Source organism: Marinomonas sp. G8-14 (assembly GCF_055808935.1).
In genome coordinates this window covers 2,610,273-2,725,615 of record NZ_CM147891.1, presented here as the reverse complement: position 1 = coordinate 2,725,615, position 115,343 = coordinate 2,610,273, and the positions used below count along the sequence as shown (strand labels likewise).

The 115,343-nt window shown below is 44.6% G+C and carries 101 protein-coding genes, 11 tRNA genes, 3 rRNA genes and 12 pseudogenes (2 of these 127 cut by a window edge); 73 read left to right on the top strand and 54 right to left on the bottom strand.

What is annotated here, in order from left to right; translation table 11 throughout:
- From AC0L6V_RS13965 to AC0L6V_RS13940, 6 genes and pseudogenes are all read left to right on the top strand, one after another.
- Positions 1-353 carry the end of a M24B family metallopeptidase gene (locus AC0L6V_RS13965; RefSeq protein ID WP_418139093.1) on the top strand. It extends 511 nt beyond the left edge of the window, so the window shows 353 of its 864 coding nt (coding positions 512-864); its start codon lies off the left edge, out of view; it ends in the stop codon at positions 351-353.
- 45 nt (positions 354-398) lie between these two features.
- Positions 399-1,604 carry a UbiH/UbiF/VisC/COQ6 family ubiquinone biosynthesis hydroxylase gene (locus AC0L6V_RS13960; protein WP_265217804.1) on the top strand — a complete coding sequence of 402 codons (1,206 nt, stop codon included), beginning with the start codon at positions 399-401 and terminating at the stop codon, positions 1,602-1,604.
- 173 nt (positions 1,605-1,777) lie between these two features.
- The gene (locus AC0L6V_RS13955; RefSeq protein WP_265217803.1) at positions 1,778-2,605 is read left to right on the top strand and encodes an HDOD domain-containing protein; all 828 of its coding nucleotides are present in this window, start codon (positions 1,778-1,780) and stop codon (positions 2,603-2,605) included.
- 286 nt (positions 2,606-2,891) lie between these two features.
- Positions 2,892-3,887: a Fe(3+) ABC transporter substrate-binding protein gene (locus AC0L6V_RS13950; RefSeq protein ID WP_409419864.1), complete on the top strand. Its 996-nt coding sequence runs from the start codon at positions 2,892-2,894 to the stop codon at positions 3,885-3,887.
- A gap of 47 nt (positions 3,888-3,934) precedes the next feature.
- A pseudogene (locus AC0L6V_RS13945) lies at positions 3,935-5,600 on the top strand (ABC transporter permease).
- 8 nt (positions 5,601-5,608) lie between these two features.
- Complete coding sequence (locus AC0L6V_RS13940) at positions 5,609-6,679, top strand: ABC transporter ATP-binding protein (RefSeq protein WP_409418684.1); 1,071 nt, start codon at positions 5,609-5,611, stop codon at positions 6,677-6,679.
- Between the two features lie 44 nt (positions 6,680-6,723).
- On the opposite strand, the gene AC0L6V_RS13935 is transcribed toward AC0L6V_RS13940, so the two are convergent.
- Positions 6,724-7,590, bottom strand: a complete 867-nt coding sequence (locus AC0L6V_RS13935) for an HDOD domain-containing protein (protein ID WP_265217800.1) — start codon at positions 7,588-7,590, stop codon at positions 6,724-6,726.
- A gap of 103 nt (positions 7,591-7,693) precedes the next feature.
- Here AC0L6V_RS13935 and AC0L6V_RS13930 point away from each other — a divergent pair.
- A pseudogene (locus tag AC0L6V_RS13930) lies at positions 7,694-8,889 on the top strand (class I SAM-dependent rRNA methyltransferase).
- 82 nt (positions 8,890-8,971) lie between these two features.
- Here the strand turns inward: AC0L6V_RS13930 and AC0L6V_RS13925 are convergent.
- Positions 8,972-9,627, bottom strand: a pseudogene (locus AC0L6V_RS13925) (histidinol-phosphatase).
- Between the two features lie 145 nt (positions 9,628-9,772).
- On the opposite strand from AC0L6V_RS13925, the gene AC0L6V_RS13920 reads away from it, so the two are divergent.
- The 4 genes and pseudogenes from AC0L6V_RS13920 to AC0L6V_RS13905 all read left to right on the top strand — a co-directional run.
- Positions 9,773-10,276 (top strand): RNA pyrophosphohydrolase, encoded by a 504-nt coding sequence (locus AC0L6V_RS13920; protein WP_111608164.1) that lies wholly within the window; start codon positions 9,773-9,775, stop codon positions 10,274-10,276.
- Between the two features lie 32 nt (positions 10,277-10,308).
- Positions 10,309-12,599, top strand: a pseudogene (ptsP, locus tag AC0L6V_RS13915) (phosphoenolpyruvate--protein phosphotransferase).
- A 27-nt stretch (positions 12,600-12,626) separates the two neighbouring features.
- On the top strand, positions 12,627-13,424 hold the full coding sequence (gene lgt / locus AC0L6V_RS13910; protein ID WP_265217799.1) for a prolipoprotein diacylglyceryl transferase: 798 nt from the start codon (positions 12,627-12,629) through the stop codon (positions 13,422-13,424).
- A gap of 152 nt (positions 13,425-13,576) precedes the next feature.
- Positions 13,577-13,996 (top strand): annotated as a pseudogene (locus tag AC0L6V_RS13905) (GNAT family N-acetyltransferase); the annotation flags it as partial.
- 132 nt (positions 13,997-14,128) lie between these two features.
- Here the strand turns inward: AC0L6V_RS13905 and AC0L6V_RS13900 are convergent.
- Positions 14,129-14,293 (bottom strand): thymidylate synthase, encoded by a 165-nt coding sequence (locus tag AC0L6V_RS13900; protein WP_265217797.1) that lies wholly within the window; start codon positions 14,291-14,293, stop codon positions 14,129-14,131.
- On the bottom strand, positions 14,286-14,981 hold the full coding sequence (locus tag AC0L6V_RS13895; RefSeq protein ID WP_418138367.1) for a thymidylate synthase: 696 nt from the start codon (positions 14,979-14,981) through the stop codon (positions 14,286-14,288). The genes AC0L6V_RS13900 and AC0L6V_RS13895 overlap by 8 nt, the downstream gene beginning before the upstream one ends.
- Before the next feature lie 71 nt (positions 14,982-15,052).
- Here AC0L6V_RS13895 and folA point away from each other — a divergent pair, with 71 nt between their 5' ends.
- Both folA and AC0L6V_RS13885 read left to right on the top strand, forming a co-directional pair.
- Positions 15,053-15,655 (top strand): type 3 dihydrofolate reductase, encoded by a 603-nt coding sequence (folA, locus tag AC0L6V_RS13890; RefSeq protein WP_409418679.1) that lies wholly within the window; start codon positions 15,053-15,055, stop codon positions 15,653-15,655.
- 3 nt (positions 15,656-15,658) lie between these two features.
- A complete protein-coding gene (locus tag AC0L6V_RS13885; RefSeq protein ID WP_265217795.1) occupies positions 15,659-16,084 on the top strand; it encodes a secondary thiamine-phosphate synthase enzyme YjbQ in 426 nt (141 codons plus the stop codon).
- Between the two features lie 76 nt (positions 16,085-16,160).
- On the opposite strand, the gene AC0L6V_RS13880 is transcribed toward AC0L6V_RS13885, so the two are convergent.
- The 3 genes from AC0L6V_RS13880 to ilvD all read right to left on the bottom strand — a co-directional run bounded on the left by AC0L6V_RS13880 (position 16,161) and on the right by ilvD (position 20,332).
- Positions 16,161-17,384, bottom strand: coding sequence for a sensor domain-containing diguanylate cyclase (locus tag AC0L6V_RS13880; RefSeq protein ID WP_265217794.1), 1,224 nt, complete (start codon positions 17,382-17,384; stop codon positions 16,161-16,163).
- A 21-nt stretch (positions 17,385-17,405) separates the two neighbouring features.
- Positions 17,406-18,248, bottom strand: a complete 843-nt coding sequence (locus AC0L6V_RS13875) for a 23S rRNA (adenine(2030)-N(6))-methyltransferase RlmJ (RefSeq protein WP_265217793.1) — start codon at positions 18,246-18,248, stop codon at positions 17,406-17,408.
- Positions 18,249-18,487: 239 nt separating this feature from the next.
- A complete protein-coding gene (gene ilvD, locus AC0L6V_RS13870) occupies positions 18,488-20,332 on the bottom strand; it encodes a dihydroxy-acid dehydratase (protein WP_265217792.1) in 1,845 nt (614 codons plus the stop codon).
- A 152-nt stretch (positions 20,333-20,484) separates the two neighbouring features.
- Here ilvD and AC0L6V_RS13865 point away from each other — a divergent pair, with 152 nt between their 5' ends.
- Together AC0L6V_RS13865 and AC0L6V_RS13860 are read left to right on the top strand one after the other, a co-directional pair.
- Positions 20,485-20,757: a hypothetical protein gene (locus AC0L6V_RS13865; protein WP_418138366.1), complete on the top strand. Its 273-nt coding sequence runs from the start codon at positions 20,485-20,487 to the stop codon at positions 20,755-20,757.
- Positions 20,747-21,706: an EAL and HDOD domain-containing protein gene (locus tag AC0L6V_RS13860; protein ID WP_265217790.1), complete on the top strand. Its 960-nt coding sequence runs from the start codon at positions 20,747-20,749 to the stop codon at positions 21,704-21,706. Before AC0L6V_RS13865 ends, AC0L6V_RS13860 begins: the two co-directional genes overlap by 11 nt.
- A 561-nt stretch (positions 21,707-22,267) precedes the next feature.
- Here the strand turns inward: AC0L6V_RS13860 and fdxA are convergent.
- Positions 22,268-22,591, bottom strand: a complete 324-nt coding sequence (gene fdxA, locus AC0L6V_RS13855) for a ferredoxin FdxA (protein WP_111609069.1) — start codon at positions 22,589-22,591, stop codon at positions 22,268-22,270.
- 183 nt (positions 22,592-22,774) lie between these two features.
- A pseudogene (gene mutS / locus AC0L6V_RS13850) lies at positions 22,775-25,418 on the bottom strand (DNA mismatch repair protein MutS).
- A 79-nt stretch (positions 25,419-25,497) separates the two neighbouring features.
- Between mutS and AC0L6V_RS13845 the strand changes: the two are divergent.
- The 4 genes and pseudogenes from AC0L6V_RS13845 to AC0L6V_RS13830 all read left to right on the top strand — a co-directional run bounded on the left by AC0L6V_RS13845 (position 25,498) and on the right by AC0L6V_RS13830 (position 28,916).
- Positions 25,498-25,997 (top strand): annotated as a pseudogene (locus tag AC0L6V_RS13845) (CinA family protein).
- A gap of 103 nt (positions 25,998-26,100) precedes the next feature.
- Positions 26,101-27,180 (top strand): recombinase RecA, encoded by a 1,080-nt coding sequence (gene recA / locus AC0L6V_RS13840; RefSeq protein ID WP_265217788.1) that lies wholly within the window; start codon positions 26,101-26,103, stop codon positions 27,178-27,180.
- A 154-nt stretch (positions 27,181-27,334) separates the two neighbouring features.
- Complete coding sequence (locus AC0L6V_RS13835) at positions 27,335-27,742, top strand: hypothetical protein (protein WP_418138365.1); 408 nt, start codon at positions 27,335-27,337, stop codon at positions 27,740-27,742.
- Positions 27,735-28,916: a hypothetical protein gene (locus AC0L6V_RS13830; protein WP_418138364.1), complete on the top strand. Its 1,182-nt coding sequence runs from the start codon at positions 27,735-27,737 to the stop codon at positions 28,914-28,916. The genes AC0L6V_RS13835 and AC0L6V_RS13830 overlap by 8 nt, the downstream gene beginning before the upstream one ends.
- Positions 28,917-28,947: 31 nt before the next feature.
- On the opposite strand, the gene AC0L6V_RS13825 is transcribed toward AC0L6V_RS13830, so the two are convergent.
- The gene (locus AC0L6V_RS13825; RefSeq protein WP_265217784.1) at positions 28,948-29,256 is read right to left on the bottom strand and encodes a regulatory protein RecX; all 309 of its coding nucleotides are present in this window, start codon (positions 29,254-29,256) and stop codon (positions 28,948-28,950) included.
- Between the two features lie 345 nt (positions 29,257-29,601).
- On the opposite strand from AC0L6V_RS13825, the gene AC0L6V_RS13820 reads away from it, so the two are divergent.
- The 9 genes from AC0L6V_RS13820 (at position 29,602) to AC0L6V_RS13780 (ending at position 37,005) form a co-directional block, all read left to right on the top strand.
- A complete protein-coding gene (locus AC0L6V_RS13820; RefSeq protein ID WP_111608897.1) occupies positions 29,602-30,855 on the top strand; it encodes a D-amino acid dehydrogenase in 1,254 nt (417 codons plus the stop codon).
- Positions 30,856-30,885: 30 nt separating this feature from the next.
- Complete coding sequence (gene alr, locus AC0L6V_RS13815) at positions 30,886-31,932, top strand: alanine racemase (RefSeq protein ID WP_418138363.1); 1,047 nt, start codon at positions 30,886-30,888, stop codon at positions 31,930-31,932.
- A gap of 276 nt (positions 31,933-32,208) precedes the next feature.
- A complete protein-coding gene (gene alaS / locus AC0L6V_RS13810; protein WP_346433226.1) occupies positions 32,209-34,827 on the top strand; it encodes an alanine--tRNA ligase in 2,619 nt (872 codons plus the stop codon).
- 43 nt (positions 34,828-34,870) lie between these two features.
- Positions 34,871-36,112: an aspartate kinase gene (locus AC0L6V_RS13805; RefSeq protein WP_111608894.1), complete on the top strand. Its 1,242-nt coding sequence runs from the start codon at positions 34,871-34,873 to the stop codon at positions 36,110-36,112.
- Between the two features lie 144 nt (positions 36,113-36,256).
- The gene (gene csrA, locus AC0L6V_RS13800) at positions 36,257-36,445 is read left to right on the top strand and encodes a carbon storage regulator CsrA (RefSeq protein WP_012071293.1); all 189 of its coding nucleotides are present in this window, start codon (positions 36,257-36,259) and stop codon (positions 36,443-36,445) included.
- A 58-nt stretch (positions 36,446-36,503) separates the two neighbouring features.
- Positions 36,504-36,593, top strand: a tRNA-Ser gene (locus AC0L6V_RS13795).
- Positions 36,594-36,651: 58 nt separating this feature from the next.
- A tRNA-Arg gene (locus AC0L6V_RS13790) sits at positions 36,652-36,728 on the top strand.
- 62 nt (positions 36,729-36,790) lie between these two features.
- Positions 36,791-36,867 (top strand) — tRNA-Arg (locus AC0L6V_RS13785).
- 61 nt (positions 36,868-36,928) lie between these two features.
- Positions 36,929-37,005: transfer RNA gene (locus tag AC0L6V_RS13780), tRNA-Arg, on the top strand.
- A gap of 67 nt (positions 37,006-37,072) precedes the next feature.
- On the opposite strand, the gene AC0L6V_RS13775 is transcribed toward AC0L6V_RS13780, so the two are convergent.
- A complete protein-coding gene (locus AC0L6V_RS13775; protein WP_265218182.1) occupies positions 37,073-38,002 on the bottom strand; it encodes a tRNA dihydrouridine synthase in 930 nt (309 codons plus the stop codon).
- A gap of 157 nt (positions 38,003-38,159) precedes the next feature.
- On the opposite strand from AC0L6V_RS13775, the gene AC0L6V_RS13770 reads away from it, so the two are divergent.
- From AC0L6V_RS13770 to AC0L6V_RS13710, 13 genes and pseudogenes are all read left to right on the top strand, one after another.
- Positions 38,160-38,486, top strand: coding sequence for an OadG family protein (locus tag AC0L6V_RS13770; protein WP_265217782.1), 327 nt, complete (start codon positions 38,160-38,162; stop codon positions 38,484-38,486).
- 33 nt (positions 38,487-38,519) lie between these two features.
- Positions 38,520-40,320, top strand: a pseudogene (gene oadA / locus AC0L6V_RS13765) (sodium-extruding oxaloacetate decarboxylase subunit alpha).
- 19 nt (positions 40,321-40,339) lie between these two features.
- Positions 40,340-41,511 (top strand): annotated as a pseudogene (locus AC0L6V_RS13760) (sodium ion-translocating decarboxylase subunit beta).
- Positions 41,512-41,931: 420 nt separating this feature from the next.
- Positions 41,932-43,472: ribosomal RNA gene (locus AC0L6V_RS13755) — 16S ribosomal RNA — on the top strand.
- A gap of 74 nt (positions 43,473-43,546) precedes the next feature.
- A tRNA-Ile gene (locus AC0L6V_RS13750) sits at positions 43,547-43,623 on the top strand.
- 133 nt (positions 43,624-43,756) lie between these two features.
- Positions 43,757-43,832: transfer RNA gene (locus tag AC0L6V_RS13745), tRNA-Ala, on the top strand.
- 267 nt (positions 43,833-44,099) lie between these two features.
- A 23S ribosomal RNA gene (locus AC0L6V_RS13740) occupies positions 44,100-46,988 on the top strand.
- A 197-nt stretch (positions 46,989-47,185) separates the two neighbouring features.
- Positions 47,186-47,300: ribosomal RNA gene (gene rrf / locus AC0L6V_RS13735) — 5S ribosomal RNA — on the top strand.
- The 16S, 23S and 5S rRNA genes sit together here with 2 tRNA genes alongside, the layout of an rRNA operon.
- A 1,202-nt stretch (positions 47,301-48,502) precedes the next feature.
- Positions 48,503-48,712 carry a cold-shock protein gene (locus tag AC0L6V_RS13730; protein WP_024024079.1) on the top strand — a complete coding sequence of 70 codons (210 nt, stop codon included), beginning with the start codon at positions 48,503-48,505 and terminating at the stop codon, positions 48,710-48,712.
- 178 nt (positions 48,713-48,890) lie between these two features.
- Positions 48,891-49,400 (top strand): DUF2058 domain-containing protein, encoded by a 510-nt coding sequence (locus tag AC0L6V_RS13725; protein ID WP_418138362.1) that lies wholly within the window; start codon positions 48,891-48,893, stop codon positions 49,398-49,400.
- A 402-nt stretch (positions 49,401-49,802) separates the two neighbouring features.
- On the top strand, positions 49,803-50,741 hold the full coding sequence (locus tag AC0L6V_RS13720) for a porin (RefSeq protein ID WP_265218197.1): 939 nt from the start codon (positions 49,803-49,805) through the stop codon (positions 50,739-50,741).
- 257 nt (positions 50,742-50,998) lie between these two features.
- Entirely contained in the window at positions 50,999-51,637 is a 639-nt protein-coding gene (locus AC0L6V_RS13715; RefSeq protein WP_265218198.1) for a cupin domain-containing protein, read from the top strand.
- A 29-nt stretch (positions 51,638-51,666) separates the two neighbouring features.
- Entirely contained in the window at positions 51,667-52,374 is a 708-nt protein-coding gene (locus AC0L6V_RS13710; protein ID WP_265218199.1) for a fumarylacetoacetate hydrolase family protein, read from the top strand.
- Here the strand turns inward: AC0L6V_RS13710 and AC0L6V_RS13705 are convergent.
- From AC0L6V_RS13705 to AC0L6V_RS13695, 3 genes are all read right to left on the bottom strand, one after another.
- Positions 52,364-52,822, bottom strand: a complete 459-nt coding sequence (locus tag AC0L6V_RS13705; protein ID WP_346433233.1) for a tRNA-uridine aminocarboxypropyltransferase — start codon at positions 52,820-52,822, stop codon at positions 52,364-52,366. The two genes, AC0L6V_RS13710 and AC0L6V_RS13705, sit on opposite strands and share 11 nt — an antisense overlap.
- Before the next feature lie 130 nt (positions 52,823-52,952).
- Entirely contained in the window at positions 52,953-54,164 is a 1,212-nt protein-coding gene (locus AC0L6V_RS13700; protein ID WP_409418669.1) for an ammonium transporter, read from the bottom strand.
- On the bottom strand, positions 54,148-54,297 hold the full coding sequence (locus AC0L6V_RS13695; protein ID WP_265218200.1) for a hypothetical protein: 150 nt from the start codon (positions 54,295-54,297) through the stop codon (positions 54,148-54,150). Before AC0L6V_RS13695 ends, AC0L6V_RS13700 begins: the two co-directional genes overlap by 17 nt.
- Positions 54,298-54,600: 303 nt before the next feature.
- Between AC0L6V_RS13695 and AC0L6V_RS13690 the strand changes: the two genes are divergently transcribed.
- Together AC0L6V_RS13690 and AC0L6V_RS13685 are read left to right on the top strand one after the other, a co-directional pair.
- Positions 54,601-54,813 carry a cold-shock protein gene (locus AC0L6V_RS13690; RefSeq protein WP_111608974.1) on the top strand — a complete coding sequence of 71 codons (213 nt, stop codon included), beginning with the start codon at positions 54,601-54,603 and terminating at the stop codon, positions 54,811-54,813.
- Positions 54,814-54,934: 121 nt separating this feature from the next.
- Entirely contained in the window at positions 54,935-55,585 is a 651-nt protein-coding gene (locus AC0L6V_RS13685) for a glutathione S-transferase (protein WP_265219369.1), read from the top strand.
- 10 nt (positions 55,586-55,595) lie between these two features.
- Here the strand turns inward: AC0L6V_RS13685 and AC0L6V_RS13680 are convergent, their stop codons facing one another.
- Positions 55,596-56,438: an outer membrane protein assembly factor BamD gene (locus AC0L6V_RS13680; protein ID WP_265218201.1), complete on the bottom strand. Its 843-nt coding sequence runs from the start codon at positions 56,436-56,438 to the stop codon at positions 55,596-55,598.
- A gap of 160 nt (positions 56,439-56,598) precedes the next feature.
- Here AC0L6V_RS13680 and rluD point away from each other — a divergent pair, with 160 nt between their 5' ends.
- From rluD to clpB, 3 genes are all read left to right on the top strand, one after another.
- The gene (rluD, locus tag AC0L6V_RS13675) at positions 56,599-57,582 is read left to right on the top strand and encodes a 23S rRNA pseudouridine(1911/1915/1917) synthase RluD (protein WP_265218202.1); all 984 of its coding nucleotides are present in this window, start codon (positions 56,599-56,601) and stop codon (positions 57,580-57,582) included.
- Between the two features lie 85 nt (positions 57,583-57,667).
- Complete coding sequence (gene pgeF, locus AC0L6V_RS13670; RefSeq protein WP_265218203.1) at positions 57,668-58,414, top strand: peptidoglycan editing factor PgeF; 747 nt, start codon at positions 57,668-57,670, stop codon at positions 58,412-58,414.
- Between the two features lie 115 nt (positions 58,415-58,529).
- Positions 58,530-61,112, top strand: a complete 2,583-nt coding sequence (gene clpB, locus AC0L6V_RS13665; RefSeq protein WP_409418668.1) for an ATP-dependent chaperone ClpB — start codon at positions 58,530-58,532, stop codon at positions 61,110-61,112.
- 95 nt (positions 61,113-61,207) lie between these two features.
- Here clpB and AC0L6V_RS13660 read toward each other — a convergent pair whose 3' ends face one another.
- The 14 genes and pseudogenes from AC0L6V_RS13660 to AC0L6V_RS13595 all read right to left on the bottom strand — a co-directional run bounded on the left by AC0L6V_RS13660 (position 61,208) and on the right by AC0L6V_RS13595 (position 69,102).
- Positions 61,208-61,813, bottom strand: coding sequence for a TIGR04219 family outer membrane beta-barrel protein (locus AC0L6V_RS13660; RefSeq protein WP_265218204.1), 606 nt, complete (start codon positions 61,811-61,813; stop codon positions 61,208-61,210).
- A 119-nt stretch (positions 61,814-61,932) separates the two neighbouring features.
- Positions 61,933-62,007: transfer RNA gene (locus AC0L6V_RS13655), tRNA-Gln, on the bottom strand.
- Between the two features lie 13 nt (positions 62,008-62,020).
- Positions 62,021-62,097, bottom strand: a tRNA-Met gene (locus AC0L6V_RS13650).
- A 31-nt stretch (positions 62,098-62,128) separates the two neighbouring features.
- Positions 62,129-62,203 (bottom strand) — tRNA-Gln (locus tag AC0L6V_RS13645).
- Positions 62,204-62,216: 13 nt separating this feature from the next.
- Positions 62,217-62,293 (bottom strand) — tRNA-Met (locus AC0L6V_RS13640).
- Positions 62,294-62,303: 10 nt separating this feature from the next.
- Positions 62,304-62,378, bottom strand: a tRNA-Gln gene (locus tag AC0L6V_RS13635).
- A 114-nt stretch (positions 62,379-62,492) separates the two neighbouring features.
- Complete coding sequence (gene ychF, locus AC0L6V_RS13630; protein WP_265218205.1) at positions 62,493-63,584, bottom strand: redox-regulated ATPase YchF; 1,092 nt, start codon at positions 63,582-63,584, stop codon at positions 62,493-62,495.
- Between the two features lie 25 nt (positions 63,585-63,609).
- Positions 63,610-64,191: pseudogene (pth, locus tag AC0L6V_RS13625) on the bottom strand (aminoacyl-tRNA hydrolase).
- Positions 64,192-64,210: 19 nt separating this feature from the next.
- Positions 64,211-64,789, bottom strand: coding sequence for a 50S ribosomal protein L25/general stress protein Ctc (locus AC0L6V_RS13620; RefSeq protein WP_265218206.1), 579 nt, complete (start codon positions 64,787-64,789; stop codon positions 64,211-64,213).
- A gap of 69 nt (positions 64,790-64,858) precedes the next feature.
- Positions 64,859-65,806 carry a ribose-phosphate diphosphokinase gene (locus AC0L6V_RS13615; RefSeq protein WP_265218207.1) on the bottom strand — a complete coding sequence of 316 codons (948 nt, stop codon included), beginning with the start codon at positions 65,804-65,806 and terminating at the stop codon, positions 64,859-64,861.
- 85 nt (positions 65,807-65,891) lie between these two features.
- Entirely contained in the window at positions 65,892-66,746 is an 855-nt protein-coding gene (gene ispE, locus AC0L6V_RS13610; RefSeq protein WP_265218208.1) for a 4-(cytidine 5'-diphospho)-2-C-methyl-D-erythritol kinase, read from the bottom strand.
- Between the two features lie 6 nt (positions 66,747-66,752).
- Positions 66,753-67,331, bottom strand: coding sequence for a lipoprotein insertase outer membrane protein LolB (lolB, locus tag AC0L6V_RS13605; RefSeq protein ID WP_265218209.1), 579 nt, complete (start codon positions 67,329-67,331; stop codon positions 66,753-66,755).
- On the bottom strand, positions 67,328-67,945 hold the full coding sequence (locus AC0L6V_RS13600; RefSeq protein ID WP_265218210.1) for a tetratricopeptide repeat protein: 618 nt from the start codon (positions 67,943-67,945) through the stop codon (positions 67,328-67,330). Before AC0L6V_RS13600 ends, lolB begins: the two co-directional genes overlap by 4 nt.
- 44 nt (positions 67,946-67,989) lie before the next feature.
- Entirely contained in the window at positions 67,990-69,102 is a 1,113-nt protein-coding gene (locus AC0L6V_RS13595; protein ID WP_265218211.1) for a tetratricopeptide repeat protein, read from the bottom strand.
- Positions 69,103-69,323: 221 nt separating this feature from the next.
- On the opposite strand from AC0L6V_RS13595, the gene hemA reads away from it, so the two are divergent.
- From hemA to prmC, 4 genes and pseudogenes are all read left to right on the top strand, one after another.
- On the top strand, positions 69,324-70,592 hold the full coding sequence (gene hemA, locus AC0L6V_RS13590; RefSeq protein WP_409418666.1) for a glutamyl-tRNA reductase: 1,269 nt from the start codon (positions 69,324-69,326) through the stop codon (positions 70,590-70,592).
- Positions 70,593-70,595: 3 nt separating this feature from the next.
- Positions 70,596-71,684, top strand: a complete 1,089-nt coding sequence (gene prfA / locus AC0L6V_RS13585; protein WP_265218212.1) for a peptide chain release factor 1 — start codon at positions 70,596-70,598, stop codon at positions 71,682-71,684.
- A 51-nt stretch (positions 71,685-71,735) separates the two neighbouring features.
- Positions 71,736-71,876: pseudogene (locus tag AC0L6V_RS13580) on the top strand (peptide chain release factor N(5)-glutamine methyltransferase); the annotation flags it as partial.
- Between the two features lie 28 nt (positions 71,877-71,904).
- Complete coding sequence (prmC, locus tag AC0L6V_RS13575; RefSeq protein WP_418138361.1) at positions 71,905-72,576, top strand: peptide chain release factor N(5)-glutamine methyltransferase; 672 nt, start codon at positions 71,905-71,907, stop codon at positions 72,574-72,576.
- A 46-nt stretch (positions 72,577-72,622) separates the two neighbouring features.
- Here prmC and yaaA read toward each other — a convergent pair.
- A pseudogene (gene yaaA, locus AC0L6V_RS13570) lies at positions 72,623-73,406 on the bottom strand (peroxide stress protein YaaA).
- 91 nt (positions 73,407-73,497) lie between these two features.
- On the opposite strand from yaaA, the gene AC0L6V_RS13565 reads away from it, so the two are divergent.
- The 3 genes from AC0L6V_RS13565 to AC0L6V_RS13555 all read left to right on the top strand — a co-directional run bounded on the left by AC0L6V_RS13565 (position 73,498) and on the right by AC0L6V_RS13555 (position 76,289).
- The gene (locus AC0L6V_RS13565; RefSeq protein WP_111608957.1) at positions 73,498-73,683 is read left to right on the top strand and encodes a hypothetical protein; all 186 of its coding nucleotides are present in this window, start codon (positions 73,498-73,500) and stop codon (positions 73,681-73,683) included.
- 424 nt (positions 73,684-74,107) lie between these two features.
- Positions 74,108-74,650: a hypothetical protein gene (locus AC0L6V_RS13560; RefSeq protein ID WP_418138360.1), complete on the top strand. Its 543-nt coding sequence runs from the start codon at positions 74,108-74,110 to the stop codon at positions 74,648-74,650.
- Between the two features lie 271 nt (positions 74,651-74,921).
- Positions 74,922-76,289, top strand: coding sequence for a methyl-accepting chemotaxis protein (locus tag AC0L6V_RS13555; RefSeq protein WP_418138359.1), 1,368 nt, complete (start codon positions 74,922-74,924; stop codon positions 76,287-76,289).
- A gap of 73 nt (positions 76,290-76,362) precedes the next feature.
- On the opposite strand, the gene AC0L6V_RS13550 is transcribed toward AC0L6V_RS13555, so the two are convergent.
- The 5 genes from AC0L6V_RS13550 to hemC all read right to left on the bottom strand — a co-directional run bounded on the left by AC0L6V_RS13550 (position 76,363) and on the right by hemC (position 80,541).
- A complete protein-coding gene (locus AC0L6V_RS13550; protein ID WP_265218216.1) occupies positions 76,363-76,548 on the bottom strand; it encodes a hypothetical protein in 186 nt (61 codons plus the stop codon).
- A 118-nt stretch (positions 76,549-76,666) separates the two neighbouring features.
- Positions 76,667-77,593 (bottom strand): heme biosynthesis HemY N-terminal domain-containing protein, encoded by a 927-nt coding sequence (locus tag AC0L6V_RS13545; protein WP_418138358.1) that lies wholly within the window; start codon positions 77,591-77,593, stop codon positions 76,667-76,669.
- A complete protein-coding gene (locus AC0L6V_RS13540; protein ID WP_409418663.1) occupies positions 77,590-78,843 on the bottom strand; it encodes a uroporphyrinogen-III C-methyltransferase in 1,254 nt (417 codons plus the stop codon). Before AC0L6V_RS13540 ends, AC0L6V_RS13545 begins: the two co-directional genes overlap by 4 nt.
- Before the next feature lies 1 nt (position 78,844).
- Positions 78,845-79,597, bottom strand: a complete 753-nt coding sequence (locus AC0L6V_RS13535) for a uroporphyrinogen-III synthase (RefSeq protein WP_409418662.1) — start codon at positions 79,595-79,597, stop codon at positions 78,845-78,847.
- 20 nt (positions 79,598-79,617) lie between these two features.
- Positions 79,618-80,541, bottom strand: a complete 924-nt coding sequence (gene hemC, locus AC0L6V_RS13530) for a hydroxymethylbilane synthase (protein ID WP_265218221.1) — start codon at positions 80,539-80,541, stop codon at positions 79,618-79,620.
- 156 nt (positions 80,542-80,697) lie between these two features.
- On the opposite strand from hemC, the gene argH reads away from it, so the two are divergent.
- Positions 80,698-82,098, top strand: coding sequence for an argininosuccinate lyase (gene argH, locus AC0L6V_RS13525; protein WP_409418661.1), 1,401 nt, complete (start codon positions 80,698-80,700; stop codon positions 82,096-82,098).
- A gap of 328 nt (positions 82,099-82,426) precedes the next feature.
- Here the strand turns inward: argH and AC0L6V_RS13520 are convergent, their stop codons facing one another.
- On the bottom strand, positions 82,427-84,049 hold the full coding sequence (locus AC0L6V_RS13520; protein ID WP_265218222.1) for a methyl-accepting chemotaxis protein: 1,623 nt from the start codon (positions 84,047-84,049) through the stop codon (positions 82,427-82,429).
- 314 nt (positions 84,050-84,363) lie between these two features.
- Between AC0L6V_RS13520 and AC0L6V_RS13515 the strand changes: the two genes are divergently transcribed.
- The 4 genes from AC0L6V_RS13515 to AC0L6V_RS13500 all read left to right on the top strand — a co-directional run bounded on the left by AC0L6V_RS13515 (position 84,364) and on the right by AC0L6V_RS13500 (position 86,769).
- Positions 84,364-84,645: a hypothetical protein gene (locus AC0L6V_RS13515; protein ID WP_418138357.1), complete on the top strand. Its 282-nt coding sequence runs from the start codon at positions 84,364-84,366 to the stop codon at positions 84,643-84,645.
- A complete protein-coding gene (locus AC0L6V_RS13510; RefSeq protein ID WP_418138356.1) occupies positions 84,569-85,525 on the top strand; it encodes an amidohydrolase in 957 nt (318 codons plus the stop codon). The genes AC0L6V_RS13515 and AC0L6V_RS13510 overlap by 77 nt, the downstream gene beginning before the upstream one ends.
- A complete protein-coding gene (locus tag AC0L6V_RS13505; RefSeq protein WP_409418659.1) occupies positions 85,522-86,025 on the top strand; it encodes a GNAT family N-acetyltransferase in 504 nt (167 codons plus the stop codon). Before AC0L6V_RS13510 ends, AC0L6V_RS13505 begins: the two co-directional genes overlap by 4 nt.
- A 171-nt stretch (positions 86,026-86,196) precedes the next feature.
- Positions 86,197-86,769 (top strand): DedA family protein, encoded by a 573-nt coding sequence (locus AC0L6V_RS13500; protein WP_409418658.1) that lies wholly within the window; start codon positions 86,197-86,199, stop codon positions 86,767-86,769.
- 20 nt (positions 86,770-86,789) lie between these two features.
- Here the strand turns inward: AC0L6V_RS13500 and AC0L6V_RS13495 are convergent, their stop codons facing one another.
- From AC0L6V_RS13495 to AC0L6V_RS13485, 3 genes are all read right to left on the bottom strand, one after another.
- On the bottom strand, positions 86,790-88,505 hold the full coding sequence (locus tag AC0L6V_RS13495) for a SulP family inorganic anion transporter (RefSeq protein WP_265218226.1): 1,716 nt from the start codon (positions 88,503-88,505) through the stop codon (positions 86,790-86,792).
- 12 nt (positions 88,506-88,517) lie between these two features.
- Positions 88,518-90,113, bottom strand: a complete 1,596-nt coding sequence (locus AC0L6V_RS13490) for a bifunctional protein tyrosine phosphatase family protein/NAD(P)/FAD-dependent oxidoreductase (protein WP_409418657.1) — start codon at positions 90,111-90,113, stop codon at positions 88,518-88,520.
- Positions 90,114-90,186: 73 nt separating this feature from the next.
- Positions 90,187-91,068, bottom strand: a complete 882-nt coding sequence (locus AC0L6V_RS13485; protein WP_265218227.1) for an MBL fold metallo-hydrolase — start codon at positions 91,066-91,068, stop codon at positions 90,187-90,189.
- 224 nt (positions 91,069-91,292) lie between these two features.
- On the opposite strand from AC0L6V_RS13485, the gene AC0L6V_RS13480 reads away from it, so the two are divergent.
- From AC0L6V_RS13480 to AC0L6V_RS13470, 3 genes are all read left to right on the top strand, one after another.
- Positions 91,293-92,642, top strand: coding sequence for a sigma-54 interaction domain-containing protein (locus AC0L6V_RS13480; RefSeq protein ID WP_409418656.1), 1,350 nt, complete (start codon positions 91,293-91,295; stop codon positions 92,640-92,642).
- A gap of 140 nt (positions 92,643-92,782) precedes the next feature.
- Positions 92,783-93,316 (top strand): YbhB/YbcL family Raf kinase inhibitor-like protein, encoded by a 534-nt coding sequence (locus AC0L6V_RS13475; protein ID WP_265218229.1) that lies wholly within the window; start codon positions 92,783-92,785, stop codon positions 93,314-93,316.
- Between the two features lie 23 nt (positions 93,317-93,339).
- A complete protein-coding gene (locus AC0L6V_RS13470; protein WP_265218230.1) occupies positions 93,340-94,113 on the top strand; it encodes an AraC family transcriptional regulator in 774 nt (257 codons plus the stop codon).
- On the opposite strand, the gene AC0L6V_RS13465 is transcribed toward AC0L6V_RS13470, so the two are convergent.
- The 10 genes from AC0L6V_RS13465 to AC0L6V_RS13420 all read right to left on the bottom strand — a co-directional run bounded on the left by AC0L6V_RS13465 (position 94,082) and on the right by AC0L6V_RS13420 (position 102,314).
- Positions 94,082-95,266, bottom strand: coding sequence for an ABC transporter permease (locus AC0L6V_RS13465; protein ID WP_265218231.1), 1,185 nt, complete (start codon positions 95,264-95,266; stop codon positions 94,082-94,084). The two genes, AC0L6V_RS13470 and AC0L6V_RS13465, sit on opposite strands and share 32 nt — an antisense overlap.
- A 1-nt stretch (position 95,267) precedes the next feature.
- On the bottom strand, positions 95,268-96,209 hold the full coding sequence (locus AC0L6V_RS13460; protein ID WP_265218232.1) for an ABC transporter ATP-binding protein: 942 nt from the start codon (positions 96,207-96,209) through the stop codon (positions 95,268-95,270).
- 54 nt (positions 96,210-96,263) lie between these two features.
- Complete coding sequence (locus AC0L6V_RS13455) at positions 96,264-97,154, bottom strand: HlyD family secretion protein (RefSeq protein WP_418138355.1); 891 nt, start codon at positions 97,152-97,154, stop codon at positions 96,264-96,266.
- Entirely contained in the window at positions 97,151-97,831 is a 681-nt protein-coding gene (locus AC0L6V_RS13450; RefSeq protein ID WP_265218234.1) for a TetR/AcrR family transcriptional regulator, read from the bottom strand. Before AC0L6V_RS13450 ends, AC0L6V_RS13455 begins: the two co-directional genes overlap by 4 nt.
- 225 nt (positions 97,832-98,056) lie before the next feature.
- Positions 98,057-99,064, bottom strand: a complete 1,008-nt coding sequence (locus AC0L6V_RS13445) for an NADP-dependent oxidoreductase (protein WP_265218235.1) — start codon at positions 99,062-99,064, stop codon at positions 98,057-98,059.
- On the bottom strand, positions 99,061-99,456 hold the full coding sequence (locus AC0L6V_RS13440; RefSeq protein ID WP_265218236.1) for a hypothetical protein: 396 nt from the start codon (positions 99,454-99,456) through the stop codon (positions 99,061-99,063). The genes AC0L6V_RS13445 and AC0L6V_RS13440 overlap by 4 nt, the downstream gene beginning before the upstream one ends.
- A 4-nt stretch (positions 99,457-99,460) precedes the next feature.
- Positions 99,461-99,721 carry a Rossmann-fold NAD(P)-binding domain-containing protein gene (locus AC0L6V_RS13435; protein ID WP_418138354.1) on the bottom strand — a complete coding sequence of 87 codons (261 nt, stop codon included), beginning with the start codon at positions 99,719-99,721 and terminating at the stop codon, positions 99,461-99,463.
- Positions 99,699-100,280 (bottom strand): oxidoreductase, encoded by a 582-nt coding sequence (locus tag AC0L6V_RS13430; RefSeq protein WP_418138353.1) that lies wholly within the window; start codon positions 100,278-100,280, stop codon positions 99,699-99,701. Before AC0L6V_RS13430 ends, AC0L6V_RS13435 begins: the two co-directional genes overlap by 23 nt.
- A 69-nt stretch (positions 100,281-100,349) precedes the next feature.
- The gene (locus AC0L6V_RS13425) at positions 100,350-101,132 is read right to left on the bottom strand and encodes an SDR family NAD(P)-dependent oxidoreductase (RefSeq protein ID WP_265218238.1); all 783 of its coding nucleotides are present in this window, start codon (positions 101,130-101,132) and stop codon (positions 100,350-100,352) included.
- A gap of 96 nt (positions 101,133-101,228) precedes the next feature.
- Positions 101,229-102,314 (bottom strand): alkene reductase, encoded by a 1,086-nt coding sequence (locus tag AC0L6V_RS13420; protein ID WP_265218239.1) that lies wholly within the window; start codon positions 102,312-102,314, stop codon positions 101,229-101,231.
- Positions 102,315-102,557: 243 nt separating this feature from the next.
- Here AC0L6V_RS13420 and AC0L6V_RS13415 point away from each other — a divergent pair, with 243 nt between their 5' ends.
- Positions 102,558-103,004 (top strand): TetR family transcriptional regulator, encoded by a 447-nt coding sequence (locus tag AC0L6V_RS13415; protein WP_265218240.1) that lies wholly within the window; start codon positions 102,558-102,560, stop codon positions 103,002-103,004.
- A 115-nt stretch (positions 103,005-103,119) separates the two neighbouring features.
- Here the strand turns inward: AC0L6V_RS13415 and AC0L6V_RS13410 are convergent, their stop codons facing one another.
- Both AC0L6V_RS13410 and AC0L6V_RS13405 read right to left on the bottom strand, forming a co-directional pair.
- Positions 103,120-104,067: a methyl-accepting chemotaxis protein gene (locus AC0L6V_RS13410; RefSeq protein WP_265219372.1), complete on the bottom strand. Its 948-nt coding sequence runs from the start codon at positions 104,065-104,067 to the stop codon at positions 103,120-103,122.
- Positions 104,060-104,743, bottom strand: coding sequence for a cache domain-containing protein (locus AC0L6V_RS13405; RefSeq protein WP_265218241.1), 684 nt, complete (start codon positions 104,741-104,743; stop codon positions 104,060-104,062). Before AC0L6V_RS13405 ends, AC0L6V_RS13410 begins: the two co-directional genes overlap by 8 nt.
- Before the next feature lie 366 nt (positions 104,744-105,109).
- On the opposite strand from AC0L6V_RS13405, the gene AC0L6V_RS13400 reads away from it, so the two are divergent.
- The 4 genes from AC0L6V_RS13400 (at position 105,110) to AC0L6V_RS13385 (ending at position 107,952) form a co-directional block, all read left to right on the top strand.
- On the top strand, positions 105,110-105,463 hold the full coding sequence (locus AC0L6V_RS13400; protein WP_418139107.1) for a hypothetical protein: 354 nt from the start codon (positions 105,110-105,112) through the stop codon (positions 105,461-105,463).
- Entirely contained in the window at positions 105,366-106,187 is an 822-nt protein-coding gene (locus tag AC0L6V_RS13395; protein ID WP_418138352.1) for a methyl-accepting chemotaxis protein, read from the top strand. Before AC0L6V_RS13400 ends, AC0L6V_RS13395 begins: the two co-directional genes overlap by 98 nt.
- A 5-nt stretch (positions 106,188-106,192) precedes the next feature.
- Entirely contained in the window at positions 106,193-107,050 is an 858-nt protein-coding gene (locus AC0L6V_RS13390) for a nitrate- and nitrite sensing domain-containing protein (RefSeq protein WP_265218244.1), read from the top strand.
- Positions 107,051-107,118: 68 nt separating this feature from the next.
- Positions 107,119-107,952 carry an SDR family NAD(P)-dependent oxidoreductase gene (locus AC0L6V_RS13385; RefSeq protein WP_265218245.1) on the top strand — a complete coding sequence of 278 codons (834 nt, stop codon included), beginning with the start codon at positions 107,119-107,121 and terminating at the stop codon, positions 107,950-107,952.
- On the opposite strand, the gene AC0L6V_RS13380 is transcribed toward AC0L6V_RS13385, so the two are convergent.
- Genes AC0L6V_RS13380 through AC0L6V_RS13370 form a run of 3 tightly spaced genes read right to left on the bottom strand, consistent with a single transcriptional unit; the run spans position 107,940 to position 109,258 of the window.
- Positions 107,940-108,254, bottom strand: a complete 315-nt coding sequence (locus AC0L6V_RS13380; RefSeq protein ID WP_418138351.1) for a hypothetical protein — start codon at positions 108,252-108,254, stop codon at positions 107,940-107,942. The genes AC0L6V_RS13385 and AC0L6V_RS13380 overlap by 13 nt on opposite strands.
- 26 nt (positions 108,255-108,280) lie before the next feature.
- On the bottom strand, positions 108,281-108,952 hold the full coding sequence (locus AC0L6V_RS13375; RefSeq protein ID WP_418138350.1) for an alpha/beta hydrolase: 672 nt from the start codon (positions 108,950-108,952) through the stop codon (positions 108,281-108,283).
- Between the two features lie 18 nt (positions 108,953-108,970).
- Complete coding sequence (locus tag AC0L6V_RS13370) at positions 108,971-109,258, bottom strand: HlyU family transcriptional regulator (protein ID WP_111608575.1); 288 nt, start codon at positions 109,256-109,258, stop codon at positions 108,971-108,973.
- Positions 109,259-109,433: 175 nt separating this feature from the next.
- Between AC0L6V_RS13370 and AC0L6V_RS13365 the strand changes: the two genes are divergently transcribed.
- From AC0L6V_RS13365 to AC0L6V_RS13335, 7 genes are all read left to right on the top strand, one after another.
- Positions 109,434-109,568 carry a LacI family DNA-binding transcriptional regulator gene (locus AC0L6V_RS13365; RefSeq protein ID WP_418138349.1) on the top strand — a complete coding sequence of 45 codons (135 nt, stop codon included), beginning with the start codon at positions 109,434-109,436 and terminating at the stop codon, positions 109,566-109,568.
- A complete protein-coding gene (locus AC0L6V_RS13360) occupies positions 109,555-110,442 on the top strand; it encodes a substrate-binding domain-containing protein (RefSeq protein ID WP_418138348.1) in 888 nt (295 codons plus the stop codon). Before AC0L6V_RS13365 ends, AC0L6V_RS13360 begins: the two co-directional genes overlap by 14 nt.
- A 149-nt stretch (positions 110,443-110,591) precedes the next feature.
- A complete protein-coding gene (locus AC0L6V_RS13355) occupies positions 110,592-111,806 on the top strand; it encodes an ABC transporter substrate-binding protein (RefSeq protein WP_418138347.1) in 1,215 nt (404 codons plus the stop codon).
- A 124-nt stretch (positions 111,807-111,930) separates the two neighbouring features.
- Complete coding sequence (locus tag AC0L6V_RS13350) at positions 111,931-112,836, top strand: carbohydrate ABC transporter permease (RefSeq protein WP_265218250.1); 906 nt, start codon at positions 111,931-111,933, stop codon at positions 112,834-112,836.
- Between the two features lie 9 nt (positions 112,837-112,845).
- Complete coding sequence (locus AC0L6V_RS13345; protein WP_409418648.1) at positions 112,846-113,739, top strand: carbohydrate ABC transporter permease; 894 nt, start codon at positions 112,846-112,848, stop codon at positions 113,737-113,739.
- 3 nt (positions 113,740-113,742) lie between these two features.
- The gene (locus tag AC0L6V_RS13340) at positions 113,743-114,816 is read left to right on the top strand and encodes an ABC transporter ATP-binding protein (protein ID WP_418138346.1); all 1,074 of its coding nucleotides are present in this window, start codon (positions 113,743-113,745) and stop codon (positions 114,814-114,816) included.
- A 39-nt stretch (positions 114,817-114,855) separates the two neighbouring features.
- Positions 114,856-115,343, top strand: the 5' portion of a protein-coding gene (locus AC0L6V_RS13335; RefSeq protein ID WP_265218254.1) for a sugar phosphate isomerase/epimerase family protein. 277 nt of this gene lie beyond the right edge of the window; the window shows 488 of its 765 coding nt (coding positions 1-488); it begins with the start codon at positions 114,856-114,858; the stop codon falls past the right edge of the window.

The following is a 115,343-nucleotide window of genomic DNA, read 5'->3' as shown; positions in this document are numbered from 1 at the left end:
GTTTGGTTGCTCATGGATTGTTGTCTGGGGATGTGAATTTCCTGATCGAGAGCAAGGCATACAGAGACTTTTATATGCACAATACAGGGCATTGGTTAGGTTTGGATGTGCATGATTGTGGCGCGTATAAAGTTGCCGGTGAGTCACGCTTGTTAGAAGAAGGTATGGTGCTGACTATAGAGCCTGGGTTATATGTGTCTGCTGACAATCAGTCTGTAGACGCTAAATGGCGAGGTATCGGTATCCGTATCGAAGATGATGTGTTGATTCGTGCCGATGGTCCTTATGTTTTGACCCATGGTCTGCCAAAAGAAATAAGAGATATTGAGGCTTTAATGGCGGAAAGTCGCTAGGACTGATGTCGATAATCACCAGAGTGATAAAACGGGGTAAATGAAATGGCTAAGTCGTATGATGTGATTATTGTGGGCGCTGGTATGGTGGGTGCTTTGTCTGCGATTTTGTTGGCTAAGTCTTCCTTGCGAATAGCCCTGATTGATCAACATGATGGTGAGTACTTATTGTCTGTTCCACCTGCTTATGATGCACGCGTTAGCGCAATATCTAGTCAGTCCAAAGCCTTGCTTGAAAGCGCTGAGGTTTGGCAGGGAATAGACAAAAGTCGCATTGCTTGCTATGACAATATGGTGGTTTGGGATGGCCTTGGCGATGGTTTTATCGACTTTAATGCTCAGGTTACGGCGATGCCTGAACTTGGTCACTTGGTTGAAAATGCGGTATTAAATCAGCAGTTGATGACACGAGTTCGTGCTCTGAAGAGTGTTGATCTGTATTTAAGTGACACTCTTGAATCTCATGAGTTAAGTGAATCTAGGGTTAGAGCTGAGCTGTCTTCTGGTCAAATATTGGAAGCGCAAGTCATGATTGCTGCTGATGGTGCTTTATCAAAACTGCGCACCGAAAATGCGTTTGATACACTCGAATGGGATTATGGTCATCACGCGATCGTAACCACCATAGAAATCGCTCAATCCCATCAAAACACCGCTTGGCAGAGCTTTGGAGAAGAAGGCATTTTAGCCTTCCTTCCACTTCCGTCTGTCGCGCAAAAGCATTACGTGTCCATTGTTTGGTCTGTGCCGCCCAATGAGGCTAAGTCTTTGATGGCACTTGATGAGCACGCTTTTTGTCGTCGCTTGCATTACGCGATGAATAAGCGTTTTGATGTTTTGGGGATAACGCAAGTTCGTCAAGCGATTCCATTAAGGCAGCGTCACGCAAAGCAATATGTCAAAGCTGGATTGGCTTTAATTGGTGATGCTGCGCATACGATTCATCCATTAGCTGGACAAGGTGCGAACTTGGGTTTTGGTGATGTGAAAGCACTAGTAGAAGTGCTTGAAAAAGCCCATCGACGTGGCGAGCATCTTGGATCTAGCAAGGTGTTACGCCGCTATCAACGTGCCCGTATGTTGGATAACATCGCCATGGCGGCAGGAATGGAAGCGTTTAAGCGCTTATTTTCAACCCAGCAACCACTGTTGGTTCAATTAAGAAATATCGGCATGAAACAATTTCATCGTAATACCTCGTTAAAGAGAAAGCTGGTTGCTCGTGCTGCGGGATTATCGTCATTTTCTTAGCTTTTACTGAGTAATAATTGGCATATCTCGTTGTTTTTTAGTGTTTAGTTACTATTTTTGTACAAAGAACCTGCTTGCAAACAAGCGGTTACAAAGAAGTGGTTGCAAAAAATGCTCGCTGCCATATTCTGCATAGACTCGATATATACGACGAATAAACAAGGCAGAGTGGTATGCAAATCCAAGATCTTTTGAAGCAAACAGATAAGCTTCCTAACGTTCCCGATATTGTCCGTGAATTGATTCAGCTGCTTAGTGATCCAAATGCGAAATATTCTGATATCAGTGAGCGTGTGTCCCATGATCAGACCATCGCATTAAAAGTTTTGCGTGTGGTAAATTCCGCTTACTTTGGCTTATCGAGAAAAATATCTTCCATCGATGAAGCAACGGTACTGCTTGGCACGGATCGATTGAAGACCTTAGTGATAGCATCGGGTTTTTCGAATTCGGTGACAAAAGTGGATGGATTGAAGCTGACTGATTTTTGGGCCGACTCCTTCCGCGTTGCCGAGCTTGCACAATGGTTTGCTAAGCGGACGCCTTTGGTTGAAGTCGATGAAGCTTTTACTGTCGGTATTGTTCACAATATTGGCCGTTTATTACTGCACCTTACCGCGCCTACTATTGCTCAAGAGATTCAATCCTTAGTCGCAAACCGGAAAGCAGGAAGAGTGAAAGCTGAGCAAGATTTATTAGGTTTTACCTCTCAGGATGCTGGACGAGCACTGATGGATTTATGGAAGTTCCCTGTTGCTCTAGGCTACGCCATACAGCATCACAAGCGTCCATTTGGAAATGGTGAACCTGACCCACTTTCTTGTGTATTAAATTTAGCTTGTTATTTGAATGCTTGTATCCGAACTGAGCGCGATTCAGACTTGATTCGGGAAGGTTTCCCTTATGCTGTGGCAACAGCGGCAGGTCTGCCAGAAGGGATTGTTTATGAGTTGGATGATGCTTTGATTATTAATGATGGGCTAAATCAGTTACTTCATTAAACATTTTCTTCGTGTTTTTACTGGCTTTGATATGCCGCTTTCATTGTTAAATAAATGAGAATCGCTAGTGTTCACCATAGTGTTGTGCTAATTTCTTATCTCATTTTTTTATGGTTTTATATTGTGCCTTTGGAGAGGGATAATTGTCTCTTTAGCAAGACACCTCCTTTTTAATCATAGAAGCGAGCATACTTAGAAGGTGAATATGTCAGTGCTGTTACGTAATGTGCTTGAAAAGCCGCAGGAGAAAAAATTGCGCCTACATTGTCTTGGTGTGGTTGCTCTAATGTCATCTTTGTTGTTGTCCATGGGGGCACAGGCAAAAGGCGAAGTGAACATTTATTCCGCTCGCCAAGAGTCGCTTATTAAGCCGGTTCTAGACACTTTCTCAGCAGAAAATGATGTCGTAGTGAATCTAATTACTGGGTCTGCTGATGCACTATTAAGCCGCTTAAAAGCCGAAGGTGACGCCAGTCCTGCGGACATTTTTATCACGGTTGACGCTGGCCGTTTACACCGAGCGAAGATGGCAGGTGTTTTACAAGCAATCAATAGCGATATTTTAAATACTAATATTCCGAGTCATTTACGTGATAGTGAGGGCTACTGGTTTGGCTTGTCGCAACGTGCTAGGGTGATTTTTTATAATCCAGAAAAAGTATCAGTAAAAGACTTGTCGACTTACGAAGATCTTGCTAATCCAAGATGGAAAGGTCGAATTTGTGTGCGTTCCTCCGCCAATGTTTACAATCAATCTCTGGTTGCATCTATGTTGGAAGCGGATGGTCGAGAAAAAACACAGGCTTGGATTAAAGGGCTGGTCTCCAATTTAGCACGCCCGCCTTTTGGTGGCGATGTCGATCTATTGAAGGCTGTTGCTGCTGGTGTTTGCGATTTAACGTTAGCGAACACTTACTATTTTGGCCGTCTTGGTCAAAGCGATAAAGCCGAAGAGCGAGATGTATATAAGCAATTGAAGTTATTTTGGCCTAACCAAGGCGAAGATGAACGCGGCGCTCATGTTAACGTAAGTGGTGCTGGTGTGACGGCGGCTGCGACCAACATAGAGAACGCAACATTGTTGCTGGAGTTCTTGAGCAATCATGCTTCGCAAGAGTGGTACGCTCATGTGAATAATGAATACCCTGTTGTATCTGGTGTTGGTGCTCCAGAGATGTTAGCGCCTTTTGGGGCGTTTCGTGCGGATACGATTTCGTTAAGTCAGCTGGGAGAGAACAATCGTCAAGCCGTTGAGCTGATGGACATTGCTGGCTGGAAATAAAAAGTATTTGTGAACTGTGTCTTTTTTTACTTGGTTTTTGATTTTTAATGGCAGATGTACCTCGCTCTAGTTCGGTAAGTAAACTCCAGTGGAATGGTTTAAAAATAGCGGCAATATTGATTGCCGCTATTTTAGCTTTGCCTATATTGGTTGTTTTGATCAACGTTGTAATTGCCGATGGTGAGGTCTGGGGCCATCTCTATCAGACCGTATTGGCTGAGTACATTTCGAATTCTCTTCTTTTGATGCTAGGCGTAGGTATAGGGGTTTTGGTTATTGGTATCCCTTGTGCTTGGTTGACTAGCATGTGTGATTTTCCCGGTCGCTCATTCCTATCCTGGGCTTTGCTTTTGCCTATGGCCATGCCTGCCTACATTATTGCCTATACCTATACTGGCGTATTGGATTTTGCTGGACCTGTGCAAACCTTTATTCGCGAGCTTACTGGTTGGCGCTATGGAGAATATTGGTTTTTCGAAATACGCTCTCTTGGTGGTGCGATAGTGATGCTAACTTTGGTGCTTTATCCATATGTGTATCTGATGAGCCGCGCTGCTTTTCTAGAGCAGTCGGAGAACACCTTAGAGGTTAGCCGTACTTTGGGTTATTCCGGTCGTCGGATGTTCTTCAGTTTGGCGCTGCCTCTTGCTCGTCCTGCCATTGTGACGGGTCTTACTTTGGCGTTAATGGAGACCTTGGCTGACTATGGAACCGTGCAATATTTTAGTGTGAATACTTTTACCACGGGCATTTTGCGGACTTTTTATGGATTTGGGGATGTCTCAGCGGCGTCTCAATTAGCGGGCGTTTTGCTGATGTTTGTGGCCATGTTAATTTTATTAGAGCGGTATTCTCGACACCGTATCCGCTATCACTCATCAGGTCTAAAAAAAGCCAGCAATCGGCGTATGGTATTAAAAGGTGGGATGGGGCTCAATAGCATGTTGTTTTTGTCTATTGCCCATTCTCGTTGGCTTTTTTATACCGGTGAGTGTTTTGGCATATTGGGCGATGTTTAAAGCGGAAAACCCTGGTGCAAACTTTATTCAGTTGGCATGGAACTCCTTTTATCTTGCGGCTATTGCCTCTTTAATTGTGGTCAGTTTGGCGTTGGTGTTGAGTTATGCCATACGCTTAAATCCGACTCGTAGTGTGACAGCATCGGTGGGTATTGCGGGGTTAGGTTATGCTCTACCAGGGACGATTATTGCGATTGGTACTATTGTGCCGTTGGCTTGGCTGGATCACAGATTGATTGATTTTGTTCGTCATTACACGGGGGATAGCGTCGGATTGATTTTTTCAGGTACGCTTGTCGCACTCTTATTTGCCTATACCGTCCGCTTTATGGCGGTGTCTTTAGGTGCCGTGCAAAACGGCCTTGGAAAAATTAAGCCCAGTATGGACATGGCGGGACGCTCACTTGGCATGTCATCTTTTAAGGTATTAAGTCGAATTCATATTCCATTGTTAAAAGGCTCTGTGCTGACGGCGATGCTGATTGTTTTTGTTGATGTATTGAAAGAGTTGCCAGCGACCTTGGTGCTACGGCCTTTTAATTTTAATACTTTGGCTGTTAGGGCCTTTGAATTGGCTTCTGATGAACGGCTTATTGATGCGGCTCCCGCTTCGTTGATGATAGTGCTGGTAGGCTTGGTGCCGGTTATCTTGTTGAGCCGCTCTATCGCCTCGCATATTGGTAGCTCAAAATAGGATTGTATATGACCTTGTTATCTTCTCATTCCATGTTAAAAGAACTGAAATTGACTAATGTTTCAGTGGGCTACGATGGTAACGCTGTCGTCAAAAATGCGTCTTTTCAGTTGATGGAAGGGCAAATTGGCTGCCTGCTCGGACCGAGTGGTTGTGGTAAGTCTACTTTGTTACGTGCAATTGCTGGCTTTGAGTCATTGATGATGGGAGAAATATGCGTCGACGATCAGGTGATATCCAGTCAAACTATTAGTGTTAATCCAGAGCACCGACACATTGGTATGGTGTTTCAAGATATTGCCTTGTTCCCTCATCTTACTATTGCACAAAATATTGCTTTTGGCTTGTCGGCTTGGCCGAAAGAGGTGGCTCAGCAACGGGTCATGTATTTACTCGATTTGGTTGGCTTAACAGGGTTTCACGCGCGTTATCCGCATTCACTTTCAGGTGGTCAGCAGCAGCGTGTTGCCCTAGCTCGCGCCATTGCGCCCAAGCCGAAACTACTACTGATGGATGAGCCCTTTTCTGGCTTAGATGCTAAGTTAAGAGAAGAGTTGGTGCCGGATATACGGGCCATCTTACAACACGAAAAAATGAGTGCGCTTTTGGTTACTCATGATCAGATGGAAGCCTTCGCTATGGCTGATCAAGTTTCTGTTATGGATGCTGGTGTGATTCATCAAACAGGGTCTCCTTATCAAATTTATCATCGGCCTGAGACTCGATTTGTCGCCAGCTTTATAGGTCATGGTGATTTTTTGCCTGCGACGGTTTGTGGTCCCGATTGTGTACATTCTGATTTGGGCAATATTCGTGGCGAGTTGCATCATGGTTTTGCAGATCATGCTTTAGTGGACTTATTGGTTCGTCCCGATGATATTTTACATGATGACGATAGTGAATTTGTTGGTGTGATCGTCAGTAAGTGGTTTCGAGGTTCGCACTTTTTGTATCGCGTAAAGTTGTCTTCCGGAAAGGTGGTGTATTGTTTCGCGTCCTCTCATCATAACCATGCGGTGGGTCAAGAGATTGGTTTGAGTGTGCATTTAGATCATTTGGTTATGTTCCAGCGCCAATGAATAAAATGCCAATAGGCATTTTATTCAAGCGAGTAGCAATTAAGCTAAATGGTTCCAATGCCTTGTTCGTGGCAGACTTCGATCATTCCTTCAAATTCGTATTCGCTCAGCTCTAAATGGTCCAACGCGAGATGCCCAATATTTTTCCATTCATAGTCCTCTTCAGCATTGCCTATGTGTCGATAGGTGGATCCTATATGCTCCGCCATTTTTAGAATGGCAGCGAAGGTTAGACTGATGTTGTCTCCAGGTACTCGATTGGTAAATAAATAGTCGATACGATGGTGCTTCGCAATGACAGCACAACAGCTTTTGGGGATGCCCCAAGATTTCGCGAGATAATAGCCCACCACCGAATGATTGGTCTTAAATGCTTGGTTTTCAAAATCTGTTAATCTGAAATCCGGATCTTGATAGCCCTTTTCTAATATCTCCTTATAGTTATTAAAGCGCTTTAGCATGAGGGGAATGCCCGCGTTATGGAAAAGGCCTAGGGCATAGCATTCATTGTGATATTTAAATTTTAACTGGAGGGCTAAGCTTGAGCAAATCGCCGCTACGTCGGAAGCGGTATCCCAAAAACTGTGAAGGGATTTTATTGCGTCGTCTGACAGTTCACTTTTTACGGCTAGGCCATTGACTATATTGGTGATGCTATTTGTTCCCAGTATCATGACGGCTTGTTGAATTGATGTTATTTTTCTGGGTAAATTAAAAGCAGCGGAATTGACAAGTTTTAGTACGGCGGCGGAAAGGCCCACATCCTGCGAGATAATGTCTGATATACGTGCTATATCAGGATCCGGCATGGCTTGTTCCATGTGTAAGTCCACCATGATTTGTGGTTGTGGTGGTATGCTGATGCCTTGCAAAATAAGCTTGAGTTGATTTTCGTTTAATGTAGATGACATGGACACACTTCTTTAAGGCAAGTAACTTTACCGCTACGTAATTCGTAGCAATTGAATCTAGAGTCTTTATAATAGCGTTTTTTTAATATACTGGGTGAAAATTTTGAGTGTTATTCGACTAAAAGGCCAAGCTGATCGCCGTCTAAGAGCTGGGCATCAATGGATTTACAGCAATGAGGTAGATACCGCTGCGACGCCATTAAAGCAATTTACTCCAGGGGATCAGGTTGTTGTCGAAACAGCACAAGGTAAACCTCTTGGTATTGCGACAATTAATCCTAATACATTGATCTGTGGTCGTTTAATGAGCCGCAGCACGGATACTTTTTTAAATAAATCGACTTTGGTTCATCGTATAAAGATAGCGTTATCTTTGCGAGAACTTACCTATGCTGCGCCTTATTATCGCCTTGTGTTTGGTGATTCGGATGGTTTGTCTGGCTTAGTCGTGGATCGTTTTGCCGATATTTTAGTGGTACAAATATCCACAGCAGGCATGGAGCGTGTGAAAGACGAGATAGTTGAAGCACTACAAGATGTCGTGAAACCATCGGCTATTTTGATGAAAAATGACGGCAAGATGCGTCAGATTGAAGGTCTTGAAACCTATGTGGAAGAAGCGTTTGGTACCGTTCCGGAATTGGTTTTCTTGCAAGAGAACGGTGTGTTATTCCAAGCGCCTGTTTGGGATGGCCAAAAAACTGGTTGGTTCTATGATCATCGTGAAAACCGCAAAACCATGCAAGGTTTTTGTGATGGTAAACGGGTGTTAGATGTTTTCTCCTACATTGGGGGCTGGGGGGTTCAAGCAGCGTCCGCAGGGGCGACCGACGTGACTTTCATTGATGCGTCTGAAAGTGCTTTGAGTCATGTTGATGAAAACCTGAAGTTGAACCAATACGAAGGCGTTTCTAACTTGATGCACGGGGATGCTTTTGAAGCCATGCAGTCTTTGATCGAAGACAAAGAGCGTTTTGATGTGGTTGTTATGGATCCGCCTGCCTTCATTGCTCGTCGTAAAGACATTAAAGCAGGTGAAGGGGCTTATCACCGAGCAAACCAGTTAGCGATGCGTTTGGTTGCAAAAGGGGGGTTTTGGTTTCAGGTTCTTGCTCTATGCATTTAGAGACAGGGCGTTTGCACGATATTATTCGCAGTAACAGTCGTCAACTAGAGCGTTTTTCGCAATTAATATACCGTGGAACGCAAGCACCAGATCATCCGGTGCATCCAGCGATTGAAGAAACGGAATATCTAAAAGCCTTGTTTTATCGTATTCATAACAACATGGGTCTGTAAGCTTGTATTGTGAGTGCGGTTGATTGCAAAAAAAGCGCTGCCAGATTCGCTCTGGCAGCGCTTTTTTTGAGTGTCTGGCCAGTTAATCTCGTAAAGATATGTGCGGCCAACCACGTTCTTGTGCAATGTTTGTTAGGGTTTCATCCGCATCCACTGCAACTGGATGGGCTACTAGCTCTAATAAAGGTAAATCATTACGAGAGTCGCTATAAAAATAGCTGCCCTCCATACTATGGCCTGTTTCGGCTAGCCAATCATTTAAGCGTGTTACTTTACCCGCTTGGAAGCTTGGGATTCCCACAACCTTACCCGTGTAGTGGTCGTTAACGATTTCAGGCACGGGCGCGATAATATGATCCATGCCCAAGGCTTCGCCAATGGGTCCTGTGACGAACTGATTGGTCGCGGTGATCATTAATAAAAAGTGGCCTTGGTCTTTATGATGCTTTAATAGCTCGCTGGCTTTTTCTGCATCATGGGTTGGATTTTTTCCTGCATAAAGGTTTGGTGAAGTGTTGCTAGTTCGGCTTTGGAGAATTGGGTGAGTGGCGCCAAGCTGAAAGCGAGATATTCATAAATGTCTAAGGTGCCAGATTGGTACTGTTTGAAGAACTTGTCGTTGGCTTCTTTATACACTTGCGTATCGACTAAGCCTTTTTCTACAAGAAATTGTCCCCAAGTGTAATCACTGTCACCGTTTAATAAGGTGCCATCTAAGTCAAATATTGCGAGTGTCACAGTTTTCCCTCAATTCTTTTAAAATCTTCTAAAGTGCGCAAAGTATAGCCTTGCAGACAATAAATAACAGCAGTCTTAATTGTGCGAATGGGCGAATTATGGAACAATGAATCCAATTTATTCTTACATTAGAAGGTGATGGCTCGTGATTGATGCAGACGGATACAGACCGAATGTGGGCATCATACTGATGAACGAGCGTGGCCAGCTTCTTTGGGCGAGACGTGTTGGGCAGAATGCTTGGCAGTTTCCTCAAGGAGGCATAAAACCTGACGAGACACCTGAAGAAGCGTTATATCGAGAGTTAAAAGAGGAAGTGGGTTTAGACCCGCATCAGGTGGAGATTATTGGTAAAACAAGAGGTTGGCTGCGTTATCGTCTTCCTAAACGCATGCTAAGACACAATAGTAAGCCTTTATGTATCGGACAGAAACAGAAGTGGTTTCTTCTGTCTATTCGCTGTCCTGATGCTTCTGTGTGCGTGGATGGAACAGAAAGTCCAGAATTTGATGGTTGGCGTTGGGTCAGTTATTGGTATCCACTCGGCCAAGTTGTAGCGTTTAAAAAAGATGTTTACCGGCGAGCTTTAAAAGAGCTTATTCCTAGCGCACACCGTCGACTAGAAAAAGTGGTAAACTCAACAGCTTAATGTTGACGGATATGTAGAGCGATGGGAGAGTTATGCTAAGTTTGCTGAGGCGTATTACACAAGAGGTGACTGCCGCGCAGTCTTTGTCTGCCGCATTGGATATTATTGTCCGACGTGTCCGTCGTGCCATGCGTGCAGAAGTTTGTTCTATTTATTTGGTGGACACTAATACCTCAGATTATGTCTTGATGGCCACTCGTGGTTTGAACGCTGATGTCGCTGGCAGTGTTAGTTTAAAGGCTGATGAAGGGCTTGTAAGTTTGGTGGGGCGAAGAGCTGAGCTCGTTAACCTTGAAGATGCACACATACACCCATCTTTTCATTACTTAAAAGGTACTGGTGAAGAGCGTTATCGCTCTTTCTTGGGTGTGCCGATTATTCATCATCGTCAAGTGCTAGGTGTGCTGGTGGTACAGCATGAAGACAAGCGTCGCTTTGATGAAGGTGAAGAAGCTTTTCTGATTACCTTATCTGCTCAGTTGGCAGGCGTTATTGCTCACGCGGAAGCCACTGGGGCAATCACTAATCTAAACGCCAACGCCGTCCCAAACGGGTCTGATTTTCGTTACAAAGGGGTGCCAGGCAGTTCTGGTGTCGCGATTGGTCGTGGTGTCGTGGTGTTTCCGCCTGCCGATCTTGATGTTATTCCTGATCGCCATACCACAGATTTTGATCAAGAAATTCACGATTTTTATCAGGCACTTGATGCCGTTAGAAACGATATTCGTCGAGCAAGCAACCGCATTAGCCAACATCTTTCTGAAGATGAAAAAGCGTTGTTTGATGTATATCTTAAGATTCTAGATGATAACTCTATTGCTGGTGAAATCGTTCGGAAAATCAAAGAAGGCAATTGGGGCTCAGGGGGCATTAAGACAAGTTATTCAGGCGCATATTAGCCAGTTTAACCGTATGGATGATCCCTATTTACGCGAGCGAGCATCAGATCTTCGTGATCTTGGGCGTCGAATCTTATCTCATTTACAAGAGAAAGCACCAAACATTGCGGAACGCTTTAGTGAGCCATCGATTATTGTTGGTGAAGAATTAACTGCCTCCATGTTGGGGGAGATTCCCATTGATAAGATCAAGGGACTCGTTTCAGTCATGGGATCAGGTAATTCTCACGTGGCGATTTTAGCCAGAGCCATGGGGATACCAACTGTTATGGGTGCGTTGGATCTTCCTTATGCGCAGCTCGATAAGGTTAATCTGATTGTTGATGGTTATTTAGGAAAAATTTTCACCTACCCATCTGAAGCGTTGATTGAAAACTATCAGCAAATTGTTGATGAAGAGCGCCTGTTAGAAGAAGAATATGAAACTCTCAGGGATCTTCCCTGCGAAACGTTAGATAATCATCGCTTGTCTTTATTTGTGAATACTGGCCTATCGGCTGATATTGCTCGATCGCTGGATCGCGGTGCTGAGGGAATTGGTTTGTATCGAACAGAAGTACCTTTTATGGTGCGAGATCGTTTCCCGACCGAAGCAGAGCAAGTGGTTATTTATCGTCAGCAACTTGAAGGCTTCGCACCTGCACCAGTGACTGTGCGTACCTTGGACATAGGTGGTGATAAAGCGCTGCCGTATTTTCCAATCAATGAAGCGAACCCGTTTTTGGGGTGGCGTGGTATTCGGGTGACCTTGGATCATTTGGAAATTTTCATGGCGCAAATTCGTGCCATGATCAAAGCCAGTGCTGGTTTGCATAACCTGAAAATTATGCTGCCAATGATATCGAATGTAGCCGAAGTGGAGGAGGCGCTTGCGCTGATTCGTCGCGGTTATGCAGAGGTCAAAGAAGAAGGTTATGACGTGAAAATGCCCCAAGTTGGCGTCATGATTGAGATTCCTGCTGCGGTTTATCAGGTCAAAGAGTTAGCAGAGTTGGTGGATTTCTTGTCCGTGGGAAGCAATGATCTGACCCAGTATTTGTTAGCTGTAGATCGAAATAATCCCCGTGTTGCGGATTTATATAATTCCTTTCACCCTTCGGTTCTGCGTGCGCTGTACAGTATTGTTGACCAAGTCAAAGACGAAGGAGTGGGGTTAAGTGTGTGTGGTGAAATGGCGGGTGATCCAATGGGCGCTATTCTGTTAATGGCTATGGGCTATGATGTGTTGTCCATGAGACTCGACGAGTTTACCAAAAGTGAAAGCGGTGATTCGTAATATTACCTTAGCACAAGCTCAGTACATGTTAAGCGAAGTGATGAAACTGTCTCATGCTGAAGCCGTCACGCAAACCATGACGCGATTAATGCGTGAAGCCAATATTGAGCGATTGATTCGACCATCTAAAACCACCAACGTGGCTTAATACCGACCAGAGGCGTTCTTTTTTATTATGATTTCTTACCCTGATATAGATCCTATAGCTGTCTCCATCGGGCCAGTTGCTGTGCACTGGTATGGCATTATGTACTTGATAGGCTTTGCTGGCGCTTATTTAGGAGGGATGTACCGTGCCAAACGTTCTAACGGACTTTGGACACCAGAAATGGTCAGTGATGCGATTTTCTATGGTGCGCTTGGTGTGATTTTAGGTGGTCGAATTGGCTATATTTTGTTTTACCAGTTTCCTGCCTTTGTTGAAGACCCGCTGATTATTGTGCGTATTTGGGAAGGTGGCATGTCTTTCCATGGTGGTTTGTTGGGTGTGATCGCCGCTATGTTTTTCTTTTCACGTCGTTACAAAAAACATCTTGTTGATGTAACAGACTTTTTATCACCGTTTGTGCCGATTGGTTTAGGTGCCGGACGGTTAGGGAACTTTATTGGCGGCGAACTGTGGGGTAAGCCAACAGACGTATCTTGGGCGATGATTTTTCCAAATGACCCGTTGCAGCTTGCTCGTCATCCGTCTCAGCTTTACCAATTTGCTCTGGAAGGTGTGGTGTTATTTTGCATCTTGTGGTTCTTCTCGCAAAAAAACAAACCTCGTTACTGTGTTTCTGGCATGTTTCTACTTTTCTATGGAATTTTCCGAATTTTAGTCGAATTTGTCCGTGAGCCAGATGCACAAATTGGTTATCTTGCTTTTGGTTGGGTAACGCAAGGACAAATATTGTCGCTTCCTATGGTTTTTGTTGGCGCAGGATTGATTATTGCAGGCTTTAAATTGAAGGCATTTCCTAAAAATTAGAATGATTCAGTATTAAATTTCGATAAAACCAGCCACCGCAGCTGGTTTTTTATTTTGGGGGTATGATTATTTGTTCTCTCTATACAAATTAATGACTGTGATGTTGACCACGTTTTGGGCATTGGGAGAACTGAAGTTTATAAAGGAGCTTAATGCCGATGGAGCTGCGTTTATTATCTCGGTCTGATTCTCGACCTTTACTGCTTTTTGAAACAGAAAACAGAGCTTGGTTTGAATTGCATATCAATCCACGGGAAGCTGGTTTTTACAGTGATGAAGGTGTAAAAAAGCATATCGAAGAATGTCTTTCTCAACATCAAAGAAAAGCCATGCTGCCGATGATCATTATTGATGACAGTGGAGAGATCATTGGCCGCATCAATTTAACCGATATTAATTTGGTGTTGAGCGAGGCTTATTTAGGTTATCGGATAGGTGAAAAATTTGCCGGACTTGGCATTGCCAAGCGTGCTGTTGAAAAAATAATTCAACTGGCTAAAGTACTGCATTTACAAAAGCTTATTGCTTTTGCTTCTGTTGATAACATTGCCTCGCAGAAAGTGCTGATACACAACGGATTTGTAGACGTGAAGCAGCATGTAAATTTTGCTGAAGTGCAGGGCAAAAACATTAATTGTATTGAATACCATTATCGGATTTTTGAAAACGGCGAACCAATGATGGTTCGCCTTTTTTTAAGGTGTTTAAACCGAGAAAGGGTAGGCGATAGGTTCGTGAAATTGGTAGCCTTCGACTTCGAAATCATCCATGGTTACCCAGGTTTCTATGTCTTTTAAAGAATTGATGTCTGGATTGATTTTTAGCGTTGGCAACGGGTAGGGTTCACGTTTTAGTTGTACATCACGCATGAGGCTCTAGTTGGTCTTCATAGATGTGAGCATTCACTATCTTATGGAAGGCTTTGCCCGGTTTTTTGCCAGTGATTTGCGCAACGATAGCAAGCAATACATACACTTGAACCATGTTGAAGTTTAGGCCAAGTGGCACATCGCAGCTGCGTTGGGTGCTGTTTAAATAAAGCGTATCACCAAGCAATGAAAAGTGATGGCTGTACATACAAGGGCGTAGACAAGCCATGTGAAACGCGCCAGGGTGATAAAAAGTGAGGATTTCCCCACGGTTATCCACACCACGGCTTAGATCATCGATAATTTGCTTCAATAGGTCGATATGACCGCCGTCTGGTTTTGGGAAGTGGCGGCCAATGGCGCCGTAACACAACCCCATGTCGTCTTCGCCTTTACGGTAAGGGTTGTTTAGCCACACTTCGTTTTCATTGGCATTGGCATCCCATGTCTTGGTGCCCAACGCACGAAAATCCGCCGCGTTATCATAGCCTCTCAAATAGCCGATGATTTCAGCAATGGCTGACTTCCAATAACTTTTTCGGGTCGTCACAAGCGGAAATTCGCCTTTGCTAACATCGTAAGTTAGGTCGGCATTAATTACGGTTAGGCAACGTTTGCCGGTACGCTCGTTGTTGACCCATTCACCTTCGTTGACTATTCGTTGGCAAAGATCTAGATACTGTTTCATAAAAAAGCCTTGTCAGTTTTAACCTCGACGAATATTGGTAATGCAGGTTAAGAAATGCAATCTGGATCGTCATGGGTATAATAAATGCCATTGATTATATCAGAAGCCTTTGCTCTTGGATTGCTAGAGTAAAGAAGAGCCAAGATTTTTACGCAGGTTATTGTATGTTGTCACTTATTGTTGCTATGTCTACCAACCGAACGATCGGTATTAATAACGCCTTGCCTTGGCATTTGCCAAATGATCTTAAATACTTCAAACAGGCCACCATGGGCAAACCCATTGTGATGGGGCGTAAGACTTTTGAATCGATTGGAAAGCCACTACCAGGCCGTCGCAATATTGTCATTAGTCGAGACCCTGCTTATCAAGCAGAAGGCATTGACGTAGTCACGACGCTGGAAGACGCGATTTCTCTTGGTGAAGATATTTGCTTGGTGAATGGTCAAGAAGAGGTCATGGTGATCGGTGGTGCGCAAATTTATCAACTGGCGCTTGAGCGTGCGGATCGTCTGTACATTACTCATGTGGATGCGGAAGTGGAAGGTGATGCGTTTTTTCCTGAGGTTGATTGGCCGTCTTTTACTCTAATTGGAGAAGAGTCCTTCGCCGCGGAAGGGCCAAATCCCTATGACTATCGTTTTTCGGTTTATCAAAGAACCAGTGCGGAATAAGTTATGTGGCAGCAAGTTGAAGTTGAGTTGCCTGCGGTGCGTCGAGGCTTTCATCTGATCACAGATCAAGTGGAAGCGGCGTTATCGACATTGCAGCCTGTGTCGATAGGTTTGTTGCATATTCAATTACTACATACCTCCGCATCGCTGACGATCAATGAAAACGCCGATCCATCCGTCCGTCGAGACATGGAACGACATTTTTCTCATATGGTGCCAGAAGATCAGCCCTATTATGAGCACATTTATGAAGGCAGTGATGACATGCCGGCTCATATCAAAGCCAGTATGTTAGGATCGTCTCTGATCATTCCCATTCGGAATAAAAGCTTGTGTTTAGGTGTTTGGCAAGGGGTGTATCTAGGTGAGCATCGAGATCATGGTGGCACTAGGCGAATAGTGCTGACGTTACAAGGGGAGCGTGGCTAGTTGACTTTTAGGTGGTTATTGCAGGCTAAAAGACACCAATTTCAATGACAAAACAGTGTCTTTTAGCTCAGCAGTTTTAGTTAACCATAATTTGCTTACAAGTTGCTTGGCCGTTTTCAACCGCTTGGTTGGCGCTTAGAGCCAGCTCCTCTATGGTTTCACCATCTTCTGGGAAAGCGGCGATGCCGATGCAGAAATCCATTGGATCGGAGTTGCCTTCGAATAAAATAGATTTTTCGTCTTCCGAAGGGGTGATGAGGTGTTTTAACAAAGTCTTTGCATCTTTCACGCTAGTATTGGGCAGTAATAGCAGAAGCTTATCTGGCTCCACTCGTGCTAATACATCCGCTTCGCGGATCTTTTTGTAGATGTAACGGGCGGATGTTTGGATGGCGATGTTGCGCGCTTCCATGGGTAACTTACTTAGGCGCTCATTGGCATCCAAGTTGATTTTCGCCATGGTTAATGGTGTATATTGGCGTTTTGCCAAACCGAGTTGCTTTTTAAAATGCGTTAGCGCCGCGCCTCGGGTTAGCAAACCTGTTAGTTCATCAAAGGTTGCTTGATTGCGTAAATGCTCTTCTAATGCTTTTTGGTGGCTGATATCGACCATAAAGCCAATGATCTTCTTGATACTGCCATCAGGTCCTTTTGTATAGCTGCGGCCACGTTCTTTTACCCACAGGTAGCGCTGATCTCCTGTTAAGATACGATATTCCACTTCGTAATAGTCTTGGTTTAAAGCAACATGTTCATTAACAACAGTGGCTAATTTTTTGACGTCGTCAGGATGAACAATGTTATGCCATTCAACCGTTGAACGTGGCGTTTTATCTTGAGGATAGTTTAACAGTGTTGCGATGGATTTTGAGCAAGAGACTAAATCAGACTCTGTCTCCCATATCCATAATCCAGCAGATGATTCTGTTAGGGCAAACTTGAGTAGGGTGTTTTCGGCAGCAGAAAGGTCCATGTGGTCTGTGTCATAAACACACGCTAATACAGATTCACCAAGGTGTCGCATTTCAAGCTGCATATTAATGAGCTTGTCACCAACACGAATCAAGCTTTCGCAGCGTTCAATGCTGCCGTTTTGGATTTTTTTATTCAGTGTGAGCCAGTCATCTGGCGAGACGGCGTCTTCACAAAGGGATTCCCATGTGCTCGAAGGCGTCGCATTAAAGTTTTCAAACAATATTTCAAAATTGCGATTGTACGACATAAGCTTGCCCGTCGCGCTTTCTATGATAAAAGCAGGCGTTGGCATGTATTTAAACGCGAGTTCGAAAGGGGTGTTCATGACACGCTCCTCTAAAGGTGATCATTCTGGGGTGATCCAAGTAACTTGGTAGCCCGCCTCATTATCTTCTGCTAATAATTTGCTTAAAACAGGTAAGAATTCTCTGGCATCTTTTTCTAGTGTCCATGGTGGATTAACGATTATCATACCGCTTCCAGCCATGCCGCGCTCTTGTTCTGTGTTTCTAATGCAAAGTTCCAGTAAAAGAACATTGCGAATATTGGTCGATTTTACCGATTTTAAAAGATCGTCCGCTTGCTTACGGTTTAATACAGGATACCAAATCGCATACGTTCCCTGAGGAAAACGCTTGTAACCGTCTTCTAATGCTTGAACCACATATTGATAATCTTTTTTTACTTCATAGGGCGGGTCCATTAGCACAAAGCCGCGCTTTTGCGGAGGTGGTAGCATGGCTTTAACGGCGGCGAAGCCATTGTCTTTAACTACGTTGGCTTTGCGTTTATTAGGAAAAAGAGCAGCCAAAATTGGGTAGTCGTTTGGATGCAGCTCACATAAGTGCAGTTTGTCTTTTGTGCGAACATAATAATCGACAATTTTAGGGCTACCAGGGTAAAACTCCAACGTATCTGTTGGGTTCATGTCTTTAACAATGTCTAAGAGTCTTTCCAGTGGTTCTGGAAGATTATTTTCTGTTAATAGTCGTGCGATACCTGAGTGGAATTCTTTGTTCTTTTGTGCTTGTTCAGATTTTAGTGAGTATTGACCAATGCCAGCGTGTGTATCCAAATAGAAAAAGGGCGCGTCTTTTTTTATAAAATGGCGACATATTTGACTGACTGTCAAATGTTTTAAAATATCAGCGTGGTTGCCTGCATGATAAATATGGCGGTAGCTGAGCATTGTTTTTCCTGTGATGAATTATTAAATTAAGACTTTTGCACGACTACTGCGCTTGCCAATACTTTGTTAAAAATAGACTCAAAATGCTCATTTATAACCCATAAACTCCGCTTTTTCGCCTATTTTTGCCTCGTCTTGGCTTCGCTCGTGACTTCGTGCAAAGGTCTCAAGTTGTTTATGAAAAAGGCCGCAACGCCTAGATTTGGCAAAGCGGCCTTTGGCATGTTGCTGTTTAGATATTAGTCGATTTGACTAATATCACGTACGGCCCCTTTGTCTGCGCTGGTGGCAAAGTGTGCGTACACTTTTAATGCTGGAGAGACTTTACGTGGGCGTTCTTCAACAGGTTTCCAGCCATCAGATCCTTTGGCGTTCATGGCATCACGACGGGCTTGTAGCTCTTCATCGCTGAGCAAAACGTTGATCGTACGATTCGGAATGTCGATACGAATGATATCGCCGTGCTGCACCAAACCAATCGCACCACCCGCGGCCGCTTCTGGTGAAACGTGGCCGATAGACAAGCCAGATGTGCCTCCAGAAAAACGACCATCGGTTAGCAAGGCACAGGCTTTACCTAGACCTTTTGATTTTATGTAAGACGTTGGGTAGAGCATTTCTTGCATGCCTGGTCCGCCTTTTGGTCCTTCATAGCGCACGATAACCACTTCACCCGCTTTTACTTTATCATCAAGAATGTTTTTAACGGCTTCATCTTGAGATTCTGTAATGTGGGCAGGGCCTTCAAATACTAGGCAGGATTCGTCTACACCAGCGCTTTTAACTACACAACCGTCAACCGCGATATTGCCGTAAAGCACCGCTAAGCCGCCTTCAAGAGAGAAAGCGTTTTCGATAGAGCGGAAGCAGCCGTCTTTACGATCGCCATCGAGAGAAGGCCAGCGCGTTGATTGGCTAAATGCCGTTTGTGTTGGAATTCCAGCAGGGCCTGCTTTGTAGAATTCGATCACTTCAGGCGTTGGTGAGCGCATGATGTCCCAAGTCTCAAGTGCTTCTTTCATTGTCTTAGAATGCACTGTATGACATTGATTGTGTAGTAGACCCGCACGATCCAGTTCGCCCAATAAACCAAAAATACCACCAGCGCGATGGACGTCCTCAATGTGATACTTAGGTGAGTTTGGTGCCACTTTGCATAATTGCGGTACACGACGAGACAGGCGGTCGATATCTTTCATCGTGAAATCTACGCCTGCTTCATGGGCAATGGCCAACAGGTGAAGAATCGTATTGGTCGATCCGCCCATAGCGATGTCTAAGGTCATGGCGTTTTCGAAGGCTTCAAAGTTTGCGATAGAACGCGGTGCCCAGTTGGTTTCATCGTTTTCATAGAAACGTTTGGTGATGTCGACAATACGACGTCCAGCCTCGAGGAATAATCTATGACGGTCAGAATGTGTTGCCAAGGTTGTGCCGTTGCCCGGTAAACTTAGACCAAGCGCTTCGGTTAGGCAGTTCATTGAGTTCGCGGTAAACATACCAGAGCAAGAACCACAGGTTGGACACGCTGAGCGTTCGTATTCGGCTACTTTCTCGTCAGATGCGGTAGGATCAGCCGCAATAACCATAGCATCCACTAGATCCAATTTATGTTCTGATAGTTTGGTCTTCCCAGCTTCCATTGGGCCACCAGAGACGAAAATCACTGGAATATTGAGACGCATTGCTGCCATCAGCATCCCTGGTGTGATTTTGTCGCAATTTGAAATGCAAACTAGCGCGTCAGCACAATGAGCATTAACCATGTACTCAACAGAGTCAGCAATAAGATCGCGTGAAGGAAGGCTATAAAGCATGCCATCATGGCCCATTGCGATACCATCGTCGACAGCGATGGTGTTAAATTCTTTTGCCACACCGCCGGCTTCTTCAATTTCACGGCAAACAAGTTGTCCAAGATCTTTAAGGTGTACGTGACCTGGTACAAATTGCGTGAATGAGTTGGCTACCGCTATGATGGGTTTTTGAAAGTCATCGTCTTTCATTCCGGTGGCACGCCATAGGGCGCGAGCTCCAGCCATATTGCGGCCTGAGGTGGTCGTTTTGGAACGGTATATTGGCATTATTTTCCCCACAGATTTTTTGCTTTATATAATTGCCCAGATTTAATGAGACCATGTTACCAAGATTATTGCTTATGCCCAATGGCAATTTTTAGGCAATATTGAGACACTGTATCAATCAGTACTAATACTTTTATTGAAACGGAAATGCTATGGCCGAAAATCTACTATCAGCCCACTCTAATGTTGCATTGGCAAGGCAGCCAATCGTAGACAGTCGACTTGCTGTGATGGGCTATGAGTTGCTGTATCGCAAAAATGCTGTCGCGGCACAGGCCGATGTGATTGATGATGTTGGAGCAACGGCTCAGGTGATGGCTACCAGCCTTTTTGAGCTGGGTATGGAAAATCTTGTTGGTACCAGTAAGGCGTTTATTAATTTTCCTCGAGCCTACTTGTTGAGTCCCCAGTGGCATGCCTATTAATAAAGAAAACATTGTCATTGAGGTGCAAGAGAACGCTGGCTTCGACGCGGTGCTCTTGTCTTCTTTACGTCGTTGGGTGCAAGCTGGCTGTTCTATCGCATTAGACGACTTTCATTTTCATAGCAAATTTACCCCCTTTCTTGAGCTTGCGGACTATATTAAGCTCGATGTACAGGCATTAGGGAAGGATGACTTTCATAAGCAAATTGAAGCGTTGAGAGGATTTGATGTCAATATTATTGCTGAGAAGGTCGAGACATGGGAAGACTATCAATTTTGCCGTTTGTTAGGTATTGAGTATTTTCAAGGGTATTTTTTTGAAAAACCTGAGCTGATTGTTAGTAAAACGTCCAAAGTGAACAGCATGACTCTGTTACAACTGATGTCATCGCTGTTAAACGCATCTACCTTGAGTGTGGATGAGTTAGAAAGAATCGTCAGTCAGGACGCAGGGCTGGTACATAAGCTGTTGCGCTATTTAAATTCTCCTGTAACCGGATTGGTTGCGTCTGTTGACTCTGTGCGTTTGGCGATTATGTTGATTGGTGTGGAAAAGCTGAAATCGCTGACAAATTTATTATTAATGTCAGAGATGGTGGGGGATAGACATGTCTTATTGGAGCAAATTATGATTCGTGCTAAGCACGCTGAATTGTTCGCTCAGAGTCGAGGTTATAACAATCAGGATAAATACTTCTTGGCGGGAATGCTGTCTATGATTGATGTTTGCACTGGTATGCAATTAGACGAAGTATTAGGTGAGCTGCCTTTGCCTAGCGAATTTATTAATGCCATTGTCCACCGATCAGGGAGAGTAGGTAACGCGCTTGATCTGGTTGAGCATTATGGTAATGGTCATACCATTAAAAACCCTCAAGACTTAGACGATTTGAAGAAGACCTATTTGGATGCAATTAAGTGGACTGATGAGTTTCTTGTCGCGGTATGATGAGGAAGAATTTCAATTAGCTTGTGTGGTTTGTAGTCCTTTTCTTACATGCCTGTAGGCTTTTCCCGTTTATTGTGTGGCTAAATATGATTTTTCTTTGTAGTTATTTTTTATCTTATTGATATATAGAGATTAAATTCAATGTTAGACGTTTTTTTTGAAGTTGATAAAACTTTTTAAACTGATAAATTGTTGTTCATCCAAGTGGAATTCACGGATGAAAAGCGCATGAAGTGCTTATTGATACGCCATTGATGGTGTAGAGGATTGAACCAGGATGTTCAAGAGCAAGGGAGTGTTCATAGGAATAATATGGTTTGATGGACAGCACCATGCATCAGGATAGCTTGGAGGCTTTATGATGAAGCGAACAGGATGTTTTACTCATCGGAAGAGTAATGCTTAACAGGATGTGAGCAAAAAGCAGGGTCGCCAATAGGCGCCCTTTTTTTGCCTAAAATTTGTTATTTGTCGATTATTTTCGATACGACAAATATAAAAAAAGCGACGTAAGGTCGCTTTTTTACATTTTGGCTTGTCCTATCTTGGTATGGTGTTAAGTTAGCGCTCTAGATGCTCTAATTTATCTTCCACACCATCCCATTGTGCCGCATCGGCAAGGGCGTCTTTTTTCTCAGTGATATTTGGCCAAATTAAAGATAGATCTCTGTTTAGTTCAACAAATACTTCCTGATCTTCAGGCAATTCGTCTTCTGAGAAGATGGCATTGGCTGGGCATTCAGGTTCGCACAATGCGCAGTCGATACACTCGTCAGGATTGATGGCTAAAAAGTTAGGGCCTTCGTAGAAGCAGTCCACAGGACAAACTTCAACGCAGTCAGTATATTTGCAGCGAATGCAGTTATCGGTAACGATGAAAGCCATTCGACTTCTCCTTACAAGCTATAAAAATGATTGCGCACTATTTTAGAGGTATAGGCCATTTGGCGGCAAGCAACAATCGTAAATACTCTACATTTATCTGCTATTAGCTTATATCTAGAGCTTTGCATGGCAACATAAAGCCTGATGCATGCAAAGCGCTAGCGTTTTCAATGGCCGTAATGACTACAGTTGAGATTTCAGCTTGTACAAAGCGTTTATTGCGTCTAAAGGCGTCATGTTATCTAAATCTAGCGCTTCAATGGCGTTTTTCAAGGCGTTTTGTTCTGCCTGAGCAAACATATCCACCTGTTGAGGTTGATATCCTCCTTTTTCTTCTTGAATTTTTTCTTGCTCTTTGTTGGAGGTGAAGAGGCCGGCATTGTCTGATGGCTACGGTCGTGATCAATGCCGGTAACGACTTCTAGCTCTGTCAATTTTTGCTTGGCGTGCCCAATTACATCACGAGGAACCCCCGCCAATTGCGCCACTTGTAAGCCGTATGACTGGCTGGCTGGGACCTCATGAACCTTGTGTAAGAAGACGATTTCATCGTCGTACTCCGTTGCAGTCAGGTGAACGTTGGCAGCGTTTTCTAGTTGATCCGCTAGCGTGGTGAGACTCGAAATAATGGGTAGCGAACAAGACGTAGCATTTTAACTTATTCGCTAAATAATCAACCGCTGCCCAAGCTAGGGAAAGGCCATCAAAGGTGCTGGTACCACGTCCGACTTCATCCATTAAGACCAAGCTGTTTTTAGTCGCATTGTTTAAAATATTGGCGGTTTCCGTCATTTCCACCATAAAGGTTGAGCGACCGCCGGCAAGGTCATCCGATGAGCCCCATTCGAGTAAAGATTCGATCGACTACTGAAATGGAAGCCGATTCTGCAGGGACAAAACAGCCTGTGTGAGCTAATAGTGTGATTAATGCGATTTGACGCATGTAGGTCGATTTACCGCCCATATTAGGGCCGGTAATCATCAGCAAAGATCGTGTCTTATTCAGCTCAAGATCGTTTGGCACAAAGGGATCTGAAATAACCGATTCCACAACGGGATGGCGACCTGCGACAATATGAATGCCGCCACGATTGTGTAGCTCTGGGCAACGAAAGTTAAGCACATCGGCGCGTTTTGCAAAGTTGTTTAGCACATCAAGTTGTGCCAAAGCTTGGCTTGTGGTTTGTAATTCACTCAATACTTCATTCAATTGGTCGAGCAGAGATTCATAAAGTTCTTTCTCTCGAGCAAGCGATTTGGACTTTGCGCTGAGTGCTTTGTCTTCAAAGGCTTTTAGCTCTGGTGTGATAAAGCGCTCAGCATTTTTTAACGTTTGACGACGGACGTATTCTACTGGTGCTTGGTCAGAATGAAGGCGACTAATCTCAATGTAATAACCATGTACCCGATTAAAGCCGACTTTCAGTGAACTAATACCAGTTCGAGCTTTTTCACTGCGCTCCATTTCAGCAAGAAAGTCAGTAGCGTTGGTCGACAAGGCTAAAAGCTCATCTAATTCGGCATCGTAGCCTTTGGCAAAAATGCCGCCATCACGAACCACCGATGGTGGGTTTTCGACCAAGGCTTTAGCCAATGTCTCAGTAATATCGGGTTGCGCCAGAATGCGTTGATTAAGCTCCTGCAGTCGCTGAGATGCCGCATTGGCCAACAAGCTGTTGAGTTCTGGTGCGGCTTCAAGGGCAAATCGTAGACGTAATAAGTCTCTAGGACGAGCAGAGCGTAGCGCCACTCGTGATAATATGCGTTCTAAATCCCCGACTTTTTTGAGTGGCTGATCAAAGGTGGTATAGATATGGGTGTTTTGCAATTCAGCCACGACTTGCTGGCGAGCCTGAATTTCATTTAGATCTCGAATTGGCGTATGTAGCCAGCGTTTTAACAAGCGACTGCCCATTGGTGTAGCGCAGTCATCCAGAACACTGATCAATGTATTGCTAGTACCACCCGTTAAGTTAATGTCGATTTCTAAGTTACGTCGAGTCGCGCCATCAATCAGAACTGAATCATCTTTATGTTCAACCATAATCGATTGAATGTGCGGCAATGCTGAGCGTTGGGTGTCTTTGGCATATTGCAGCAAAGCCCCCGCCGAAGCTATCGCAGCTGTCAGGGATTCACAGCCAAAACCAGACAAATCTTTGGTGTTAAATTGCTGAATGAGTTGACGATAGCTGGATTCATAATCGAAATGCCAAGGGCCAAGCTCAGCAATGCCTTTTTCTAGCTTTAATGTTGACCGCGCAGGGAAATCTTCAGAGATCAAAATTTCTCTTGGTGATAAACGCTGTAGTTCACTAGAAAGGGCTTCGTGACCATCGACCTCGAATAGGCAAAAACGGCCACTGGCCATGTCCAAATAAGAGAAGCCAAAAATATCGAGACCTTTACGGGATTGATGAGCAAGAGACAACAAAAGGTTCTCGCGCTTTTCTTCAAGAAAAGCTTCGTCACTGATGGTGCCTGGGGTAACGATACGAGCAATTTGGCGTTCAACCGGCCCTTTGCTGGTGGCTGGGTCTCCCGTTTGTTCGGCAACCACCACAGATTCGCCCATGCGAACTAAACGCGCAATGTAGTTTTCCGCAGCGTGAAACGGAATACCAGCCATCGGAATAGGCATGCCTCCAGAGTGTCCGCGAGCCGTTAGTGTAATATCGAGCAGTTGAGAAGCACGTTTCGCGTCATCGTAGAAGAGTTCATAGAAGTCTCCCATGCGGTAAAATAGCAGCTGGTTTGGGTGCTGTGATTTTAGGCCAAAATATTGGCGCATCATCGGCGTGTGATTGTCTGCTGGTGTATTGCTCATTTAGGCTAGCTCGATTGTGATCCAAAAAATAGAGGGGTATTCTACGGGATATTTTCTTAGGATTTAAGGGATAATACGAATGAATCAGATGCAAAAAATGACTCATGCTGCACAAGAAGTCGGTGTGTTATTGCAAGCGAAAGGCGATTTTCTGGTGACGGCAGAGTCTTGCACTGGTGGCTTGATTGGTGCGGTATGTACGGAAATAGCGGGCAGCTCGTCATGGTTTTTTGGTGGTGTGATTAGCTATGCCAATGACGCTAAGATACGTGGTTTATCGGTTAAAAAAGAAACCTTATCCGCTTTTGGTGCGGTGTCTGAGCAGACTGTCAAAGAGATGTGTGCTGGTGCGTTAGCGTTAGGGGGGATATTGCTGTTGCCGTGAGTGGTGTAGCTGGGACCGCTGGTGGCTCACCAGAAAAGCCTGTAGGTTGTGTTTATATCGGTTGGCAAATTGTTGGGCAAGACGCCAGTGTTGAGCGTTTTCAATTCTCAGGGGATCGTCAAGCGGTGAGAGAAGCCACTGTTTTAGCGGCATTGAATGGCGTAAAAGAAAGGCTAAGCAGCAATAAAAAATAATACTGTTTTTATATACAGTATTTCTTGAGATTACCCAAAAAAACGCTAGAGTTACCCGCAACGACAATTAGTCACAACGAAAAGTAGCCACAAGGATTTCATTATGTCATCTATTGCAGACAACAAGAAAAAGGCGCTGGATGCAGCGCTGTCTCAAATCGAGCGTCAATTTGGTAAAGGCGCCATCATGAAGATGGGCGAAGGTGCCAAGCTTGATATTGATACGGTTTCTACCGGATCGTTAGGTCTGGATATTGCGCTAGGTGCGGGTGGTCTTCCGTATGGTCGTATTTGTGAAATTTATGGTCCAGAATCATCTGGTAAAACAACGTTGACATTGAGTGTTATTGCGGAAGCACAAAGACAAGGCAAAACCTGTGCTTTTATTGATGCGGAGCATGCACTTGATCCATCCTATGCTGAAAAGTTAGGGGTAAATATCGCGGATCTTTTGATCTCTCAGCCAGATACGGGTGAGCAAGCGCTTGAAATCGTTGATATGTTGGTTCGCTCTAACAGTGTTGATGTCGTGATAGTCGATTCTGTTGCGGCATTGGTCCCTAAGTCTGAGATCGAAGGCGAAATGGGTAGTTCTTCTGTTGGTGTTCAGGCGCGTTTACTTTCTCAAGCAATGCGTAAGTTGACAGGCTCTATCAAAAACGCCAATTGTCTTGTGATTTTCATTAACCAAATTCGTATGAAAATTGGTGTGATGTTTGGTTCCCCAGAAACAACGACAGGTGGTAACGCACTTAAATTTTACTCTTCTGTGCGCTTGGATATTCGTCGTATTGGTTCTGTGAAGCAGGGCGACGAAGTGATTGGTAACGAAACCCGTGTTAAAGTGGTTAAGAACAAGATTGCCCCTCCATTTAAACAAGCTGAATTTCAAATCATGTATGGTGCAGGCATCTATCGCATGGGTGAAGTGATTGATTTGGGTGTTAAGCAAGGCTTTGTTGATAAAGCCGGTGCTTGGTATGCTTACAATGGTAATAAAATTGGTCAGGGCAAAGCCAATGCTGCCCAATTTTTAGCCGATAATCCTGAAATAGCAAAAGAAATTGAAGCTAAAATTCGTGAGGATTTATTGCCTAAAACAGCTCAGGCTGATGGCAAGCCTAAAGAGGCTAAAGACACTGAAGTTGAAAAAGACGAAGATGTCGAGCAACTCGATTTCTAAAATAGACTTTTAAACAGCGAATTCTTTAAAGCAGACCTAGTGTCTGCTTTTTTGTTTTTTTACTGAAAATGTTTTAGTGAAAAGTTTGTTGGTTTGTTGAAAAATATTCTTCTATGATGACCTATTTATATTGGGTATTAACAGGACAGTCATCATGTCGATGTGGCAATGGTCGCTTATTGTATTGAGCGTGCTTTTTTTGGGCGTCTTTCTTTTCACAGGTTTTCGTTACGTATCATTGAAAAAGAAAGCGGTAAAGTTAGGCTTTGTTCCAAAGGAGGATCTAAGTGAGCAGGACGTAGGTCCACAAAGTCCATCCGACGACGAAAAGCAACAATGGTTGGCGCTATTAAGGCAGCAGCAATACATCTGCGCTCAGCTTATTGAGGAGCTGCCTAAGTCTGATTTTCAAGGGAGAGCCGCTTTGTCATGTTGGGCTATTTTCTTGGATATAGAGATTAATATTATTGAGCATGCTATTCCTCATTCTCAGGTCGCAGAATTATTAGAAGCCTTTAAAGGGATTCTAGACAAGGTCGATCGAGCCTCAAGAAGTGGATGAGTTATTAAAGTCGCTAAAAGTGAATCAATCCTTACTGCGAGAATTAAATAAAGTGATTCAAAAAGCAGGAGAAAAGGTTTTTGCGCAGGTCACTATTACCTCAGAGTTAAATATTCAGCTTAGTGAACTTCAGAGTCAGCTAGCAAAGGAAGCAGAGCTAGATGAATCACTGGCTTTGCTGAGGCCTCAAATGGCGAGCATGTGTGAGTTTGTTGAACGCCTCAAGCTACATTTGGCTGAGGTGAAGCAGGAAGGTGATAGTGCGTTGTATGTGCAAGCTTTAGAGACATTTTTAGAGGGGACGGATCAGTCGGTTTTTTTAGATTCAGTTCGCTCAGAGTTGAATGACAAAGTGTCAGACCTAAAACAGCTAGCTGCGCACCAAAAAGCGATTATGGCGGAGTTGAAGGAACAAGTTCGTAAAGTAAGGGCGGGTCAGGGCGGAGACGGTAAGCATGTTGGTGTCTATGACATTTATATCGTTAGACTGGAAAAAGCATTATTAGAAAGTGGTCGAGTCGTTAAGCGCTTAGAGAAGAAGCTGGAAAGTTTGCAGACCATTAAATACAACTTAAATATTGATGTTATTAAGCGAGATGAAGCTCTGAAGCAAAAAAATGCTTTGTTGAAAACAAGAGGCACTAATATTAAGCAGAATATTGATATCTATGATGTGTTTGATGAAGAAAGAAGTACCATGAAAAATATGGAGGATCTGCTTTACCAAGACGCATTTACCGAAGAGTCGGATTCTTTTGCGAGTGAGCAGGCTTCGAAATTAAATTCTTTGCGCCAGATGGTGAATGAGTCAGAGCTATACGTAGAGATGCTTGAGCGTGATTTGGACAAGGCTAGAGCATTACGTGAAAGTCTAGAGCATAAGCTGCTTCATCCCGAATCGATTGAAGATACAGACTATAATGATGTTGATGTGTTGGCTAGTCGAGATTTGGAAGAATTTGAGAACCTCAAAGAAGTGAATAATGAATTAGAAGAAGAGCGTAAACGTTTGGAAGCGGCTTTGTATGATGGCCAAGTTCAAGCCGCCGAAGTGATCAAATTACAGAAAAAAATTGAAGAATTGGACGATAAAATAGCGCTGACTCAACAGAATTATGTCGACATGGAGACGCGTTATGTTGCTGCGTTGATGGCAAAAGGAGACGATTCATAAGCTCCTTTTTCAACATAAAAGATTTGCGCGTTTAGAGTTCGTCAGAGTCTGAGACTGCGTATTTAATCTGTTCGAAATCAAACCCTCGATATTGAAGGTAGCGCGATTGCTTGGCTTTTTCTTTGAAGTTCTTACTGGCTTCTTTTCCAAACTTACTTTCTTTGAGTTGTTTCGCTAACTCAAACCAGTCTGCATTAGCATCCGCAATAGCTGCTTTTGCTAACTCACTACTAATGCCTTTCTGGATCAGTTCTTGTGTTATTCTGCTTGCGCCCAGTGGTTTACTTAATCGGCTTCTAACAAAGATTTCAGCAAAGCGCTCATCATTGAGATAGTTCATGCTCTCAAGGCGTTCAATGACGGCATTGATTTCTTCTTCTGTGTGCCCTTTTGCTTTTAATTTTGTAAAGAGGCTCTTTTTTACTGTGTTCTCTATGACTGAGTAGTGATAAAGCTTGATCGAATACAGATGTCTGTTGTTCTTTCATATTTGAACTCTCTGGGTATCTTAATTGATGCGCTATTTTATCAGTTGAATTTGCTTTTTACATTTCATTTCTAAAAAACTAAAAAATCCATTTTTTATAGTTTTTTATACTTAATAATATCAGTAGATAAGATGATAAAACTGCATATATTATGTAAATATGGGCAATATGACTTTGTCTTTATTTGAGGTTTTTTTATGCGTGTTTGCGTGTTGGGTGCGGGTGTTGTTGGCTTAACGTCAGCCTATTATTTGGCGAAAAAAGGCTTTGAGGTGACGGTGATTGATCGTCAGGAAGGGGTGGCTTTAGAGACGAGTTTTGCTAATGCAGGGCAAATTTCTCCAGGTTATTCTGCTCCATGGGCTGCACCAGGCATTCCTTTAAAAGCGATCAAGTGGCTCATGCAAAAACACGCACCATTAAAGATCAGCGCGGATCCTGAGCTTAAAAAAATGGCATGGATGGGTAAGATGTTGGCGAACTGTACGGAAAAAGCTTACGACGTGAATAAGTCACGCATGGTGGCTTTGGCGGAGTATAGCCGTGACCAGTTTATTGCTATGCGCAAAGATATTGGCATTAAATACGATGATGGACAGGGTGGGTTGACTCAGTTATTCCGCAAGGATGAGCAAGTTGAGGCGTCTGAAAAAGACATCAAGGTATTAAAAGCTTTGAATGTGCCTCATCAGGTATTAACCCCAGCGCAGATTCTAGAGGTTGAGCCGGGTCTTGCCCCCGTTATCCATAAGTTTAAAGGCGGACTTCGCCTAGTTGGGGATGAGACGGGCGATTGTTTTGTTTTTTGTCAAGAGCTGAAAAAGCACTGTGATGAATTAGGGGTGACATTTAAATTTGGTGTTGCTATCGATCGTTTGCATGTGGAAGGTGGTAAAATACGCGCTGTTAAGACCGATCAGGGCGATTTTGAGTTTGATAATGTCTTGGTCTCTATGGGAAGTTATTCGAAAGAATTGCTTAAAGCGATCGACATTTCCATTCCTGTTTATCCTGTGAAAGGGTACTCGTTAACGGTGCCAATCACTGATTCACAGTATGCGCCAATGTCTACTGTGATGGATGAAACTTACAAAGTGGCGGTGACTCGATTGGGTGGGCGCATTCGTGCAGCCGGAACCGCGGAGTTAAATGGCTACAATCTTGATTTGCCTAAAGTTCGTACTGAAACCATTACCCATGTAGTACACGATTTATTTAATCAAGGCTGTGAATTATCGCAAGCGGATTACTGGACTGGACTTCGTCCTATGACGCCAGATGGTACACCGGTTGTTGGGCGCACAGGTGTGCAGGGATTGTACTTAAATACAGGTCACGGGACATTGGGCTGGACGATGAGTTGCGGCTCTGCCGCTGTGATTGCAGATATTATGTCTGGTGATAAGACTGAGATCGATTCACAGGATCTTTCCGTACAACGTTATCAGTAATAAAACGCTATAGAAGTTTAAGGGGCAAAAATGGCAAGGCCACTCACGGCAACGGTAGATTTAGAGGCGATTCTGCAAAATTACCGTTATGCAAAAAAGTTACAGCCAACTTGCAAGGCGTTTGCGGTGGTTAAGAGCAATGCTTATGGGCATGGTGCGGTTGAGGTCTCGCGTTATTTGGATAAAGAGGTCGATGCCTTTGCGGTAGCGGCCATTGAGGAAGCGATTGCTTTGCGTGAAGCGGGCGTTGTCTCTCCAATACTATTATTAGAAGGCGTTTTTGAGGGTGACGAGTGGGCATTGTGTGAACAGTATGGCTTTTGGTCCGCTTTAGAAAATGCCCAGCAACTTGACGAGTTGCAAGCCAGTCGTGCCAAAATAGAAAAGATCTTTCTAAAGTTAGATTCGGGAATGCATCGTCTTGGCGTGGACAAAGAAACGGCTCCGGCATTTGTGGCGGCACTAAAAGGCTGTGGCCAAGTGGGTGAAGTGGTGTTAATGACACATTTTGCTTGTGCCGATGATTTGTCGGATTTAACGACGATGCAGCAGCTGGCGTATTTTGAACAAGCTCGTCAATCGATAGGTGATATTGAAGCCAGCGTAGCGAATTCGGCTGCGATTATGAAGTGGAGCGTTCCTGAAGGCGGCTGGATTCGCCCTGGTATCATGCTATATGGGATTTCACCTTTTGCCGAGGTCAGTGGGCGATCGATTGGTTTGCGTCCTGCCATGACGTTATCATCAAAGGTGATTTCGACGCGTAAGCTTAAACAGGGTGATAGAGTGGGCTATGGTCTTGGCTATGTGGCTGCAGAAGATCATATTTTGGCTACGGTCGCCGTGGGTTATGGTGATGGCTATCCTCGCCATGCTGTAAATGGTACGCCGTTGCAAATTAATGGCGAAGCGGCCTGTCTTGCTGGTCGAGTCTCCATGGATATGATCACGGTGCGCATGCAAAATGTTGCTTCTGAACTCGCTATGGGGCAGGAAGTGGTATTGTGGGGAGGGGATGTGCCTGTTGAAGAGGTTGCGGATTATGCTGGTACAATCGGGTATGAGACTCGTGACTAGAATGACGGCTCGACCTCATTATCGTTATACGCGTGGTGAAAACGCTCAGTAATACCTTTCAAGAAACATTAAGCAAAAGTAGGTTTACTTCCGTAAAACCTACTTTTGCTTAACTTATACACAAAATAAGCGTCAAATTACGACGGTTTCTTTTGAAAACACCTATCCTTTGCGTGTACTATTTTGTGCTTTTCGTTGCATCGAGTAGGCATGTAGTAATCTGCCATTCACGCAATCCAATTCGTCCAGAAAATAGAGATAGAGACTCATCCCATTATGAAGAGTTCTGAACTACGTCAGTCATTTTTATCGTACTTTGAAAGTAAGCAGCATCAGATTGTGGAATCCAGCTCATTGGTTCCTGGAAATGATCCGACCTTGCTGTTTACCAATGCTGGCATGGTCCAGTTTAAAGATGTGTTTTTGGGGGAAGATATTCGCCCATACTCACGAGCAACGACGTCTCAGCGTTGTGTTCGGGCAGGTGGTAAACACAATGACTTGGAAAACGTCGGTTATACCGCACGTCACCATACATTTTTTGAAATGTTGGGTAACTTCAGCTTTGGCGATTATTTCAAAAAAGACGCGATTCATTACGCTTGGGAGTTTCTAACGGTCGTTTTAAAGCTACCAACAGAAAAGCTGTTGGTAACGGTTTATGCAGAAGACGACGAAGCTTTTGATATTTGGAACAAAGATATTGGATTGCCAGTAGAGAAAATTATTCGTATTGGTGATAACAAAGGCGGTCGTTATCAGTCTGATAATTTCTGGGCAATGGGCGATACCGGTCCTTGTGGTCCTTGTTCGGAAGTGTTTTATGATCACGGTGAGCATATTTGGGGTGGGCCTCCAGGTTCTCCTGAAGAAGATGGCGACCGTTTCATTGAAATCTGGAACGTGGTTTTCATGCAGTTTAACCGTTCTGCCGATGGCACTATGGCGCCATTGCCTAAGCCGTCTGTCGATACTGGAATGGGCTTGGAGCGTATCGCGGCGATTTTGCAAGGCGTTCATAGTAACTACGAAATCGATTTGTTCCAAAATCTCATTAAAGCCGCGGCACAAGTGGTGGGTACTCAAGATCTGAGTGCGCAGTCTCTTCGAGTTATTGCTGACCACATTCGTTCTTGTTCCTTCATGATTGTTGACGGTGTGATTCCATCCAATGAGGGTCGTGGTTATGTGTTGCGCCGTATTATTCGTCGTGCGATTCGTCACGGTAATAAACTAGGCCAAAAAGGCGTGTTTTTCCATAAGCTGGTCGACGCGCTTGATAGTGAAATGGGTGAGGCTTACCCAGAGTTAACGAAATTAAAAGAGCGAGTGGCTTCTATTCTATTAAAAGAAGAGGAGCAGTTCGCTAAAACCCTTGATCAAGGCATGAAGATTCTTGAAGAGGCGATTTCTGAGTTAGGCGATCAGAAAATTATTCCGGGTGAGACGGTCTTTAAGCTTTACGACACTTACGGTTTTCCAGCAGATTTGACCAACGATGTGGCGCGTGAAAATGATTTAGAAATAGACGAAGCTGGATTTGCAGTGGCAATGGACGCACAGCGTGCGCGTGCTCGTTCAGCCAGTAACTTCTCTATGGACATGTCAAGCGGCGTTAAGCTGGACTCTGTGACTGAGTTTACCGGGTACGAGAACCTAGACGGTGCGTGTGTCGTGGAGATGATTCTGGTTGATGGTGCTCCTGTTGAGGCGATTGAAGCGGGTCAAGCTGCTGCTGTGATTTTGAAATCGACGCCTTTTTATGCTGAATCAGGTGGTCAGGTTGGCGATCAAGGTTGGTTACGTGGTACGGGCGCGTTTAAGGTGTCTAACACGACGAAGCAAGCGAAAGCGCATTTGCACCATGGTGAGCTAAAAGAAGGTCGTTTGGCGGTGGGTGATCAAGTGACTGGTGAAGTAGATCGTACTTTGCGCATGGCAACCACACTGAATCACTCAGCTACTCACTTAATGCACGAGGCCTTACGTCGTGTTCTGGGTGATCATGTTTCACAAAAAGGCTCTTTGGTAAACCCTGAGCGTTTGCGTTTTGACTTCTCGCATTTTGAAGGTGTTAGTGCGACGGAAATCGAGCAAATTGAAGACATGGTAAACGAGCAAATTCGTTTAAATCGTCCGGTAGAAACCGACATTATGGATGTTGAATCTGCAAAAGCGAAAGGCGCTATGGCCTTGTTTGGTGAGAAATATGACAGCGAAGTGCGTGTCTTGACAATGGGGGCTGATTACTCAATCGAGTTGTGTGGTGGTACTCATGTCAGTCGTACAGGCGATATCGGTTTCTTTAAAATTATCACAGAAAGCGGTATTGCGGCGGGCGTTCGTCGTATTGAAGCGGTGACGGGTAAAGTGGCAATAGACACAACTCGTCAGACTGAATCGGTTCTTGATGGTATTGCTAGCCTTGTCAAAGGCAACAAAGATAGTGTCTTAGACAAAGTGGTTGCTTTGAATGATCACGCGCGCAGTTTGCAAAAAGAATTGGACGTACTGAAAGGCAAAATGGCGGCGTTAGCGGGTGCTGATTTAGCCTCTCAAGCGGTGGAGATTAATGGCGGTAAGTTGTTGGTCGCTCAGGTTGAGGTGGAAGATCCAAAAGCGTTGCGTGACTTACTAGATGAGCTGAAAAGTAAGCTTGAGTCCGCTGTCATTTTATTGGCTTCGGTGAACGATGGCAAAGTAAGTTTGATCGCTGGTGTGACCAAAGAACTGACAAAAAATGTGAAGGCTGGTGATTTGATTAAGATGATTGCGCCTTATGTTGATGGTAAAGGTGGTGGTCGTCCTGATATGGCTCAAGCGGGTGGTAATAATCCAGATGGCTTATCTGCGGCGCTGGCATTGGTGTCTGATTGGGTTGCTGAAAGAGTATAACTTGATTCGCTCTGTTTGAGCTTTGATTTGGGTAGTGAAGAATATGGCGTTGTTAGTTCAAAAATACGGTGGCACCTCGGTTGGTACAATAGAACGTATCGAGGCCGTTGCGGACCGAGTGTTGAAGCATAAGCAGCAAGGAGATGACATCGTTGTGGTTGTTTCCGCTATGAGTGGTGAAACCAATAGACTGATCGAGCTTGCAAAGCGCATTGATGCGTCACCAAGTGCTAGAGAAATGGATGTGCTGCTATCAACAGGGGAGCAGGTGACGATTGCTTTATTGTCGATAGCCTTGATGAAGCGTGGCCTTGACGCTCGTTCTTATACCGGTTCTCAGATCCGTATCACCACTGACAGCGCTCATGGCAAGGCTCGAATTCAAAAGATAGACACAGAGGCGATGCGTGCTGATTTGGATGCAGGTCGTGTTATTGTTGCGGCTGGTTTTCAAGGCGCGGATGAGCTTGGCAATATTACGACGTTAGGTCGTGGTGGCTCTGATACCACAGGCGTTGCGCTTGCTGCCGCTTTGAAGGCGGATGAGTGTCAAATCTATACCGATGTGGACGGTGTTTATACTACCGATCCTCGCGTAGTAGATAGCGCACGACGCTTAGATAAAATCACCTTTGAGGAAATGTTGGAAATGGCCAGCCTAGGCTCTAAGGTATTGCAAATTCGTTCTGTTGAATTTGCAGGTAAATATCAAGTGCCGCTAAGGGTGCTGTCTAGTTTTGTTGAGGGTGAAGGTACATTGATTACAACTGAGGGGGTTAAGGGTATGGAGCAGCCAGCGGTTTCTGGAATTGCATTTAATAGAGACGAAGCGAAATTAACCTTGAAAAGGGTGCCTGATATTCCAGGCATTGCCTCTCGTATTCTTGGGCCTATCAGTGATGCCAACATTGAAGTGGATATGATTGTGCAAAACGTGTCGGTGGATGGCACTACGGATTTTACGTTTACTGTACATCGTAATGAATATGATAAAGCTTTGTCGACGCTGAACTTAATCGCTGAAGAGCTTGGCGCCAGTGCTGTTTTATCTGATGCAAAAATCGCTAAGGTGTCTATTGTAGGGGTTGGTATGCGCTCTCATGCTGGCGTCGCCAGTACTATGTTCAAAGCGTTAGCGGCTGAGTCTATCAATATACAGTTGATTTCTACTTCGGAAATTAAAGTGTCGGTCATCATTGATGAAAAATACATGGAGTTGGCTGTCCGAGCGTTACATTCTGCATTTAAGTTGAGTGATGCGACACCAGAAGTGAGAGAAGCGTAACATTTGGATACACAAAAGCCTTAATTAATGGATGGTTTAATTTTTATTGAGAGGCTACAATTACTTTTGTAGGAATTGCCCTACAAGATTTGTCGGGCAGTTCTTCTTAATAAATGTTAAAAGCTATTACAGGGAGATATTCTTATGCTTATTCTTACTCGTCGTGTCGGTGAAACTTTAATGGTTGGTGATGAAGTTTCTGTCACTGTATTAGGTGTAAAAGGGAATCAAGTGCGTATTGGCATTAATGCGCCTAAAGATGTATCTGTTCACCGCGAAGAAATATACCTTCGTATCCAAAAAGAACAAGACGATCAAATTTCTGAAGATTAATTTTTAAAAAAGCCTTTACAAGACAAATGTGTCGTATATAATGCGCCCCACTTGTTACGGAGAGTTGGCCGAGTGGCCGAAGGCGCTCCCCTGCTAAGGGAGTATGGGGTGAAACTCATCGAGGGTTCGAATCCCTCACTCTCCGCCATTTCAAGTTCGTCTTCTTAGAGGCTATCCGCTCTAAGTAAAAGATAAAAAATTGTGATGCACCCGTAGCTCAGCTGGATAGAGTACTCGGCTACGAACCGAGCGGTCAGAGGTTCGAATCCTCTCGGGTGCACCATTCTTTTTTTAACATTTTAAAGCTATCCACTTTAAAGTGTTGTCGTGAAAAAATATTGCTATGCACCCGTAGCTCAGCTGGATAGAGTACTCGGCTACGAACCGAGCGGTCAGAGGTTCGAATCCTCTCGGGTGCACCAATATAAAAAATGATTTAAAGTAATCTTTTTAAAGTTATTTATTTAAAGTATTTACTGCTACGCACCCGTAGCTCAGCTGGATAGAGTACTCGGCTACGAACCGAGCGGTCAGAGGTTCGAATCCTCTCGGGTGCACCATTCCTATACACCTCAATAATGTCCAATTCTTTTTCATTACTATCGTATTTTTTAATAAAATACTCTCTCATATTTTTCTAATATTTTCGAATGTCTGCGTTAGCTCTTTTACGCTGCTGCAATGTCTTAATATCTGCAGATTCTCTTTGATTTCATCAAAATTAAACCTCAAATGTCCACACCATTGTTTTAGTCTGCCTAGCGTAACAATATCGTCATAGTACTTTTGTAGTTCGGTGCTATAGTCTGCGAAGAGTGTTTTTAGTATGGCGGTGTCTATTGTGTTTTTTTGTCCGTTCAGTTCGTTTCTGATTTGCTGAAAAACAAATGGGTTGTTAAGTGAGCCTCGTCCAATCATAAAATGCTGACAACCTGTAATAGACAGGCAGTGCAAAAGTGACTCTGTGTCTACTATGTCTCCATTAGCAACGACGTTCATGTTTGTTATGTCTTGGATTTTTCCTATTTTTTCCCATCGTGCTGGTCCTTTATAGCCATCTTTTTTGGTGCGCCCATGGATTGTTAATGTACCAACACCAGCCGCTTCAATGGCGGCCACATTATCAAACAGCAGAGCTTCATCTTCGAAGCCCAGGCGAATTTTTGCGGATACAGGTATTTCGTCGGGTAGTGTTTTTCGAATCGCATTCATGATGTCATAAAGTGCACCTGGGGTTTGCAGTAAAAATGAGCCACCACCATGTCCGTTGACGCGTTTGGAAGGGCATCCAAAATTCACGTCAATGTGTGTTGCGCCAGCTTGTATAGCATTGAGAGCGCTCTCTGCCATGAGTTCTGCGTTACTGCCTAGTAGTTGAGTGTGAACAGGGTGATTGTGAGCGGTTGTTGCTTTATTGCTATTTTCAGGGACAAGGCGCGTGAATGTGGTGGTTGGTATTGGGTGCTGGGTGACTCTAATGAATTCTGAGACTAGATAGTCCATGCCACCAATTTTTGACAGTAGGTTTCTCATGGTGTGATCCATAACGCCTTCCATGGGGGCGACGGCCAGGACAATGTTTTTATTGTTTGTTGGTTTTTTTACGGGGTAGGGCGTTTTGGGGGAAATGTTCACGAAATAAGTCTAACTGTTATGCAAAAAAAATATGAAACTGTTCTGGTTTGTGGTAAAAAACTAATCATCAAAGTAAACAGTGCTGTTGGTTGTGCATCTGATCACATTAGAGGAGCACAAACAAGGCGATAACAAAGGTGTCGATGTTATGGGTGAGTTGCTGGAAGATGGTTTGGGGTTGATGGTTCTAGGAATGGGCTTTGTGTTTCTGTTTTTAGTGATTTTAATTTATGCCACAAGTTACATGTCTCGTTTACTTAATCATCTGTTTCCCGAGTTGCCCCCAGTTACCTCGTCAAGTGCTATGCCTAAGTCTTCTGACAAATCAGTTGTTGATGCTCAAATGGTGGCGGTGATCACGGCGGCCGTGCATCAGCATAGAAACAATAAAAACGTTAACTCTTAATTCTAACTTTCTTGATCTATTTGAGGCTGAAATATGACAACAACTAAGCAACCTCTAGGCATTACTGATGTCGTTTTGCGTGATGCTCATCAATCCTTATTTGCCACGCGTATGCGTATCGACGATATGCTTCCTATTGCTGAAAAACTGGATCGAGTTGGATTTTGGTCACTTGAATCCTGGGGAGGCGCAACATTTGATGCATGTATTCGCTTTATCGGTGAGGATCCTTGGGAGCGTATCCGTGAGCTGAAAAAAGCGATGCCTAAAACACCTCAGCAAATGCTACTGCGTGGACAGAATCTTTTGGGGTATCGTCACTATGCGGATGATGTGGTGAGTAAGTTTGTTGAGCGTGCGGCTTTGAATGGGGTGGATGTTTTTCGAATTTTTGACGCAATGAATGATCCGCGCAATTTAGAAACGGCGATCAAGGCAGTTAAGCAGCAAGATAAGCATGCGCAAGGGACGATTTCTTATACCAAGAGCCGAGTTCATACCACCAAAAATTGGGTGGATTATGCCAAAAGACTGGAAGATATGGGGGCAGATTCTATTGCGATAAAAGATATGTCTGGCATCCTGACGCCGTATGATGCATTCGAGTTGGTGAGCCTATTGAAAGCGCAAACGCAATTAGAGGTGCAGTTGCATGCGCACGCCACTTCAGGTTTGTCTGATATGACGATTTTAAAAGCAGTTGAAGCTGGTGTTGATCGAGTGGATACCGCCATTTCCTCCATGTCGATGACTTACGGTCATAGTGCAACAGAATCTATTGTGGCGGCGTTGCAGGGTACAGATAGAGATACAGGTTTAGATTTGGAGCTGTTGGAGGAGATTGCCGCTTATTTCCGCGAAGTCAGAAAAAAGTATGCGAAATTTGAAGGCTCTCTTCGTGGAACGGATTCTCGTATACTGATTGCTCAGGTGCCTGGCGGCATGCTCACCAATATGGAAAGTCAGCTAAAAGAGCAGGGCGCTGCAGATAAGTTTGATGAAGTATTGAAAGAAATTCCTAGGGTTCGCGAAGATTTAGGTTTGATTCCTTTGGTAACACCTACATCACAGATTGTTGGTACTCAAGCTGTGTTAAATGTGTTGACGGGAGAACGTTATAAGTCTATTTCAAAGGAAACAGCTGGTATTTTGAAGGGTGAATACGGCGCGGCTCCTGCTGAGTTTAATAAAGAGTTGCAAGCGCGTGTGCTGGATGGTGCAGAGGCAATTACTTGTCGGCCAGCGGATTTGCTCTCACCTGAGATGGATAAATTAACAGAAGAGTTGGTTGCTCTTTCAAAAGAAAAAAACATTGCTTTGGCGGATGATCAAATCGATGACGTTTTGACCTATGCTTTGTTTCCGCAAATTGGTCTTAAGTTTCTTCAGAATCGTGGAGATGCTAGTGCGTTTGAGCCAGTACCAACATTGAGTGATGCTGTTGTTGACAGTAAGCCTGCTATTGCAAGTGCTGGGCCTAATGAGGTCAGTGTTTATACCGTTTCAGTTTCTGGGCAGAGTTTTGTTGTTCAGGTATCAGAGGGGGGATGTGAGCAACATCCAGCCGATAGAGCATTCGCAAGGCGCTTCGGTTAAGCAGTCTTCTGCGTCTGCCGCGTCATCTGGTGAAAATGTGCCATCGCCGTTAGCGGGTAATATCTTTCGGGTTTTGGTTTCTCCAGGTCAGCATGTTGAAGAAGGTGATACCGTGATGATATTGGAAGCGATGAAAATGGAGACAGAAATATCGGCGCCTAGATCTGGAGTTGTTGGTTCCATTAATGTGAAAGAAGGTGATTCCGTAAAAGTCGGTCAGTCACTTCTTACTCTGTAGTGAAAGGAATCAATTCAACATGGAAAATAAATTATTAAATCTTTATCACGACACGGGGATTTACCAGCTTGAGTTTGGGCAGTTGGTGATGATTTGTGTCGGCTTATTGTTGGTGTTTTTAGCAATCAAAAAAGGCTTTGAGCCGCTGTTGCTTCTGCCTATCGGTATTGGTGCGGTTTTGGTTAATATTCCTGGGGCTGGTTTCATGGCGGCACCTGTTTATGACGCTGCTGGTCATATGGTTTCCCCTGGAGGTCTTCAGTATTACATTTATCATGGCGGTATAGAGACGGGATTGTTCCCGCTGTTGATTTTCATGGGCGTCGGAGCAATGACGGATTTTGGTCCTATGCTAGCCAATCCGAAAACCTTGCTTCTTGGAGCGGCGGCTCAGTTTGGTATTTTTGCGACCGTCATTGGGGCTGTGTTGCTTGGGGCATTTGGGATAATGGACTTTACATTAGCTGACGCGGCCGCTATCGGCATTATCGGTGGTGCCGATGGGCCGACGGCTATTTTTGTTGCTAGTAGATTGGCGCCTGATTTGTTGGGGGCAATTGCTGTAGCTGCTTATTCTTATATGGCGCTAGTACCTCTCATTCAACCACCAATTATGCGGCCCTTACGACGAAAGAAGAACGTTCCATCAAGATGGAGCAACTTAGGCCTGTATCTAAGAAAGAAAAAATTGTCTTTCCTATTGTAGTGACAATTTTGGTTGCGATGTTTTTGCCTTCGGCCGCACCTTTACTTGGTATGTTCTGTTTCGGTAATTTGATGCGCGAATGTGGTGTAGTGGATAGATTGAGTGATACTGCACAAAACGCGTTAATAAACATAGTGACTATTTTTCTTGGTCTTGGTGTGGGCTCAAAATTGAGTTCGGAAGCGTTTTTGAACTTAGAAACCTTGGGGATCTTGAGCTTAGGGCTAATTGCTTTCTCAATCGGCACTGCGTCTGGTGTATTGATGGCGAAGTTAATGAATAAATTCTCCAAAGAGGCAATCAACCCGTTGATTGGTGCCGCAGGTGTGTCGGCTGTTCCAATGGCGGCACGAGTAGCTAATAAAATAGGTTTGGAAGCAAATAAGCAAAATTTCTTATTAATGCATGCGATGGGGCCAAATGTCGCTGGTGTTATCGGTTCAGCTGTGGCGGCTGGTGTAATGCTAAGTTATGTTGGTGGTTAGTGTTTAATAGCCTGCTTTCAAAAAGACACTTCGGTGTCTTTTTGTTTATTTGAGAGTTTATTAATTAAATTATAAAAAAAACAAAAAAAGAGCTTGCGCTAAAACTTCTAGGCTGTATTATACGCCTCCACTGACACGGACAACGACGCAAACAAGAGTTTGCACTTACTAAGATAAGTAAGTTGAACGAAGTATCAGACGCTCTTTAAAATAGATAATCAGATAATTTGTGTGGGCGCTCGCTGGAGGCTTCAGAAGATTGTCCGGATTGGTTTTTAACTGATTCGAGATGGTCAAAAAAATTGAAGTCTTGCGAAACGTCTAACACGTCAATTCGCTTTATGTTGTTTTGTTGTTCTTCGGGATGATGAAATGATTAAGTTATTGTTAGTGTAATAGATTTTGAGTAAGCAAACTTTTTAACTGAAGAGTTTGATCATGGCTCAGATTGAACGCTGGCGGCAGGCTTAACACATGCAAGTCGAGCGGTAGCACGGAGAAACTTGTTTCTTGGGTGACGAGCGGCGGACGGGTGAGTAACGCGTAGGAATCTACCTAGTAGAGGGGGACAACATGTGGAAACGCATGCTAATACCGCATACGCCCTGAGGGGGAAAGGAGGGGACTTTTCGGAGCCTTCCGCTATTAGATGAGCCTGCGTGAGATTAGCTAGTTGGTAGGGTAAAGGCCTACCAAGGCGACGATCTCTAACTGGTCTGAGAGGATGACCAGTCACACTGGGACTGAGACACGGCCCAGACTCCTACGGGAGGCAGCAGTGGGGAATATTGGACAATGGGCGCAAGCCTGATCCAGCCATGCCGCGTGTGTGAAGAAGGCCTTAGGGTTGTAAAGCACTTTCAGGGGTGAGGAAGGGTGATTGGTTAATACCCAATTATCTTGACGTTAGCCCCAGAAGAAGCACCGGCTAACTCTGTGCCAGCAGCCGCGGTAATACAGAGGGTGCAAGCGTTAATCGGAATTACTGGGCGTAAAGCGCGCGTAGGTGGTTTGTTAAGTCGGATGTGAAATCCCAGGACTCAACCTTGGAATGGCACCCGATACTGGCAGGCTAGAGTATGGTAGAGGGGTGTGGAATTTCCTGTGTAGCGGTGAAATGCGTAGATATAGGAAGGAACATCAGTGGCGAAGGCGACACCCTGGACTAATACTGACACTGAGGTGCGAAAGCGTGGGGAGCAAACAGGATTAGATACCCTGGTAGTCCACGCCGTAAACGATGTCTACTAGCCGTTGGGTTGTAATGACTTAGTGGCGCAGCTAACGCAATAAGTAGACCGCCTGGGGAGTACGGCCGCAAGGTTAAAACTCAAATGAATTGACGGGGGCCGCACAAGCGGTGGAGCATGTGGTTTAATTCGACGCAACGCGAAGAACCTTACCTACTCTTGACATCCAGAGAAGAACGCAGAGATGTGTTTGTGCCTTCGGGAACTCTGAGACAGGTGCTGCATGGCTGTCGTCAGCTCGTGTTGTGAAATGTTGGGTTAAGTCCCGTAACGAGCGCAACCCTTATCCTTACTTGCTAGCGGGTAATGCCGAGAACTTTAAGGAGACTGCCGGTGACAAACCGGAGGAAGGTGGGGACGACGTCAAGTCATCATGGCCCTTACGAGTAGGGCTACACACGTGCTACAATGGCGTATACAGAGGGCTGCGAACTTGCGAGAGTAAGCGAATCCCAGAAAGTACGTCGTAGTCCGGATTGGAGTCTGCAACTCGACTCCATGAAGTCGGAATCGCTAGTAATCGTGAATCAGAATGTCACGGTGAATACGTTCCCGGCCTTGTACACACCGCCCGTCACACCATGGGAGTTGATTGCTCCAGAAGTAGGTAGTCTAACCGTAAGGAGGACGCTTACCACGGAGTGGTCAATGACTGGGGTGAAGTCGTAACAAGGTAGCCCTAGGGGAACCTGGGGCTGGATCACCTCCTTAAACGATAGAAACCTCTGGTGAGCGTTCACACAAATTATCTGATGTCTAATTTATGAGAAGCACAGAAAGTATTTGGGTCTGTAGCTCAGTTGGTTAGAGCGCACCCCTGATAAGGGTGAGGTCGGCCGTTCAAATCGGCCCAGACCCACCAGAATTCCAATAACTGTGTTATTTAAGTTCTCGTTTAGCAAGTAAACGTCGGCCTTAAAAGCCTTGTTCTTGAAATTCTGGTATTTAATTGAAGATATGTTCTTCGATTAACCAAATACGATCTAGTAAGTAATGGGGCTATAGCTCAGCTGGGAGAGCGCCTGCTTTGCACGCAGGAGGTCTGCGGTTCGATCCCGCATAGCTCCACCATTTACTGATCATTCTGTGTAAAAGATTAGAAGAGAGTTCTAAGCAAGACGCTAAACATCTTATGCATTCGTGTGTTGGGTGATTTTTAGTCTCTGACTTAGTGCTTTGCACTAAACTTGCTCTTTAACAATTCGAATTTTGAAATAGACGATAATCAAGCGTCAAACCGGTGGAAAGCATCTTTAACCTAGATGACTTTCTAAATCGTAAATCCAGAGGGGTACAAAAGCCCTTTGGTATGTGATCCGAAACTATTTTGGGTTATATGGTCAAGTGACCAAGCGTGCACGGTGGATGCCTTGGCAGTCAGAGGCGATGAAGGACGTGGTAATCTGCGAAAAGGTTCGGGGAGTCGATAAACAGGCTTTGATCCGAACATGTCCGAATGGGGGAACCCACTCTACTTGTAGAGTATCCCACAGTGAATACATAGCTGTGAGGAGGCGAACGAGGGGAACTGAAACATCTAAGTACCCTTAGGAAAAGAAATCAACCGAGATTCCCTAAGTAGCGGCGAGCGAAAGGGGATTAGCCCTTAAGTGGTTTTGGTGTTAGTAGAAGGCTCTGGAAAGTGCCGCGATAGAGGGTGATAGCCCCGTATACGAAAACACCTTAATCATGAAAACGAGTAGGACGGGACACGTGTTATCCTGTCTGAATATGGGGGGACCATCCTCCAAGGCTAAATACTCCTGACTGACCGATAGTGAACCAGTACCGTGAGGGAAAGGCGAAAAGAACCCCTGTGAGGGGAGTGAAATAGATCCTGAAACCGTGTACGTACAAGCAGTGGGAGCGGACTTGTTCCGTGACTGCGTACCTTTTGTATAATGGGTCAACGACTTATTTTCAGTAGCAAGGTTAAACATGTAGTGGAGCCGTAGGGAAACCGAGTCTTAATAGGGCGTTTAGTTGCTGGGAATAGACCCGAAACCGGGCGATCTATCCATGAGCAGGTTGAAGGTTGAGTAACATCAACTGGAGGACCGAACCCACATCCGTTGAAAAGGCTGGGGATGACTTGTGGATAGGAGTGAAAGGCTAATCAAGCTCGGAGATAGCTGGTTCTCCTCGAAAGCTATTTAGGTAGCGCCTCGTATCTCACCATTGGGGGTAGAGCACTGTTTGGGCTAGGGGGTCATCCCGACTTACCAACCCCATGCAAACTCCGAATACCAATGAGTGCAATTACGGGAGACACACGGCGGGTGCTAACGTCCGTCGTGGAAAGGGAAACAACCCAGACCGTCAGCTAAGGTCCCAAAGTTACAGTTAAGTGGGAAACGATGTGGGAAGGCTTAGACAGCTAGGAGGTTGGCTTAGAAGCAGCCATCCTTTAAAGAAAGCGTAATAGCTCACTAGTCGAGTCGGCCTGCGCGGAAGATATAACGGGGCTAAAACTGTACACCGAAGCTACGGATGCTTAGTTTACTAGGCATGGTAGAGGAGCGTTCTGTAAGCCGTTGAAGGTCAAGCTGTAAGGCAGGCTGGAGGTATCAGAAGTGCGAATGTTGACATGAGTAACGATAAGGGGAGTGAAAAACTTCCCCGCCGGAAGACCAAGGTTTCCTGTCCCATGTTAATCAGGGCAGGGTGAGTCGGCCCCTAAGGCGAGGCAGAAATGCGTAGTCGATGGGAAACAGGTTAATATTCCTGTACTCGTGCATATTGCGATGGAGAGACGGAGAAGGCTAGGCCAGCACAGCGATGGTTGTCTGTGTTTAAGGCGGTAGGTTTAGGGCTTAGGCAAATCCGGCCCTTTTAAGACCGAGAACTGATGACGAAGCCTCTTTTGGGCGAAGTGGTTGATGCCATGCTTCCAGGAAAAACTTCTAAGCTTCAGATATGCAGGAACCGTACCCCAAACCGACACAGGTGGTCAGGTAGAGAATACCAAGGCGCTTGAGAGAACTCGGGTGAAGGAACTAGGCAAAATGGTACCGTAACTTCGGGAGAAGGTACGCCGGCCGGTGTGAAGGACTTGCTCCGTAAGCACTAGTCGGTCGAAGATACCAGGTGGCTGCGACTGTTTATTAAAAACACAGCACTCTGCAAACACGAAAGTGGACGTATAGGGTGTGACGCCTGCCCGGTGCTTGAAGGTTAATTGATGGGGTTAGCGCAAGCGAAGCTCTTGATCGAAGCCCAAGTAAACGGCGGCCGTAACTATAACGGTCCTAAGGTAGCGAAATTCCTTGTCGGGTAAGTTCCGACCTGCACGAATGGCGTAACGATGGCCACACTGTCTCCACCCGAGACTCAGTGAAATTGAAATCGCAGTGAAGATGCTGTGTATCCGCGGCTAGACGGAAAGACCCCGTGAACCTTTACTATAGCTTCACAGTGAACTTTGAACCTACTTGTGTAGGATAGGTGGGAGGCTTTGAAGCGGTGACGCCAGTTACCGTGGAGCCACTCTTGAAATACCACCCTGGTATGTTTGAGGTTCTAACTCAGGTCCGTAATCCGGATCGAGGACACTGTGTGGTGGGTAGTTTGACTGGGGCGGTCTCCTCCCAAAGAGTAACGGAGGAGCACGAAGGTGTGCTCAGCATGGTCGGAAATCATGCATAGAGTGTAAAGGCAAAAGCACGCTTAACTGCGAGACAGACACGTCGAGCAGGTACGAAAGTAGGTCTTAGTGATCCGGTGGTTCTGTATGGAAGGGCCATCGCTCAACGGATAAAAGGTACTCCGGGGATAACAGGCTGATACCGCCCAAGAGTTCACATCGACGGCGGTGTTTGGCACCTCGATGTCGGCTCATCACATCCTGGGGCTGAAGCCGGTCCCAAGGGTATGGCTGTTCGCCATTTAAAGTGGTACGCGAGCTGGGTTTAGAACGTCGTGAGACAGTTCGGTCCCTATCTGCCGTGGACGTTTGAGATTTGAGAGGAGCTGCTCCTAGTACGAGAGGACCGGAGTGGACGAACCTCTGGTGTTCCGGTTGTCACGCCAGTGGCATTGCCGGGTAGCTATGTTCGGACGGGATAACCGCTGAAAGCATCTAAGCGGGAAGCCTCCCTTAAGATAAGATCTCACTGGAACATAAGTTCCCTAAAGAGCCGTTCGAGACTAGGACGTTGATAGGTTGGGTGTGTAAGTGCTGTGAGGCATTGAGCTAACCAATACTAATTGCTCGTGAGGCTTGACCATATAACACCAAAGTGGTTTTTAAAGCGGAAACGCTACAATCACAGACACAGATTACGATAAAGCATCAGCAATGATGAGCATCGGTTTGATACTTGGTTATCACTATTTCAAAATGAATTGTTAAAGATCCAAGCACGTATTCGCGTGTTGTGGTGAGACGAAAAGAGTCCAGCCAGAACAAAACGCAAAACGAATTGCTTGACGATCATAGAGGCGTTGAACCACCTGATCCCATCCCGAACTCAGAAGTGAAAAGCGCCATCGCCGATGGTAGTGTGGGAGATCCCATGTGAGAGTAGGTCGTCGTCAAGCTTTATATTAAGAGAAACCCCGCCCTACTCAGTAGGGTGGGGTTTTTTCGTTTCAGGGACGTAGCATGATCCTTCCCACGTACGTGTGGGGCTCTTTATCAAAGACTCGCATGTGAGGGATAAGCATCCCGCAAGGGGATAAGCATCCCGCAAGGGGATAAGCATCCCGCAAGGGGATAAGCATCCCGCAAGGGGATAAGCATCCCGCAAGGGGATAAGCATCCATCATCAAGCTTTATATTAAGAAGGCCCTGATAGCTAACGCTGTCAGGGCTTTTTTTCGTCTCAAGGAAAGGGGCCGAGGTGCATCACCATCACCTTGGTATTCGCTTCGCTTTTGACGGCCTAAAGGCCGACCTACACTTGGTTCAGGTTTTTGTAGGTCGTGGCTTTAGCTCGACAAGACGTGATGTGTTGTCGCGAGCTTTTTTGACGGCCTGAAGACCGACCTACAGGGGTTTAACTATATATCACCCTGGTATTCGCTTCGCTTGCGCCTGTTTCGTAGGCTCACAACGTGGCAGAGCGATTCCAACCTAAGGCAATTGTTATATATTTTTTCAAAATTTTGATTTATATAGTTTTTGTCGATCGTGGCTTTAGCCCGACGCAGCATGAGATGCCTTTTTGTCGAGACCGAGACATATTATCTTATCCAAGATAACTGACTATCTTCTGCCTACAACATAGCAACAGTGGTTTTGCAGTTTAGTTAGCGAACTTGTAAATCTTGGTTCTGTGGGTCTCTTGAGGGAGGCCTAATCATGATCAGGCATGCTCTATAGCTTGCGAATGTTTTATACACATAACACTTAACGTAACTCTAAATTTAACTATGTAATAGCTAATGGTGATACTTTTGAAGTCAAGTAGCATTTATGTTTTTTGAAATTATTATTCTTCAATTTTTAACCTATAAAACCATTAAATACAATGAGATAGGATCGACTTTTGGAGATTTAAGGGCATTCTTTGTGCTGTTTTATTAAAAATTGTTCAAAACTTGATTGACCCAGCGACTGAAAGCGGACTACAATCAGTTTCGTTTAAAAGAGTTGGCAATATTTATGTCCAGAGTTGCGAATATTACGTCATGTATGTTCGGTCCTGTTAAGTCATAAGTAATACCGAGTTTTTTTAGCACTATAACGTAGGCGACTAGCGCCTGCGTATAAATTAACTTAACCTACAGGATAAACAGACATGTCTGACGTAGTAACTGGTACAGTAAAATTTTTCAACGAAACTAAAGGTTTCGGTTTCATCACTCAGGATTCTGGTCCTGATGTTTTTGTTCATTTCTCTGCAATCAACACTTCTGGTTTCAAAACTTTGGCTGAAGGCCAAAAAGTTGAATTCCAAGTAGCTCAAGGCAAAAAAGGCCCAGAAGCTCAAAACGTTACACCTTTATAAGGTAACGTTGCTGAGGTTATACTCAGCAGTGCGAATGCTAAAAAGCGACTTCTAAGTCGCTTTTTTTGTTTTTGTAGGCTGAACTTTTTAAGTACAGTATTGATTTGAACTATTGATTTTAGAAACGTGAGGTGACGTTTTATGGCTGTTAAGTCATTGCAAGAGCAGTTATTGGGTGTTGGGACTCGTTGATAAAAAGAAAGTTAAAAAGCTAAAAGCTGAGACGCTTCAACAGAAGCAAAAAATTAAAAAAGGCAAGATGCTTGCCACTGATGATACTGAGCGACAGGAGTCTCTAAAGCAACAAAGACTTGAGAAAGCAGAGAAAGATAGAGCATTAAATTTAGAGCGCCAAAAACTTGCTGAGCATAAGGCAATTCAAGGTCAGATTAGACAGATGATAGAGCAAAACCGTATTCGGAAAGAGGACGGTGACATTGCCTATCATTTTACAGACAGTAAAAAAGTGAAGCAGTTATATATAAGCCAGTCAATGCATGATGATTTAAGTCGGGGTCGTTTGGCTATTGTTAAGCTTGAACAGCAGTATGAGATTGTCCCTGAGCCTGTGGCTGTCAAGATTAATGAGCGTGATGCTTCTTACGTACTTGTTTGTAATAACCGTGTTGAAAGTGTTGATGATGACCCTTACGCTGACTTTAAAATTCCTGATGATTTAATGTGGTAACAGCGTTTTTTTCCTCTAAGAGGGTTTTTTTGCCCTCTTTGCCCTTATTTTTCCGGTCCTTATTCATCTTAATTTTCTCTTAAAGCAAGATTTCCCTTCTGTATTGACGAAAAATTTTCGAACTGATTTGATTTTTTTGTTTCTTCATATGCACATTATCTCGCGCTTTTTTATAAATCATTGTTATTTAATGGTTTTTTAATTTGTCTGGTATGAAATAGTGATGGGAAATCCTTTTTATATGTAATATTTCACAAAAATAGCACACATAGCGGATACTTGATGCAATTAGCTTGCACTAGGTTGTCAATTTCTGTGGAAAGTTTAGATTGTTTGACTGTTGCTTGCACATATCAAGCGCCTACAAGAAAAAGCGTACAAACATTTAAAAGGGAAACGAGAATGAAAAAATCGATTATTGCTATTGCTGTATCTAGCGCAGCTCTTGCGTCTGTATCTGCTTATGCTGCTGAAGGTTCTACAGTAGATGTTTACGGTAACATTCAATACGCCTATGCAGATAAAGATGCTGGCGGCAACTTTGAAGATAACGGTTCTACTATTGGTTTAAAAGGCGAGACTAAAATCAATGATGATTTGACCGCTTTCTTCAAGTACGAACTAGAATTTGATGCAGACCAAAAATCGGGTGCTGAAGACAATGGTAAAGCTGACTTAGACCAAGCTTTTGTTGGCTTGCAAGGTAACTTTGGTAAAGTTCAAATTGGTTCATTCGACACAATCTACAACAATGCGATTCAAGATGCGGTTGATCAATATGAATACCTAGGCTTTACAAATGCGGCAAAAACGTCTGAAGGCGATACCATTGCTTACTTCTCTCCTTCTGTAAACGGTTTTGAAGTGCAAGCGGCGGTGCAAGTTAAAGGCGACGCAAGCGAAGGTCAAGCTACGAATGCTAATTATGACAAATCTTCTTCTATGATGGTTGTTAAGTATTCTACTGGTATCGTGTCTGCTGCATTGGGTTACGATACTCGTGACAATACTGCTGATGCAGAAGCGACTACAGGCCTAGCTATTACAGTGACTCCTTTGGAAAACTTGTCTGTTACAGCTAAATACGAAACCACAGAAGATACTCGAGACATTCTTGGTTTAGCAGCACGTTACGGTTACGGTGCTGGTGATGTGTACGCTTCTTACCAAAATGTTGATCCTGATGCAGCAGGTTCTGATGACTTCAATGAATACGCGGCAGGCGTGACTTACAGCCTAGCATCAAATATCTATGTGTTTGGTGAAGTTGGTAAGTTTGAAAGTGCTACTAGCAGCGACACTGATACTCAAACAGCTGTTGGTGTTTACTACGGTTTCTAAGATCTTCTCATAGACGATTTTATTTACTCTAAGGCTCCTTCCTACCCAATAAGGTGGGAGCCTTATGTTAAGTACGATCATTCAAGGTTCCATATATCTCTCTTGTAGGCGGATTGTTGGAACATTTTTGGCACCAGGTGGCAGCACCCGGTGCTTTTTTTGCTTTGTATTTGTAGCTTAATGAATTTACGAAAAACTTGATTGTTATTTGACCAAACCGTTACACTTATTTTTCAATTATTTGGTGGCGGTTAATCATGCTTAATATGAACTTTGCTCAAGCGGTATTTATTGAAACAGATAAGGTCGATTGGGTTGCCAGTCCTATGTCTGGTGTTCATAGAAAACCATTAGCTAGAGAAGAGGCTGAACGTGGCCATGCGACTAGCTTGGTCCGCTACGATGCTGGTTCAGTTTTTCGGCCACATCCACATCCTCTAGGAGAAGAGATCCTTGTCCTAAAAGGTATTTTTTCTGATGAAAAAGGCGATTTTAAAGCCGGCAGTTACTTTCGTAATCCACCAGGTAGTAGCCATGCCCCACACAGTATTGATGGTTGTCTTTTGTTAGTGAAGTTGCACCAGTTTCAAACTTCAGATCTTAATCAGGTATATATTAGTACGCCTAAGATTTGGTCTTCTACAGCGTCTGAAATATTCCCTCTTTATCAATTTGGTAATGAGCGGGTTTGGCTTGTTCGTATTCAGAATAGTGAGAATCTGTTAAGTGAATTAGACTTATCTGATTCGGTTGAGTTATTTATGATATCGGGCCAAGCTAATTACGACGGCTTGTTAATCTCCTCAGAGGGGTGGTTGCGAGAGCCTAATTTTTTGCTGAGCCATTGGCGTGTCGAATCCGATTGTTTTATTTGGATTAAATCAGGACATTTTTAGTTTTTATTAAGCGGTATATTGGGGTTTCTGTGAAGCATATTGTACCCGAACAAAAGCGAGTATTTTTACCTGTAGTAGACAGCAATCAGCTGTTTCCTGTCGGCCGAGTTTATTGTGTTGGTCGTAATTATGCGGAGCATTCTAAAGAAATGGGAGACGATCCAGAAAGAGATCCACCTTTCTTTTTCAAGAAGGATGCATCGTGTGTCGTGCCTGTTACTTATTCAAATGTTACGCCTATCTCTTACCCGATGGCCACGTCACAGTTTGAATATGAAGTTGAGTTAGTTGTTGCTATCGGTAAAGGTGGTCGCCATTTAACGATGCAGCAAGCGAATGATGCCATTTTAGGTTATGCCGTTGGGTTAGACATGACTCGTCGTGATTTACAAGCACAAGCCAAAAAGAAAAGTCGTCCATGGGAGGTAGGTAAATCTTTTGATGAGTCCGCTCCGATAGGTCCTATTTCCTTAAAAAATGCTCAACTTACTGGTGATATATCAAAAGCGGAAATTGGCTTAAAAGTAAACGGGGGTACCAAGCAAATTAGTCATATTTCTAATTTAACTTGGTCTATTGAAGAAGTGATTTGCAAAATATCTGAGGTCTTTGAGTTACGTCCAGGTGATTTAATTATGACAGGCACACCCGAGAATGTCGGTGCTGTTGTTATGGGTGACATCATGCAGGCTTGGGTTACACATTTGGGAGAAATCCGAGTAAGTATTACTGATTAAATACAGTAAACTTTTCTAATAGGCTTGATGCTGCTGGGTGTTTGTATTCGGTTAGCAAGTGAATGGCTACTTCAGCAGTGCATAAGCCTATATTTTTTTGATTACGACGCTTTTGGTACAAAGATGTGATGCCTTTAATTTCGTAATGTGCGAATGCTTTTAAGTAAGGCGATTGGTTGTATATTTTCTTAGCTTGTTGCCAAGTGCCATCAATAATAATGATGTTGTCGACTGTTAGTGTCAGGTCAATTAAAGATGTCTGTTGCTGGTTTTCACATGGATATACCAGTATGGTGTTAGCGGGTGGTAGAGCTAATATTGCTGTGCTTGGATCCACTCTGGACCACACAATAATTTCGCACTCGCTTTCTAACGTCTCTTTTACTATTTTGCCTGTTCCAGATGTTTTTTTTAGTTCTTCACTGTGTGTCAGTAGCCAAATCTTCATGTTTATTTTTGCTTCAATTGAGTGAGTGCGAATGCTTTGGTTATTATACTGCTACTGACATGAACAAAAAATAAAAAAGCCTAACGCCAATTTTACAGTGTGGCGTCAGGCTTTTTTGAATGGTAGAAGGTTATTCTTTACCAATAGAGCCTATTTTATGGATGGCTAAATCCGCTCCGTTAAACTCATCTTCCTCACTTAGTCTTAGGCCGCTCACCGCCTTGACTATTCCATATACGATGAATCCACTCAGTGTTGCTATTATAATACCACCTAAGCTTCCTAGCAGCTGAGAGATAAGACTTACGCCACCTAGTCCACCAAGTGCTTCGGAACCAAAGATACCGGCTGCAATGCCCCCCCAAGCTCCGCAGACGCCATGAAGTGGCCAAACGCCAAGTACATCGTCAGTATGCTTAAATTTCTGCTGAATAACGGTAAACAAGATTGTGAAGATCATCCCCGCAATGGCCCCCGTGGCTAGCGCCCCAATGGGGTGCATGATGTCGGAGCCTGCGCATACGGCGACTAAGCCTGCTAGTGGGCCGTTGTGTATGAAGCCTGGGTCATTTTTTCCAAATAGCATAGCAGCGATGATTCCTCCTACCATCGCCATCAAGGAATTAACCGCAACTAGTCCACTAATGCCTTCTAATGTTTGAGCAGACATGACGTTAAAGCCAAACCAACCTATGCATAAGATCCAAGCTCCTAACGCTAAAAAGGGGATGTTTGATGGTGCAAAGGCGACAAGTTTGCCATTTCTAAAACGTCCTTTTCGAGTGCCTAGTAATAAAATGGCCGTTAAGGCGACCCAGCCCCCAAATGCGTGGACAACAACAGACCCAGCAAAATCATGAAAGGGCTCACCATATTGTGTTTCTAGCCAGCCCTGTATTCCATAATTACCATTCCAAACTATGCCTTCAAAGAGTGGGTAGGCGACACCAACAATCACAGCGGCAGAGATTAGCATGGGATAAAATTTTGCTCGTTCAGCCACGCCACCAGATATGATGGCAGGGATAGCGGCTGCAAAAGTCATTAAAAAGAAAAACTTCACGAGACTGTAACCGTGTTCCTGAGACAGCACTGCGGCGCTGTCAAAGAAGTTAACCCCATAGGCTATTTGATAGCCGATAAAGAAATAAACAAGGGCTGATATGGCGAAATCAGTCATTATTTTGACTAAGGCGTTGACTTGGTTTTTATGGCGAACGGTACCGACTTCTAAAAAAGCAAACCCAGCGTGCATGGCAAATACCATGATAGCTCCGAGTAAGATGAAGAGGGTGTTTGAGCTAGATACTAGCATTTCTACTGCACTATTTGAGGGTGTCACGGATTACTCCTAATGGTTTTTCTGCACCAAAATGGTTTTGTTTGTTTGTTTTTTTGCCCAATAGTTGGGCTATTTTATGTATTTTCTTTGTTAAAAATCCGTTTGCTCCATTTTCTAGCAATAAATGTTCCATTTTTGCTTTTTTTGGTGCTTTCTTTTGCTTTTGTGTATTAGTGCACCATTGTGGTGTTTGAGTGGGGTTATTATTGCTTCAAGAGAGATTTTTATTGACTCTGGTTATCTATGGGGAATATTACTTTTTTTAACAATACTTGCTTTTCATCTGCTTTCTATTTTACTTTCTAAGACATATTATATTTAGAAGTGTGTTTTTTATGCTAACGCGAATTAATATACTTAACGTTAAGTCCTTGCTTATTTAAGCTTAGTTATAAAGACTGCTCATTAAGAGCAGCAAAAATAAAATGAGGTTGTTATGTCAGGTCAATTAGTATCAGGTATTGTTAAATGGTTTAATGACGAAAAAGGATTTGGTTTCATTGCTCGTGAAGGCGGTCCTGATGTTTTTGTTCATTTTCGTTCTATAAATGGCAATGGTCGTCGTACTCTACAAGAAGGTCAGAAAGTGACATTTGAAGTGACTCAAGGCCAGAAAGGTCCTCAAGCTGAGAATGTTACACCAGTGTAACTGGTGCTTTAATTGGCTAAAAACCATGCGTTTAACTGCTTATTTTAGGTAAGATGTTAATGATGAGCATGGTTTTTTTATGTCTATTGTTTTTCATTTATAGGAGGGTGTTTTGTTACCTGTGTTGTACTCGTTTCGGCGTTGCCCTTACGCTATTAGAGTCAGATATACACTTGCTTTTTTAAACGTGTCTGTCTATCTGCGAGAAGTGATTTTAAAGGCAAAACCGGACGCACTCTTATCATTAGGTGGTCGATCCACCGTCCCTCAGTTGATTGATGTTGATGGTGCGAGATATGCGGAGAGTTCCGATATTATTTTTTGGGCGCTTTCGAAGTCCAGTATAAAAAATAGATCTCAGCAGTTGTGGCCATCAGAAATAAAGCAAAGAAATAACATGCAGGCGTGGATTGCTTATAATGACCACTTTTTTAAATATTGGCTTGATCGTTATAAATACGCAGATAGGTATCCTGATTTTTCGGAAGTATATTACCGCTCTAAGGGGGAAATATTCTTACAAAGACTAGAAAATCGTTTAAAAAAGCGAAGTTATTTGTTTGGGGAGAGCGAAACCTTGCCTGACATTATGATTTTTCCATTTGTTCGTCAGTTTGTGGCCGTAAACCAAAGTTGGTTTGATATTTCTCAATATAATAACGTAAAAGTCTGGCTGGCCAGATTTATCAATTCTGCTTTGTTTCAATCTGTCGTAATGATTAAACACTCGGCTTGGCAAGCGGGGCAGGCGGAAGTGCCTTTCCCCGCTTAAACCGTAAGCTTTACTCTATCAAGCCAAAGGTTACCCAGTATAAGAAGCTAGGATCAGCATCATTAGGTTGTTGTATTGGAACGAACTGACCTTGCTTGCTAATATAGGAAGAATTGGGGAAGTTTTGTTTTAACACGGAAAAATTGGTTTCAGCTAGATCGGTTTTTTCCAAGTCATTATAAGACTGTACGCTTATTGCTAGAGCCTCTTCCACAGACTGTGAACTTGGATAATTTTGAATGACCTCTTGGCTACGACGGAGTGCAGAAAGCGGTGCTTTTCTTTTTAGGTAGTAGTGAGCCACTTGTAATTCATGACGAGCGACCATTTCACGTAAATAGTACATACGCGCTTTTCCGTCTGGTGCATAGGCGCTGTTTGGAAAACGAGAGGTAAAATCCGCTAATTCGTTGAAGGCCTTAGACAGTTCTTTCGAGTCTCTTTCACTGGGGTCTAAGTTTAAGTAGCGAGACATTAGACTTTCTGCCCCCTTGTAAGTAGATAAGGCACGCATGTAGTAAGCGTAATCAATCGAATCATGCTCAGGGTGGTTTTTGATAAAGCGTTCCGCTGCCGCGTGAGCAGCAATGAAGTCGCTTGCTTCCATTTGGGCATAGATGAGATCTAATTCTGCGCGTGTGCTGAATTCGCCAAATGGATAGCGTGAATCCAAGTCTTTGAGGTGTTTTATTGCAGTGGATGGCAAGTTTTCTTTCAGTGCCTGTTGCGCTTTATCATAATAAACGCGTTCAGGCAGGTCTGGTTCTTGTACTTGCTTACTTGAACAAGCCACAATTAATAAAGAAAAACCAACTATTCCAGAGAATCGGAGCAACGAGTGATGAAATCCCATGTATAATCAAAACCTTGATATGGTAGTAGATTAGCCTCAATCGGCATTTTGTAGCGTTAAATTGCGAAAGATGATGAAGTGCAAGGCGCTACACGTTTTTTCACTTTCAGACTCTATGATAAATTTAATGAGCTGAAAACAACAGATTAAAGTACATTGTATGGCAGAGCGCATAGTAAAAGAAGCCCAAGTTCCTTTCGATTTGGGTGGTAATCGATTTGATCAGATCGCAACAGAGCTGTTTAGTGACTATTCTCGCTCACGAATTCAGAGCTGGATTAAAGAAGGTGCCTTAACGGTTGATGGTAAACTGACTAAACCGAAAGAAAAATTGTTTGGTGGTGAGTTGGTGTCATTGGACATAGTGATCGAAGCTCAAGAAGAGCATGAAGCGCAAGAAATGGCGCTAGATGTCGTTTATGAAGATGACGACATTATGATCATCAACAAGCCTGCTGGATTGGTTGTGCATCCAGCTGTGGGTAATCGCGATGGTACCTTGATGAATGCGATCCTTCACCATGCGCCTGAAACAGCTCATCTGCCTCGCGCGGGTATTGTACATCGCTTAGATAAAGAAACCACAGGGTTGATGGTCGTGGCTAAAACATTGGCAGCGCAGACCGATTTGGTTATGCAGCTGCAAGAACGCAGCATGGGACGTGAATATGAAGCCGTTTCGATTGGCGTGATGACCGGTGGTGGCGTTGTTGATCAGCCTATCGGCCGTCACCCACACAATCGTCAAAAACAAGCGGTTGAGCCTGTTAATGGTAAGGAAGCTGTGACCCATTATCGCTTGGTGGAACGTTTTAAAAACCATACGCATATTCGCTTGAAGTTGGAAACGGGTCGTACCCATCAAATTCGTGTGCACATGGCATTTATTCAGTATCCATTGGTCGGTGATCCTCAATATGGTGGTCGTCTAAAAATGCCAAAGGCTTGTTCCCCTGAATTACAAGACGAGTTGAGACACTTTCGTCGTCAGGCGTTGCATGCAAAAAAACTCGAGCTTGCTCATCCTATTACCAGGAAATGGATGGAATGGGAAATTGATTTACCCGACGATATGAAAAAATTGTTGGATGCGCTTCGAAAAGATACGGTGGAGTCCGGTAGTAACGATTCTGAGTATTTTTAATGCGATACGATTAAAAAAAGGCAGCCTAGGCTGCCTTTTTATTTAAAAGATAGTGGTTTTAAACAAAGCGGTTTTGGAGATTTTTATGGTGTCTCATAGTGATTCTTTCATTTGTCCAAATTGGCCTGCGCCTTCTTCGGTACGGGCTTATGTGTCGACTCGCATGGGTGGTGTGAGTGAACGGCCATTTAATGAGCTTAACCTCGGGGCGCATGTTGGTGACGACATGAATCATGTGACCGAAAATCGTCGTTTGTTTGCGAATGCCATCGGCATGCCTCAGTCGGTTCAATGGCTCAATCAAATCCACGGCACTGATGTTGTGTGCTTGCCTTGTCGTGATTTGCCTGACAGTGGTGATGCCGCGGTGTCTGAGCAACTGAATCAGGTGTGTGCGGTTTTAACGGCAGATTGCTTGCCAGTCTTTTTTTGTGATAAAGCAGGTACAAAAGTAGCGGTTGCCCATGCTGGCTGGCGCGGTTTATGCGCTGGAATTTTAGAGACAACGTTAAAACAGTTTGATGAACCAGAAAATGTCTTAGTGTGGTTGGGGCCTGCCATTGGTCCTAATGCGTTTGAAGTGGGCGATGATGTTCGTGAGGCATTTATGGCTGAGCGGCAAGAGGCGCAATTGGCTTTTGTGGCGACAAAGAAAGGCAAATGGCTTTGTAACTTATACCTGCTTGCAAGGCAGCGATTACTGGCCAAAGGCGTGGTTGATATCTCTGGTGGTCAGTATTGTACCTTGACTGACAAAGATCGTTTTTATTCGTATCGCCGTGACGGAAAAACCGGACGTATGGTGTCTGTTATCTGGCTAGAGAATAAATAAAGTAAGTTTTATTGACCGGTGTCAAAAAAATGACACCCGTCTATTGAAAAGCGACTAAGCGCACTTATTAAGTGGGAAGTGTCTGTGTTTTATTATTTTTGGTCAGGAGGTTCCTATGCGAATCGATCGTTTAACCAGTAAATTACAACTTGCTCTTTCTGATGCGCAATCTATCGCGCTTGGCCACGATCATTCTTATATCGAGTCATTGCATTTAATGATGGCATTGCTCGATCAGCAAGGCGGCAGTACTCGACCGATTTTGCAGCAAGCGGGGGTTCAGGTTGCTAAGTTTCGTGAGGGTTTAAATAATCTTTTGACTAAGCTGGCGACGGTCAAAGATCATGATGGCAACGTGCAAATGTCACCAGAGTTAGGGCGTTTGCTAAACTTGGCCGATAAAGAAGCGCAAAAACGTAAAGACCAATATATTTCTTCCGAATTGGTTTTGATGGCAATGTTTGACGGTAAGGATGACTTAGCAAAGGCACTTAAAACGACTGGTGTTACAAAAGCCGATATTGCTACCGTGATTGATCAGGTGCGCGGTGGGGAGTCAGTGAATGATCCAAATGCCGAAGAAAGTCGCCAAGCATTGGATAAATATACGGTTGATCTCACCGCAAGAGCGGCACAAGGTAAGCTTGACCCTGTTATAGGTAGAGACGATGAAATACGTCGAACAATTCAGGTTTTACAGCGTCGCCGTAAGAATAACCCCGTTTTGATTGGTGAACCTGGGGTGGGAAAAACCGCCATTGTAGAAGGGCTCGCTCAACGAATTATTAATGGTGAAGTGCCTGAGGGGCTAAAGAATAAGCGGGTATTATCACTTGATATGGGCGCTTTAATTGCTGGGGCGAAGTATCGTGGAGAGTTTGAAGAGCGTCTAAAGGCTTTGCTGAATGAGCTTTCTAAGCAAGAAGGTCAGGTGATTTTATTTATTGATGAAATTCATACCATGGTTGGCGCAGGCAAATCGGAAGGTTCGATGGATGCTGGCAATATGCTCAAGCCAGCCCTTGCACGTGGTGAATTGCATTGTGTTGGTGCGACAACACTTAATGAATATCGTCAATACATTGAAAAAGATGCTGCGTTAGAGCGCCGCTTTCAAAAAGTGCTGGTGGAAGAGCCTAGCGTACTCGATTCTGTCGCTATTTTGCGTGGTTTGAAGGAGCGTTACGAAGTTCATCATGGTGTTGATATTACCGATTCGGCCATTATTGCCGCTGCCAAGCTGTCGCAACGTTACATTACAGACCGCCAGTTACCAGACAAAGCGATCGATTTGATTGATGAAGCTGCAAGCCGTATTCGTATGGAGATGGATTCAAAGCCTGAAGATATGGATCGTTTAGAGCGTCGTTTGATTCAATTGAAAATTGAAAAAGAAGCGCTTAAGAAAGAAAAAGACAAGGCGTCTAAGCTAAGACTTGATGAATTGGACAGTGAAATAAACACCCTGCAAAAGCAGTTTTCTGACTTAGAGGAAATCTGGAATGCAGAAAAAGCAGCAGTTCAAGGTGCGCAAAAGCTTAAAGAGGATTTAGAAGCGGTTCGCCATGAAATGGAAGAGGCGCGTCGTAGTGGTAATTTGGCGAAAATGTCTGAGTTGCAATACGGTGTGATTCCTATGCTTGAGACGGAAATAGAAAAAGCCAGTCAAGCAGAAGAAAACACCGCGACGCGTCTATTGAAGCGACGCGTTACGGAAGAAGAGATCGCTACCGTTGTGTCTCGTTGGACTGGAATCCCTGTGGATAAGATGCTGGAGGGAGAGCGGGATAAACTGTTGAGAATGGAAGACGCACTCCATGAATCTGTCATGGGGCAGAATGAAGCCGTCTCAGCCGTCTCTAACGCGGTTCGCCGTTCCCGATCAGGCTTAGCGGACCCGAATAGACCAAACGGCTCTTTTCTTTTCCTAGGCCCCACAGGCGTTGGTAAAACAGAACTTTGTAAGTCTTTGGCGAGGTTTTTGTTTGATACCGAGCAGGCAATGGTGCGTATCGATATGTCGGAGTTTATGGAGAAGCACTCTGTTGCTCGTTTGATTGGGGCACCACCGGGTTATGTTGGGTATGAGGAGGGAGGTTATCTAACGGAAGCGGTTAGGCGTCGACCTTACTCCGTTCTGCTGCTTGATGAGGTGGAAAAGGCACATCCTGATGTGTTTAATATTCTTCTCCAAGTATTAGACGATGGTCGTTTAACGGATGGCCAAGGTCGCACGGTAGACTTTAAAAATACCGTTATTGTTATGACCTCTAATTTGGCTTCGGATTTGATTCAGGAGTATCAATCTGCAGATCAATATGAAGAAATTAAAGCCAAAGTGATGGAAGTGGTTGGCATGCATTTTCGGCCAGAGTTTATCAACCGAATTGATGAGGCCGTGGTGTTTCATCCGCTGATGAAATCTCAAATTAAAGGCATTGCAACGGTCCAACTTTCTCATTTGAATGAGCGATTGGCAGAGATGGGGATGTCTTTAGTGTTAACAGAGGCCGCATCAGATCAATTGGTTGAGGTGGGCTATGATCCGATCTACGGGGCTCGCCCATTAAAACGTGCCATACAGCGATGGATTGAAAACCCTTTGGCAAATGAGTTGTTGGCCGGACATTTTGTTACTGGAGATCGTATTGTGGCGGATGTCTCTAACGGTGAAATTACTTTCTCAAAAGTCAGTTAGCTTTCGAGGCGTCAGGTTCATATATAAAGCAGAAAAGCCCGCTAAAGTATCGCGGGCTTTTCGTTTTTTTGGAGATTAGCTCTTAAAATCAGTGCTTAAAAATCGACGAAAGCACCAATGAACACACCTGTAAACTCAACATCAAAACTTGAGTTGTCGATGTCGTCAATATCTTCACTTACTTTGCGGTAACCTGCTTCGATACCAGTGAAGTAAAATGGCTGATATTTAACCTTGAAAGTTGAGTCTGTGATGCTAGCATCGCTACCGCCACCACTTTTGAATTCACCACCTACGGATAGGCTTGTTCCTGGAAATGTCACATAAGCTGATAAGTAGCCAAGTGGGTAAGAGTCGCTTACATCCGTTGAACCAATAGAGCCATCGATACTGCGTAGTGTAAGACCAGCATCTAGATCTAACCACAAAAGACCGTCTAAGAATTCGTAGTATAGCGTGTAGTCATTATAAGACGTGTCTATTTTAGTATTAGAGCTATAAAATTTGCCTTCTAGATCTTGGTGTTGGATGCGAAAATTCGGGATAAGTGGAATGGGGTGTTCTACTGCGACACCGTAGTAGGTATTGAAATCTTCGCCATCATTAGTGATGTACGAGCCTGCTTCTGCTGTTAAACCAAGTACATCAGCGTGGGCAGCGCTTGCTAGCAAAGCAGTCGAGAGTAAAAGAGCTGATTTCATAATTAGTTTCCATATATCATCATGTATAGTAAATTTTGTCTGATTATAAGTTGAAGAGAGACAAAAACCAATGAAATAAGGAGAAGATATGGAGTAATGTGTAGAATATTTACAATAGATGGCTGGGGTAGCTGGATTCGAACCAACGCATGACGGGATCAAAACCCGTTGCCTTACCGCTTGGCGATACCCCAATATGTCGAATTATGGTGGCTATAACTAGATTCGAACTAGTGACCCCATCATTATGAGTGATGTGCTCTAACCAACTGAGCTATATAGCCTTGCATATATGTTTTTGCTAAGAAGCATCGATGGCTGGGGTAGCTGGATTCGAACCAACGCATGACGGGATCAAAACCCGTTGCCTTACCGCTTGGCGATACCCCAACATATCGAATTATGGTGGCTATAACTAGATTCGAACTAGTGACCCCATCATTATGAGTGATGTGCTCTAACCAACTGAGCTATATAGCCATTTGTCTGTTGGCTGGGGTAGCTGGATTCGAACCAACGCATGACGGGATCAAAACCCGTTGCCTTACCGCTTGGCGATACCCCAACAGACTAACAAAAAAACAGTTTACATAAAATGATCGACTGCCTCTGTGGCGCGATATTATTCATATAACTTGTTAATGGGTCAAGTCTTTTTCTTAAAATGTTTTATTATCTCTTAAACATTAAAGCGGAAATGCATCACATCGCCGTCTTTTACGACGTAATCTTTCCCTTCTAAGCGCCATTTTCCAGCTTCTTTGGCACCACTTTCACCCTTATATTGAATGAAATCATTGTAACTGATTACTTCAGCACGGATGAAACCTTTTTCAAAGTCTGTGTGGATCACACCTGCAGCTTGTGGGCCTGTTGCGCCTTTTTTGATGGTCCAAGCACGGACTTCTTTGACGCCTGCTGTAAAGTAGGTCTGAAGGCCTAGTAATTCATAGCCGGCGCGAATGACTCGATCCAATCCAGGCTCTTCCATACCCATTTCATCTAGGAATTCTTGCATCTCTTCTGCGTCTAGCTCAGAGATTTCTGCTTCAAGCTGATTACAGATAGGAACGACCATGGCACCTTCTGCCTCTGCAATGGCGCGTACTTGGTCAAGATGTGGATTATTTTCAAAGCCATCTTCTGCTACGTTTGCGATGTACATGGTTGGTTTTGTGGTTAAGAGATGAAGTGAGCGAACTTCTTTTTTCTCTTCATCAGACATGTCCATAGCGCGAACGGGCAAGCCATTTTCTAAATGTTCTTTGATGCGCTCAAGAAATGCTTTATGGGCGATGGCATCTTTGTTGCCACTTTTCGCATTTTTGGCTGTACGGAAAAGTTGTTTTTCGATGGATTCGATATCGGCAAAGATTAACTCAAGATTGATGACTTCAATATCTAGTTTTGGGTTAACGTGATTTGAAACGTGAATAACATTGTCGTCTTCAAAGCAACGAACAACGTGAGCAATGGCATCGGTTTCACGAATGTTGGCAAGGAACTTGTTGCCAAGGCCTTCGCCTTTTGAAGCGCCTTCTACTAGGCCTGCAATGTCAACAAACTCCATCGTTGTTGCCAATACACGCTCTGGTTTCACTATGGCAGCTAAAGCGTCTAGACGTGGGTCTGGCATGGCAACCACACCAGCATTTGGCTCTATGGTACAGAAGGGGAAGTTTTCTGCGCCAATACCTGCTTTGGTTAATGCATTAAATAGAGTCGATTTACCAACGTTAGGTAGCCCAACGATGCCGCAATTAAAACCCATAGTGAGATTCCTAATAATTAAATGATTATGCTTTGAAGCTATGAAGCTGATTCATGACGGCATTTAACTTGCCGCATACAATGTCATCAACATAACGTAATGATTCGTCGATTGTTTGTTCTATTTTTGCATAGTCGTCTGGCGCCGCTTTTTTTAACACGTAATTGGCGACTTGGCTTGCATGGCCAGGATGCCCTATGCCAATTCTTAGGCGGCCGAATTCTCTATTATTTGACAGCTTTGCAATAATATCTTTTAGTCCGTTGTGCCCACCATGTCCACCACCTTGCTTTAATTTAACTGTGCCCGGGAATATCAAGTTCATCGTGAATCACAAGGATTTCTTCAGGAGGGATTTTATAGAATTGACATACGGCCTGAACCGCTTTACCGCTTAAATTCATATAGGTGGTGGGAATCAGGAGATAGCACTCTTCACCAGCTATATAAACTTTACCAAATTGGCCAAAAAACTTTTTTCTAGGCGAAGAGCGCATTGGCTCTGACGAGCCAATGCCTCAATCCACTGAGCGCCTGCATTGTGGCGAGTATTCTCGTACTCGCTGCCTGGATTTCCCAAGCCGACTAATAATCTAAAACCTGCCACAATGCTGCCTTCAATGATCTTAACGTTTAGACTTACCGATACGAGCGATAGGTTGGTCATGATCTTCGCCTTTAAGCAAAGACACAAGCTCTACGCCTTCTGGAAGGATAACATCAGACAAGTGGAAAATTTGATCAAGTTGGCCTTTGATCACGTCTACAACCAATACTTCAGGAAGGTTAGCTGGCAAACAACGCACTTCAGCTAGCTTAGATTCGATAGTCAAACGACCACCTTGGCTCTTAACACCTTCACTTTGTGCCGCGTTGATGAAGCTTAAAGGAACACGAGTAGTGATCACTTTGTCAGCTTGAGCGCGTTGTAGGTCCATGTGCATTATAGCACCGCTTGATGGGTGGCGTTGCAATGCTTTAACAAGAACTTGTTCAGTTTTACCTTCAACTGTTACTTCAACTAGGCCAGTTAAGAAGCCTGGAGTAGCAACGGCTTTAAGTAGCTCGTTGTCTTTGAAAGAGATAGATACTGGAGCAGTATCACCGCCATAAATAACAGCTGGCACTAGGCCTTCGTTACGAAGGCGGCGGCTCGCACCTTTACCTTCTTGAGTACGTGCTGCGGCATTAATAGATAATGACATGGTATTTTCCTAATAATTAATAAAGTTTGTGCCCAGAAATGCGACCCGTTCCGAGCGTTAGTGTTTGGCTTAGGCCCCAAACATGGCGCTGATAGACTCTTCATTGCATACGCGACGAACAGCCTCCGCCATAATGTCAGACATCGACAATTGGCGTATTTGAGGGCAATTAAGCGCCTCTTGTGTCAATGGGATGGTATCAGTCACGACCAACTCATCAAGCACGGAATTTCGGATGTTTTCAATGGCTTTGCCAGACAGTACTGGGTGAGTACAGTAAGCCAATACTTTTGCGGCACCGTGTTCTTTTAGCGCTTTAGCGGCAGCGCATAATGTGCCACCTGTGTCACACATGTCATCCACTAAAACACAAGTTTTGCCTTCTACGTCACCGATCAAGTGCATGATTTGGGCTTCGTTAGCGCGAGGGCGTCGCTTGTCTATGATGGCTAAATCCGCATCATCTAGTAATTTTGCAAAAGCGCGAGCACGAACAACACCGCCAACATCAGGAGAAACCACCGTAATGTTTTCATGGCCTTGGCGCTGCAAATCGTCAAGCAGCAAAGGTGTGGCGTAGACGTTATCAACTGGGATATCGAAAAATCCTTGGATTTGGTCTGCGTGTAAATCCACCGTTAACACACGGTTGATGCCCACGGCAGAAATCATGTCGGCAACCACTTTTGCTGTAATAGGTACCCGTGCAGAACGCACACGACGATCTTGGCGAGCATAACCAAAATATGGAATAACGGCTGTTACTCGAGTCGCAGAGGCGCGACGTAAAGCGTCGGCCATGACGATCAATTCCATTAAATTGTCATTGCTAGGGGCGCATGTCGATTGAATAATAAAAACGTCTTTACCTCGAACGTTTTCATTGATCTCGACCGTAATTTCACCGTCGCTAAATTTACCTACGGTCGCGTTGCCAATAGGTAACCCTAGGCGGCGTACCACCCTGCGAGCGAGTTCAGGGTTTGCATTACCGGTAAAAACCATCAACTTGGACACTGTATATACCCTTTGTATTTTATAGCGATGACTATTGATTAGCCAAGAAAAGACTGGCTGGGAAAAGTGTGTTTATACAGGCACACTAGCTCCTATTTTGCTCAATCCACTGGTTTAGCACATCGTGTGTTGGAGAAGTGTTACAGCCACGGCAAATCCAACTTTGCCACTTTGTCGGTGTAGACGATCTTACTCGCTCAGCGTCGTGCATATTATCGAAGGCGAGAAAGAGACAAGCGCCTGTCCCTGTTAGCTTTGCGTCACCATGGTCTTTCAACCACGAATACGCTTCACTTACTTCAGGATAGTGCTTTATCACCACGTCCAAGCAATCATTATGCCCACCCAGCTTCAAGGCGTGCGATATTCTGAGGGGAGGGGTGTCTCTTGTCAAATATTTATCGGTAAAAATTTGACCAGTTGAGACATGGCAATTGGGCTTAACAAGCAAAAAATAGGGCGTATCTAGCTCGACTTTTTGCAGTTTTTCTCCAACCCCTTCAGCAAAGGCTGAAAAACCCATAACAAATACCGGGATGTCGGCACCTAGTTTGACACCAAGTATCGCTAGTTCTTCTAATGATAAATGGCATTCCCAAAGGACATTTAAAGCCAGTAAAGTTGTGGCTGCGTTTGAGCTGCCACCGCCGATTCCTCCTCCCATAGGTAATTGTTTTGTCAGAGTAATATCTATACCGAAAGAGGGATCTTTTTTATATGGTGTGAGCAATTTTGCTGCCTTATAAACAAGGTTATCTTCGGTAGGTAATTGCTCAATAATAGGTGAAATAGTGATCTGGTTGTTGTGTGTTAAGGCAAAGTCGAGTGTGTCACATAAATCAATAAACTGAAATACGGTTTGCAGCTCATGGTAGCCGTCTTCTCGTCGCCCTGTAATGTGTAAAAATAAATTTAATTTCGCAGGAGAAGGTAGTTGCATTTTTAGTTACTGAATAGTCCATTGATTGATAATTAAATTGACCCTAAAAGGCGGATTCGATACCTGCATTCTTTGAGGTAAGGATAAACCGTCGATTTTTGTAAAGTTATTATAGGTGATTAACCAGCCATCTTGTTGAATAGTGTTGGGCAATTTGCTGATTGGGTCTTGAGATATGCGTGATGGTGAATTGGGTGCCGCCAGACCTCTAATCCAATAAGTAACCTGCTCAACTGGGAACTCCCAACCAAGTTCTTGTTGTAACAAGGTAGCAGGGTCAGTGCCTGTTACGACCGTATCTTCGTAGGCCAAGGTGACAACACCATCTTGATTTTTGTCTAGCTTAGTGGCCCCTTGGCCAAAGGGTCCTACAATACTTAGGGCGAAAGTCTTTGGGTCTTTTTGCCAATTAAAATTACCTGACACTGCGTCTTCTTTAGTTCGTATACCCACTCGACCGGATGTTTCCCATTTTGAAATAGCGGCCACACTATCCGGTGGCGGTATAACCGGTCCTGTTGGTCTGGAGCTACAGGCACTGATAAGGATAGTAAGAGCGAAAAGGCTGAGTAAGCGATAGTTCATGATGGTGTATCCTGTTGTGATTCTTCAAGTAGTGACGGTGAAAGTCGCTTAATTGTATCAAGTAAAAGTGGTGTATCTGGTGATGCCTCTAAAGCGGTTTTCCAAATTTCTAGGGCTTCCTTGTAATGTCTTTGCTTCCATAATGATTCACCATAGTGTGCGGCAATTTCAGCATCAGGTAAAATAGACCATGCTTTTTTTAGATAGTAAGAAGATTGCTCTAATTCGCCTTTCAGGAAAAAGCCCCAGCCAAGACTGTCAATAATGGCAGGATCGCTGTCCGCTTTTTCATAAGCAGATTCTATATAAATCATGGCTTCATCAATGCGCTGTGTACGGACCAGTAACGTGTAACCAAGAGCGTTAAGGTATTGAGGGTTTTCAGGGTCTTTTTCTAATAGCGTTTTAAGTTCGCTTTCTGTCACATCCCATTGACCAAGCGCGTCTGCCAATAATGCTTTTTGATAGCGCAATGCATCAGAGTCCGGAAATAAAAGCAGTGCTTCGCTGAGTAATTCATAGGATAAATGAGTGTTTCCATTCTCTTCGTGAATTTGACTGATTGCAGCAATTTGCTCAGGAATATCTTCTCGGTGTGTTCGATTTAACACCATAGTGTTGATGTCTGCTTCCTTGCCTTGTTCGTAAAGCCATAATGCTATTTGGTTGGTCGCATTTGTGCGTAAGGTTCCCCCACCTTTTGCATGACATTTATGGCTTGCGAGTTTTTCCCTAGCTGAGCAAGCGCAATGGCCCTTAAAAATTCAACCTGATCAGATAAGCCGAGCTGTTCTTTGGGAAGATTGTTCGCAATGTTGATGGCTAATTGCGGCTTTTCATACTCTAGTAAAGTGCGCATTAAGTTGATGCCAACTTGTAGCTTTTCTGGTGTCTCCAAATTGGCTTGCTGAAATGTATCGACGGCGCTTTTAGTCTGATTATTGTCAACAAGGAAATCCATCAAAGGTACTAATATTCTGCTGTTCTGCGGGAAACGCTGAGCAGCCGCTTGTAACGTTTTAACGGCGTTATCAATTTGCCCTAGGTTTTTTTGACTGAATGCCAGTATCAAATAGAGTGCTTCGGTTTTTTCACTGTTGACACGGATTAGTAAACGCTCTGCGGTTTCAATGGCTGCTTCATATTCACCAGATAGTAATAATATGTGCGCATGGCTTAGCTGCACATATTGGTTGTTTTTTGACTCGGGCGGTAGTTCTGCTATGGCTGCTTCTATGGTACTTACTTGATCGTTGTCGCGAACGTTATCTTCAAGGTAGGCTGGAAGAAAACGCAAAGAAACCTTATATCTTATGGCGTTTGTTAGAAGTGTCGCGACCTCTTCTGTACGATTTCCTTTGATCAACACTTGTAGTTTTAGTGCATAGGCGGCTTCTGCTGTAGGCGCTTCGGAGAGCCATAAATTTGCACTTCGCTCTATATTTAGGTCATTTTGTGAAACAACAGCGATGTAGGTGAGTCTCTTAATTAGTGCAGTGTCACCTGATTGTTGGGCCAGTTCATAAAAAGGCTCAAAAGCTTTATTTGGGCCTTCCCGTTGTAGAATAAACTCCGCATTCAGCAATTCTTTTATCTTACTGTTACTTGAGTCTGTTTCGTCAGAGGCTGATTGTGTATTTAAGGGGGTAGAGGATTGTTGTATTGTGTTGTAACTACAGGCACTTATCAAAGGAAGACCAATAAGCGCCAAAAGGGTAAAGAGCTTTTTTGTGTATGATGCTGTTTGTGTATGGCCTAAAACAGAAGGCATGTGTTTTCTCGATGCTAAATTCATATAACCCTTATGGTATCGCTAGCGACTCGTTATGTTAGTCATAACTATAAACTAATCCTATTACTTTTATTGCTTATATGGGGTGCGCAAAAAAGTGAATTTCTCGTATAATATGTCTTCTTTATGTAAAGAGTCATGTTAGGGCAATGGATGCTCCTGTCATTACCTTAAATCTCGATCTTTGAGAAGAGCCTTTAATGCCGCTAATTACCGTAGGTGTCAATCACAAAACCGCGCCCGTTTCGATACGCGAGCGTGTGGCTTTTGCGCCTGAAAAAATGATCGATGCCTTGTCTTCCTTGATCTCTGAGAAGAGAGCTAATGAAGCTGTTATTGTCTCGACCTGTAATCGAACAGAACTCTACTGTTCTGTTGAAGATTTTAGTAAGGTTGATGACGTCATCGCATGGCTTAGTGAATATCATGGTATTGCTTTGCCTGAGTTGCAGCAATATTGCTATACACATGCAAATGATGACAGTGTACGCCACATTATGCGAGTGGCTTCGGGACTCGACTCTCTTATTCTTGGTGAGCCGCAGATTCTTGGTCAGGTGAAGTCTGCTTATGCCGTATCGCAGGAAGGGGCTTGCATAGGGCCTGAATTAGAGTCCTTATTTCAGCGTACCTTTTCGGTTGCTAAACGTGTTCGTACCGATACCGCGATTGGTGAAAATCCCGTGTCTATTGCCTTTGCGGCTGTGAGTTTGGCTCAACGTATTTTTGCGGATATCAGAAACAGTACCGCATTATTGATTGGGGCTGGACAAACCATTGAGCTGGTCGCAAGACACCTTAAAGAAAATGGTATCAAGCGTATTATAGTGGCCAACCGAACCTTGGCTCGAGCACAGGTTCTAGCAAATGAGCTGAATGCAGAAGCCATTATGCTAGGAGAGATTGGGGATTACTTGTCGCAAGCGGATATAGTGATTTCTTCTACGGCTAGCCAATTACCTATTATTGGTAAAGGTATGGTTGAGCGTGCTACGTCAAAGCGTCGACATTCTCCTATGCTGTTAATTGACATCGCCGTCCCTAGGGACATTGAGCCAGAAGTGGACGAGGTTAACGATGCCTACCTCTACACGGTGGATGATCTTCATTCAGTGATTGAAGAAAACGTCAGAGCAAGGCAAGATGCAGCGAAAGCGGCAGAACAAATGATTGAAGAAGGCGTCGAGTCTTATCGTCGTGTGGTGGAATCCAGAAAAGTCTCTGATTTGATTGTTAATTTTAGGCAATCTGCTGAAGCGATTAAAAATACAGAATTAGAAAAAGCACTCAAGGGTCTTGAGATGGGACAGTCACCAGAGCAGGTGTTGAATAAACTCGCTCATGGTTTAATGAATAAGCTCATTCATGCTCCGACGCGCTATTTGCGTGATGCTGGCGCAGAGGCCGATCAACACGCATTAACCATTGCCTCAAATGTATTGGGCATTTACGAAGAAAAAGATAACTAAAAAATGAAAGAATCCATTAAGTTAAAGTTAGAAAGTTTATCCGATCGTTATGACGAACTGTCAGCGCTATTAGGCGTGGCAGAAGTGATCATGGATCAAGACTTGTTTCGCGCTTATTCAAAAGAGTATGCGGAACTTGAGCCGGTGGTGAAATGTTTTAATGACTTTCAGCAAATAGACGAAAACATCGCTGAAGCGGAGTTGATGATGACAGACTCCGACCCAGATATTAAAGAAATGGGTGTGGAAGAGTACAAAGCTGGACAAGCACAAAAAGAGGCATTGCAACTGGTTTTGCAAAAACTGCTGTTGCCTAAAGATCCAAATGATTCACGTAACGTTTTTTTAGAGGTGCGTGCTGGTACGGGTGGTGACGAAGCATCAATTTTCTCGGGTGATTTGTTCCGCATGTATTCACGTTATGCAGAAACTCAAGGCTGGAAAGTGGAAATCGTCAGCGCCAGCGATGGTGAGCATGGTGGTTATAAAGAGGTCATTGCTCGTATTGTGGGCGATGGCGCTTATTCTAAGCTGAAATTTGAGTCCGGCGCTCATCGTGTACAACGTGTTCCTGCGACGGAGTCTCAAGGTCGTATCCATACCTCTGCTTGTACTGTTGCTGTGATGCCTGAGATGGACGAGGTCGATGATATTATTATCAATAAATCAGACCTACGTATTGATACATTCCGTGCTTCAGGAGCGGGTGGTCAGCACGTTAACAAAACGGACTCAGCGATTCGTCTGACGCACATACCAACCGGTGTGGTGGTAGAATGCCAAGAAGAGCGTTCGCAACATAAAAACCGCGCAAAGGCTATGTCATTGCTGGCGTCTCGTTTATTGGCTGCTGAACAAGAAAAAGCTGCCAGCGAGCAATCTGAAACCCGTAAATCCTTAGTGGGAACGGGTGACCGTTCGGAACGTATTCGTACCTATAACTACCCTCAAGGGCGTGTTACGGATCATCGTATCAATTTAACGCTCTATAAATTAGACGAAATCGTGGCAGGTGACTTGGATTCGTTGATTAACCCGTTAGTCAACGAATTCCAAGCTGAGCAGCTCGCTGCGCTAAGTGGTGATAATTAATCGGTGGCGTAATGAGTCCCCACTGTTTCTAACTTAAGGTAATCATCGCTCATGCGAATTGATGAACTACTAAAAGGCGCTTATGAGCGCCTTACTTTTGTCTCTGATACAGCTCAGTTGGATGCCCAGCTATTGCTAGCTCATGTGTTGAAGGTATCGACATCGTATTTTTATACTTGGCCAGATAAGACGGTAGAGTCTGCTAATATTGAGCGATTTGATGTTTTATTGGTGCGTCGAGAGCGTGGTGAGTCCCATTGCTTATTTACTTGGACATCAAGCATTTTGGACTGTAGACCTAGAAGTCGCGCCCTGTACTCTGATTCCTCGTGCCGATACGGAAAGGCTAGTCGAAGTCGCTTTGTCTGTACTGGATATTAACAAAGCAAATCGAATTCTAGATCTTGGTACAGGCACGGGGGCGATTGCTTTAGCGTTGGCGGCTGAATTACCTAACGCAAATGTAGTTGGTGTGGACTTGATCGAAGACGCGGTCGCCCTAGCTAAGCGTAATGCATCACGCAATCACATTAGCAATGTAAGATTTGTTCAGAGTAGCTGGTTTGATGTTTTGGATACGAGTGAGTCATTCGACTTGATTGTATCGAATCCGCCCTACATTGACTCTAATGATGAGCATTTGTCACAAGGCGATGTGCGTTTTGAGCCAAAAAGTGCCTTAGTGGCAGATAAACAGGGTATGGCTGACATTGAGCACATCATTCAGCAGGCACCTGATTATATGGCACCAAATGCTTATCTAGTGTTCGAGCATGGTTATGATCAAGCTTTAGCCGTTCAGCAGCGATTGCGCGAAGCAGGGTTTGTCTCAATAAAAAGCTTCCAAGATCTTGGTGGGAATGACCGAGTCACGATAGGCCAATATAAATAACGAAGTGAGTGCTTACTGTATTGCACACACTTCGTTTGTTGGGTCGCTATTTTTTTGGTTGCGCGCTTTCAGGGCGAATAAATACAGGGCTGTCTTTGGTTGACTGTTGTGGATCGTAGCGGTAACCCGCAAGGTCAAATGCCTTGAGCCTCATCCAACGTCTCACAACGGTTTTCGATCAGATAGCGAGCCATCAAACCGCGAGCCTTTTTGGCGTAAAAGCTAATAACCTTAAATTTGCCATTTTTTTCATCAAGAAAGTTTGGCGTAATGAGCGGGGAAATCAGCTTTTTCTTATTAACCGCTTTAAAGTACTCGTTTGAAGCCAGATTGACCAGCAACTCGTCTTTATCAAGTAGGTCATTGATCTTATTCACTAAGATGTCCCCCCAAAATTGATAAAGATTCTCACCTCTAGGGTTTTTTAGGCTGGTGCCCATTTCCAGGCGATAAGCTTGCATGAGATCCAATGGTTTCAACAGCCCATATAGACCGCTTAAAATACGTAAAGATTGTTGTGCGTATGCCATGTCGTTCTCATTTAAAGAATAAGCGTCGAGTCCGGTGTAGACATCGCCCATAAAGGTATAGATAGCAGGTCGGCTATTGTCTTGTGTGTGTTCTTGTTGCCACTCTTGATAGCGCGATACATTTAAGGTGGCTAGTTTATCGCTAAGCTTCATCAGTGAAGCGATATCCGCAGGTGAATAGGGTTTGATGGTATTTATGAGTGTTTGAGACTCGTCTAGCAGCTCTGGTTGGCTGAATAGATCAATACTGGGGGTTGAGGTCAGATCCAGTGTTTTAGCGGGGGATATTAAAAACTTCATAAGGATTCCATTTGCTTCATCATTGCGTTTGTTAAAGATTATCCATAGAGTGCCGATAAATATCCAGACAATGCGCTAATAGAGAGAATTTATGAAGAATAATCTGATACCATTCCCTTCCCCTCGTCGTGGTGGTGACGAAAAAGAGGTTTCTCTTGCCTCCAGTGATGAGTTAATGGCTCTTAGGGCTGCGTTTGATGAAGCACGTGCTGATTGGGTGTTGGAGCTTGCTGAGTTGCCTGAAAATAATAAAATCTACAGTGGCTCAAAAAAATAATGAGATAAACTTTTGTTGTTTTTATTCTGGGCTGCCCAATAAGGGGTTTAACCCATGTTAGTGTTCCTTGTTCGTCACTCCCTGCCTTGTATGTTTGTGTTTGCTATACTGGGTTTCTTGCTTCCCACTGTATCGTTAGCGTTTTTCCCTTTCTTACCTATCGTGCTGTTTACGCTGATGTCTCTAACCTTATTAGGGATGAAGCAGAATGAATTAATTAAACGGTTAAGCAGTCGTCAAATATGGCTCTACGCTGTGTTGCATTCAGCTGTGTGTATGGGGGTTGTCAGTGTGATTGGCTGGTGGCTGTCACTTGATGCGGATCTCTTGTTGGCGATGGTTGCTGTTGCTGCGACGGGGCTCTTTGTTTGCTACGCCAGCCATTGTAAGAGCGCTAGGTTTCGACAGTATGCAGGCGATGGCCATGACAATTGCAACGACATTGGTTTTACCCATCTCTATTTTTATTGCCTTAGTGTTTTTCCAAACACAAAGTGTTGCATTAGATTGGACAAATTATTTTGTTCGCTTAGTGGTGTTTATATTTGGCCCTATGTTGTTTTCTTTTTTAGTTCATCGATTTTGCCCTGAAATAGCACTCAATCAATTTCTTATGAAAATATCGCCTTATACTATTTTGTTGGTATTTGCGTTTCCTTTTGGGCTTGTAGGGAGTTTCCGTGTCTTATTTGATCATGATCCTATGCTGGCACTGAATTATTTCATTATAGCGAGTGCTTTGTGCGCTTTGTTTTTTGCTCTGTCTTATTTTGTGTATAGAAAACAAGGCAAGGCGATAGCATTAACCGCTGCGATTACATCTGGGAACAGGAACGTGTTACTGACTTACAGTATTGCAGGAATACTCTTGGGGCCTGCCTTTCTTCCCCTCGCTGGGGCCTTACAAATACCTACATATTTGTTACCAGTCTTTACTCGCTGGTTAAATAAAACCTTACTAAAATAAAATTGAAGATTCTATTTTCTAGTCTTATTTAGACTCTCGCCTACAATTAAAAATACATACGCCCAGAGGGTTTGCTTAAGGATAATGGTGCAATGCGTAAAAATACTCCCGTTACGAATCAAGAAAAGACGTTTTCCAAAGAGGAAAAGCTGGTTTCCACCACTGATTTACAGGGCAATATTGTTCATTGTAATGAGGCTTTTATTAGAATCAGCGGTTTTGAAAAAAGGAATTAATTGGTAGTCCTCACAATATTGTACGCCACCCTGATATGCCTGAAGAAGCATTTCGAGTCATGTGGGAAACGTTAAAACAAGGAAAAGCTTGGATGGGACTGGTCAAAAACCGCTGTAAAAACGGGGATTTTTATTGGGTTGATGCCTACGTTACACCTGTGACTGATTCTGGAAAAGTAGTGGGATATGAGTCCGTAAGAACGGTTCCTAAACGCGAAGATGTTGCAAGAGCTGAGAAGGTATATAAACGCATTACCCTTGGAAAGCGTGTCATGCCAAGCGTATTTACTTCTTGGAAATTTGTTTTACCTGTTATCAGTCTTGTGGTCGCAGGGGCTTTCGCGAGCGTTAATATTGCCTATGGTGCTATTGTGTTAGGCGTTGCGAGTTTACTTGCCAACGGTCTATTTTGGTTTGACTATTCTCGGTTGCAGGCGGTATTGAGGAAACGTCTATCGACATCGTTTTTGCACCCTTTGGCTGGGGTGACTTACTCTGACCGAACGCTGGATATTGCAACATTAGACGTTGGTGTGAAAAGTTTGTTGTCTAGGATGGATGCAATACGTACACGTTTTGAGGATGAGTCTTCGAAAGTATCTGAACAGTCTAAAATTGGTTTGCAGCTTACTCTTGAGACAACAAAAGGCATGGTTAGTCAGCAACACGAAACACAGGATGTTGCTGCTGCGATGCAGCAAATGACCACGACAATTAATGATGTTGCCCAGCATGTTCAGATGACAGCAGACAGCGCGAAGTCTTCTTTTGAATCGGCAAAGGTTGGCCAAAAAGTTGTGCAAGAAACGCGCCTTTCGATTCGGCAATTAAGTGAAACCGTGACGGATATTAGCGCCACCGTACAGGAGCTTGCCAATCACTCCGAGAAAATAGCTCAAGTGGCACAAATGATCGATCAGATTGCCGAGCAAACTAACTTATTAGCGTTGAATGCAGCCATAGAAGCGGCTCGTGCTGGTGAGCATGGGCGTGGTTTTGCCGTCGTCGCGGATGAGGTTCGTCAGTTAGCACAAAGAACCCAAGGATCGACAAAAGATATTCATCATATTATAGAAACGTTACGTAGTGGCGCTCAAAATTCGGTAGTCATTGCGAATCAAGGCAAGCAAGACGCCGTAGAAGGCTTAGGCAAGATAACAGAAATGGAACTTTCGTTTGAAAGCATTGTTGGAGCGGTATCCAATATTAGCGATATGGCGATGCAAATGTCAGCAGCAGTAGAAGAGCAGGCTCATGTTTCAGAGGATATTAATCGTCAGGTAGTACGTATTTCTGATTTGGCAATAGAAAGCTCAGAGAAATCTAATTTATCCAGTGAAAGTATTCGTGAATTGTTGAATGTCGCTGAAAATATGCACGAATTAGTTGTCCGGTTTAAATAATATAAGAGTAATATGCTAAAAAAACGCGATTATTGTATTAATCGCGTTTTTTATTGCAGGTATTTTATTAACGTTAAGGAAGTGGCAGCGGTTTTAGCTGATTACTGGCATACCGTAAGTTAATCATCATTAATTCTTGGCTTGCCTTGGTATCTCCCATCGCTTTTAGCAAACGGCTTAATTCTGCCAGCGCTTCGCTTTGTGTATTCAATGACAACGCCTGTTCGTAGTAATCTCTCGCTTTACCCCATAACATCATAGATTGACTTAGGCGGCCGCAAACAAGATATAAATTGGCACTGGCAGGCTCTTTTTTGAGCCAGTTTTCACAGTTACTTAATAATTTTTTTATGCTGTCCTGTTTGATATTACCGTATTCATAAACGAGCCTCTTCAGACCATTTATGATTTAAGCTATGACGAATAAAGCTTTCGGCCTTTGTGTCATCACCAAAATGAATTAAGGTTTGAGCGTATAATTGTCGCATTCTATCGTCTTGCGATAAGGTGTCTAGTTTGTTCCATAGACTTTCCACTTCAGCCACTAATTCGTTTTTATTTTGCCCTAGCTTGTTGCGGAATTTGATTTTATCAAGCAGAGCCAAAAAAGCATTTCGTTCTAGTTCTAGCATATTGTCGTCGTCAAAAATGCCGTCTTTTTTGAGTGTGGGTGTCAGAGACAGTAAGGCATCCCAGTCTTTGAGTTGGGTATATACCGTGACGAGCATTTTTAAGACTTGCTTGTGCTTTGGTTTTAGCTTTTGCAAACGCAAAAGAGAGGCGAGTGCCCCTTCATAGTGCTGCTGCTTTATTTGAATTTGGCTTTGTGCAAAGCCAATTGCAAACTCCGCTTCAGGTGTGGATTGATGTGCTAAACGCAATAAAGCCTTGGAACGTTCTGGTTCGTCTTGTTCGCTGGCAGCGTAGGCGGCACTGATATAATTTATTAATGGGTAAGGTACTTTTTCAGCGCTGTTGGTCAGTAATTTCTCGGCTTTATTCCAGTTTCCTCCCACCAGTTCTAGCATGCCTCGAATCGTGTTTCGAGACGCTCTTTTTTGCGCTAAATTACCGGTGACTTTGGCTAAGGAGTTACTGGGTCTTAGCAGAATAAATAAAATTCGCTTTATCCAGCTCATAACAAATAGCGTGATGACCATAGCGGTAATCAAAACCCATAAGCTGGTTTCAATGGTAACGCCGTTATAAGCGATAAGGACATAACCACTGTCTTGACGCATTAGCAGCCCTAAGACACTGCCTATCGCCATCATGATAACCAGTAGAAAGAGAAGTTTTCTCATAACTTGTCTCCGGATTCAATTGGCGTTGTGATGGGGGGCTCTACCCCTGTTTGAGACTGTGTGTTTTCAGCTGAAGAGTCATTATTTCCGCGTTGATTCCACGCTTTCATTAATGCTTTCATGGTTATTAATGAGTCTCTCGGCAAGGGTAAATCAGGGGATGGATTTAACTCTTGTAGTGCCGTTAAGTTAGCCAGAAATGAAACGACATTGTTAGATTGGGTGTCAAAGTGCTCTGTGGTGGCGTTGGCAACACGAGACAATGCCTGTTGGTAAATAACGGGTTCACCTTTTATGAGGGCGACTTGAGCGATGTCCAATTGCAGCTGAATGCCTGTCACAAGTTGCTGGTATTGTGCAGGAGGAAGTAGTGCGGTGATGGGTTTGTGATGGTAGTTAATCACCACTAAGGAGCGAATAGACTGCCAAAAGCTACTCAATGCAGAGGCGATTTTTCCTGTTGCTGTGTCGATAGCTGAATTATCTGTGGCACTGTTTTCTGCCGCATTGGCTTGCCACTCTTTCGATGGCTCCCGCTGAGGCAAGGTTTTCACATTGTCGTACAAAGCATTCAGTTTGAGATAAGCACCTTCTAGGTCAAATTGACTGAGAGACTTTAAGGCTTGAATGTCTTTGGCAAGGGCTTTGCGTGTTGCAAAAACAATAGGGTCTTCTAATTCATTAAGAATGTCGTCCGCGTTGCTAAGCAGTGTGACGGCACCATTGTTGTCTGACTCAAGTAATAGGCGCTGATTGGCAAGACGAATCAGATATTCTGCTTCTGCTAATTTCCAATCTTCTTTGGTGGTGTTATTAATTTGGTTTAGCTTACTCTCAAACGAGGTCAGTTTGTCATCTTGTTGCCGTTGTGTCGCAGAGAATTGCTCTGTCTGTTTTTGGATGCTTTGTTCTGACTGAGAAACCTGCTCAATAAGCTGATTAAGTTGCGCTTTATTAACCGTGTTTGTGCTGATTGTATTTTCTAGGTTGGATTGAGACGCCACCAACATAGCGATTTCATTTTGCAGCGTGCTTTGTGTGCTTTGATAATACAGCCATCCGCTTGTCGCCAAAGCAATAAGCGAAATGCCGAGCGAGACGGAGGCAAACACAGTGTTTGAAGACAAGGGTTGCGTGCTTGTGTCAGAGGGCGTTTTCGTTTCACTGGACGCAGATTCTGTCTCGGCCGTTGTCTGAATAGCTTCAATAGCGCCGTCTACCTGTTGATCTTGCTTGTTGTTTTCAGTCATTCTATTTTCCTATGTGAAATTCCGTCGCTTTGATCAAGCTATTATCGTCAGCGCCATCTGCGCATGAGGCATGTATCCAGCCCATTTCTTTTGCTTGCTGATTTACTCTACTACTCGGTGTCAATATAGGGAGCGTTTTCCACTCAGGCTTATGTTTTGTTGCGTATTCTGAAAGGTGATGTAAGCCTTCTCCACTGGTTACCCATATTAAATGTATATCGGGCAACATGAAGAAAGTTTGAGCCGTGTAGTGTGGCTTTTTTCTTTCATAGAGTGACAGATAATGGACTTTTGCCCCTCTTTCTTCCAGTTTATCACCTAATTCTGGCCGACCACCGAGACCTCGAATAATTAGTACTTTTTGGTCTTTCATTTTGGCCGGTTTCAGCCATTCAAGTAAGGCTTCTGTTGTATGTCCGGGATTCGAAATAGCTGGAATCCCGGCTTCCAGAAGCGCTTGCGTTGTGCCTTGTCCGATGCCAATCCAATGTACGCCGACAGGTAACATGGGCCAACAGGTATCCAGCCAATCCGCTGCCAGTCGTGCCGCATTTTTACTGACAAAAATGACATATTGAAACGTATCAATATCAAAAATCTGTGACCGTATGGCCGCTCGTTGTTGCGCGTCTTCTATGGGCGCTATGTCCAGCATAGGTAAAGGAACCGCTGTCCAGCCATGGGTAACAATACGCTCACAGCTAAGCGTGTTTTCTGGTTCTGGTCGAGTGATAAGAATATGACAGTCTTGCACCAATGTTTCGCCTATTTCATCTATTTATATAAGGCGTCAAGAATGACGTCAGCGCCACGTGCCAGTAAGTCGTCAGCTAATTGTACGCCAAGTGACTTGGCATCGTCTTTGTGACCACGGATTTCGCCTTCAATCATGGTTTTACCATCGGGGCTACCCACTAATCCCCTTAGCCAAATAATGTCATCCTCTAAGACGGCAAAACAAGCAATAGGGGCTTGGCAACCACCATTGAGACGTTCGTTTACGGCGCGCTCTGCGGTAACACGAATGGCCGTTTCTTCATGTTGTAAAGGAGTAAGTAATTGAATGGTCTGCACATCGTCAGAACGGCACTCTATGCCCATGGCACCTTGTCCACCTGCTGGCAAACTGACTTCTGCAGGAATTCTTTGGCGAATTCGGTCAAACATTTCTAAGCGCACCAATCCCGCTGTGGCCAAAATAATGGCATCGTACTCGCCATCATCCATTTTTCTTAGACGCGTATTCACATTGCCACGCAGGTCTTTGATAATTAGGTCTGGGCGGTTCATGCGCAACTGACAAGAGCGGCGTAAGCTTGATGTGCCAACAACAGCACCTTGTGGCAGTTCTTCTAGAGAGGCGACTTTATTAGATACAAAGGCATCGCTTGGGTCTTCGCGTTCGCAGATGACAGCTAAGCCTAGTCCTTCAGGAAAAGCCATGGGAACGTCTTTCATAGAGTGCACTGCAATGTCGGCGCGGCCGTCCATAAGAGCGCTTTCGAGTTCTTTGACAAAGAGGCCTTTGCCGCCAATTTTGGAAAGTGGAGAGTCTAAAATCTGATCGCCTTTTGTCGTCATACCAAGCAACTCAACTGTCATCTCTGGGTAGAGGCTTTCTAGTTGCGCCTTGACGTTATTGGCTTGCCAAAGGGCTAGCTGGCTTTCTCTGGTCGCGATCACAATTTTATCTTTCACTGCATCTCCTCATGACGTGTCGATGGATAAATATCTTAACATTGTTTGTGCTAATGATACTCGCTAAGGCGTACTCCGTCATCTTTCAATGCTTTATAAGTCGAAGCGCTTAATGTACTCTTGGCAACTGTTTGAATTTGTGTGGGAACCAACCGAATGACTGATACTAATAAAACCACGAACCAGCAATGGGGTGGTCGTTTTTCTGAACCTGTCGATGCTTTTGTGGCACGTTTTACCGCGTCCGTTGAGTTTGATCAACGTATGGCGAAACAGGATATTCAAGGGTCGATTGCCCATGGCAAAATGCTCGCGAGCGTTGGCGTTTTAACCGCAGAAGAACGAGATCAGATCATTCAGGGATTGACTGAAATCGAGGGCGAAATTGCCCGAGGTGAGTTTGAATGGTCAGTTGAGCTTGAAGATGTTCACATGAATATTGAAGCGCGTTTGACACAAAAAATTGGTATTACAGGCAAAAAACTCCACACCGGTCGCTCTCGTAATGACCAAGTGGCGACGGACATTCGTCTTTACATGCGTGACGAAGTGGATTTCTTACTTGAGGAAATTACTCGTTTACAACAAGGTATTTTGAGCCTAGCGGAAAAAGAAGCACACACTATTATGCCTGGCTTCACGCATTTACAGACAGCACAGCCAGTGACTTTTGGTCACCATTTAATGGCTTGGTACGAAATGATGCAGCGTGATTACGAGCGTTTGGTGGATTGTCGTAAGCGTATTAATATTTTGCCACTTGGTGCGGCCGCGCTGGCTGGTACGACTTATCCCATTGACCGCCATATGACAGCAGAATTGTTAGGATTTGAACGTCCGACTTATAACTCTTTAGATTCGGTAAGCGATCGAGATTTTGCCATCGAATTCACCGCCACGGCTTCCATTATCATGATGCACATGTCTCGTTGGGCAGAAGAAATGGTGATGTGGGTGTCGGCTCAGTTTAACTTTATTTATCTGCCAGACCGTTTCTGCACGGGCTCATCTATCATGCCGCAGAAGAAAAACCCGGACGTGCCAGAATTGGTGCGTGGTAAAACAGGTCGTGTTTATGGACATTTAATGGGCCTGTTAACCCTGATGAAGTCACAATGCTTGGCTTACAACAAAGACAATCAAGAAGACAAAGAGCCATTATTTGATACCGTCGATACGCTAAAAGGTTCTTTACGTGCCTTTGCGGATATGATCCCTGCCATTGAATCTCGTAAAGAGCACATGTACGAAGCGGCGCGTCGTGGATTTTCGACAGCAACCGATTTGGCTGATTACTTAGTTCGTCATGGCGTGGCGTTCCGCGATGCTCATGAAGTGGTCGGTAAAGCCGTCGGTTACGGTGTAAAAACGGGCAAAGATTTGTCTGAAATGACTTTGGAAGAACTGCAGTCTTTCGGTAGCATGATTGAAGCGGACGTGTTTGACGTCTTGACGCTTGAAGGCTCCGTTGCCGCTCGTAATCACATCGGTGGAACCGCCCCTGCGCAAGTACTGCAAGCGGTTGAACGCGCCAAAGTGGATCTTGCGACAAGATAAATACGCCTCAGGTGTTGCTCTAAGTCGTAAATGATGTAGACATGTGAACAAAAAAGCGAGCTTCGGTTCGCTTTTTTGTTTTTGTAGGTGGGCCTTTAGAGCAATAACTTCAGATAGAGCAGGTTCGGATCGTCATCTTGGACGCTGGCAAGCAGGGATTGATTTACTTGAGAACTTTAGTGTTTAGTGTCCACTGTATGGAAGTAAAAAAGACTCGTTAGCTTGATGCATGATCTTTTCGTCGTCTGCAAAAGAAAAGGTGCGCATCGGCACACCTTTTTGATTCTACTTTATATTGTGAAATTAAGCGCTGTGACATTAAACCAGATTAAGCAAAACGAAATTTTTTGATTTGATCGCTCAAGGCGTCTGTCATGTCAGTGATCATTTTACTGCTCTGCGAAACTTGACGAGAGTCTTCCAAAACTTTTTCTGAGACGGTTCGGATTCCCATTAAACTGTGGTTTATTTCTTCTGCCACAGCACCTTGTTGTTCCGCCGCGGAGGCAATTTGCATGCTACGGCCTGAAACATCATCAATTTGCTCTAAGATGGTCTTGAGGTTCTCAACGGCAACACCTAGGCTCTCTGCGCCTTGGCCTGCTTGTTGGGTGCTGGCAGACATGGAGGATGAAGCGGATTTCGATTGCTCTTGCAGCTTTTCGATAATGGCTCGGATTTCAACCGTTGATCCTTGAGTACGACTAGCAAGAGTACGGACTTCATCCGCGACGACTGCAAAGCCGCGTCCAGTTTCGCCCGCACGAGCTGCTTCAATGGCGGCGTTTAATGCTAATAAATTGGTTTGCTCTGAAATGGCGCCAATCACACCGAGCACAGAATCAATGTCGTTTGTTTGTGCGAGTAATTGGTTAATGACCTCGTTTGCACTGATCATTTTTTGCGTCAAATCTTGAATATTGTTGTTGGTTGTATTGATGTCTCGATTGCTTTTTAGCGTTGTATTATGTGCTGATTGAGACAGGTCGGCCGTATCTTTAGCGTGTTGTGCCACTTGATTAATCGACTGAGACATTTCATTCATGGCAGAAGAAAGTTGCTCAACTTCGAGGAATTGTTGATTCATGCCTTGTTGCGTGTGCATAGAATTACTGTGCATAGTGACACAAACCGTTTGTAGTTCAACAATGGCATGGGCCACTCTTGTTAATGTGGTGTTTAGTGATGCAGAGACGGTATTGGCAGCGCTGGCCAGTAAGCCAATTTCATCACCACGGGCCAAATTCAGCTGCTTGGTCATATCGCCCTCAGCAATATGTTGCAGGTGAGTCGTCACCAGTTTTAGTGGGCGAGTAATGTTTCTCACCGTAATCACGCTTAATATCAAGGCGAGTAGAATTAAGCTTGATTCAATGACCGCAGACTGAGTAAATGTCGACCAAAAATCCGACTTTACATCACTGTAAAAAACACCACTACCAATCAGCCACCCCCAAGGTTGATAACCTTTGACATAGGATACTTTTTCTTCTGGTGTTGTCACATTAGGACCTATGTAGGCATATTCCACATAGCCTTCGTTCTGTTTTTTAACCACATCAACCATGGCTTGCCACTGATGTTTGCCATTGGGGTCGGTCACATTCTTCATGTTTTTGCCGTTTAAATCAGGCTTTAAAGGGTGCATGACTAAGTTTGTATCCATGTCATTTACCCAAAAGTATCCACCGTCACCAAAACGCAATGCAGATAAGGCTGCTAAGGCTTGTTTTTTGGCTTCTTCTTCACCTAGGATCGGGGCTTGTGTTGCATAGTAGACGAGTAATGAATGGGCGTTACTTACTTGTTCTTTAACTTGCAGTTTACGATTGTCGAGTTGCTCCTTATACAAACCGCTATATGCGATACCTTCAAATACAATCAGAAGAGCCACCAGCGTACTGATCAATATCCACAATTTCTGACTTACTTTAAGATTGGTAAGAGTCATATTGTTTCATCCTAGTCATATGTTTTTGAATTACATGGGGATTCAAGCAAGATATTAGCCAAGGTGTGTGACTGGCTGATGAAAAATGAATACTGAGTTAAATGGCCTGTTTGGGCCTTACTTTTTATGATTTGCAAACTCTTAACATCTATATCGCAGCAGTAAAAATGCTTCTCAATGCCTTGTTTTAGTGCGTGATGACATTTGTGGTTTTATGGCGCATTATTATTTAATGCTTGACGCTCATTGGGATAATTTCGACTTATTCATCCTGATTTACCTATTTTTACTTACCTATTTTCAAAGGCCCAACCATGCAATCTGTTGATGAGTTAATCGCGTTACGTAAAACCCTTCATCAGAACCCTGAGCTATCTAATCAAGAGCAAGCCACGGCGGTTCGAATTTTCAATGAGTTTCAAGCTTTCTTGCCAGATGAAGTTATTACCGATCTCGGCGGAACGGGGCTAGCGTTTGTCTTCAATGGGGCTGAAAGTGGACCGACGACTTTGATCCGTAGTGAGACTCGATGCACTGCCCATCCAAGAAACCAACAGTTTTGCGCATCGCTCACAAGTGAAAGGCGTTTCTCATAAATGCGGTCACGATGGACATATGAGTATCGTAACGGCGTTGGGTGCGGAGTTGGCGAAACATCGTCCTAAGAAGGGACGTGTTGTGCTGTGTTTTCAACCGGCAGAAGAAACCGGTATGGGAGCGATTCAAGTCGTAAACGATGCGCGTTTTGCGGCTGTCATTCCTGATTATGCATTTGCTCTGCATAATTACCCTGGCTTAGAGCTGGGCAAGGTTGCGGTACGAGCGGGGACGTTTAATTGTGCGTCTCGGGGCATGATTATCCATCTAAAAGGCAAAACTTCCCACGCGGCGCATCCTGAAAATGGTGTCAGTCCTGCCAATGCCATGTGCCAAATTATCCAAGAGCTAAACTCACTGCCAGCAAAGATTTCGCATCAAGCAGGCGTTGGTCGAAACTGGGTAACGGTTATCCACGCCAAATTAGGCGAAATTGCCTTTGGTACAGCACCGGGCGATGCGGTGGTCATGGTGACGTTGCGCAGTGAAAGCAATGAAGGCATGCAAACTTTAATAGAAGAAGCCGAGCAATTTTCTCAAGCCGTGGCAAAGAGTGAAAACCTAAGCATTTCGTTTGAATACGATGATGTGTTTCAAGCCAGCGTTAACTCTCAACTAGGTTGTGATTTAGTGGTCAATGCGTGTGAAACAACGCAAACGCCTTTTGTACTATTGGATGAGCCGATGCGTTGGTCAGAAGACTTTGGTCAGTTTACCGCGACAGCAAAAGAAGGCGCCATGTTTGCCTTAGGCGCTGGGCAAGCAAGCCCACAATTGCACAACCCTGACTACGACTTTCCTGATGGTTTGATTCCCGTGGGTCGAGATCTATTTTTGGATATTATTCATCAAATAAATGGTTTGGAGGTTTTAGCATGATCGTGTTTCGACCGGCTGCTGTAGAAGAACTTGCCGATGTGAAAGCGTTACTTTGGGATCAAGGTCCTAATAAATGGAATTACTTAACCGAAGAGAGTGTTGAGACTGAATTCGCTCTGGTTGAGCAAGGTTCGGCGATGGTTATGGTTGCCGTGGATAATGAGCAGATTGTCGGCTTTGCTGTGTTGATGGACGGTGAGGTGAGTCCCGATTATTTAGCTAAATATTACGCTTTGGATGACATTTGTTATATCGGTGATGTTGTGGTTTCTAGTGCGTATTCTGGTCAAGGTATTGCTACGAAATTGCTTGAGTGCTGTATAGAAAGCTCCAAAGAAAAGCGAGCTAGTGTTGTATTAATTGAGCGACACGAAGAGAACTTAGCCTCTGCTGGCATGATGAGAAAAGCCGGTTTCCAAGTTGTTGACACCTTTTCTGATCCAGGCAAACGATCCGTAGGCTCAAGAAAAACAGCTATTTTAGAATACAAATTAGAGTAGTCGTTGTCTAAGGTTGGGTAGGTTCACACTAAGTCTCATTATTCAAAAAGCAACCGCCCAAGGATGTTGAATTGCGTTAAATCTTAATCATTTCCTGAACTCTACACCTTACTTTGTGTCTCATGTCTTTCCAAAGTCATCATGGGACAAATTCAATAAAAAGGGTATGTAATGGATGTTTTGCTCAATCTACTCGACGAATATGGGCACCTTGCTTATGTTTTGCTTTTTTTATATTGCTCGATGAAGAGCGGTGCTTTGCCATTATTTGCAGGGATGGCTGCGCAATATGGGTACTTAGATTTATCGTTGGTGATGTTGGTGGTGTTTTGTGGTGGCTACCTAGGGGATGAGTTGCGTTTTTACTGGGTGCGACGCTATGGCGAAGGCTTTATTATTACTCGACCTAGGCTGGCTAAACTCGCCAGTAATGCAAAGCTTTTGCTTGATCGTTATGGGCTAATTTACATGTTTATCTATCGTTACCCAAAGGGCATGAGAACGATTGGCGCCATACCCGTGGCCTTGACCGAGATAAAATGGATTAAGTTTACTTGCCTCAATGCCGCATCCGCGGCCCTGTGGACAGCCATATTAACCGGAGCTGGCTTCCTTTTTGGTCGAACGTTAGAAAACCTTGTCAGCCAGCAGTGGGGCATGTTTAGTGTTGTGCTGTTATTTATCTTTGTTGCATTGTCGTATTTGGGGTGGCGGACAGTAAAAATGCCAGCTGCGTCTAAGTAAACTTGTCATACCAAGTTTACTTACTTTGTCGCTCGGGTAATATCTTGATACGCTTGGAATTGTGATAAATACACTCTGCCATTGAGGTGTTGCAGGAATCCGCTGCATTCAAGGTGATCCATCACTGGGCCTTTCACCTCCGAAAGCGAGAGTGTAATGTTCAAGCTTTTCAATTGCAGGTTAAGAGCTTCTAGCATTTCTAAGGCGCTGAAATCAATTTCATTCACCGCGCTGCATTGAATCACCACATGATTAATCTCTTTGCGTTGGCTTATGGTGTCGATGATGTGATCTTCCAAAAAGGTCGCGTTGGCAAAGAACAGGCTTTCGTCTGGTCGCAAACAAAGCAGCTGAGGTGAGGTTTCTACCTCATAGCGTTTTACGTTACGAAAGTGCTCTGAACCCTTGATTAAGCCAACTTCGGCCACGTGCGGTTTGGATGTGCGATACAAATGCAAGGCAATGGACAGCGCTACGCCAGAAGCTACGCCAACTTCCACACCCAGCAACAAAGTAATCACAATAGTCGCGAGCACGGCATAGAAATCACTGCGAGAAAACAGCCAGGTTTTTTTCAAGATAGAGAAATCGATCAGGGTTGTGACGGCCACAATGATGGTTGCCGCGAGTGTGGCTTTGGGCAAAAAGTACAGCATGGGCGTTAAGAATAAAGACGCGATCATAATGCCGAGCGCTGTCATGATGCTGGCAAGTTGAGTCACCGCGCCGGCATCGAAGTTCACTACAGAACGCGAAAATCCACCTGTCACCGGAAAACCACCAGATACACCCGATGCGATGTTGGCCGCACCTAAACCGATGAGTTCTTGGTTGGGTTTGACTTTTTCACGTCGTTTAGCGCCTAACGTTTTGCCAACTGAAATGGACTCGACGTAGCCAATGATCGAAATCATCAACGCAGGCAAAGCCAGTGCTTTGATCAATTCCAGCGATGGCAAGGTGAATACCAAATTCGGTAACCCAGCCGGAATGTGGCCTGTAATGGCGACACCATGGGATTGCAGATCATACAGATAGACAACCGCAAGGCTAGAAAGCACGCCAAGAATCGGTGCGGTTTTCGCCAATGATGCCGCGGATGCTTCGGGAACCTTTAGCATGATCAAAAAGCGTTTCGCGTGACGACGAGCCAACAGCAAAAAGGCGATGACAGAAACGCCAATCACAAAGGTCATGGGTTTAAATTGACCGATGTTTTCCAGCATAGACAGCAATTGCATAACAACATTATCACCATGGGCTTGGATGCCCAGAATGTGCTTTAACTGGCTGAGCGCAATGATGATTCCTGAAGCGGAAATAAAGCCAGAAATCACGGAGTGAGACAGCAGGTTAGTGACCATGCCGAGCTTCATGACGCCCATAATAATCAACATGGCGCCAGACAATAGTGCGAGAGTGATCGCGCCCGTTAAATAGCTAGCCGTGCCTTGTTCAGCAATCACCGCAAGAGATGTCGCCGTCATGAGTGACGCCACGGCAACTGGGCCAACCGACAATGATGTGCTGGTGCCAAACAAAGCGTACAAAACCAAAGGTAAGATACTGGAATATAAGCCGACTTCTGGTGGCACCCCAGCCAACATGGCGTAAGCCAGTGACTGAGGGATCAGCAACATGGTGACGATAAACGCCGCCGTGGCATCTTGGCTAAACTGCCCACGGTGATAGGTTTTTAGCCAAGACAGAGCGGGAATGAAACGTTCAATAATCATTGTGAGCTCTCGTTATTTGCGCATGGTTGGTTTAACAAACCATTCATAGCCTTTAAGCATGCCGTGCCAGTAGAAAGGAGGTAGCAAGTCTTCTTTCAGCACCCAAGCGAGATAGGTCGGTTTGGTACCATCGTTAAGCCATTTTGGAAAGGTGGGTAATAGCTTTCCGCCATAACCAAATTCCGCCAAAACAATTTTACCGCGCTCAACCGTGAGCGGGCAGGAACCATAGCCGTCGTAGAGGGCGTGTATTGTCTTTCCGTCTATAGCGTCGGCAATATTTTGTGCTACGACAGGCGCTTGCTTACGAGCCGCCGCCATGGTTTTGGCATTGGGTGTGTTACTGACATCACCCAATGACCAAATGTTTTTGAACGTGACGTGTTGAAGGGTTTCTTTATCCACATCGACCCAACCCGCTGCGTCGACCAATGGACTATTACGGATGAAGTCTGGTGCCGTCTGTGGTGGGCAAACATGCAGCATATCGAACTCGGTCTCCACGATGCTTTTCTCACCATCTTTGTTTGTGGTGGCAAAATAGGCGCGTTTATTTGGACCGTCCACTTTGACTAGGTTGTGAGTGAAGTGAGTATTTACTTGGTATTTCTGAATATAACTTTCCAACGCGGGAACGTAATTGGCAATGCCAAATAATACCGCACCAGCGTTGTAAAACGAGACATGGATGTCTTTCAGTTTGTCGTTCTTTAGCCAATGATCACAAGACAAATACATGGCTTTTTGTGGCGCGCCTGCGCATTTAATCGGCATGGGCGGTTGGCTGAATACGGCTTTACCGCCGTTTAGGTTTTTCACCAATTCCCATGTGTAAGGCGCCAAGTCGTAACGATAGTTCGAGGTCACGCCGTTGCTGCCTAATGTCGCGGATAAACCTTCAATGGCGTCCCAGTTAAGCTTGATGCCGGCCGCGACGACTAAGTACTGATAAGCGATTTTTTGGCCGTTTTCGAGCACGACGTGGTTTTCATCCGGCAAGAAAGCTTTTACCGCTTCTTTCAGCCATTTTGTATGGGCTGGAATCACATCCGCCATGTTACGGCGTGTGCTGGCCGCTTTAAAAACACCACCGCCAACCAATGTCCAACCGGGTTGATAAAAATGACTTTCAGCTGGATCAATCAAACAAATTTTCAAGCTAGGTTTGCGTTTTAATAAACTGGCGGCGGTGGCAATCCCCGCTGAGCCTGCACCGACTACGACCACATCGTATTGGGCTGTTGCTTTGTTGTCTTGAGCAATAGACGCTGTTTCAGGAAAAGATTCTTGCGCCGCTTGCCAAATTTGGCTTGAGCGATTACCTGTGCGGCAATAGGCATGGACATTTTCATCACTTTTCAAGGCCAATCTGAATGCCTCTACATCGGATGGCTGCATTTGTCCGCCAGCAAACGGAATGTGTTCGGTTTTGATGTTTTTCGTTTTTGCGTAAGCGGCAACATCGGCAAAAGACAGTTGACCTTCTTCTTCGTCATTTGGGCGGTTACAAATGATAAGCGTGACACCGGATTCTGCTAAAGCGTCTACATCGTCTAAACGGATTTGCTCAGATACGGAATAATGGTCTGTGATTATTTTGCGTAACATGGTGGTTCTCTCTTTTATCATGTCACCGACTAACGTGAGGTGACTTATTGTTTTTGTTGATGATAGTTACGATTTATTTAAACGCATTCAATGGAACCTTTAAGTAAGACAAACCGTTCTCTTCTGGCTCCGGCATGTGGCCTGCTCGCATATTGATTTGCAGAGAAGGCAAAATCAGGCGAGGCATGGCCAGTGTTTTGTCGCGGGTTTCACGTAGAGTAACGAAGGCTTCTTTGCTCATACCCTGTTTGACATGAATGTTTTGTTCTTTTTGTATTTTTACTGTGGTTTGGTATTCCAGCGCGCGACCATTCGGGCAATAGTCATGACACATGAAAATGCGATGATCTTCTGGTAACGCTAAGATTTTTTGAACAGAATCGAATAAAACCTCTGCATTGCCGCCGGGAAAATCGGCACGAGCCGTACCAGCATCAGGCATAAATAAAGTATCGCCAACAAAGACGGCATCCCCTAAAACATGGGTGAAGCAGGCTGGTGTATGGCCTGGTGTGTGCATGGCAACACATTGCATACCACCCACCATGTAGCGTTCGCCGTCATGGAACAGATGATCGAATTGGGAGCCATCGTGAAGGAAATCTGTATTTTCATTAAATACCTTAGCAAAGGTGTCTTGTACTATGGTGATGTGTTCGCCAATGCCAATTTTACCGCCCACTTTACTTTGTATGTAAGGTGCCGCAGATAAGTGGTCTGCATGAACATGGGTTTCAATTAACCATTCCACTGTCAATTGGTTGTGAGTGACATAGTCAATAATCTCATCAGCGCTCTTATGAGAAGTGCCACCTGATGCGTAATCAAAGTCTAAAACACTGTCGACAATCGCGCAGCTGGATGAATTAGGGTCTTTTACAACATAGGAAAAGGTGCTGGAATCCTTGTCAAAAAAAGTCGTTACCTTAGGCTGTAGAATAGGATTTGTGGTCATTTTTTTGCCTCACTGTGTTGTTTTGTGCCGAGTAGATGGTCCACTTAACGGCTCGTTAATCTAGTTAAGGCAGAAAGTGTGCCAATACTTTTATAATTTATTAAAGTATTGATATTTATTGTTTTTTTAATTTTTATTGGTTTTGCTTATAGAATTAGCTTTGACTAATGTATTGGGTTTTGTCATATTTGTCTTTTAATTTTGCCAAATATGACAACGCCTGTATGAACATTATCGCTTCAGATTCACCCATTTATGAAGGGCTAGCAAACATGCTAGAGGGCTATGATTGCCCAGCCATTTTGGTTTCTGTCGATTACCAAATTCTTGCCATCAATCAGCTCTATCGAGAAGAGTTTGGGGACGTTCCGTTACAAAAAAAACGCCGCTGTTTTGAGGTTTCCCATGGTTATAGTGTGCCTTGTGATGAAGCGGGGGAAGATTGTCCTCTTTCCGCTACTTTACAGTCTGGTCATAAAGAGCGTGTTTTGCATATCCATCAAACCCCAAGAGGCAAAGAACACGTCGCAGTTGAAATGCTGCCAATTCATGATAGCCAAGGGAAACTCTTGTTCTTTGTTGAGCTATTGCGTGCTATTTCAGTGGCGAGTACGGGAAAGGCAAACAACAAGTTAGTGGGGGCAAGTAAATCGTTTAACCAGATGCTGGAGAAGGTTACTAGAGTGAGTCCAAGCGATGCGTCGGTGCTGCTATTGGGTGAATCTGGTAGTGGTAAAGAACTGGTGGCAAACGCGATTCATCAGGGTAGTAGTCGGGCAGGGAATGCTTTGGTGACTTTAGAATGCTCAGGTCTGACGGATTCGCTATTTGAAAGTGAATTGTTTGGTCACATCAAAGGCTCTTTTACGGGGGCGCATAGTAGTCGTACTGGGTTGGTTGAGCTTGCCAATGGTGGCACATTGTTTTTGGATGAGATCGGCGATGTGCCCTTGTCTATGCAGGTTAAATTATTGCGTCTGATCGAAACGCGATCGTTTCGCCCCGTAGGTTCTTCTACTATTAAACACAGCCATTTTCGTTTGGTGTGCGCGACCCATAAAAACCTCGCACAAATGGTAAAGGCAGGAGAGTTTCGCCAAGACTTGTATTATCGTATTAATGTGTTTCCTATCTATGTGCCCTCATTACGTGAACGGCAGGATGATTTGGCGTTGTTGATATCAACGTTGTTAAAACGCCTAAGCGAGCGAAAAGAGTACCATTTAACCGACTCAGCGTTGCAAATTTTAAAGCGTCATGACTTCCCCGGAAACATTCGTGAGCTGAGTAATATTCTAAACCGAGCGATTCTATTGAGCGACACCAACCTTATTGATCGGCACACGATCCAAGAGAGCTTGAATATTGATCATGAACTGCATCAGCAAAGTGATCGAACAAGTTCAACCCAGGAGCTCAATTCTTCTGCTAACACTAAAATGGCGTGGGTGGACTTAAAAACAGCGGAACAGCGTTATCTTTCAGACCTTATGGCGTTTTATGATAACGACAAGGAGAAAGTTGCCAAGATTGCCGGAATCAGCCTACGTTCTTTGTATCGGAAATTGGAGTAAGTAGACCGTTCTAAAATATTATGGCATAAAGTATCAAAAGCTGAGTTAAATTTATTAAATAAGATACTTATAGTTGAGTCAGCGTTGCCTTGAATCCTTACTATAAAGACTCATAAGGTTAAAACAGTAAGGTGATAAGCATGAGTAAAGTATTTATTATGGCGGCAGCGTTAAGCAGCTTAGTGTCAATGAATAGCAATGCATTTGAGCTAACAAGTCAAGATATTCAAGAGGGGAAGAAAATACCACAAGCGTTTGAGTTTAATGGTTTTGGTTGTTCAGGATCGAATAAATCCCCACAACTGCAGTGGACAGATGTGCCAAAAGGTACAAAGAGTTTTGCTATTACCGCATACGATCCGGACGCACCGTCTGGAAGTGGTTGGTGGCATTGGTCAGCGTTTAATATCCCGGCTTCTGTTACGTCCTTGGCTCAAGGGGCAGATTTAACTAAGCTTGGTGCAACGGAGCTGAAGTCAGATTATGGTAGTGTTGGCTTTGGCGGTGTTTGTCCTCCACGAGGCGATAATATGCACCGTTATCAGTTTACTGTTTGGGCGTTACCAGTAGAAAAACTGGATTTAAGTGCTGACGTATCTGCTGCATTAGCTGGCTTTACCGTTCGTAGCATGGCAATTGGCAAAGCTATGTTAGTCGCACCTTATAATCGTTAATCAAACATCTATTAGGAGTAAAAATGCGCCCCACATTTAAAGTCAGTCAAGTGTATGGTTTACAAACACAGCGACTGCGCAATGTGGCCATTCTTACTCCTAGTCTTTTCAAAATTCGTTCAGGACGGAAGCGTTTGTTTTGGCAGGATGATGTGTTGGATTTTGATGCCTCAACATTATTGCTAACGAAAGCAGGGCAACAACTGACGTTTGAAAATGAGCCAACCAAAGAACGTTTCTTGTCAGTGCAGATGAGTTTTTTATTGCCGCCTGCAGAAGACATGATAGAGACGAGTATCAAGATGGCTGATAATGAATGCTCGCCACGCTTCAAGCCTAATCGTTCAGTGATGGCAAGTCTCGATTTTTTGCTGGAATTAGATACACAAAGTGTGAGTGAAACGTCTCAGGCGTATTGGTTAAATGGCTTTTATCAACAATTGGCTGAAGCGGGCAAGCTTCATCTTATCTTTGAAGGACATTCTGTTTCTTTTGAGCAAAAAATCACGGAGTTTTTACAACAAGCACCATGGCAAGATTATCAATTGGATCAAGTCGCTACGCATTTTTCGATGAGTCGGGCGACCTTGATTCGCCGTTTGAAAGAAGAAAATACGCAGTTTAGAACTTTGTTAACTCGAGTGCGTATGAATCATGCGATTAGCCTGATGCAACAAGGTTACCGCCAGCAAATAGACATTGCGGTGCGCTGTGGTTATCAGTCGCAAGAACGTTTTAGTCAGCGCTTTTATAAGTCGTTTGGGATTACGCCAGGTCAATATATAAAAACACTTTAAGACGTCTCTTTAAATTAAAAGTTACCCCAGTTTCTTCTTGAAGCGTAATGACGCAATGAGGATTCCGCCGATAGTAAAGAGCCTCTAGCCATAATGCGTCTTTGCCTAATAAAAGCAGGCTGGCATCTCGTAATGCAATGGCGCGGATCATACGCATAAAGTGAGTGACAGGCAGGGCTTCGGCAATCCATTGGGCGGCGACTGGCATGGCATCGTAAGGAAACATAAATCCTGATAGTAATATCGATGGCAGTAGAATAAATATCGTCATCTGCATTGCCTGCAATTGCGTTTTGGCAATGGTGGAAAGTACCAATCCAAGGGTTAAGCTGGCAAAGATAAACAGAATGGAGCCACCAAGCAGTGACAGTAAACTGCCTTGAATCGGCACTGAAAACACCCAATGCCCCACGCTTAAAATAATGGCGACTTGTAATAGCCCGACTAAAACATAAGGCGCTATTTTTCCTATCATCAGTTCCATTGGGCGTACTGGCGTGGTGATGAGAAATTCCATATTGCCATGTTCGTGTTCCCGAACGATGGCCGCCGAGGTAAATAAAATCATCGTCATGGTCAAAATCACCGCTACCAAGCCTGGCACGATATTCACCACGGTTCTTTGTTCTGGGTTGAAGTATTGCACGACTTCAAAGCTGGGCGAGGTACGTATAGCCGTATGGTTGGCCACTTCGTCTAAGGGCATATCGCGTAAGGCTCTAATGGTTGAGGCAATGACGGTATCTGAGCCATCAACTATCCATTGCCCTATTGGCTGAGTGAGTGGTGAATCTATTTGTTTATGATCGTAGAGCGGATGATTGAATAGACGGCGTGTCATATCGGCGGGTAAATACAGTACGGCTCTGATCTCGCCTTTGGTAATGGCGACTTCGGCGTCTTTTATGGAGCGATAACGGGCAATAAAATCGACGGATTGCGTCGCTACCAGTGCGTGTTCCACGGCTCGACTTTCCGAGGTCTGACTGAGGTCGACAAGGCCAACGGGTATGTGTCTGGCATCGGTGTTAATCGCATAACCAAACAGCATGAGTTGTACCAGAGGTATCATGATGATCATGCCAAAGGTCATTCTGTCTCGGGAGAGCTGCTTTAATTCTTTGACGAAAATGGCATACACTCTAATCCACATACTAATCCCCATGACGTCCTCCGGTGCAGGTAACAAACACGTCTTCAAGGCTAGGGCGAGCTAATATTGTTTCTCGGCTATCACTAAGTTCAGAGATAAAGCCCAGAGGATCTAGTACTTTTTTCTTTACCAATACTCTAAGATGAGCACCAATTTGTGCCGCAGAGAGAATTTCTGGGTGCTGGGTTAGTGTCTGTTTGAGTTGTCTTAATTTATTACCGCTGACTTCCACCACGGTGGCAGGCATGGCGTCCATTAGAGCTTGAGGTGAGCCGTCTGCGCGTTTATTCCCGTCTTCCATAATCGCCAAAGCATGGCAGCGTTCAGCTTCATCCATGTAATGGGTGGACACTAGAATAGTGGTGCCAGCGGCGCAGAGATCGAACAATCTTTCCCAGAACTCTCGACGGTTTTCAGGGTCGACTGCTGACGTTGGCTCGTCTAGAAAGAGTAATTCTGGAGAATGGAGCGTGGCGCAGGCCAAAGCAAGGCGCTGTTTTTGTCCACCGCTCATGGAACCTGCAAACTGCTTGGTTTGTTTTTCTAAATCGTATAAAGCCAGTAATTCTTCGAGGCGGGCTTTTTTGCGCTTTCCCGCAAAACCATAAATAGCACCGACAAAATTGAGGTTCTCTCGCACGGTTAGGTTGTCGTACAAGGAAAATTTCTGCGTCATGTAGCCGATGCGTTTCTTAAGGGATTCTTCATGACCTAACAGCGGTTTGCCTAAAATAGTGACGTCACCTTCGCTGGCTTCTAATAACCCAGTGAGCAGGCGAATGCTGGTGGATTTTCCGCAACCATTGGGACCAAGAAAGCCATAAATGCTGCCTTTAGGGATGTTTAAATCCAGTTTATTTACCGCAATGTTATCGCCAAAACGTTTGGTTAATCCTTTGGCTTCAATGGCGTATTCTACTTGATCTGATCCGCTGAAAATCATGGTAAACGCACCTCAACAGCAAGTCCTGTAGGTAGCTTGTCCGCATCAATTAGATCAATATCGGTCAGATACATCAGACGAGCCTCTGTCTCGTTCGTTGAGCGCATAAAAGGGAGTGTAAGCGGGTTGTGAGCGGATATTTCGCACACGACCTTGAATAGGCGATTCGATACCATCAGCAAACACCTCAATTGCGTCGCCAGCTTTGATCTTGGTTAACGCGCTGGCAGGCAAATAAACTCTTGCATAAGGATGACCAGAAGACAGCAAGCTAATTAACTGAGTGCCTGCGGTAACACGATCTCCTTCGTGCCAAGGCAGTGTGTCAATCGTACCATCAATTGGCGCTTTGATGGTGAGGTCTTCACGGGCTTTGGTTTGCCATTCAAGGGCGGCCTTTGCGGCTTGCACCTTGGCATTGGATTGGGCAATGTCTTCTTCACGGGCGCCATTTTTTAACTCTAACCATTGATCATGAGCTTGCTGTGCTTTGGCTTTACTACTGTCTCTGTTAGCTTTCGCAGCATCAAAATCGGCTTTGCCAACGACTTTGCTTTTATAGAGTTTGTCGTAACGTTGGAACTTTAGCTCCGCTTCTTTACTGGCGGCTTGAGTGGCTTCTAGTGCGGCTAATGATGCACTTAATTGTTCTGGGCGTGTGCCAGCAGTAAGCTCACTGAGGGCGGCATTGGCTTGAGCAAGCTCGGCTTCGCGCTGCGCTACAAGTGAGTCGGCACTGCGAGTGTCTAAGCGTAACAATGTGTCGCCTTGGGAGACTTGTTGTCCTTCGTTGACCTTTACTAAAACAATTTGTTCTGCCGCTGGGGCCGATAAGGTGATTCTATCGCGTTCAATATTGCCCATGGCGTAAGTTGACTCTTCTGACTGGCAAGCGGTAAGCAAAGTCAGCACAAGTACGGATAGTAGACTATGGCGTGTTTTCATTTTTGCTCACCTTTGGTGTCGTTGGATGATAGCTGTGGTGATGGAAAGGTGAAAAGTCCTTGTTCTAACAATGTTTGATTGTGATCCGCTAGATTTAATAACCAGTCTTCTTTGAGTTCGACCCCAAGTTGTTGCTGAAGGTATTTTGGCGCTAATACAGGAAAAATCATTAAGCTGACAAAGCTCAGGCGAATCCATGCTGGATTAAGGTTGGGATTAATTTGCTTTTGCTTTTCAAACGCCTCGATCCATTTTTCTGATCGTTTCAAGATGTTGTCGATAATGCCCGTCAAAATACCAAACGCTTCGGGGTTATCTTGTTGGTTTATCACCTGCAAAATCAATTTTGGTAGCATGGGGTTTTTGGCAATCATGCGATAGTAGGTTTGCATCAATAACAATGGATTAGGCGGTGTATTGGGGTCAATATCGGCTTGGAATTGTTCGATAATCGGAGCCAAGGTTTCTTGTATTGTTGCTTCGAATAAACCTGCTTTTGAACCGAAGTAATAGCGAATCATCGCCGCATCCACGCCTGCCGAAAGCGCTATTTTTCGCGTTGATACTTTATCAAAACCCTGTTCAGAGAAGCAGCGTTTGGCGGCGGCAATCAAACTGCTGCGAGCGGAATCTTGATCGCTATTAGACTGCTTGGGACGTCCCATTTTAGTGGTCATGCAAAGGTCTCTATTAATTCATCTAGTGATGAATATAGGCCATATATCCACAATAGGTTACTAAGATAATTCCTCATAGATTGAATCAATGAGGAATTATCTTAGTAGGTGCCGATCCTCTAAGGTTTACTAGAGAAATTTGGCTGTGTTTTTTTAAGTTAATTGAACTAGATCAATACTGGTAGTCTTCAATGTCTAGGTTTGTCCGATATCGAAGTCAAACCATTATTTATTCATTGTAATGACGACCTTTCCTTTTGCACGCCCTTGAGCAAGATATGCCAGCGCATCTTTTGTTTGTTCAAACGGAAACACCTTATCGATCACTGGTTTAATGTGTTCAGCTTCGAGCAGTTTGCTGATTTCACTCAGTTGAGCGCCATTTGGGCGAACAAATAGAAAGGAATAATCCACTTTTTGCTTTTTCGAAAGTTTATTAATTTTTCGACTCATCAAACCAAATACAAAGGTTAAAATCCCATTCAGTTTTCGAACTCGGGCAAAAGGCGCATCCAACGGACCAACAAGAGAAAGGATCTTGCTCCCTGGCTTAAGGATGCCAATAGATTTCTCAATCGCGTCACCTTTGGTCGTCCCTAACACGAGATCGTAGTTGTGCAGTACTTTGTCAAACTCTTGTTTCTTATAATCAACTACAGTGTCCGCACCCAATTTACGAACGAAATCAACATTCCCAGTACTTGTCGTCGTTGCCACTGTTGCGCCAAGGTATTTTGCTAACTGGATGGCAAAAGTACCAATACCACCCGAGCCTGCAGGAATAAACACTTTCTGACCCGCTTTAAGATTGCCGCGCTCTTTCAAGGCTTGCCAAGAGGTTAGACCGACCATTGGGATTGAAGCCGCTTGTACGAAGTCAAGATTTGTTGGTTTCAGCGCCGCTGTGTTTTCAGGCACCACAGCAAACTCTGCAAGCGAGCCAATACCCAGATCAAATATACTGGCAAATACCGCATCGCCTGGCTTAAAGCGTGTTACTTGGCTACCCACTTCCGTCACAACACCTGCTAAATCGCTGCCCAGCGTTGCGGGCAATTGAAAGTGCAAAACCGGCTTAAATGTGCCTGTTGGAATGATGTTGTCAATGGGATTTAAACCTACGGCATGAACCTGAACGAGCATTTCATTGGGTTTGATTTTGGGTTTAATGACGTCGCTAAACTCAATGATGGGGGATGATTTACTGTACTTTTTAAGGGTAAGTGCTTTCATTTTTGTATTCTCGAATGATTGATAATCTTATGTTTCTTGCCCGATGTACGCCAAGCGTAAATGAACGCTAGCCCTAAAATAGCTTCTATTAAAACGGCAGCCAGAATCTTGTCGCTCGCATGACCCACTGAAAGCTCATAAACGCCAAGTAAGATCAGGACTGTACAGATTGTTATCATTCCCTGAATAAGAGCCATTCGGGCCGCTGAATGCTCGGTATTTCTTGCCATAAAAAACATAACAGCAACCCCAAGATAAAATACGGCTCCACGGCGACTAACAAGTCCTGCGCCGCCCCATTGAGTTAGCATTTGCTCAGGGAAAAACATCCATGCGACTGCTAAGACCAGAAACAAAAAGGACGTCAGTATTGCTACATGTCGAAAGGTCATTGCCTTATCCCCTTGTATCAAGCTTTAAGCTTTTACGAATGCCTTTATCTAATACTGAGGCTGGGGCGAAGCGACGTAGAAATTTAAACAAGCGAGCGGTTTTGCCTGCTGTATAGCGTAATTTTGGCTGTGACGCTTGAGCCGCCTCGAGTATGACACTGGCAGCGACTTCAGGTTCATCAGCGGTAGCCATGGCTTCGCTGACAACGCCGACTAGCTTCGCTCGAATCCCATCGTACTCGCTAATTTTTGAATCGAGCTTCAATATTATTTGTTTCAAATTTGGTTTTCACATAAGCCGGCTCAATCACGGACACTCTGATGCCTTGTGTGCGTAGTTCATGATCTAATGCTTCAGAGTACCCCTCAACAGCATGCTTACTGGCACAATAAAGTGCTGCATAAGGAACAGGAACGACACCAAGAATTGAGCCAATATTGATAATTCTACCTCTGCCTTGACGACGCATATGTGGCACGACAGCACGTGTCATTCTGACAACACCATGAAAGTTGGTGTCGAACATGGCTTTAGATTGCTCTATGGAACTCTCTTCTGCTGCCGCAGGAGAGAAACCAAAACCCGCATTATTGACTAAAAGATCGATGCGTCCTTCAAGCCGAATCAGTTCCGCAACGGCCGCTTCGACAGAGGAATCGTCTGTTACATCCAGTGCCAGCATAGGAAAGCCAGTTTGATTCGATATTGCCCCACGACGGCTAGTGCCATAGACGCGGTAGCCTGCCGTTAGCAATTTTTTGGCCGTGGCCTCGCCAATGCCTGATGACGCGCCCGTCACCAACGCGACAAGTTTATTGGTCATTATGTAACTCCTTAAGCAAGTTGTTTTTCAATGTCTTTGTGAGGCAATGAATCAAGGTTTTATGGCTGTTTATGCTGTTTTATAACGCGCAGCGGCATTTGACATCTCGATGTCAGAAAGCAACCCTTGTCGCGCCTTGTCTAGATCATTCCAACGAGTCTCTTTATGCAGTGGTGGAATGGTGACCAGCTCTCGGCGATCAAAGCCAACCAAAGCCGCATCAACCAGTTCATTCACTTCCATCATTGGCGAAGAGTTGCTGATATCGATGCCTGCGCGATCCCAGATTTCGGTATAAGTGCCCGCTGGCAGTAGCGCTTGCACGTAAATGCCTTTAGAGGACAATTCTAGATTCATCCCTTGAGATAAGAACAAAACGAATGCCTTGCTCGCACCGTAGACAGTCATTTGGTATTCAGGCGCAAGACCTACAACAGAAGACACATTGACGATAGAACCTTTGCCTGCTTTGACGAGTCGTGGCGTTACCGCATTAGCAAGTCTGGTTAACGCCGTGATGTTTAATGCGATCAGCTTTTCAATTGAATCTGGTGTTTGTTCAACAAAGCGACCAGATTGGGCAATACCCGCGTTGTTAATTAATGTGTCGATGCGATCGTCTTCTTGTAGGCGTTTTTCGACAAGAGCAAGATCACTGGATTTGGTTAGGTCTGCTGGCAATACATTGACATTGACGTTGTATTCTTGGCGTAAACGAGTTGCCAGTGTTTCAAGTTTTGCACCATCACGGGCAACGATAACCAAATCGTGACCACGACGCGCAAAGCGATCCGCATAGACAGCGCCAATACCAGTAGAAGCGCCAGTGATAAGAACGGTAGAATTTGTCATGATATTTTTCTCTTTAAATAATTTTCTGAATAATGTTTAAAAAGCGGCGACACACAAACAGCATGTCGCCACGTTATTCGCTCAGCGTCAGCGTTATTACGCGTTCGCCAGTGTTGGGTAATCGGTATAGCCTTTGGCACCACCGCCATAAAGCGTTGAACCATCTAGTTCGTTTAGCGCGGCGCCTGTTTCTAATCGTTCAACAAGATCAGGGTTGGAAATAAAAGGGCGTCCAAGGGCAAACAAATCCACCTTGCCTTCTGCTAGCTGAGCAGAAGCCAGCTCAGTGTTATAACCGTTGTTGCCCATGTAAGTGTTTTTGAAGCGTTGGCGCAGAGAATCATAGTCAAACGGGGCGATATCACGTGGGCCACCTGTTGCGCCTTCCACAACATGAAGGTACACAATGCCAAGCGCATTCAACTTATCTGCCACATAATCGTACTGTTCTTGTGGATTGCTGATGGAAATAGCGTTTGCTGGTGAAACGGGAGAAATACGCACGCCGGTGCGATCCGCGCCAATTTCTTTACTAACCGCTTCCGTCACTTCTAAAAGCAATCGTGCGCGATTTTCAACAGAACCACCGTAGGAATCAGTACGCTGATTCGCGCCATCTTTTAGAAACTGTTCCAACAGGTAACCATTGGCACTGTGGATTTCCACACCATCAAACCCTGCTTTCATGGCATTGGCCGCCGCTTGGCGGAAGTCTTCAACAATGGCGGGGATTTCATCAATGTCTAATGCACGAGGTTCAGACGTATCGGCGAAGCCATTATTGACGAACACTTTGGTTTCCGCACGAATGGCAGAAGGCGCGACAGGTGCATCACCATTTGGTTGCAAATCCACATGAGAAATACGACCAACGTGCCATAGTTGAACAAAAATCTTTCCGCCCTTGGCGTGTACCGCATCGGTCACTTTTCGCCATCCATCGATTTGGTCCTGAGTGAATAATCCAGGTGTGTCTTGGTAGCCTTGCGCTTGTGCTGAGATTTGAGTGGCTTCCGTGATGATTAAACCAGCGGATGCACGCTGCCCATAATAGGTCGCAGCCAATTCACTCGGTACTAAACCTGCACCAGCACGGTTGCGCGTCAATGGTGCCATGACGAAGCGATTAGATAACGTGAGTGAGCCAAGGGTATAGGGTTGAAATAGTGTGTGATCAGTCATTTTTTTCGTTTTCCGTTTTTCATCTGTGGAGAATTTGTTAATGATGACGATCGTAATCTAAAATGTCAATACTTTGATTATGATCATAATCAAAGTATACTGAGTCATGATTTTTGCAATGAGGTGTAGTAGAGATGAAAGTGACAAAGGCGCAGGTTCAAGAAAATCGAGAGCATATCGTTAAGACGGCTTCGGTGTTGTTTCGCGAACGTGGTTACGACGGTGTGGGTATCGCAGAGCCTCATGTCTACGGCAGGGTTTACTCACGGCGGTTTTTACAAACATTTTAAATCGAAAGCGGATTTGATGGCGGAGGCGGCGGCTTTTAGTTTTGCGAAGTCAGCTGCAGAAACGTCCGATTTAGATATGGCGACTTTTGCAAAGCAATATTTGTCCCGAAAGCATCGTGATTCGTTTGGTAATGGCTGTACTATGGCGGCTCTTTGTACAGATGCGGGGCGTCAATCGGAGTCCATTAAAGAAACATTTTTGGCTGGAATTGAAGGCCAGCTGGAAACTTTGGCAAATGGAGAAGAGGCAACTGGAGAAGACCGAGTAAGAAGAATCAATGCCATTGCTCAAGCCGTTGGGGCGCTTATATTATCGCGCGCTTGCCCTGATGACTCTCCATTGGCGGATGAAATTCTACAGGTGTGTTTAGAACAAATTTTGAGTCAGCATGGGGCGTAGAATAAAACGATAGGCGATGTTGTTTCTATGGTCTAGTGGTTGAATTCATAAAATGATACAAGCTTGGCGAGATGATTGATCATTGCCAAGCCTATGTGTTCTTTAGTTAAAAGACTCAAGCAAACTGGAATTGTTTGATTTTTCGGCTCAGTTCGTTGGTCATTTGTGCAATCATGGCGCTGCCTTCCGACACCTGTTGAGAGTCCTCTAATACTTTTTCGGATACTTCTCGAATGCCCATGATGTTGCGATTAATTTCTTCCGCCACGGTGCCTTGTTGTTCTGCTGCGGAGGCGATTTGATGGCTGCGAGCCGATACATCGTCCACTTGTCTTAACATATTTTGTAAGTTCTCGGCGGCCACGTGCATTCTGTCAGCACCCCGCTCAGCTTGGCGTGTGCTGGTGGCCATAGATGTGGACGCTTCTTTGGATTGATGTTGAAGCTTTTCGATAATCGAGCGGATTTCGACAGTTGATCCTTGAGTGCGGCTGGCCAGTGAGCGAACTTCATCAGCCACAACCGCAAAGCCGCGGCCCAGTTCTCCGGCTCGTGCCGCTTCAATGGCGGCATTCAAGGCCAGAAGGTTGGTTTGTTCTGAAATATCACCTATAACACCCAAAACAGAGTCGATATCGCTTGTTTGCTCAAGTAGTTTAACAATGACGTCGTTTGCACCTTCTATGTTCTTGGTTAAACTTTGGATGTCTTCGTTAGTCGCATCCAAATCCTGACTACTTTGGCGTGTGATAGTTTGCACCATTTGGGTTGCATCAGCGGTATCTTTGGCATGTTGCGCTACGTCTCGAATGGAGTAAGACATTTCATTCATGGCGGTGGCAAGCAATTCGACCTCTTGGAATTGGTTATCCATACCTTGTTTCGTATGCAGGCTATTGCCTTGCAGTTGTACGCAGACAGCTTGTAATTCTGTAATAGCGTGATCCACTTCCAGTAATGTGTCATTTAATGAGTTGGATACATGATTGGCTGCATTAGCTAACATACCAATTTCATCGTCTCGTTGCATATCCAGCTGTTTTGTTAAATCGCCATCAGAGATGTGTTGTAAATGTTCTGTTACCGTTTTTAATGGACGGGTGATGTTGCGAACAATGGTTACACTGCTGATAAGGGCGATTAATATTAGAATGAGTCTCGATACTGGCTGATTGCTTGATAGTAGCCCAGAAAATATCCGTTACACTGCTATACAATACGCCGCTACCAATAACCCATCCCCAAGGTTGATAGCCTTTAACATAAGACACCTTGTCTTCTGAATGCGAGACCTGTGGTCCTTTATAAGCGTATTCTACATAACCTTCACCGTGCTTTTTTACCTCAGCCACCATGGCTTGCCAGTGCGTAAAGCCATTCGCGTCCGTGACGTCCGCCATGTTTTTGCCTTCGTCTTGAGGTTTATAAGGATGCATGAGCAGTTTGGTTTGCATGTCATTCACCCAAAAGTACCCATCATCGCCAAAACGCAATGCAGATAAGGCGGCTAGAGCGGATTGTTTGGCTTTATCTTCGCCAATAACAGAGGCTTGGTCACCGTAGTATTTGACGAGAGAGTAAGCACTGTCTACTTGCTCTTTGACTTGCAGTTGTCTTGCGTTTAAGAGTTCACTGTGCAGTTCACTGTAGGCAATGGCACTAAAGACGATAAGTAATGTGACTAAGGTGCTAATAAGCCCCCAAAGTTTGTAGCTTACTTTTATTGAGCTGAGCTTCATATGACATCCCTTCAAGGTGTTAGTTTGTTTTATAAGCAGAGATTATGGGCCTGAGTCATGAAAAGAATTGTGATCGAAATCAATACAAAGGCACTTTGCTTAACATTTCTCCAATATCCCCAGCACTATGATATTTTCCTATTGAGTAAATGCTTATGAATTCCTATGGCATCATTATTGCTTAATTTGCTCTACGATAGATCAAATTGGCAGGACTTCTTCCTGTTAGGCAAAGGCGCCTGAATCTGCAGCAATGAAGCTGTTGTGGATTCAGGCGCTTTTTTTGTACTGCATTGGGGAGACAGGAATATGAAGTGGCTTACTTATCCGGCATTTTTGCTGTTGCACACACTGGGTATCATCGGCATGCTTCGAGCATTATTGGTCATTACCCTAATCTGTGGTGCTATTCGATTCGTAATACCGTCGCAGTCTGTGGAGTGGCTGTGGGTTGTGGTGGTGTATTTAGCGATGGCCAGCCTGTGGCTTATTTTACAGGAGATCGGTCAGTTGCAACGTTACTGTGAAACAACTGCTCCGCATCGCCACAAAGACCTTGTACACGCGGGGCAATGGCGGCTTCTTCAGTCGGTGAGTCGCGGGTTTCAGCAGTGGCTGAACCATGAGCAGCGTCAACAACAACTATTGCAACAGCGTTTGGATGAAATATCCCATTCATCTCATGAGACTCGAACAAAGTGCCGCTTTAGTCACTCGTAATGCCGAAGGGCAAAGTGATTCGGCCACGGTTGCGGCAGCGGCCGTTGAAGAATTGAATGTGAGCATTGTGCAAGTAGCGTCATTGGCTGCGGATTCACGGCAGAGTAGCGTAGTTGCTAGTGAGCAACTGGCTGATGGCATTGCGCAGCTCACCAATCTGGTGCAACAGCTGTCTGATATGGCGCAGCAAGCGACCATCACCGATGTGCTTATCCGCCAACTGAGTAGCAATTCGCACACCATCAATGAAATGTCTGGCACCATTCGTAGTATTGCAGACCAGACTAACTTACTGGCTCTGAATGCCGCCATCGAAGCCGCGCGTGCGGGCGAAAGTGGCCGTGGCTTTGCCGTGGTAGCCGATGAAGTGCGGCGTTTGGCCATGCACAGTCAAGAGTCAGCCACGGAAATCAGTCGCAACATTGAATCCGTTCAGCGCCATATTCAACAGGCCGCGGTTCAGGTGTCTGATTTGGCAGAATTGGCGAACCAAAATGCGGAGCGCTCAGAAAAGGTGCGCACTTTGCTTACCCAGGTCCAGCAGCACACGCAGCAACTAACAACGCAAGTTGATCAAGTGGCAAGTAGTACCGAACAGCAGGGGCAAGCGGTAGCCGAAATTGCTGAACTGGCCGATCGCGTTCGTCGCGGTAATGCTGCCAATCTGCACGCTGCCGATCAAGCCCGCACCATTGCCCATCATCTGGCTCATTTGACAGGATAATTTGTATGAACAGTATCGACTATGCACTCCCGCTCTTGTTCACTGTTTTTATCATCATGGCGTTGCTGTTTTATGGCTTACACTGGCGTCTGCAACTAAAAAAACGCTTACATATCCAACTGAACATTCGTCAATTGACGTTACTAAGGGTGCTGATAGCCGAGTTTCAGCGTCATCGTGGTCTGAGTAATGGTGTGCTGTGTGGCGACGCCAGCTTAAATGAGGATCTTGTTCGTACTCGAGAAAAGCTGGATCAGCATATTCTCACGGCGCAAGAGTTTGATGGCACTCATCAGAAAGCTTGGAGCGGTTTGATTGATCATTGGTCACGTATGCGCGAAGGAAGAACGAGTGATCAAGCTAATAATCTCATTCAGCATCATCTCATTATTCGTAACAGCATCTTTTTGATGGAAGATGTGGCTAACGAAATCGATTTGACGAAAGGTCTACCAGAATTGAGCTATTTGTCTTGTATCTGGCGTGAGGTGATTCAGGCGGCCGAATGGGCGGGGCAAGCGCGTGCCCTGGGAACAGGGATCGCGGCGGCCGGACACAGTAGTGTCGAACAGCGCGTAAGAATGCATTTTCTCTATCAAAAAATTGAATTGTTGGCGGATCAGGCTTTTACCACATTGCAGCACCATGCTAAAGAGCATCCGCAGATGACGGCGTTTCGTTTGTCGCATGGCGAGCAAGTGGTAACAGATTTTCTGCGTTGTATAAAGCAGGAGCTACTCGGTTCAGAAGTCCCAACGATTACCGCTAAAACCTATTTTCAGCATGCTACACAGGCCATCGATGAATTGTTGGCTTTGGTGGATAAGGCATTGGAGCAGCTGCAACAATATGGAAAAGAATGATAATGCTTACGTCCTTGCAAGGCATTTTGCTACTATCTTAGGAACGATGATTTTCATAAGGAAGCGTTATGCAATATTCGGTTCTTATTACAGGTTGTTCGTCAGGTATTGGCTTAGAGGCCGCCAAAATGCTTCAAGAGCGTGATTTTCTGGTGGTGGCGAGTTGTCGCAAACAAGAAGACATCGCCGCGTTACAGGCACAGGGCATTAAACATGTTGTACAGCTGGATTTAGCTGACTCGGCTTCAATAGAAAAGGGCTTGCAAGAAACCTTAGCCATTACTCACGGTGAGCTTTTTGCCTTGTTTAACAACGGCGCTTACGGTCAGCCGGGTGCGGTGGAAGATTTGCCTGTGGAGGCGTTGCGTGCGCAGTTCGAATGTAATGTCTTCGGTACGCATGAACTGACAACCAAGGTACTGAAAGTGATGCTGGCTCAAGGATACGGACGCATTGTCAATAACAGTTCGGTACTTGGCTTGGTGGCCGCGCCGTTCCGCGGAGCTTACAATGCCAGTAAGTTTGCCTTAGAGGGTTTGACCGATACCTTGCGTTTAGAATTATTTGATACGCCGATCAAGGTGAGTTTGATCGAACCCGGTCCGATAGAAAGCCGCTTTCGAGCCAATGCGTTGCTGGCGTTGCAAAACAATATCGATATGGAAAACAGCCGCCATAAAAAGGGTTATGAAGACGCAATAGCAAGGTTAAGTAAAGAAGGCGTGACGTCATCACAAACTTTGCCTGCCAGTGCGGTGGTGAATAAGCTGATTCATGCCTTGGAATCAACGCGCCCAAAAGCTCGCTATTATGTGACTATGCCAACGTATGGCGCGGTGTTGATGAAACGCATACTCCCAACCTGTTTGTTGGATTGGGTGATGCGTCGTCAAGGTGCGTGAGGAAGTGTTTTAAGCCAGTCGGACATGGCAGACAGATAAGTAGTGCGAGCCGTCTCATGGGATAGATACAAGTCATGAAAGCCTTGTGCAATACTTACTTGAGTGAGATTTGTGAAGGTTTTCTTGGCAGCTTGTACCATGCTCTCAACATCCAAAACACCATCGCCTTGCTGGACGTCTTCGACTGTCAGTTTACCTATGGTACTGGCAGCCGAGTGGCATAACAGTGTCGGGATTTTGATCCGCTGATTGGCTAGATTGCGCTGCGCATGAATGACTTCTCTTAGCCAATGAAAAGACAAATCAAAACCTTGGGCAGGTTTCCAATCTAATCGGTAATCCCACTCGCCACCAAAAACACAATGTATGGTTTTCGCGTAGAGAGAGATTTTTTAGCGCGTAAATACGAAAACGGTAGCAAAGAAACCAATACGCGAATAGGCCAGCTAACGCGATTGAGTATCTTAGGTGGAAAGGGTAAGGCAAGAAATGGGCTATTGAGCATCAGGCCAATTACTTTAGGAAACGCCTTGTTGTAATGGCTTTCGCGTTCGGGCAAAGCATAAGGTTGCGCCAGATAAGTGGACACTACTAAGCCACCAGTGGAATGTCCGAGTATGACAACCTGATTGACACCATCTTGTTTCATTGTCGCTAGGGCAATGTCCAAATCTTGACCGTACTGTTCAAGCGACTCACACCAATTTGGTGGGGTTGAGGGGCGAATAGAGCGTCCGTAGCCCTGCAGATCGAGTGCGTAAAAACGATAGCCCAAATTGATAAAGTGCTCTGCTAAACCAGTTTGAAAAAAATAATCCGTATAACCATGCACATACAAAATGGCGTTGGTCGCGTCAGGATTACCAATATGGTGAATGAGTGTCGTGTGGACTTGAGTTTTGGGGCCTGCGAAAGAAAAAGTGCGAGCACGGAAATTGGCACCCAATAGGTCTTCACCATCGTTAACTTGTTGCCAGTCTTGTCCTATTGGTGTGCTCATGGTGCTGGTCTCGAGTGGTTAATTAAACAGGTTGTCACCAAGTTGGTCGATGGTTAGCTTGGCTTTACGCAAGGTTATCTCAATGCACTCATCACGATTTGGCATTAAATCTGAACGAATAAAGTTATGTGTTTTTTGTTCTTCACCTTCTCCTTTGGTGATGGTGGCGGCGACGCGATATTGCCCACCGTCTTTCATCGGAGCGGGTATAATTGAAAACCCCTTGTGTTCTATTGCGTCTTCCGTTTTTTCAGGGGCGCTTTCGCCTCCAGCAAATAGCCCTTTTAGGCTAGATAAGATACCCATGGATGTTCTCTCCTACTGATTTTGCTCTATTTTTCGGGGATTTGTTGTAATAGTCAAATCTCGACGTATGATTTATTTTTCAACGTTAACAGAATTACCACAGGATAAGTATTCTGTCGAAGGAAAGTCCCATTATAATGTGTTGCTAGCGTTTACGTTTAATCAGGATATGGGTTTGAGCAAAATCATGAGCACTATTACTCAAGTAGCGACCTTGGCAGGGGTTTCTAAAGCAACCGTTTCTCGCGTGTTAAGCGGTGTGACGCCGGTTAAAGAAGAAACTCGAGGCTCGAGTGTTGGCCGCGATTGAAACCTTATCTTATAGCCCAAATCAGGCCGCTCGATCGTTAGCGAGTAACAAAACCTATACCATAGGTTTGGTAGCATCGCGCATTGATACAGCCTATTACGGACCTGCCGCGAGTGGGGTTGAAAGAGCATTACGCGGTGGTGACCGTCATGTCATTATTGCGAGTGGTAATGGTTCTTTGGAAGGGGAACGAGAGGCGGTTGACTTCCTAATCAAACGACAAGTAGACGCGCTGGTATTAGTGACGAACTTTTTATCAGAAGAGGAAGTTGCACAGATTAATGAACGCTGTCCCGTGTTTGTGTTGAACCAGCAATTTCCTGGCGGAGAAGGGCATAGTATTGCATTTGATAACTTTGCAGGGGGCGAAATGGCTACCCAATACCTTATTGATAAAGGGCATCAAAAGATTGCCACGGTGACGGGGCCACTGTGGAAGCATGATGCTTATCAGCGTTATTTAGGCTGTCAAAAAGCACTGCAAAATGCCGATCTTCCTCTACATTGTCAGTATGAAGGTAATTTCAGTGCAAATTCTGGCATGACTCAGATGGCCTCTATTCTAGCGCTTAAAGATCGGCCCACAGCGATCTTTTTTGCTAATGATATTATGGCGATGGGGGCGCTTCATGTGTGCGCAGAACAAGGTATCAAAGTCCCCGATGATATCGCTATTATAGGATTTGATGATCTTGATATGTCCAAATATTATGCGCCTAGCATAACGACCATAAAACTGCCTTTGTACGATATGGCGGAAGCTGCTGCCTATCTGCTTTTAAATACCATTTACGCTACCAAACATCCGATCAAACATATCTTTTCCCCCGAGGCTCGTTGTTCGCCAGTCGGCGTGATAATAATCTTCTGTTAGTCAAAAAATGCGTAAAAAATATTGACGAGGTTATTTTATTGGCTAATATTTGTTCATGAAAGCGGTTTCATTTCAAGTTTTACCGTTTCAGCTTAAGTCTCTTGAGAGGGAGATTTGAGGACAAAAACCCAATAGAGGATAAAAATAATATGATGGGTAAAAAACTGTTTACTGCCACATTAGGGGCAGGTTTTATGAGTGTATCGGTGCAAGCCGCAGATTTAGAGGTGATTCATTGGTGGACATCGGGCGGGGAACAAAAAGCCGTGACAGTGTTAGCGGAAGAGTTCGATAAACTGGGCAATGATAAGTGGGTCGATACTGCCGTCGCGCTGGGAGAAAATGCACGAGCATTAACTATGCAGCGTATTTTAGGTGGTGATGCCCCAGGTGCCGCACAATTCAATACCTCTCGTCAGTTCGAAGAATTGATTGAAGAGGGTCTGCTTCTTGATCTCACTCCGGTAGCTGAAAAAGAAGGTTGGACCAGCTTTATTCGTCCTTCTAGTATTTTAAATCCCTGTATGAAAGACGGCGGCATTTATTGTGTGCCAGTCAATATACATTCTGCACAGTGGCTTTGGACAAATAAGAAAGTTTTTGCCGAGGTGGGGGTGAAAGAACCCAACACATGGGAAGAGTTTTTGAGTGTTGCTCCTAAAATTCGTGAGGCAGGTTACATTCCTTTAGCCTTTGGTGGTCAAGGCTGGCAGGAACGCCACGTCTTTGATGTGGTACTGATTGGGGTGACAGATGAAGCCTTTTGGAATCGTCTGTGGAAAGACAAAAGTGTGGACGCTGCGGGAAGCGCGCAAATGCGTAAAGTCTTCGAGACTTTTGGTGCTCTAAGGCAATTTACCGATGCGGGAGCACCGGGTCGAAATTGGAATGATGCCACCAACATGGTGATCACGGGCAAAGCAGCGGCGCAGGTCATGGGCGACTGGGCACGTGGTGAATTCGCCGCAGCGGATAAGGTTGCTGAGGTGGATTACGGTTGTATTCCTGGTCCCTCCAAACGCCCTTATCTTACTCTGGGGGGCGATGCGTTTATTTTTCCAAAATCTTCCGATAAAAATCTTGAAGCAGCGCAAATGAAGTTGGCTTCGATGATGTTAAGCCCTTACATTCAAGCAAAATTCAATAACACCAAAGGGTCTTTGCCAGTGCGTGCGGATGTCGATTTAAGTGTGGCAGATGCGTGTATGAAAAAAGGCTTAGCCCTGTTGGATGACCCTAAGGCGTCCATCACGCCAGCGAATGCCTATATTACGGAAGATACCAATGGGCAGATACAAGATTTAGTCTCCACTTTTTGGAATGAGTCCCAGTATGTCTGTCGACAATGCCCTGGCTGTTTTTAAAGGCATTATTGAAGACGCTGAGTAATCGCTTGCGTCGATGAATGATCACCCGTTTTTTCTGCAACGCCATGCTTAGCAGGTGGTACTGGTGGTCAATTCTTGCGTTCCAAAAGGAGTATAAACTATGACTACTTCAACAAAAGTATCGATACCGCGACGCGCTAAACGCGTGCAAATTTCGTCTTTGCTGGCCAGTACGCCGATGGCGATTGTGGCGATTGGTGTGTTCGTTGTGTGTGTTGGTTATTCCGTGATGTTGTCATTCACAAAATCACGTCTGTTTCCCAACTTTAACTGGGTTGGGTTAGATCAATATGAACGCCTGTGGGGGACCTCCCGTTGGGTCGTGTCTGTCGAAAATTTATTGATTTACGGTGTATTGTTTATTGCTTTTTGTCTCATTTCTGGCTTTTTTATGGCGGTCTTTCTTGATCAGAAAGTGCGTTTTGAAAGCGGTTTTCGCACTTTATTCCTTTATCCCTATGCCATGTCTTTGGTGGTGACCGGCCTAGTCTGGCAATGGATGATGGAGCCTTCTCTGGGGATTCAAAATGTCGTTCAGCGTATGGGGTGGGAGTCCTTTGAGTTTGCCCCCTTGGTTGATCCTCAGTACGCCATTTATGGGGTGCTGATCGCGGCGGTATGGCAATCTTCTGGTCTGGTTATGGCGTTAATGCTAGCCGGTTTACGCGGTATCGATGGGGAAATCTGGAAAGCGGCGCGTGTGGATGGCATACCGACATGGCGAACCTATTTGTTTATTGTTCTACCCATGATGCGACCTGTGATGATCACGTCTGTGGTGTTACTGGCCGTGGGTGTGGTGCGGGTTTATGACCTGATTGTTGCACAAACCGGCGGTGGCCCGGGTATGTCGACAGAGATGCCTGCCAAGTTTGTGATTGATCACATTACTGCCCGTGGCAATGTGGGCTTGGGGATGGCGGCGGCGACCATGATGCTACTTCCTGTGCTGTTGGTCATTGGTCCTTGGATTTATCGCGAATATGTTCGTCCAACGAAGCATTAGGAGTCGATCATGGAACAGATTCAGTTAACGGGCCCACAGGGGCCTAAACCAAAGCAAACCTCTGTTTCTCGGGTTGGGGTGTATGTGTTTTTAGTGAGCGCGGCGATTTTCTTTTGTATTCCTTTGTACGTGATGTTGATTACATCGTTAAAAGGCATGCCAGAAATTCGTTTAGGAGAGCTTTTTGCGCTACCGGGCGACCCAAGCTTCGCGGCTTGGGTAAAAGCTTGGAGTGAAGCGTGCTCCGGTGTCGAATGCAATGGTATTCAAACGGGGTTTTGGAACTCGGTAAAGATCACTATTCCGAGCGTCGCCATCTCTATCATTCTTGGGTCTATTAATGGCTATGCCTTGTCGTTTTGGCGTTTTAAAGGTTCAAACCTGCTGTTTGGCTTATTGCTATTTGGTGCATTTGTGCCTTTTCAGGTGGTGATTTTTCCGCTGATTATCTTTCTTCGGGAGGTAGGGTTATACGGTTCATTAACGGGAATTATTTTGATCCACACTATTTTCGGCATGCCGATCATGACCTTGTTGTTCCGTAATTACTTTGCCTCGTTGCCAGATGAATTGTTCAAAGCAGCACGAGTCGATGGGGCAAACTTTTGGCAGATCTTTTTTCAAATCATGATGCCACTCTCTATTCCAGTGACCGTGGTGGCGGTGATTCTGCAAACCACAGGGATTTGGAATGATTATTTATTGGGGCTGATTTTTGCGGGTCGAGACAATTTACCAATGACGGTGCAGTTGAACAACATTGTGGCCACCACTTTTGGGGTGCGTGAGTACAACGTGAACATGGCAGCGACCATTCTGACAGCAATCGTGCCGTTGGCGATTTACTTGTTGTCCGGTAAATATTTTGTGCGTGGCATCGCCGCTGGCGCGGTTAAGGGGTAAGTGATGAACAGTGTCTCAATTAAAAAATTGGATCTTAAGTATCAAGATGCGCATGTGTTAAAGCATCTAAATCTAGACATTCAAAAGGGCGAATTTTTGGTGCTCTTGGGGTCATCCGGTTGCGGTAAATCCACCTTGCTCAATTGCATTGCGGGTTTATTGGATATTACGGCCGGTCAAATTTGGATTAATGATCGCAATGTGACCTGGGAAGAACCCAAAGATCGCGGTATAGGCATGGTGTTTCAATCTTATGCCTTGTATCCGCAAATGACCGTGGAAAAGAATTTATCCTTTGGTCTAAAAGTGAAAGGCATGGCGAAAGAGGAGATTCGCCAACGCGTGGACCGTGCGGCGAAAATCCTGCAAATAGAGCCACTATTGCAGCGTAAACCGTCTGAACTATCGGGTGGACAGCGTCAACGTGTCGCGATAGGACGAGCCTTAGTGCGAGATGTAGAGGTGTTTTTATTTGATGAGCCTTTGTCGAATCTGGACGCCAAGTTGCGTGCAGATTTGCGGGTAGAAATTAAGCGCCTGCATCAAAAATTAAAAAACACCATGGTGTATGTAACGCACGATCAAGTAGAGGCGCTTACGTTGGCGGATCGTATTGCCATTATGAAAGACGGTGAGATTCAGCAACTGAGTACACCAGCCAATATTTACCATAAGCCCTGTAATCTCTTTGTAGCGCAGTTTATTGGCTCGCCAAGCATGAATTTGTTGGAAGGCCGCATCGTAGGCGAAAATTTTGTCTATCAAGATTATCGTGTTCACTTAATGGGCTATGAATTTATCGATCAAGGCGATCACGACACGTCTGCGTATTTAGGCATTCGTCCTGAGCATTTGGCGCTTGAGTCCCGTGAGGGTTATGTGCAATTGGCCACGGCCACGATAGATATCTTGGAACCAATGGGCGATGAAACCATCGTGTGGTTTGATTTTATGAACCGCAAGTGGTCCGTTAAAGTCCATGGCGATCATCAACTGACATGGGGCGCTGACATCGACATTTATCTCGATCCTAAGAAAGCCCACCTGTTCTCTAAGCAAAGTGAAGTACGGCTTTAACGTCACCAATCGTAAACATAACAATAAAAAGGAAGACACATGAACGAATTTTCATTTCAGCTTTACAGCGCTCGCAATACACCGTCTCTTGATGACGTGTTCGCTCTTTTACACCAAGCAGGTTATCAGCAGGTGGAAGGATATGGTGGTTTATACGCGCAGTTGGATGAGTTGAAGCACTTATTAGCCAAACATGATCTGACCATGCCAACTGGACACTTTGATTTGGGTATGTTGGAAAACAACATCGCCCAAGCGTTATACATTGCGAAAACCTTGAATATGCACACCATTATTTGCCCTTTCATCATGCCAGAGAAACGTCCCGACAGCGCGCAAGGCTGGTTTGAATTAGGGCAGCGTTTAGAGGCGATCAGAGAAAGAACGGTGAACGCGGGATTTGAATTTGCTTGGCACAATCACCACTTTGAGTTTGAACCTTTGGCCGATGGTAGATTGCCGATGACTTGTATCCTCGAAGGTGGTCCAAATATCAAATGGGAAATGGATGTGTCATGGGTGGTCAA

Bases quoted from the DNA above. Each gene is read 5' to 3' on its own strand.
- AC0L6V_RS13960 (WP_265217804.1), top strand. From the start codon at position 399: ATGGCTAAGTCGTATGATGTGATTATTGTGGGCGCTGGTATGGTGGGT.
- AC0L6V_RS13955 (WP_265217803.1), top strand. From the start codon at position 1,778: ATGCAAATCCAAGATCTTTTGAAGCAAACAGATAAGCTTCCTAACGTT.
- AC0L6V_RS13950 (WP_409419864.1), top strand. From the start codon at position 2,892: ATGTCATCTTTGTTGTTGTCCATGGGGGCACAGGCAAAAGGCGAAGTG.
- AC0L6V_RS13940 (WP_409418684.1), top strand. From the start codon at position 5,609: ATGACCTTGTTATCTTCTCATTCCATGTTAAAAGAACTGAAATTGACT.
- AC0L6V_RS13935 (WP_265217800.1), bottom strand. From the start codon at position 7,590: ATGTCATCTACATTAAACGAAAATCAACTCAAGCTTATTTTGCAAGGC.
- lgt (WP_265217799.1), top strand. From the start codon at position 12,627: ATGATTTCTTACCCTGATATAGATCCTATAGCTGTCTCCATCGGGCCA.
- AC0L6V_RS13900 (WP_265217797.1), bottom strand. From the start codon at position 14,293: ATGCGTGATGTACAACTAAAACGTGAACCCTACCCGTTGCCAACGCTA.
- AC0L6V_RS13895 (WP_418138367.1), bottom strand. From the start codon at position 14,981: ATGAAACAGTATCTAGATCTTTGCCAACGAATAGTCAACGAAGGTGAA.
- folA (WP_409418679.1), top strand. From the start codon at position 15,053: ATGGGTATAATAAATGCCATTGATTATATCAGAAGCCTTTGCTCTTGG.
- AC0L6V_RS13885 (WP_265217795.1), top strand. From the start codon at position 15,659: ATGTGGCAGCAAGTTGAAGTTGAGTTGCCTGCGGTGCGTCGAGGCTTT.
- AC0L6V_RS13880 (WP_265217794.1), bottom strand. From the start codon at position 17,384: ATGAACACCCCTTTCGAACTCGCGTTTAAATACATGCCAACGCCTGCT.
- AC0L6V_RS13875 (WP_265217793.1), bottom strand. From the start codon at position 18,248: ATGCTCAGCTACCGCCATATTTATCATGCAGGCAACCACGCTGATATT.
- ilvD (WP_265217792.1), bottom strand. From the start codon at position 20,332: ATGCCAATATACCGTTCCAAAACGACCACCTCAGGCCGCAATATGGCT.
- AC0L6V_RS13865 (WP_418138366.1), top strand. From the start codon at position 20,485: ATGGCCGAAAATCTACTATCAGCCCACTCTAATGTTGCATTGGCAAGG.
- AC0L6V_RS13860 (WP_265217790.1), top strand. From the start codon at position 20,747: ATGCCTATTAATAAAGAAAACATTGTCATTGAGGTGCAAGAGAACGCT.
- fdxA (WP_111609069.1), bottom strand. From the start codon at position 22,591: ATGGCTTTCATCGTTACCGATAACTGCATTCGCTGCAAATATACTGAC.
- recA (WP_265217788.1), top strand. From the start codon at position 26,101: ATGTCATCTATTGCAGACAACAAGAAAAAGGCGCTGGATGCAGCGCTG.
- AC0L6V_RS13835 (WP_418138365.1), top strand. From the start codon at position 27,335: ATGTCGATGTGGCAATGGTCGCTTATTGTATTGAGCGTGCTTTTTTTG.
- AC0L6V_RS13825 (WP_265217784.1), bottom strand. From the start codon at position 29,256: ATGAACTATCTCAATGATGAGCGCTTTGCTGAAATCTTTGTTAGAAGC.
- AC0L6V_RS13820 (WP_111608897.1), top strand. From the start codon at position 29,602: ATGCGTGTTTGCGTGTTGGGTGCGGGTGTTGTTGGCTTAACGTCAGCC.
- alr (WP_418138363.1), top strand. From the start codon at position 30,886: ATGGCAAGGCCACTCACGGCAACGGTAGATTTAGAGGCGATTCTGCAA.
- alaS (WP_346433226.1), top strand. From the start codon at position 32,209: ATGAAGAGTTCTGAACTACGTCAGTCATTTTTATCGTACTTTGAAAGT.
- AC0L6V_RS13805 (WP_111608894.1), top strand. From the start codon at position 34,871: ATGGCGTTGTTAGTTCAAAAATACGGTGGCACCTCGGTTGGTACAATA.
- csrA (WP_012071293.1), top strand. From the start codon at position 36,257: ATGCTTATTCTTACTCGTCGTGTCGGTGAAACTTTAATGGTTGGTGAT.
- AC0L6V_RS13775 (WP_265218182.1), bottom strand. From the start codon at position 38,002: ATGGAAGGCGTTATGGATCACACCATGAGAAACCTACTGTCAAAAATT.
- AC0L6V_RS13730 (WP_024024079.1), top strand. From the start codon at position 48,503: ATGTCTGACGTAGTAACTGGTACAGTAAAATTTTTCAACGAAACTAAA.
- AC0L6V_RS13720 (WP_265218197.1), top strand. From the start codon at position 49,803: ATGAAAAAATCGATTATTGCTATTGCTGTATCTAGCGCAGCTCTTGCG.
- AC0L6V_RS13715 (WP_265218198.1), top strand. From the start codon at position 50,999: ATGCTTAATATGAACTTTGCTCAAGCGGTATTTATTGAAACAGATAAG.
- AC0L6V_RS13705 (WP_346433233.1), bottom strand. From the start codon at position 52,822: ATGAAGATTTGGCTACTGACACACAGTGAAGAACTAAAAAAAACATCT.
- AC0L6V_RS13695 (WP_265218200.1), bottom strand. From the start codon at position 54,297: ATGGAACATTTATTGCTAGAAAATGGAGCAAACGGATTTTTAACAAAG.
- AC0L6V_RS13690 (WP_111608974.1), top strand. From the start codon at position 54,601: ATGTCAGGTCAATTAGTATCAGGTATTGTTAAATGGTTTAATGACGAA.
- AC0L6V_RS13680 (WP_265218201.1), bottom strand. From the start codon at position 56,438: ATGGGATTTCATCACTCGTTGCTCCGATTCTCTGGAATAGTTGGTTTT.
- rluD (WP_265218202.1), top strand. From the start codon at position 56,599: ATGGCAGAGCGCATAGTAAAAGAAGCCCAAGTTCCTTTCGATTTGGGT.
- pgeF (WP_265218203.1), top strand. From the start codon at position 57,668: ATGGTGTCTCATAGTGATTCTTTCATTTGTCCAAATTGGCCTGCGCCT.
- clpB (WP_409418668.1), top strand. From the start codon at position 58,530: ATGCGAATCGATCGTTTAACCAGTAAATTACAACTTGCTCTTTCTGAT.
- AC0L6V_RS13660 (WP_265218204.1), bottom strand. From the start codon at position 61,813: ATGAAATCAGCTCTTTTACTCTCGACTGCTTTGCTAGCAAGCGCTGCC.
- ychF (WP_265218205.1), bottom strand. From the start codon at position 63,584: ATGGGTTTTAATTGCGGCATCGTTGGGCTACCTAACGTTGGTAAATCG.
- AC0L6V_RS13620 (WP_265218206.1), bottom strand. From the start codon at position 64,789: ATGTCATTATCTATTAATGCCGCAGCACGTACTCAAGAAGGTAAAGGT.
- ispE (WP_265218208.1), bottom strand. From the start codon at position 66,746: ATGCAACTACCTTCTCCTGCGAAATTAAATTTATTTTTACACATTACA.
- lolB (WP_265218209.1), bottom strand. From the start codon at position 67,331: ATGAACTATCGCTTACTCAGCCTTTTCGCTCTTACTATCCTTATCAGT.
- AC0L6V_RS13600 (WP_265218210.1), bottom strand. From the start codon at position 67,945: ATGGTGTTAAATCGAACACACCGAGAAGATATTCCTGAGCAAATTGCT.
- AC0L6V_RS13595 (WP_265218211.1), bottom strand. From the start codon at position 69,102: ATGCCTTCTGTTTTAGGCCATACACAAACAGCATCATACACAAAAAAG.
- hemA (WP_409418666.1), top strand. From the start codon at position 69,324: ATGCCGCTAATTACCGTAGGTGTCAATCACAAAACCGCGCCCGTTTCG.
- prfA (WP_265218212.1), top strand. From the start codon at position 70,596: ATGAAAGAATCCATTAAGTTAAAGTTAGAAAGTTTATCCGATCGTTAT.
- prmC (WP_418138361.1), top strand. From the start codon at position 71,905: ATGTTTTATTGGTGCGTCGAGAGCGTGGTGAGTCCCATTGCTTATTTA.
- AC0L6V_RS13565 (WP_111608957.1), top strand. From the start codon at position 73,498: ATGAAGAATAATCTGATACCATTCCCTTCCCCTCGTCGTGGTGGTGAC.
- AC0L6V_RS13560 (WP_418138360.1), top strand. From the start codon at position 74,108: ATGACAATTGCAACGACATTGGTTTTACCCATCTCTATTTTTATTGCC.
- AC0L6V_RS13555 (WP_418138359.1), top strand. From the start codon at position 74,922: ATGCCTGAAGAAGCATTTCGAGTCATGTGGGAAACGTTAAAACAAGGA.
- AC0L6V_RS13550 (WP_265218216.1), bottom strand. From the start codon at position 76,548: ATGATGTTATGGGGTAAAGCGAGAGATTACTACGAACAGGCGTTGTCA.
- AC0L6V_RS13545 (WP_418138358.1), bottom strand. From the start codon at position 77,593: ATGAGAAAACTTCTCTTTCTACTGGTTATCATGATGGCGATAGGCAGT.
- AC0L6V_RS13540 (WP_409418663.1), bottom strand. From the start codon at position 78,843: ATGACTGAAAACAACAAGCAAGATCAACAGGTAGACGGCGCTATTGAA.
- argH (WP_409418661.1), top strand. From the start codon at position 80,698: ATGACTGATACTAATAAAACCACGAACCAGCAATGGGGTGGTCGTTTT.
- AC0L6V_RS13520 (WP_265218222.1), bottom strand. From the start codon at position 84,049: ATGACTCTTACCAATCTTAAAGTAAGTCAGAAATTGTGGATATTGATC.
- AC0L6V_RS13515 (WP_418138357.1), top strand. From the start codon at position 84,364: ATGCAATCTGTTGATGAGTTAATCGCGTTACGTAAAACCCTTCATCAG.
- AC0L6V_RS13505 (WP_409418659.1), top strand. From the start codon at position 85,522: ATGATCGTGTTTCGACCGGCTGCTGTAGAAGAACTTGCCGATGTGAAA.
- AC0L6V_RS13500 (WP_409418658.1), top strand. From the start codon at position 86,197: ATGGATGTTTTGCTCAATCTACTCGACGAATATGGGCACCTTGCTTAT.
- AC0L6V_RS13495 (WP_265218226.1), bottom strand. From the start codon at position 88,505: ATGATTATTGAACGTTTCATTCCCGCTCTGTCTTGGCTAAAAACCTAT.
- AC0L6V_RS13490 (WP_409418657.1), bottom strand. From the start codon at position 90,113: ATGTTACGCAAAATAATCACAGACCATTATTCCGTATCTGAGCAAATC.
- AC0L6V_RS13485 (WP_265218227.1), bottom strand. From the start codon at position 91,068: ATGACCACAAATCCTATTCTACAGCCTAAGGTAACGACTTTTTTTGAC.
- AC0L6V_RS13480 (WP_409418656.1), top strand. From the start codon at position 91,293: ATGAACATTATCGCTTCAGATTCACCCATTTATGAAGGGCTAGCAAAC.
- AC0L6V_RS13475 (WP_265218229.1), top strand. From the start codon at position 92,783: ATGAGTAAAGTATTTATTATGGCGGCAGCGTTAAGCAGCTTAGTGTCA.
- AC0L6V_RS13470 (WP_265218230.1), top strand. From the start codon at position 93,340: ATGCGCCCCACATTTAAAGTCAGTCAAGTGTATGGTTTACAAACACAG.
- AC0L6V_RS13465 (WP_265218231.1), bottom strand. From the start codon at position 95,266: ATGTGGATTAGAGTGTATGCCATTTTCGTCAAAGAATTAAAGCAGCTC.
- AC0L6V_RS13460 (WP_265218232.1), bottom strand. From the start codon at position 96,209: ATGATTTTCAGCGGATCAGATCAAGTAGAATACGCCATTGAAGCCAAA.
- AC0L6V_RS13455 (WP_418138355.1), bottom strand. From the start codon at position 97,154: ATGAAAACACGCCATAGTCTACTATCCGTACTTGTGCTGACTTTGCTT.
- AC0L6V_RS13450 (WP_265218234.1), bottom strand. From the start codon at position 97,831: ATGACCACTAAAATGGGACGTCCCAAGCAGTCTAATAGCGATCAAGAT.
- AC0L6V_RS13445 (WP_265218235.1), bottom strand. From the start codon at position 99,064: ATGAAAGCACTTACCCTTAAAAAGTACAGTAAATCATCCCCCATCATT.
- AC0L6V_RS13440 (WP_265218236.1), bottom strand. From the start codon at position 99,456: ATGACCTTTCGACATGTAGCAATACTGACGTCCTTTTTGTTTCTGGTC.
- AC0L6V_RS13430 (WP_418138353.1), bottom strand. From the start codon at position 100,280: ATGACCAATAAACTTGTCGCGTTGGTGACGGGCGCGTCATCAGGCATT.
- AC0L6V_RS13425 (WP_265218238.1), bottom strand. From the start codon at position 101,132: ATGACAAATTCTACCGTTCTTATCACTGGCGCTTCTACTGGTATTGGC.
- AC0L6V_RS13420 (WP_265218239.1), bottom strand. From the start codon at position 102,314: ATGACTGATCACACACTATTTCAACCCTATACCCTTGGCTCACTCACG.
- AC0L6V_RS13415 (WP_265218240.1), top strand. From the start codon at position 102,558: ATGTCTACGGCAGGGTTTACTCACGGCGGTTTTTACAAACATTTTAAA.
- AC0L6V_RS13405 (WP_265218241.1), bottom strand. From the start codon at position 104,743: ATGAAGCTCAGCTCAATAAAAGTAAGCTACAAACTTTGGGGGCTTATT.
- AC0L6V_RS13400 (WP_418139107.1), top strand. From the start codon at position 105,110: ATGCTTCGAGCATTATTGGTCATTACCCTAATCTGTGGTGCTATTCGA.
- AC0L6V_RS13395 (WP_418138352.1), top strand. From the start codon at position 105,366: ATGAGCAGCGTCAACAACAACTATTGCAACAGCGTTTGGATGAAATAT.
- AC0L6V_RS13390 (WP_265218244.1), top strand. From the start codon at position 106,193: ATGAACAGTATCGACTATGCACTCCCGCTCTTGTTCACTGTTTTTATC.
- AC0L6V_RS13385 (WP_265218245.1), top strand. From the start codon at position 107,119: ATGCAATATTCGGTTCTTATTACAGGTTGTTCGTCAGGTATTGGCTTA.
- AC0L6V_RS13375 (WP_418138350.1), bottom strand. From the start codon at position 108,952: ATGAGCACACCAATAGGACAAGACTGGCAACAAGTTAACGATGGTGAA.
- AC0L6V_RS13370 (WP_111608575.1), bottom strand. From the start codon at position 109,258: ATGGGTATCTTATCTAGCCTAAAAGGGCTATTTGCTGGAGGCGAAAGC.
- AC0L6V_RS13355 (WP_418138347.1), top strand. From the start codon at position 110,592: ATGATGGGTAAAAAACTGTTTACTGCCACATTAGGGGCAGGTTTTATG.
- AC0L6V_RS13350 (WP_265218250.1), top strand. From the start codon at position 111,931: ATGACTACTTCAACAAAAGTATCGATACCGCGACGCGCTAAACGCGTG.
- AC0L6V_RS13345 (WP_409418648.1), top strand. From the start codon at position 112,846: ATGGAACAGATTCAGTTAACGGGCCCACAGGGGCCTAAACCAAAGCAA.
- AC0L6V_RS13340 (WP_418138346.1), top strand. From the start codon at position 113,743: ATGAACAGTGTCTCAATTAAAAAATTGGATCTTAAGTATCAAGATGCG.